Source organism: Undibacterium sp. Di24W (genome assembly GCF_049340325.1).
GTDB lineage: Bacteria > Pseudomonadota > Gammaproteobacteria > Burkholderiales > Burkholderiaceae_D > Undibacterium.
Window position 1 is genome coordinate 115,343 of sequence record NZ_JBMPOP010000003.1, and the last position, 115,343, is coordinate 230,685.

92 protein-coding genes, 1 tRNA gene and 1 riboswitch (1 of these 94 cut by a window edge) are annotated in these 115,343 nt (G+C 46.6%); of the genes, 39 read left to right on the forward strand and 54 right to left on the reverse strand.

Going from position 1 to position 115,343, the window contains the following annotated elements; translation table 11 throughout:
- Positions 1–87 precede the first annotated feature (87 nt).
- Complete coding sequence (locus ACO0KZ_RS06835; protein WP_422994078.1) at positions 88–912, forward strand: helix-turn-helix domain-containing protein; 825 nt, start codon at positions 88–90, stop codon at positions 910–912.
- A gap of 65 nt (positions 913–977) precedes the next feature.
- Here ACO0KZ_RS06835 and ACO0KZ_RS06840 read toward each other — a convergent pair whose 3' ends face one another.
- Entirely contained in the window at positions 978–1,730 is a 753-nt protein-coding gene (locus ACO0KZ_RS06840; protein ID WP_422994080.1) for a FadR/GntR family transcriptional regulator, read from the reverse strand.
- Positions 1,731–1,996: 266 nt separating this feature from the next.
- On the opposite strand from ACO0KZ_RS06840, the gene ACO0KZ_RS06845 reads away from it, so the two are divergent.
- Positions 1,997–2,860 carry an alpha/beta hydrolase gene (locus ACO0KZ_RS06845; protein WP_422994082.1) on the forward strand — a complete coding sequence of 288 codons (864 nt, stop codon included), beginning with the start codon at positions 1,997–1,999 and terminating at the stop codon, positions 2,858–2,860.
- A 490-nt stretch (positions 2,861–3,350) separates the two neighbouring features.
- Positions 3,351–3,803, forward strand: a complete 453-nt coding sequence (locus ACO0KZ_RS06850) for a hypothetical protein (RefSeq protein WP_422994084.1) — start codon at positions 3,351–3,353, stop codon at positions 3,801–3,803.
- 37 nt (positions 3,804–3,840) lie between these two features.
- On the opposite strand, the gene ACO0KZ_RS06855 is transcribed toward ACO0KZ_RS06850, so the two are convergent.
- From ACO0KZ_RS06855 to ACO0KZ_RS06865, 3 genes are all read right to left on the reverse strand, one after another.
- Complete coding sequence (locus tag ACO0KZ_RS06855; RefSeq protein WP_422994853.1) at positions 3,841–5,397, reverse strand: SpoVR family protein; 1,557 nt, start codon at positions 5,395–5,397, stop codon at positions 3,841–3,843.
- A gap of 48 nt (positions 5,398–5,445) precedes the next feature.
- Positions 5,446–6,714, reverse strand: a complete 1,269-nt coding sequence (locus tag ACO0KZ_RS06860; protein ID WP_422994086.1) for a YeaH/YhbH family protein — start codon at positions 6,712–6,714, stop codon at positions 5,446–5,448.
- Positions 6,715–6,973: 259 nt separating this feature from the next.
- The gene (locus tag ACO0KZ_RS06865; RefSeq protein WP_422994088.1) at positions 6,974–8,896 is read right to left on the reverse strand and encodes a PrkA family serine protein kinase; all 1,923 of its coding nucleotides are present in this window, start codon (positions 8,894–8,896) and stop codon (positions 6,974–6,976) included.
- Positions 8,897–9,464: 568 nt separating this feature from the next.
- On the opposite strand from ACO0KZ_RS06865, the gene ACO0KZ_RS06870 reads away from it, so the two are divergent.
- The 6 genes from ACO0KZ_RS06870 (at position 9,465) to ACO0KZ_RS06895 (ending at position 19,288) form a co-directional block, all read left to right on the forward strand.
- The gene (locus ACO0KZ_RS06870) at positions 9,465–11,693 is read left to right on the forward strand and encodes a carboxy terminal-processing peptidase (RefSeq protein ID WP_422994090.1); all 2,229 of its coding nucleotides are present in this window, start codon (positions 9,465–9,467) and stop codon (positions 11,691–11,693) included.
- Positions 11,694–11,873: 180 nt separating this feature from the next.
- Positions 11,874–12,587, forward strand: coding sequence for a c-type cytochrome (locus tag ACO0KZ_RS06875; RefSeq protein ID WP_422994092.1), 714 nt, complete (start codon positions 11,874–11,876; stop codon positions 12,585–12,587).
- On the forward strand, positions 12,584–13,936 hold the full coding sequence (locus tag ACO0KZ_RS06880; RefSeq protein ID WP_422994094.1) for a c-type cytochrome: 1,353 nt from the start codon (positions 12,584–12,586) through the stop codon (positions 13,934–13,936). Before ACO0KZ_RS06875 ends, ACO0KZ_RS06880 begins: the two co-directional genes overlap by 4 nt.
- Before the next feature lie 184 nt (positions 13,937–14,120).
- Complete coding sequence (locus ACO0KZ_RS06885) at positions 14,121–16,835, forward strand: M1 family metallopeptidase (protein WP_422994096.1); 2,715 nt, start codon at positions 14,121–14,123, stop codon at positions 16,833–16,835.
- Between the two features lie 364 nt (positions 16,836–17,199).
- Positions 17,200–17,742, forward strand: a complete 543-nt coding sequence (locus ACO0KZ_RS06890) for a hypothetical protein (RefSeq protein ID WP_422994098.1) — start codon at positions 17,200–17,202, stop codon at positions 17,740–17,742.
- A gap of 106 nt (positions 17,743–17,848) precedes the next feature.
- Positions 17,849–19,288 (forward strand): M20/M25/M40 family metallo-hydrolase, encoded by a 1,440-nt coding sequence (locus ACO0KZ_RS06895; RefSeq protein ID WP_422994100.1) that lies wholly within the window; start codon positions 17,849–17,851, stop codon positions 19,286–19,288.
- A gap of 257 nt (positions 19,289–19,545) precedes the next feature.
- On the opposite strand, the gene ACO0KZ_RS06900 is transcribed toward ACO0KZ_RS06895, so the two are convergent.
- The 5 genes from ACO0KZ_RS06900 to ACO0KZ_RS06920 all read right to left on the reverse strand — a co-directional run bounded on the left by ACO0KZ_RS06900 (position 19,546) and on the right by ACO0KZ_RS06920 (position 26,596).
- Positions 19,546–20,886 (reverse strand): DUF885 domain-containing protein, encoded by a 1,341-nt coding sequence (locus ACO0KZ_RS06900; protein ID WP_422994102.1) that lies wholly within the window; start codon positions 20,884–20,886, stop codon positions 19,546–19,548.
- Between the two features lie 55 nt (positions 20,887–20,941).
- Positions 20,942–22,249 (reverse strand): hypothetical protein, encoded by a 1,308-nt coding sequence (locus ACO0KZ_RS06905; protein ID WP_422994104.1) that lies wholly within the window; start codon positions 22,247–22,249, stop codon positions 20,942–20,944.
- 55 nt (positions 22,250–22,304) lie between these two features.
- Entirely contained in the window at positions 22,305–23,801 is a 1,497-nt protein-coding gene (locus ACO0KZ_RS06910; RefSeq protein WP_422994106.1) for a hypothetical protein, read from the reverse strand.
- Between the two features lie 170 nt (positions 23,802–23,971).
- On the reverse strand, positions 23,972–25,213 hold the full coding sequence (locus ACO0KZ_RS06915; RefSeq protein WP_422994108.1) for an aminotransferase class V-fold PLP-dependent enzyme: 1,242 nt from the start codon (positions 25,211–25,213) through the stop codon (positions 23,972–23,974).
- 159 nt (positions 25,214–25,372) lie between these two features.
- Positions 25,373–26,596, reverse strand: a complete 1,224-nt coding sequence (locus tag ACO0KZ_RS06920) for an MFS transporter (protein ID WP_422994110.1) — start codon at positions 26,594–26,596, stop codon at positions 25,373–25,375.
- Between the two features lie 106 nt (positions 26,597–26,702).
- On the opposite strand from ACO0KZ_RS06920, the gene ACO0KZ_RS06925 reads away from it, so the two are divergent.
- The gene (locus tag ACO0KZ_RS06925; protein ID WP_422994112.1) at positions 26,703–27,620 is read left to right on the forward strand and encodes a LysR family transcriptional regulator; all 918 of its coding nucleotides are present in this window, start codon (positions 26,703–26,705) and stop codon (positions 27,618–27,620) included.
- Between the two features lie 99 nt (positions 27,621–27,719).
- On the opposite strand, the gene ACO0KZ_RS06930 is transcribed toward ACO0KZ_RS06925, so the two are convergent.
- Genes ACO0KZ_RS06930 through ACO0KZ_RS06945 form a run of 4 tightly spaced genes read right to left on the reverse strand, consistent with a single transcriptional unit; the run spans position 27,720 to position 31,494 of the window.
- Entirely contained in the window at positions 27,720–28,853 is a 1,134-nt protein-coding gene (locus ACO0KZ_RS06930; RefSeq protein ID WP_422994114.1) for an ABC transporter permease, read from the reverse strand.
- Positions 28,850–29,803: an ABC transporter ATP-binding protein gene (locus ACO0KZ_RS06935; RefSeq protein WP_422994854.1), complete on the reverse strand. Its 954-nt coding sequence runs from the start codon at positions 29,801–29,803 to the stop codon at positions 28,850–28,852. Before ACO0KZ_RS06935 ends, ACO0KZ_RS06930 begins: the two co-directional genes overlap by 4 nt.
- Positions 29,797–30,804, reverse strand: coding sequence for an HlyD family secretion protein (locus tag ACO0KZ_RS06940; RefSeq protein ID WP_422994116.1), 1,008 nt, complete (start codon positions 30,802–30,804; stop codon positions 29,797–29,799). The genes ACO0KZ_RS06935 and ACO0KZ_RS06940 overlap by 7 nt, the downstream gene beginning before the upstream one ends.
- Positions 30,805–30,828: 24 nt before the next feature.
- A complete protein-coding gene (locus ACO0KZ_RS06945) occupies positions 30,829–31,494 on the reverse strand; it encodes a TetR/AcrR family transcriptional regulator (protein ID WP_422994118.1) in 666 nt (221 codons plus the stop codon).
- Between the two features lie 369 nt (positions 31,495–31,863).
- Between ACO0KZ_RS06945 and ACO0KZ_RS06950 the strand changes: the two genes are divergently transcribed.
- Positions 31,864–33,507, forward strand: a complete 1,644-nt coding sequence (locus tag ACO0KZ_RS06950) for a methyl-accepting chemotaxis protein (RefSeq protein ID WP_422994120.1) — start codon at positions 31,864–31,866, stop codon at positions 33,505–33,507.
- Positions 33,508–33,786: 279 nt separating this feature from the next.
- Here ACO0KZ_RS06950 and ACO0KZ_RS06955 read toward each other — a convergent pair whose 3' ends face one another.
- The 20 genes from ACO0KZ_RS06955 to ACO0KZ_RS07050 all read right to left on the reverse strand — a co-directional run bounded on the left by ACO0KZ_RS06955 (position 33,787) and on the right by ACO0KZ_RS07050 (position 51,255).
- Positions 33,787–35,409, reverse strand: coding sequence for a S41 family peptidase (locus tag ACO0KZ_RS06955; RefSeq protein ID WP_422994122.1), 1,623 nt, complete (start codon positions 35,407–35,409; stop codon positions 33,787–33,789).
- A 518-nt stretch (positions 35,410–35,927) separates the two neighbouring features.
- Positions 35,928–36,635 carry a superoxide dismutase gene (locus ACO0KZ_RS06960; protein WP_422994124.1) on the reverse strand — a complete coding sequence of 236 codons (708 nt, stop codon included), beginning with the start codon at positions 36,633–36,635 and terminating at the stop codon, positions 35,928–35,930.
- 223 nt (positions 36,636–36,858) lie between these two features.
- On the reverse strand, positions 36,859–37,905 hold the full coding sequence (locus ACO0KZ_RS06965) for a serine hydrolase domain-containing protein (protein WP_422994126.1): 1,047 nt from the start codon (positions 37,903–37,905) through the stop codon (positions 36,859–36,861).
- A 157-nt stretch (positions 37,906–38,062) separates the two neighbouring features.
- On the reverse strand, positions 38,063–38,335 hold the full coding sequence (locus ACO0KZ_RS06970) for a hypothetical protein (protein ID WP_422994128.1): 273 nt from the start codon (positions 38,333–38,335) through the stop codon (positions 38,063–38,065).
- 594 nt (positions 38,336–38,929) lie between these two features.
- Positions 38,930–39,496: a DUF7684 family protein gene (locus ACO0KZ_RS06975; RefSeq protein ID WP_422994130.1), complete on the reverse strand. Its 567-nt coding sequence runs from the start codon at positions 39,494–39,496 to the stop codon at positions 38,930–38,932.
- 73 nt (positions 39,497–39,569) lie between these two features.
- Positions 39,570–40,022 (reverse strand): hypothetical protein, encoded by a 453-nt coding sequence (locus tag ACO0KZ_RS06980; RefSeq protein ID WP_422994132.1) that lies wholly within the window; start codon positions 40,020–40,022, stop codon positions 39,570–39,572.
- A 229-nt stretch (positions 40,023–40,251) separates the two neighbouring features.
- Entirely contained in the window at positions 40,252–40,593 is a 342-nt protein-coding gene (locus ACO0KZ_RS06985) for a YciI family protein (RefSeq protein ID WP_422994134.1), read from the reverse strand.
- Between the two features lie 63 nt (positions 40,594–40,656).
- Entirely contained in the window at positions 40,657–41,175 is a 519-nt protein-coding gene (locus ACO0KZ_RS06990; protein WP_422994136.1) for a GNAT family N-acetyltransferase, read from the reverse strand.
- Between the two features lie 35 nt (positions 41,176–41,210).
- Positions 41,211–41,387, reverse strand: coding sequence for a hypothetical protein (locus ACO0KZ_RS06995; RefSeq protein WP_422994138.1), 177 nt, complete (start codon positions 41,385–41,387; stop codon positions 41,211–41,213).
- A 194-nt stretch (positions 41,388–41,581) separates the two neighbouring features.
- The gene (locus ACO0KZ_RS07000) at positions 41,582–42,436 is read right to left on the reverse strand and encodes a TOBE domain-containing protein (RefSeq protein ID WP_422994140.1); all 855 of its coding nucleotides are present in this window, start codon (positions 42,434–42,436) and stop codon (positions 41,582–41,584) included.
- Positions 42,433–43,113 (reverse strand): ATP-binding cassette domain-containing protein, encoded by a 681-nt coding sequence (locus ACO0KZ_RS07005; RefSeq protein ID WP_422994142.1) that lies wholly within the window; start codon positions 43,111–43,113, stop codon positions 42,433–42,435. Before ACO0KZ_RS07005 ends, ACO0KZ_RS07000 begins: the two co-directional genes overlap by 4 nt.
- A gap of 11 nt (positions 43,114–43,124) precedes the next feature.
- Positions 43,125–43,805 (reverse strand): molybdate ABC transporter permease subunit, encoded by a 681-nt coding sequence (gene modB, locus ACO0KZ_RS07010; RefSeq protein ID WP_422994144.1) that lies wholly within the window; start codon positions 43,803–43,805, stop codon positions 43,125–43,127.
- Between the two features lie 26 nt (positions 43,806–43,831).
- The gene (modA, locus tag ACO0KZ_RS07015; RefSeq protein ID WP_422994146.1) at positions 43,832–44,590 is read right to left on the reverse strand and encodes a molybdate ABC transporter substrate-binding protein; all 759 of its coding nucleotides are present in this window, start codon (positions 44,588–44,590) and stop codon (positions 43,832–43,834) included.
- A 297-nt stretch (positions 44,591–44,887) separates the two neighbouring features.
- The gene (locus ACO0KZ_RS07020) at positions 44,888–45,409 is read right to left on the reverse strand and encodes a YcnI family protein (protein ID WP_422994148.1); all 522 of its coding nucleotides are present in this window, start codon (positions 45,407–45,409) and stop codon (positions 44,888–44,890) included.
- The gene (locus tag ACO0KZ_RS07025) at positions 45,406–45,633 is read right to left on the reverse strand and encodes a hypothetical protein (protein WP_422994150.1); all 228 of its coding nucleotides are present in this window, start codon (positions 45,631–45,633) and stop codon (positions 45,406–45,408) included. Before ACO0KZ_RS07025 ends, ACO0KZ_RS07020 begins: the two co-directional genes overlap by 4 nt.
- Before the next feature lie 42 nt (positions 45,634–45,675).
- Positions 45,676–46,128: a copper chaperone PCu(A)C gene (locus ACO0KZ_RS07030; RefSeq protein WP_422994152.1), complete on the reverse strand. Its 453-nt coding sequence runs from the start codon at positions 46,126–46,128 to the stop codon at positions 45,676–45,678.
- Between the two features lie 66 nt (positions 46,129–46,194).
- Positions 46,195–46,800, reverse strand: a complete 606-nt coding sequence (locus tag ACO0KZ_RS07035; protein ID WP_422994154.1) for an SCO family protein — start codon at positions 46,798–46,800, stop codon at positions 46,195–46,197.
- Between the two features lie 2 nt (positions 46,801–46,802).
- Positions 46,803–48,179, reverse strand: coding sequence for a PepSY-associated TM helix domain-containing protein (locus tag ACO0KZ_RS07040; RefSeq protein WP_422994156.1), 1,377 nt, complete (start codon positions 48,177–48,179; stop codon positions 46,803–46,805).
- Positions 48,180–48,330: 151 nt separating this feature from the next.
- On the reverse strand, positions 48,331–50,634 hold the full coding sequence (locus ACO0KZ_RS07045; RefSeq protein WP_422994158.1) for a TonB-dependent receptor: 2,304 nt from the start codon (positions 50,632–50,634) through the stop codon (positions 48,331–48,333).
- A gap of 246 nt (positions 50,635–50,880) precedes the next feature.
- Complete coding sequence (locus ACO0KZ_RS07050; protein WP_422994160.1) at positions 50,881–51,255, reverse strand: hypothetical protein; 375 nt, start codon at positions 51,253–51,255, stop codon at positions 50,881–50,883.
- A 131-nt stretch (positions 51,256–51,386) separates the two neighbouring features.
- Between ACO0KZ_RS07050 and ACO0KZ_RS07055 the strand changes: the two genes are divergently transcribed.
- Together ACO0KZ_RS07055 and ACO0KZ_RS07060 are read left to right on the forward strand one after the other, a co-directional pair.
- Positions 51,387–51,869 (forward strand): CreA family protein, encoded by a 483-nt coding sequence (locus tag ACO0KZ_RS07055; protein WP_422994162.1) that lies wholly within the window; start codon positions 51,387–51,389, stop codon positions 51,867–51,869.
- Between the two features lie 193 nt (positions 51,870–52,062).
- Positions 52,063–52,926, forward strand: a complete 864-nt coding sequence (locus ACO0KZ_RS07060; protein ID WP_422994164.1) for an HDOD domain-containing protein — start codon at positions 52,063–52,065, stop codon at positions 52,924–52,926.
- Between the two features lie 24 nt (positions 52,927–52,950).
- Here the strand turns inward: ACO0KZ_RS07060 and ACO0KZ_RS07065 are convergent, their stop codons facing one another.
- Together ACO0KZ_RS07065 and dacB are read right to left on the reverse strand one after the other, a co-directional pair.
- On the reverse strand, positions 52,951–53,148 hold the full coding sequence (locus ACO0KZ_RS07065) for a hypothetical protein (RefSeq protein WP_422994166.1): 198 nt from the start codon (positions 53,146–53,148) through the stop codon (positions 52,951–52,953).
- A 150-nt stretch (positions 53,149–53,298) separates the two neighbouring features.
- Entirely contained in the window at positions 53,299–54,744 is a 1,446-nt protein-coding gene (gene dacB / locus ACO0KZ_RS07070; RefSeq protein WP_422994168.1) for a D-alanyl-D-alanine carboxypeptidase/D-alanyl-D-alanine endopeptidase, read from the reverse strand.
- 180 nt (positions 54,745–54,924) lie between these two features.
- Here dacB and ACO0KZ_RS07075 point away from each other — a divergent pair, with 180 nt between their 5' ends.
- The 8 genes from ACO0KZ_RS07075 to ACO0KZ_RS07110 all read left to right on the forward strand — a co-directional run bounded on the left by ACO0KZ_RS07075 (position 54,925) and on the right by ACO0KZ_RS07110 (position 66,270).
- Positions 54,925–56,643 (forward strand): M1 family metallopeptidase, encoded by a 1,719-nt coding sequence (locus ACO0KZ_RS07075; RefSeq protein WP_422994170.1) that lies wholly within the window; start codon positions 54,925–54,927, stop codon positions 56,641–56,643.
- A 389-nt stretch (positions 56,644–57,032) separates the two neighbouring features.
- Entirely contained in the window at positions 57,033–58,166 is a 1,134-nt protein-coding gene (locus tag ACO0KZ_RS07080) for a CsgG/HfaB family protein (protein ID WP_422994172.1), read from the forward strand.
- Positions 58,167–58,304: 138 nt separating this feature from the next.
- Positions 58,305–58,550, forward strand: a complete 246-nt coding sequence (locus tag ACO0KZ_RS07085; RefSeq protein ID WP_422994174.1) for a hypothetical protein — start codon at positions 58,305–58,307, stop codon at positions 58,548–58,550.
- Between the two features lie 88 nt (positions 58,551–58,638).
- Positions 58,639–59,235 carry a hypothetical protein gene (locus ACO0KZ_RS07090; RefSeq protein WP_422994176.1) on the forward strand — a complete coding sequence of 199 codons (597 nt, stop codon included), beginning with the start codon at positions 58,639–58,641 and terminating at the stop codon, positions 59,233–59,235.
- A gap of 200 nt (positions 59,236–59,435) precedes the next feature.
- A complete protein-coding gene (locus ACO0KZ_RS07095; protein ID WP_422994178.1) occupies positions 59,436–60,005 on the forward strand; it encodes a PH domain-containing protein in 570 nt (189 codons plus the stop codon).
- Between the two features lie 77 nt (positions 60,006–60,082).
- Positions 60,083–60,301, forward strand: a complete 219-nt coding sequence (locus tag ACO0KZ_RS07100; protein WP_422994180.1) for a transposase — start codon at positions 60,083–60,085, stop codon at positions 60,299–60,301.
- Between the two features lie 294 nt (positions 60,302–60,595).
- Positions 60,596–64,120, forward strand: a complete 3,525-nt coding sequence (locus ACO0KZ_RS07105) for a response regulator (protein WP_422994182.1) — start codon at positions 60,596–60,598, stop codon at positions 64,118–64,120.
- Positions 64,121–64,305: 185 nt separating this feature from the next.
- Positions 64,306–66,270 (forward strand): peptidase U32 family protein, encoded by a 1,965-nt coding sequence (locus tag ACO0KZ_RS07110; RefSeq protein ID WP_422994184.1) that lies wholly within the window; start codon positions 64,306–64,308, stop codon positions 66,268–66,270.
- 77 nt (positions 66,271–66,347) lie between these two features.
- Here the strand turns inward: ACO0KZ_RS07110 and ACO0KZ_RS07115 are convergent, their stop codons facing one another.
- From ACO0KZ_RS07115 to ACO0KZ_RS07140, 6 genes are all read right to left on the reverse strand, one after another.
- Positions 66,348–67,223 (reverse strand): lysostaphin resistance A-like protein, encoded by an 876-nt coding sequence (locus tag ACO0KZ_RS07115; RefSeq protein WP_422994186.1) that lies wholly within the window; start codon positions 67,221–67,223, stop codon positions 66,348–66,350.
- A gap of 305 nt (positions 67,224–67,528) precedes the next feature.
- Positions 67,529–68,704 (reverse strand): toxin-antitoxin system YwqK family antitoxin, encoded by a 1,176-nt coding sequence (locus ACO0KZ_RS07120; protein ID WP_422994188.1) that lies wholly within the window; start codon positions 68,702–68,704, stop codon positions 67,529–67,531.
- A gap of 145 nt (positions 68,705–68,849) precedes the next feature.
- On the reverse strand, positions 68,850–71,045 hold the full coding sequence (locus tag ACO0KZ_RS07125) for a DPP IV N-terminal domain-containing protein (RefSeq protein WP_422994190.1): 2,196 nt from the start codon (positions 71,043–71,045) through the stop codon (positions 68,850–68,852).
- 98 nt (positions 71,046–71,143) lie between these two features.
- Positions 71,144–72,040: a DUF2785 domain-containing protein gene (locus ACO0KZ_RS07130; RefSeq protein WP_422994192.1), complete on the reverse strand. Its 897-nt coding sequence runs from the start codon at positions 72,038–72,040 to the stop codon at positions 71,144–71,146.
- Positions 72,041–72,089: 49 nt separating this feature from the next.
- Positions 72,090–73,364, reverse strand: coding sequence for a lipid IV(A) 3-deoxy-D-manno-octulosonic acid transferase (gene waaA, locus ACO0KZ_RS07135; protein ID WP_422994194.1), 1,275 nt, complete (start codon positions 73,362–73,364; stop codon positions 72,090–72,092).
- Between the two features lie 252 nt (positions 73,365–73,616).
- Positions 73,617–76,490, reverse strand: coding sequence for a putative Ig domain-containing protein (locus ACO0KZ_RS07140; protein WP_422994196.1), 2,874 nt, complete (start codon positions 76,488–76,490; stop codon positions 73,617–73,619).
- Between the two features lie 196 nt (positions 76,491–76,686).
- Positions 76,687–76,773: riboswitch (cyclic di-GMP riboswitch) on the reverse strand.
- 404 nt (positions 76,774–77,177) lie between these two features.
- On the opposite strand from ACO0KZ_RS07140, the gene ACO0KZ_RS07145 reads away from it, so the two are divergent.
- The 8 genes from ACO0KZ_RS07145 to ACO0KZ_RS07180 all read left to right on the forward strand — a co-directional run bounded on the left by ACO0KZ_RS07145 (position 77,178) and on the right by ACO0KZ_RS07180 (position 85,788).
- A complete protein-coding gene (locus ACO0KZ_RS07145) occupies positions 77,178–78,809 on the forward strand; it encodes an AMP-binding protein (RefSeq protein ID WP_422994198.1) in 1,632 nt (543 codons plus the stop codon).
- 2 nt (positions 78,810–78,811) lie between these two features.
- Complete coding sequence (locus ACO0KZ_RS07150; protein ID WP_422994200.1) at positions 78,812–81,205, forward strand: bifunctional salicylyl-CoA 5-hydroxylase/oxidoreductase; 2,394 nt, start codon at positions 78,812–78,814, stop codon at positions 81,203–81,205.
- Position 81,206: 1 nt separating this feature from the next.
- Positions 81,207–81,992 carry an SDR family NAD(P)-dependent oxidoreductase gene (locus ACO0KZ_RS07155; protein WP_422994202.1) on the forward strand — a complete coding sequence of 262 codons (786 nt, stop codon included), beginning with the start codon at positions 81,207–81,209 and terminating at the stop codon, positions 81,990–81,992.
- Positions 81,992–82,504, forward strand: a complete 513-nt coding sequence (locus tag ACO0KZ_RS07160; RefSeq protein WP_422994204.1) for a MarR family winged helix-turn-helix transcriptional regulator — start codon at positions 81,992–81,994, stop codon at positions 82,502–82,504. Before ACO0KZ_RS07155 ends, ACO0KZ_RS07160 begins: the two co-directional genes overlap by 1 nt.
- 7 nt (positions 82,505–82,511) lie before the next feature.
- Entirely contained in the window at positions 82,512–83,366 is an 855-nt protein-coding gene (locus ACO0KZ_RS07165) for an enoyl-CoA hydratase family protein (RefSeq protein WP_422994206.1), read from the forward strand.
- 379 nt (positions 83,367–83,745) lie between these two features.
- Positions 83,746–84,933, forward strand: coding sequence for an acyl-CoA dehydrogenase family protein (locus ACO0KZ_RS07170; protein ID WP_422994208.1), 1,188 nt, complete (start codon positions 83,746–83,748; stop codon positions 84,931–84,933).
- A complete protein-coding gene (locus tag ACO0KZ_RS07175; protein WP_422994210.1) occupies positions 84,930–85,349 on the forward strand; it encodes an acyl-CoA thioesterase in 420 nt (139 codons plus the stop codon). Before ACO0KZ_RS07170 ends, ACO0KZ_RS07175 begins: the two co-directional genes overlap by 4 nt.
- Before the next feature lie 40 nt (positions 85,350–85,389).
- Positions 85,390–85,788 (forward strand): RidA family protein, encoded by a 399-nt coding sequence (locus ACO0KZ_RS07180; protein ID WP_422994212.1) that lies wholly within the window; start codon positions 85,390–85,392, stop codon positions 85,786–85,788.
- A gap of 80 nt (positions 85,789–85,868) precedes the next feature.
- Here the strand turns inward: ACO0KZ_RS07180 and ACO0KZ_RS07185 are convergent, their stop codons facing one another.
- The 3 genes from ACO0KZ_RS07185 to ACO0KZ_RS07195 all read right to left on the reverse strand — a co-directional run bounded on the left by ACO0KZ_RS07185 (position 85,869) and on the right by ACO0KZ_RS07195 (position 88,872).
- Positions 85,869–87,347, reverse strand: a complete 1,479-nt coding sequence (locus ACO0KZ_RS07185; RefSeq protein ID WP_422994214.1) for a pyridoxal phosphate-dependent decarboxylase family protein — start codon at positions 87,345–87,347, stop codon at positions 85,869–85,871.
- Positions 87,348–87,362: 15 nt separating this feature from the next.
- Positions 87,363–88,304 carry a LysR substrate-binding domain-containing protein gene (locus tag ACO0KZ_RS07190; protein WP_422994216.1) on the reverse strand — a complete coding sequence of 314 codons (942 nt, stop codon included), beginning with the start codon at positions 88,302–88,304 and terminating at the stop codon, positions 87,363–87,365.
- Between the two features lie 304 nt (positions 88,305–88,608).
- Complete coding sequence (locus tag ACO0KZ_RS07195) at positions 88,609–88,872, reverse strand: DUF2164 domain-containing protein (RefSeq protein WP_422994218.1); 264 nt, start codon at positions 88,870–88,872, stop codon at positions 88,609–88,611.
- Between the two features lie 195 nt (positions 88,873–89,067).
- Here ACO0KZ_RS07195 and ACO0KZ_RS07200 point away from each other — a divergent pair, with 195 nt between their 5' ends.
- Positions 89,068–91,974, forward strand: coding sequence for a M16 family metallopeptidase (locus ACO0KZ_RS07200; protein WP_422994220.1), 2,907 nt, complete (start codon positions 89,068–89,070; stop codon positions 91,972–91,974).
- Between the two features lie 248 nt (positions 91,975–92,222).
- On the opposite strand, the gene ACO0KZ_RS07205 is transcribed toward ACO0KZ_RS07200, so the two are convergent.
- The 3 genes from ACO0KZ_RS07205 to glk all read right to left on the reverse strand — a co-directional run bounded on the left by ACO0KZ_RS07205 (position 92,223) and on the right by glk (position 96,660).
- On the reverse strand, positions 92,223–93,569 hold the full coding sequence (locus ACO0KZ_RS07205) for an alpha-amylase family glycosyl hydrolase (RefSeq protein WP_422994222.1): 1,347 nt from the start codon (positions 93,567–93,569) through the stop codon (positions 92,223–92,225).
- 68 nt (positions 93,570–93,637) lie between these two features.
- Complete coding sequence (locus ACO0KZ_RS07210; protein ID WP_422994224.1) at positions 93,638–95,617, reverse strand: glycoside hydrolase family 13 protein; 1,980 nt, start codon at positions 95,615–95,617, stop codon at positions 93,638–93,640.
- A gap of 5 nt (positions 95,618–95,622) precedes the next feature.
- Positions 95,623–96,660 carry a glucokinase gene (gene glk, locus ACO0KZ_RS07215; RefSeq protein WP_422994226.1) on the reverse strand — a complete coding sequence of 346 codons (1,038 nt, stop codon included), beginning with the start codon at positions 96,658–96,660 and terminating at the stop codon, positions 95,623–95,625.
- Between the two features lie 883 nt (positions 96,661–97,543).
- Here glk and ACO0KZ_RS07220 point away from each other — a divergent pair.
- The 3 genes from ACO0KZ_RS07220 (at position 97,544) to ACO0KZ_RS07230 (ending at position 100,961) form a co-directional block, all read left to right on the forward strand.
- Entirely contained in the window at positions 97,544–99,502 is a 1,959-nt protein-coding gene (locus tag ACO0KZ_RS07220) for a glucokinase (RefSeq protein ID WP_422994228.1), read from the forward strand.
- A 325-nt stretch (positions 99,503–99,827) separates the two neighbouring features.
- A complete protein-coding gene (locus tag ACO0KZ_RS07225; RefSeq protein WP_422994230.1) occupies positions 99,828–100,100 on the forward strand; it encodes a hypothetical protein in 273 nt (90 codons plus the stop codon).
- Between the two features lie 597 nt (positions 100,101–100,697).
- Positions 100,698–100,961 (forward strand): hypothetical protein, encoded by a 264-nt coding sequence (locus tag ACO0KZ_RS07230; RefSeq protein ID WP_422994232.1) that lies wholly within the window; start codon positions 100,698–100,700, stop codon positions 100,959–100,961.
- Positions 100,962–101,326: 365 nt separating this feature from the next.
- On the opposite strand, the gene ACO0KZ_RS07235 is transcribed toward ACO0KZ_RS07230, so the two are convergent.
- The 4 genes from ACO0KZ_RS07235 to mutL form a co-directional block, all read right to left on the reverse strand.
- Positions 101,327–104,446: a bifunctional diguanylate cyclase/phosphodiesterase gene (locus tag ACO0KZ_RS07235; RefSeq protein ID WP_422994234.1), complete on the reverse strand. Its 3,120-nt coding sequence runs from the start codon at positions 104,444–104,446 to the stop codon at positions 101,327–101,329.
- Positions 104,447–104,697: 251 nt separating this feature from the next.
- A tRNA-Met gene (locus ACO0KZ_RS07240) sits at positions 104,698–104,774 on the reverse strand.
- Positions 104,775–104,875: 101 nt separating this feature from the next.
- A complete protein-coding gene (gene miaA, locus ACO0KZ_RS07245; protein ID WP_422994236.1) occupies positions 104,876–105,814 on the reverse strand; it encodes a tRNA (adenosine(37)-N6)-dimethylallyltransferase MiaA in 939 nt (312 codons plus the stop codon).
- Between the two features lie 146 nt (positions 105,815–105,960).
- A complete protein-coding gene (gene mutL / locus ACO0KZ_RS07250; protein ID WP_422994238.1) occupies positions 105,961–107,859 on the reverse strand; it encodes a DNA mismatch repair endonuclease MutL in 1,899 nt (632 codons plus the stop codon).
- 153 nt (positions 107,860–108,012) lie between these two features.
- Between mutL and ACO0KZ_RS07255 the strand changes: the two genes are divergently transcribed.
- The 5 genes from ACO0KZ_RS07255 to ACO0KZ_RS07275 all read left to right on the forward strand — a co-directional run bounded on the left by ACO0KZ_RS07255 (position 108,013) and on the right by ACO0KZ_RS07275 (position 111,840).
- Positions 108,013–108,663 carry a VTT domain-containing protein gene (locus ACO0KZ_RS07255; RefSeq protein WP_422994240.1) on the forward strand — a complete coding sequence of 217 codons (651 nt, stop codon included), beginning with the start codon at positions 108,013–108,015 and terminating at the stop codon, positions 108,661–108,663.
- A gap of 34 nt (positions 108,664–108,697) precedes the next feature.
- Positions 108,698–109,027: a hypothetical protein gene (locus ACO0KZ_RS07260; protein WP_422994242.1), complete on the forward strand. Its 330-nt coding sequence runs from the start codon at positions 108,698–108,700 to the stop codon at positions 109,025–109,027.
- Between the two features lie 192 nt (positions 109,028–109,219).
- The gene (locus tag ACO0KZ_RS07265; RefSeq protein WP_422994244.1) at positions 109,220–110,296 is read left to right on the forward strand and encodes a methionine ABC transporter ATP-binding protein; all 1,077 of its coding nucleotides are present in this window, start codon (positions 109,220–109,222) and stop codon (positions 110,294–110,296) included.
- Position 110,297: 1 nt separating this feature from the next.
- Positions 110,298–110,957, forward strand: coding sequence for a methionine ABC transporter permease (locus ACO0KZ_RS07270; protein WP_422994246.1), 660 nt, complete (start codon positions 110,298–110,300; stop codon positions 110,955–110,957).
- A 73-nt stretch (positions 110,958–111,030) separates the two neighbouring features.
- Positions 111,031–111,840 (forward strand): MetQ/NlpA family ABC transporter substrate-binding protein, encoded by an 810-nt coding sequence (locus tag ACO0KZ_RS07275; protein ID WP_422994855.1) that lies wholly within the window; start codon positions 111,031–111,033, stop codon positions 111,838–111,840.
- Between the two features lie 258 nt (positions 111,841–112,098).
- On the opposite strand, the gene ACO0KZ_RS07280 is transcribed toward ACO0KZ_RS07275, so the two are convergent.
- Positions 112,099–113,481 carry an N-acetylmuramoyl-L-alanine amidase gene (locus ACO0KZ_RS07280; protein ID WP_422994856.1) on the reverse strand — a complete coding sequence of 461 codons (1,383 nt, stop codon included), beginning with the start codon at positions 113,479–113,481 and terminating at the stop codon, positions 112,099–112,101.
- A complete protein-coding gene (gene tsaE, locus ACO0KZ_RS07285; protein WP_422994248.1) occupies positions 113,481–113,966 on the reverse strand; it encodes a tRNA (adenosine(37)-N6)-threonylcarbamoyltransferase complex ATPase subunit type 1 TsaE in 486 nt (161 codons plus the stop codon). The genes ACO0KZ_RS07280 and tsaE overlap by 1 nt, the downstream gene beginning before the upstream one ends.
- A gap of 178 nt (positions 113,967–114,144) precedes the next feature.
- Between tsaE and queG the strand changes: the two genes are divergently transcribed.
- Entirely contained in the window at positions 114,145–115,227 is a 1,083-nt protein-coding gene (queG, locus tag ACO0KZ_RS07290; protein ID WP_422994250.1) for a tRNA epoxyqueuosine(34) reductase QueG, read from the forward strand.
- Between the two features lie 2 nt (positions 115,228–115,229).
- On the opposite strand, the gene ACO0KZ_RS07295 is transcribed toward queG, so the two are convergent.
- Positions 115,230–115,343: the final stretch of a response regulator transcription factor gene (locus ACO0KZ_RS07295; protein ID WP_422994252.1), read on the reverse strand. It continues 477 nt past the right edge of the window; the window shows 114 of its 591 coding nt (coding positions 478–591); its start codon lies off the right edge, out of view; the stop codon is at positions 115,230–115,232.

Consider the following 115,343-nt stretch of genomic DNA (forward strand, 5'->3'; position numbering starts at 1 on the left):
GTTTCGACATTTTTCCAAATCCAATTTGGTGTAAGTCAGTATTTACCAGCGATTGCATTTCCTTACATTTTTGAGGCGTTAATAAATATGTTACAAAATTCTATGCTGGCGAAGCTTCCTGTGATCGATAACGCTTCGAAGCAAGTACTGGCACAGTCCATTAACGATGTTTTTTTTGCAGAACCTTTGTTTGATGCAATGCCTGACGTGGTCTTTTTTGTAAAAGACCTGCAAGGTAATTATGTTGTAGTTAATAAGACACTGGTGTTTCGTTGCGGCTTGAAGGACAAAGATGAATTGTTGGGTCGTAGTGCCGAAGAGGTGTTTCCTCCAAGCTTGGCACATACCTATGCAGAGCAGGATCAATTGGTTTTATTGCACGGTCATGACGTAAAAGATCAGTTGGAACTACATCTTTATCCCGATCGTGACCCGGGCTGGTGTCTAACGAATAAGTTTGCTTTGCGTGATAAAGACCACCATATTATTGGCCTGACGGGTACTTCCCGAGATTTGGGCATGCCAGATCAGCGGCATCCCGTGTATCACCGCATCGCAGCGGCAGTGCGCCATATTCATACGCATTATGCAGAGAATGTACAAATGGCTGAGTTAGAACACATTACTAATTTGTCGGTGGCTCAGATAGAACGTTATTTTCAAAAAATATTTTCACTGACACCGCGTCAATTCATGATCAAGGTAAAGCTCGATGCTGCGACCACTATGCTGGCAGACGTAAGTCGCAGCATTACTGATATTGCAGCTTCGTGCGGGTACCAAGATCACAGCGCGTTTTCTCGCATGTTTAAAGCGACGGTGGGAATGACACCTTCAGAATACCGTGAAGTTTCATTACGGCAAAAAAAATCGACTAATCAAGAGGCAAGTCCTGAGCGGCAGTTAACTTGATCAATCTAGGTGCGGCTATAGGCTAGGAAACGATAAAACAGAACGCCTCCGTTTCCCAAATAAGACTAAGCTTTAGCACCTTCAATCGCCTCCTGTGCCAATCGCAATCGCTCCCAACTATTACTCAAATGGGTACGCATCGCAGCCCGAGCCGCTTCAGGATCTTTGCCCAAAATCGCATTAAAAATAGCTTCGTGCTCATGTTGTACCCGACTCAGATAAGCGCCAGGATCGTCGTGGTTGAGCTGCGCCGTATTTAGGCGAGCACGTGGGATTAGCGTGTGCCCAAGATGCCCGAGTAACTCGACAAAATATTGATTTCCCGTCGCACGGGCGATCAATAAATGGAAACGCACATCAGCTTCGATAGAATGTACGCCGCTTGCTACCGTGTCGCGCATCTGCTGCAGTACGTCGCGTAGTTCGGTGACTTGCGACTCCGTGCGCCGTGTTGCGGCATGCCAGGCGGCTTCGGTTTCTAAACTGATACGAACTTCCAAGACATCCAGTACATCTCTGACGGTGATGATGGACGAATTTTGCATGCCCAGATGATGCGAAGGTGCGAGTACAAACGTGCCAATGCCGTGGCGCGTTTCGACCAAGCCCGCTGCTTTTAACTGTGAAATCGCTTCGCGAACTACCGTGCGGCTGACGCCATACACTTGCATGATTTCTGATTCGGTCAGCAATTTTTCCCCGACTTTCAAATCGTCACTTTTAATGCGTGCCGTCAGATGTTCCACCACGACAGTGGCAAGATTGCGTGGCTTGCTTCGAACAGGGATAGGATGCGTGCTAAGCGGCTCAGTCGTCATTTTGGGTTTAGTTCTTTTTGGTTAGCTAGGGCGGGCTGCTAGTGGAACTTAATCATGTTGTTCCTCGTATGATAACCGATAAGTACTGACTCTGAGGCTGAATTATTCAACCGATTATTAAACTGCTAGGTGCGATGAGTTGCGAGTCCTCGTACGAACGAAAACAGCTTGCAAGAAGCGGTGTGCCGAGCAACAAACTTTGTGAAGTTAACTTATGCATTTAATTTACAATGCCACCATTAATGTCGCTTCGAGTAAATTAGAACATGAAACTTTTTGTCATTTTGTTTTTCTCCTTCTTAGTCAGCGCATGTGCATCGACCAATCAATCGATAGTGCAGACGCAATCCAACCAAAGTTACAATCATCTACCATCATTGCAAGGCGATTATTTCAAAATCAAATCGACCCATGTAGGCAGAGATTTTCATATCAACGTACGACTTCCACTAGGCTATCAAGCCAGCGATGCCAAGACTTATCCTGTGGTGTATGTGCTCGATGGCGATAGTCTGTTTCCGCTACTGGCACCAACGCATCTTTTCTTGAACCTCGACGAGAAATTGCCCGAAGCGATCATCGTTGGCATCAGCTATGGCAGCTTTGATCCCGCGATCAATAAACGCGACATCGACTTCAACGCACCCGCAGCCGACGCCAAGCCAGGCGAAGATGGTGCGCCACGCTTTTTAGCTTTTTTGAAAAGCGAACTGATACCCAAAATAGAAAAACAATTCCGCGCCAATGCCGCTAAACGCGTGTTAGTTGGACAATCGCGCGGCGGGTATTTTGTCTTGTGGTCGGCGCTGGAAGACCCCGACTTATTTTGGGGTCGCATCGCCAGTAATCCCTCCTTAGCGCCAGGACGTGCGCGATTTTTTGAAGCAGCGTCAAGTCATACTAGAAAAGACTTGAAGCTCGTCATAGCCTCAGGCACCCGCGACACCGAATTAAGACAGCGTAACGCAACCGAGTGGGGAACGACTTGGTCATCTCGCGCCGATGCGCCTTGGACTGTTAACCTGATCAAGCTAGAGGGGGGCACGCATGCTGCGACAATTGGGGATACTTATCGACGGGCTATGCTTTGGTTGTTTGTATCAGATATTGCTGCGGTTAAAGTGCCGTGATTCGCTTTTTTTGCATACCAATTCGACAGCAAAATCGTAGGGTGGGCACGGCTTCATCGTAGCAACGCGTGACGGTTGAAAAAGGTGAAAACGATAAAGCACAAAGAGAAATATTTGCCGATAATCCAAACAATCCGCGTGGGCACAAAGGACGTGCCTACCCTACGATACTGTGCCAATAACTCAAAACGAGTAACGGTTGGACAATCGTGAGCCGTTTTATGAAGCATTGGCAAGTCACAACAGACCACATTCCGTTGCGAAATCATTTCTTCGTAGGTGCGATTAGCATCGCGTAATCGCACGTATGAAAACGGCGATGTTTCAAATGATGAAATTTAGTGTAGTCGGTTTATAAAGCTGATTTAGAATGTGGTTCGCGTATGTTTTTTTGAATACGGCCGGAGGTGAAAGACGGCATACGTGCGATTACGCGATGCTAATCGCACCTACAGTCTTCCGTTAATGGATAAATTTTACAAAGGCCTAAATGAATATTCCTGAAAGTATGAAGTCAGAACTTGTGTCTTGGAATGATGGAGCCGGGGTGAGTTTACAAACTTGGGCTGAAAGCCTAGGCACTTTCTCCTTGGCGGTCGGATACACAACAATTTTTTGGCCCGAGTTTGTTGAATTTGAAGGTTATCTTCTGTTCAGTGAGTTTTCGCAAGAAGCACTGCGTGGTTTTGAGCGGCAACCTGGGAGTACAAGAAAATCTGTTGAATGGGTGATGAATCATTTTCATATCGCACATCTGCATTGTGGTGCGACTGATTTGACCAAAGATAAGATCATTTATTTGGGCACAGTAATTAAGGAAATTTACGAGGCAAAATTGAAATGTCAGTTTCCTGATCGCCCTTGTACCGTTGAATTTTATGTTCCAGACGATTCAGAATCACTTTGGGATTATCAGTTATCGTTCTGGCAGAATGAATTTTGAATATGATTATCTCTAGTTAATTGGAGCTAGAGAATCATCACCCCCGCCGCCCCTTGCGTTTCTCCAACTTACACTCCTGCGTAGCAATAATCTGATTATTGCTATCCACTGTCTCTAGATATACATCAAATCCCCACAGCCGCGCGACGTGTTTTAAGACTTCTGAAGTTTGATTGTTTAATGGGCGACGTAAGTATTGATTGTGGCGCAGGGTGAGGGCGCGGTCGCCTTGTAGGTCGACTGACCAGACTTGGATGTTGGGTTCGCGATTGCCGAGGTTGTATTGGCCTGCCAGTTGTTGACGTATGCTGCGATAGCCAGCTTCGTCGTGGATGGCGGAGACGCTTAAAGTCTTTTTGCTGTCGTCATCCAAGATCGCGAAGAAGTGAAAGTCGCGTATCAGTTTGGGTGATAAATATTGGGCGATGAAGCTTTCGTCTTTGAAATTGCGCATGGCGAAGTGCAGGGTTTTTAGCCAGTCTGCACCAGCGATATCGGGGAACCAGAGTCGGTCTTCTTCGGTTGGATGTTCGCAGATGCGGCGAATGTCGCTCATCATGGCGAAGCCTAGCGCGTAGGGGTTGATGCCGTTGTAGTATTTGCTGCTGACGGGTGGTTGATAGATGACGTTGGTGTGGCTTTGTAAAAACTCCATCATGAAGCCATCACCGACAATGCCTTCTTCAAATAGCTGGTACAAAATGGTGTAATGCCAGAACGTCGCCCAGCCTTCGTTCATCACTTGCGTTTGTCTTTGTGGATAAAAGTATTGCGAAATTTTGCGGATGATGCGCACGATTTCTCTTTCCCATGGCGCTAATAGCGGCGAATATTTTTCTATGAAATAAAGCAGGTTTTCTTGTGGCTCGTCTGGGAAGCGGCGCACTTCTTCTTCGCTGACCACATCTTCGCGCCTAGGGACGGTGCGCCACAGATCATTGACTTGTGATTGCAGATAACGCTCGCGCTCTTCCTGTCTTTCTTTTTCTTCGGCCAGTGAAATTTTAGCGGGACGTTTGTAGCGGTCTACGCCATAGTTTTGTAAGGCATGACAAGAATCGACTAAGAGCTCGACCGCTTCTATGCCGTAGCGTTGTTCGCAGTCGCTAATGTATTGTTTGGCGAAGACCATATAGTCGATGATGGCGTCGGCATCGGTCCAGGTGCGGAACAGGTAATTACCTTTGAAGAAGGAATTATGACCGTAAGCAGCGTGCGCGATCACCAGGGTTTGCATGGTGAGGCTATTTTCTTCCATCAGGTAGGCGATGCAAGGATTGGAGTTGATGACGATCTCGTAAGCCAGTCCCATGTGACCGCGCTTGTAGCTTTTTTCAGTGGATAAAAAATGCTTGCCGAAGGACCAGTGGTTGTACGACACCGGCATACCGACTGAGGCATAGGCATCCATCATTTGTTCGGCGGTGATGATTTCTAATTGATTTGGGTAAGTGTCTAGCTGAAAATGTTTGGCGACACGGGCGACCTCTTCGTGCGCTTGTTCTATCAGTTCGAAGGTCCATTCGGATTGATCGGGTAAGCGTCGCGGATTGCGTGGCTTGGTCGTGACGTTCTTTAATTCGGCATCACGCATATCTTCCTGATTGGCATTGTGGCTATTCATACGGATGTCCTCTCAGCCTCATTTGCTTTGTTTTTTAAAGAGTTCTCTAAACACAGGATAGATGTCGGCTGGCTCCTCGATTTTTTGCATGGCAAAATGGGATTTTTGTTCTTTGACTTGCGTGTATTCATGCCACAGATTTTGTGGCTCGCCCTCAGTGATTTCGACATAGGCGTAGTACTGCACCATGGGCATGATGGTGTTCATCAAAATTTGTTTGCAGATGACAGAATCATTGTCCCAATTGTCTCCATCGGATGCCTGCGCGACGTAGGCGTTCCAGTCGCCTGAAGCGTAGCGGGTCTGTATGATCTCGGTCAACAAGCGCAGAGCAGAGGATACGATGGTGCCGCCGGATTCGCGTGAATGAAAGAATTCTTTTTCATCGACTTCGAGTGCGGCGGTGTGATGACGAATGAAGACGACCTCGATTTTTTCATAAGCGCGTTGCAGGAATAGATAAAGTAAGATGAAGAAACGCTTGGCGATGTCTTTTTTCTTTTCATCCATAGAGCCAGACACATCGAGCAGGCAAAACATCACGGCTTGCGTGGTGGGTTTAGGAACTTTGATGCGGTTGCTGTAACGCAGATCGAAAGGGTCAATAAAAGGAATTGCTAGTAAGCGTGTGCGTAGATGATGTATCTCTTGGCGCAGGGACAGGATTCTGGGGTCTTGGTTGTCACTAGCCTGGGCTAATAATTCAGCGAGTTCTTCTTCGGCTTTTTTAAAGCGCTTGCTGGATTTGCCACCGACGGCAATGCGCCTGCCTAATGCCCCTCGTAAAGAACGTAACACGTGCAATGATGACGCTGTGCCTGTGGTGCTATAGCCTGCGCGTTGATTTTTAAAATCGGTGATGGCGGTGAGCTGGGTTTTGACTAAATTGGGTAGCTCTAAATCTTCGAAAAAGTAATTGAGAAATTCTTCGCGACTAATTTGAAATACGAATTCATCTTCGCTGATCTCTTCGCTATTGCCGGCTTGACCTTTGCCTTTTCCAGCGCCGCCTTTGGGGCGTTCTATCTGGTCGCCAGTTTGATATTCTTGGTTACCGGGATTGACGCTTTCCCATACGCCGCCGTGAGCGTGACCGAAATTTGGTTCGTTGACGTCTTTGACTGGGATTGCGATTTTTTCACCGCTATCCATATCGGTGATGGAGCGACCTTTGATCGCGCGCGTGACTGCGTCTTTGATCTGACCCTTATAGCGACGCAAAAAACGCTCGCGGTTTGGCGCAGATTTGTTTTTACCTTGAACTCGTCTGTCGATTAGATGTACCACGTTGTGCTCCCGAACAAGTTCTGTTTTTGAGGCTTTGGTGTTGCTGTTGCTGCTGTTGGTCTGTAACTACTTTCTCAGATCTCTATACAAGTCGGATTGCCGTTAAAAGTACCCTCCCTTTCAAGGGGAGGGCTAGGGTGGGGATGGGGTTTCGTGGAGTAATTTTCTGTCTTTGTCGCACGACTTAAACCCATCCCCATCCCAGCCTTCCCCTTGAAGTGGAAGGAGTATTTCATCGCGTCTCCACATCCTTCCTCATCTAGGACGACTTCCTTACTCTCAAATACCATTCACACAGCAATCGAACTTGTTTCGCGGTATACCCTTTATCCACCATACGACTGACGAACTCCTGATGCTTGTTGGCATCATCACTGCTGGCTTTGGCGTTGAATGAAATGACTGGCAACAGCTCTTCGGTATTGGAGAACATTTTTTTCTCAATGACCGTGCGCAGTTTTTCGTAGCTGGTCCATGTCGGATTTTTGCCACCGTTTTGTGCTCGGGCACGCAGGACGAAATTGACGATCTCGTTGCGGAAGTCTTTGGGATTGGAGATTCCCGCCGGTTTTTCGATTTTTTCTAGTTCGCTATTGAGTGACTCTCGATCGAAACTCTCGCCTGTGTCGGGGTCACGGAATTCTTGGTCTTGTATCCAGAAATCCGCGAAGGTGACATAGCGATCAAAAATATTTTGTCCGTATTCAGAATAGCTTTCGAGGTACGCTGTTTGAATTTCTTTGCCTATGAATTCGGCATAACGTGCCGCCAGATATTCTTTAATGTAGGACAGGTATTTTTGTTCTAATTCGGGCGAAAACTGTTCGCGTTCAATTTGTTGCTCTAGCACGTATAGCAAATGCACAGGATTGGCCGCGACTTCGGTGTTGTCGAAGTTAAAGACCTTAGACAAAATTTTGAAAGCGAAACGGGTGGAGATGCCGTTCATGCCTTCATCAACGCCAGCATAATCAACATATTCTTGCCGCGATTTGGCTTTGGGATCGGTGTCTTTTAGATTGTCGCCGTCATACACTAGCATTTTGCTGAAGATGCTGGAATTTTCTGGCTCGACTAAGCGCGACAAAATCGAGAACTGCGCCATCATTTTGAAGGTGCCGGGTGCACAAGGTGCTTGCGATAAAGACGAGCTGCGTATCAATTTTTCATAAATCTTAATTTCGTCCGAAACGCGCAGACAGTAAGGTACTTTGACGATGTAGATGCGATCCAGGAATGCCTCGTTGTTTTTATTATTTTTAAAAGTTTTCCATTCGGATTCATTCGAGTGCGCCAAAATAATGCCTTCAAACGGTATTGCACCAAAGCCTTCCGTGCCTTTGAAGTTACCTTCCTGTGTGGCGGTCAATAAAGGGTGTAGAACTTTGATCGGTGCTTTGAACATCTCGACGAATTCCATCAAACCTTGATTGGCGAGGCAGAGACCACCGGAATAGCTGTAGGCGTCGGGATCATCTTGCGAATAGTCTTCTAATTTACGAATATCGACTTTGCCGACCAATGATGAAATATCTTGATTGTTTTCATCGCCTGGCTCGGTTTTCGATACGGCGATTTGCTTTAACACTGAGGGATAGCGCCGCACTACGCGGAATTGATTGATGTCGCCGCCAAATTCATGCAGGCGTTTGACTGCCCAAGGACTAGGGATGGTTCTGAGATAACGGCGTGGAATGCCAAAATCTTCTTCTAAAATCGCGCCGTCTTCTTCCTCGTTAAACAGCCCGAGTGGCGATTCATTGACGGGGGAACCTTTGATGCAATAAAAGGGGATTTTTTCCATCAAATATTTGAGTCGCTCGGCAATTGATGACTTGCCGCCGCCGACCGGTCCTAGCAAATACAGTACTTGTTTACGCTCTTCTAAGCCTTGCGCTGCATGGCGGAAGTAGGAAACGACTTGTTCTATCACTTCTTCCATGCCATAGAATTCGCGGAAAGCAGGATAGATTTTGATGATTTTATTGGAGAAGATGCGCGAACGTCGCGAGTCGTTGCGGGTGTCGATTTGCTCGGGCTCGCCTATGGCTGCCAACATACGTTCTGGCGCTGAAGCATAGACGAGCGGGTCTTTTTTGCATAAATCTAAGAACTCTTGTAGTGAATATTCTTCTTCACGGGTTTTTTCGTAACGCGCTGCATAGTTGTCAAAGATATTCATTTTGATCTCCCTTTATGCTTACAAAATAGTCGTGCTTTGAGTTCCTAGCTTCGGATAATGTGGTCGAAATTTCCCTAGGTAAATTTAGTGTAGGCGAAAAATAAAAAACTGCAGGCAAATTTTTGTGACATTGAAACTTCGAAAAGAACCGAAAAAACTTCTTAAATTTTGCTTTGAATGCGAATTGCCTGCTTTCTTTGAAAATTTACGATGAACTTAGATGCTTTTGTAATGAACTTAGGATACTCAAACGGGTCTCAACTACAAATCGTTACAAAAAAATGCGCTAAATTGCAAGAAGATGAATTGGCCTTTGCTGTGCGATTAGTCAACAAGTGATATGCTTAGAGCGTAATATCCTTTGTGGATCAGGCTTTATGTGCTCACTGTTTTGATTTATAAAATAGGGGAGCGCAAAGTAAATAAAGATATTCGTATTTCGCTATTGAAAATTGCTGTTTTATATTGAATTTTAAAAACATATTTGATGTAATGGATTCAATAGTTGGAACTAATGGTTCAGACCAATACCGCGGATGTGTTAAATACGAATAATTGGAGAATGAAGATGAAAAAAACCTTTATCGGGATGATGGTTGCCATAGCCATCTCCACCCATTTTGCTCTTGCAGACTCCAGTTCTGCCTTAGACAATAAAACCGCCAGTGCTGCCAATCAAGCAGCCGCTACCATTAGTTTCCAACCGCAAGCACAACAAATTCAAGCAGCCAATATGGCCGCAGAATTCTTGACTCGCTTTCATTACAAAGCGACACCGCTGGATGATGCGATGTCTGAGAAGATATTTGATCGCTACTTGAAATCCTTGGATGCGGATAGAATTTTTTTCCTGCAATCAGATGTTGACCAGTTTAACGGTGCACGGAATAAGCTCGATGATGCCATTTTGTCGCAAGACTTAAGTACGCCTTTTGCGATGTTTAATTTGTATCATCAGCGTTTCAAAGAGCGCCTGACGTATGCACGCGAGTTGTTGAACAGCGATTTTGATTTTTCGCAAAAAGAAGTCTATCGCTATCAGCGCGAAAAAGAGCCTTGGCCACAGAACATCGACCAGATGCGCGATCTCTGGCGTCAGCGTGTCAAGAATGATTGGTTACGTTTGAAACTGGCAGGCAAAGAACCGGCAGCGATTAAAACGACTTTGGACAAGCGTTATGAGTCGACTTTGACGCGTATGAATAAATTGAAGAGTGAAGATGTGTTCCAACTCTTTATGAATGCGTATGCAATGTCCGTAGAGCCACATACGAATTATCTTGGTCCAAAAGCAGCCGAAGATTTTGATATTCAGATGCGTTTGTCGATGACAGGTATCGGTGCGACTTTGCAAGACCGTGATGAGATGGCAACGATACGTGAAATGGTGCCGGGTAGTCCGGCGGCCTTGTCTGGTAAATTGAAGGTCGGTGATCGTATTGTCGGTGTTGGTCAAGGTGCGGATGGCACACCTGTGGATGTAATGGGCTGGCGTCTGGATGATGTGGTCAAGCTGATCCGTGGCCCAAAAGACACGACTGTATTGTTAGACGTATTGCCTGCGGACGCAGGACCGGATGGCGCGCATAAAACAGTTTTATTAGTGCGCAACAAAATCACCTTGGAACAACAAGCCGCGAAGAAGACCATACAAGAAGTCAAAACGGCCGAAGGATTGCGCCGTATTGGTGTGATTGCCTTGCCGACTTTTTATCAAGATTTTGATGCGCGTCGTCGTGGCGACAAAGATTTTAAGAGCGCCACACGCGATGTTGCAAAACTTTTAACTGAGTTGAAGAAGGAAAAAGTTGATAGCGTACTGATAGATTTGCGCGATAACGGCGGCGGTTCTTTGAACGAAGCAGTCGAATTGACCAGTTTGTTCATCGGCAAAGGTCCAGTCGTACAGCAACGCAATTCTCGCGGCGAAGTGCACGTTGAGAGCGATAGTGCTGGCGTGGTTGCATGGGGTGGACCCATGGGCGTACTGATCAATCGTGGCTCCGCTTCTGCGTCTGAGATTTTTGCTGCAGCGATACAAGATTATGGTCGTGGCTTGATTATTGGTGAAACCAGCTTTGGTAAAGGCACGGTGCAAACGGTGATTAGTCTTGATCAAATGGCTCGTAGCGAAAAGCCTCAGTACGGCGATTTGAAAATGACTATTGCTCAGTTTTTCCGTGTGAATGGTGGTACAACACAATTGCGTGGTGTGACACCAGATATCGCATATCCTAGTTTTGTCGATGCAGACAGCTATGGTGAATCCAGTTATGACAACGCTTTACCTTGGGTGCAGATTAAGCCGGCGAATTATCATACGGTTGGCAATTTAAAAGATGTTCAAGCCATGCTGCAGATGCGTCATGAAATGCGTATCGCTAAGGACAAGGAATTCCAATTCATTAATGAAGATATTGCGGAATTCAAAAAGCAAAAAGAGAAAAAGGTAATTTCTTTGAATGAAGAAGAGCGTCGTGTTGAACGTGATTTGCGTGAAAAGAAAATTAAAGACCGCGAAGCGATTCGTGCGACTTTAGACTCAAAAGGTAAACCCGCCGACAAGAAATCAGACGCAGCAGCGAAGCTCGCAACGCAAGATGATGGCTTGCAAGGCAATGAACGTAGCTTGGCTGCGGAGTTAGCGGCAGAAAAAGCTAACAAGGAAGCGAAAGACGTATTTTTGATTGAAGCAGCGAATATTCTTAGCGACGAGATTGAATTGATTAAGTCGAATAAGCGTTTGGCGGACAAATCAACAGCGCGTAATAATGCGAAACTGAAAGAAGCCAATTAACCAATTAAGTCGTGTATTGCTTGGAATTGTGCAAGTTAAAACGTTAGTGCTTTGCAATAAAATGAAGTAGATAGTGGTAAGAAAATAGAAGACGCTTGATTGATGCGCCGAACAGCCTTGATGGCTAAATAAGTGGCAGCAATCAAGCGTTTTTGCTTATGTGAATGGTTAAGATTCTCGATGAAGAAAATTATTTATACTTTCGCTTTGATGACGACTAGTGTCTGCATGCTGGTGTCGATGAATGCGACAGCGCAAAACGCTCCAGATAACTTGGCGCAGCGCGTCAAAGCCTGTGTGGCTTGTCATGGTCAGGAAGGGCGAGCGACCACCGATGGTTTCTATCCGCGTATTGCCGGTAAGCCTGAGGGCTATTTGTTTAATCAATTGCGTAATTTTCGTGATGGTAAACGTACCTATCCGATGATGACGTATATGGTCGCACATTTGACAGATAGCTACCTTCAAGAAATTTCTACCTACTTTTCCTCATTGAATCCCCCTTATGCTGCACCACAAACGAGCATCGCGGAAGTCGCTTTGATGGAGCGAGGACGTGTGCTGGTGAAGTTGGGTGATACGGGTAAAAAAATCCCTGCCTGCGTGGCATGTCATGCTGAAAAGATGACGGGTGTTGCACCATTTATTCCAGGTCTTTTAGGATTGCCGCGCGATTATCTGGTGGCACAACTTGGAGCCTGGAAAACCGGTAGCCGCCATGCGCATGCACCAGACTGTATGCAAAGCGTCGCGAAGCAATTGGATGCCGACGATATCGCGGCGGTGTCTGCTTGGCTAGCGGCACAGACCATGCCAGTTGATACCAAAGCGGTGCGTCAATCTGATGTGGTCGGATTCAAATTGCCTATCGCCTGTGGGAGTGTCTTACCATGATTTTACGCGTATGGAAATTCATGGGCGCATTGCTGCTGGTGCTAGTTCTGTCTGTACTTGCTCTCATCTGGTATGGTTATTCTTTAGGAGATAGCTACGCCAGTGCAGCGTTCGCAACATCGAAATCAAACCCAAAAACGCAAAACGCGAGCATGCCATCTTCAGCAGAAATATTGGAGCGAGGTGCCTATCTGGTGCGCGTCGGTGATTGCATGGCGTGTCATACGACGCGTGGCGGTGCTGCCTATGCGGGTGGTCGTGTGATGCAGTCCGAATTCGGACAATTTGTGACCCCAAATATCACGTTTGATCAAAAGACTGGTATCGGTGAATGGAGTGCCGAGGATTTTTGGAACGCGCTACACAATGGTAAAGCGAAAGATGGACGTTTGTTGTACCCATCTTTTCCTTTTGTTAATTACACCCATGTCTCGCGTGAAGACGCGGATGCGATGTATGCGTATCTGCAATCGCAGCCGACGGTAGTGCAAAAAAATGGGGACCATAATTTAGCATTTCCATACAACCAAAGGCCTGCGTTAGCCTTGTGGCGCGCTATGTATTTCAGACCGGGAGCGTTAAACTACCAATCACAACAGAGCACAGAATGGAATCGTGGTGCGTACCTGGTACGCGGTCTGGCACATTGCAGCGCTTGTCACAGTACGCGCAATAGCATAGGCGCGAATCAAGGGAGCGCGGATTTTTCGGGTGGAGAAATGGCCCAGATCCATTGGCACGCGCCTTCATTGCAATCGACAAATGAATTGAATTTGCCCAATTGGAGTGAACAAGAAATTACCCAATTGCTAGTGCGAGGCAATAACTCGAAATCCGTGGTGGCCGGTCCCATGGCTGAAGTGGTACAACAAAGTTTGCAATATTTAAGCGACCCAGATGTGCGAGCGATCGCCATCTATTTGCGGGCATTGCCTCAACAAACACAAAGCGCACCAGACCTGATAGATAGAGCCATCGCCAGGCCGACTGTCAGCAAAGAACAGATGCTACAAATCATGGAGCGCGGCGAGAAAATTTATAAAGCGCAATGCATAGATTGCCACGGTAAAGGTGGTGAAGGCGTGGCCGGTATTTATCCAGCCTTAAAAGGCAATTTGTCTTTGCAGGCCACATCGCTTACCAACCCAATTCGCTTGATACTCGCAGGTGGTTTTGCGCCAGCCACAAGATTAAACACTCGACCTTATAGCATGCCACCGTTTGCACCGGTATTGGACGACACTGAAGTTGCAACGGTGTTGACCTACATCCGTAATGCTTGGGGCAATAAGGGCGATGCGGTCACCCCAAGTGAGGTTAATCCTTATCGAACCGCGCCTCTGGATTAGTAAGCTACTTTCTTATCGATGGAATACTTTCAAGTGAATTCTGCTTGGCTAAAGTGCTGTCGATGTTGCGATAAAAAAATGGTTTTAAATAAATCCCATACCCATTGAACTTTATTAATCGGCAAGGTTCGAAGGGATGTTGTGAGTTGTTACAAATATAAAAAATATAGATTAGAGGAAAAATATGAAACGTAGTTTGATTTCGCTGGCTGTGTTGACCTTATCCGCTGGTATGGCTATGCCGGTTTTGGCTGAGGTGGCAAAAAAAAATACCGCCCAAGTGCCGGGCAAAATGGTGACTAGACATACTAATAGCGCTCCCGCCATCGATTTTAATAAAGTCACTTCGCAATTGCCGCGTGGTGTACGCCCTTTGCACTACGATATTTCAGTAACGCCAAATGCGACCGATGCAAAGTTTTCGGGAAAAGCTAGCATTAAGATTGAAGTTAGTAAGACCAGTCCGTCTATTACCTTGCATGCGCTTGATATGACATTTAAGAATGTCAGTTTGAAGGATAGTAAAGGCCGTTCTTTTGGTGCTGAAGCTAAAGTGACGATAGATGAAAAAGCGCAGACAGTCAGTTTCAGCTTTGGTAAAGACATTGTGAAGGGTAGTTATTCCCTAAGCATGGATTACGATGGTTTGATCGGTACGCAAGCCACAGGCTTGTTCTCACTCGACTATGATGTTGAGTCGGGTAAAAAACGTGCCTTGTTTACCCAGTTTGAAAATTCCGAAGCGCGTCGTTTTATGCCTTCGTGGGATGAGCCAGTTTTTAAAGCGACCTTTGATCTGGATGTCACGATTCCTAGTGATCAGCTAGCGGTTAGCAATATGCCCGTACTAAATAAGAAAGACATGGGCAATGGTAAGACTTGGGTGAAATTTGCGACCTCGCCAAAGATGTCCACGTATCTCTTGTTCTTAAGCGTTGGTGATTTTGAACGGACAACTTTGCAAGCAGAAGGTGTCGAAATTGGTGTAGTCGCGAAACGCGGTAGCGTCGAACAAGCACGTTACGCGTTGGAAGAATCTGCCAAGGTACTGAAAGAGTTTAACGATTATTTTGGCGTACGTTACCCCTTGCCAAAACTCGACAACATTGCAGCACCAGGACAGAGTCAATTCTTTAGCGCGATGGAAAACTGGGGCGCCATTTTCACTTTCGAATACTCGCTCTTACTTGATCCAAAATTTTCTACGCAAGGCGACAAAGAGCGCGTCTTCGTGACTGCTGCGCATGAGACCGCGCATCAATGGTTTGGTGACTTAGTCACGATGCAATGGTGGGACGACTTGTGGCTAAACGAAGGTTTTGCGTCTTGGATGGAAAATCGCGCGATGTCCAAGTTGCATCCTGAATGGCTGCCAGAGTTTAATGCAATTGGCGTGCGTGAAGCAGCGATGGCCCCCGACTCCATGAAGAGCTCGCATCCTATCGTGCAGCGCATAGAAACGGTAGAACAAGCTAGTCAGGCATTCGATACGATTACCTATCAAAAAGGTGAGGCCGTCATTCGCATGTTGGAAAACTATGTCGGTTCTGACGCCTGGCGTGATGGTGTCCGTGCTTATATGAAAAAGCACGCTTACAGCAATACCGTGACCAATGACTTTTTTGATTCGATAGAAAAAGCAGCAAAGAAACCTATCAAATCCATCGCCAAAGACTTTACCCAACAGCCTGGCGTTCCTTTGATTCTAGTTGAAGATGTAAGCTGCAAAGACGGTAAAACGCGCATTAGTTTAAAGCAAGGCGAGTTCTCTCGTGACGAACCAAATCGCACTGCTCGTGCGTGGCAAGTGCCTGTCGTAGCACAAATTGCAGGTACAAAAGTGATAGGACGAACGCTGGTGACGGGTGGCAAGGGGACATTGATGTTGCCAGCCTGCGGTACCGTGGTGGTCAACGCCGGACAGAATGGCTACTACCGCACTTTGTACGGCGATAAAGTGTTCCCACAACTGGCGAATCAATTTGCCCAGGTCTCAGCGATTGATCAAGTCGGGATTTTATCGGATAGCTATGCGATGGCGATTGCAGGTCAGCAGACCGTGGCCGACTTTTTGAATTTGGCGAAGAGCACGCCCAATGATGCGACACCGCACGTGTGGAGCACGATTGCTAGTCGCATTTCTGGATTTATTGCTTTTGTTAAAGACGACGCAGAACGAAAAGCAAAGTTTCAAGCAATCACACGCGCCAAATTAAAACCGTATATGGATCGCCTAGGCTGGGAAGCAAAACCTGGTGAAGCTGAATATTTAGCTAATTTCCGTGAAGAGATTATCGGCGTGATGAGCGGTTTAGAGGACACAGCTACTTTGGCTGAGGCACAGCGACGCTTTAAATTGATAGACAGTGATCCGACAGCAGTACCACCTGCCTTACGTCGCTTAATTTTGTCGATTGTTGCTCGCAACGCGGATGAGGCGACTTGGAACGATCTACGCCAACGTGCGCAGAAAGAAAAGTCCGCGATGATCAAGGATAGTCTCTACGGGTTGTTGGCGATTGCAAAGGACAAGAAACTGGCGCAACGCGCCTTGGATTTAGCATTAACCGATGAGCCAGGCATAACGAACAGCGCAAGCATGATACGTAGTGTCGCTGGCGAAAACCCAGAGATGGCATTTGACTTCTCGGTCGCTAATTTAGAGGCGGTGAATAAGCGAGTTGATGCAACATCACGTAGTCGTTTCTACCCGGGCTTAATTGAATCATCGAGTGATCTTAAGTTAGTGGCCAAGCTCAATGCATTTGCCGCTAACAATATTGATCCTAGTGCCCGTGGCGAAGTGGATCGTGTCGCCGGTAGCATCAAGAATCGTGTTCGCATCGCCAACGAAAGAGCACCTGCTGTCAAGGCATGGTTGGATGCACAAGAGAAATAGTTTTTAGTTCTCGAAGTTTTTAGTTTTTCCTGAAAACCGCTGCAGGTTCAATTCTGCAGCGGTTTTTCTATGGGGAAGAGAAATCACACCATGTTTGCGATGCAACTCAATCTTATTGTTTGACATCGTCCAAATTCAGATACGACATCGAGATATCTTACGAAATATCCTCCGAAATGTTCTTCATTTCTAGTTCGCCTTTATCGTAAAAAAAGCCTATTCCGTCGCTATTTCCTTTGCTTTATCGGTTTTGTTGTGACAGTTTTTTTCATTCAAATTAGCCTACGAAACTTCTGGCTGAAGACTAATCAATAAATCCTAAGGCTGGAGTTTTTTAACTAATTGAATATTTTGGAGAGCGATAATGATTATGAGCAATTTACTGAAACGCTTCTGTGTGTTTGCTTTGCTTAGTTTTACCTTTGCAAATCCTGTGTTTGCCCAAGCACAGCGTGGCCCTGCGACAGAAGAGGAAAGCGAACGCATAGTAAAACTGGCGGCAGTTGCGGACAAAGACCCTTTGGCTGCCATGAGTTCCGTCGAAGGACGTTGGTTTCAAAAATGGGCAGACGATGTTCCCGACTACATGTTTGGTCCGGATAAAGGCGTATTTTGGTTTCACAATGGTGTTGCTAAGGGTGACTTGATGCGTGTCTTGCGTTTTCATCATACAGTGAGTACAGCGGCTTTTCAGTTGCAAAAGAAAATCAAAGATCCTATGAGAAATGAAGCAGATGATGAGCTTAAAACATTGGCTGGTGTTGAAGGTGTGCTGCGTGCTTATGAATCTTTAGTGGCAAAAAATCCTGATAATCGTGTGTCTGCGATTGATGACTTGATCGTCGTGCGTAACAAAGGTGGATTGGCCGAATTCGTGAAAAAAATGCCGCCTATGCCTCGTCGTTAATCATATTTGAATTTCGTTCGCATTTGTATAAAGAGAGTGAACTTGTGGTTCGCTCTTTCTTAGAAAAAACGAATTGCTACTCTTCATCAATTTACCCGAGATCCCTATGTCCTCATCTTTGTCACGTCAGAGCAGATTTGCCATTCTCGCTCTGAGCGTAAGTCTTTTATCTCAACATTATTGTTTTGCGCAAAGTCAGTCAGTTGTTGGTGCACAAACGTTAGAAGTGAAAACCGTCAACACGTCGCAAAACTTACTAGCTGAAATCGCACAAAACAATCAGCTGATGTTGAATTTAGAGGAGATGTGTGATGGCATAGGTCCACGCTTGACTGGCTCACCACAATTACGCCAGGCCCAGCAGTGGGCGATGGAAAAACTCAAAAGCTATGGCGCGGTTAATGTGCATGAAGAAGCCTATGAGTTGGGTAGGGCTTGGACCAGAGGCGTTGCACGTGTCCGACTACTAAACGCCAATGGCATACAGCTTGATGTTCAGCAACAAGCCTGGAGCGACAGTAGTCCGCGCAAAATATCCGCGGAAGTGTTGCTCATGAATGTGAAGACTTTGGATGAGTTCAAAGCAATCGCACCGCGTTTACGTGGGAAAATCGTGTTGGCGAAATCGACGCCCAAACCAACACCGGAACAAGAAAAGAACTTCAAACAATATTCTGATGAATTAAATGAAGCGATACGCGCGGCGGACTTCGCAGCGATATTTTTTGTCTCTGGCAGAGAAGGTAGTTTGCAAGATATGTTTGGCGGCCCAAATACTCGTTACAAAAAGAACGCCGCGATTATCACCAAAGAGCATGCGAATTTATTGCAGCGTCTAGTCGCACGCGGCATTACACCGAAGCTAGAGTTTGAGTTCGGTGGACGTTTGAGTAAAGATGTTGTGAAAGCCTACAACGTGGTTGCTGACTTTCCTGGTACGGAATTGAGCGATGAGACCGTGGTGCTTGGCGCGCATCAAGACTCATGGGATTTAGGAACGGGGGCGACTGATAATGGTGTTGGTACGGTAGTGACGATGGAAGTCTTACGCGCTATGCATGCGCTAAAACTAAAACCCAAACGTACGCTGCGAGTCGTGTTGTTTTCGGGGGAAGAGCAAGGCTTGTTGGGTAGTAAAGCTTATCTGAAAGCACATGCAGCGGAGCAGCCAAAAATACAGGCAATGCTAACGCAAGACGCTGGTGGTGGACGAATTACTGGCTTTCTGGATATGAAGGTCGACGAATGGTTTGCTGCCTTGAACGAAGCAAAAGAACAGTTCAAAGAATTGAGTCATCTTGACATCACCTATGCCGCAGGCGGCGGCTCAGATCATCAAGCTTTTTTTGAACAAGGCATACCTGCATTCGCGCCTATTCAAGATCCACTCGATTATCGTTCGCACACCTGGCACAGTCAGGTTGATACGGTGGACCATGTATCGAAAGATAATTTGATCCAAAATGCGCAAGTGATGGCAGCAATGACGTGGGCGATATTGAATGGAAAAAAACTACCGCATGTGGCTCCGCAAGTCTTGCGTTGAGTTGTATTTGTTCATCAATGTTTTGATCTAAAAAAATGTTATCTAATCTTATTTTTTTGAAAAAATCATGGAAAATGTAGTCTTTAGAATTTTTAAAAACTTCGGCAAATTCAGCTTGCAGCAAAACTAATTCACCGTCATTCCTGCATGCTCTTAGCAGGAATCCAGCGACTGTCGTTCAACAACAGCAGACGCTGGGCTCCTGTCTGTGCAGTAGCGACGGACGATAGGTGTCATCGTCTGTGATGGTTGCCTGCTTAGTCAATTGTGCTAAGAACTTGATCCAACAAGGATAGAGGCAAAGGTCCGTACTTCAACATTGTGTGATGAAATTCGCGAATATCAAAACGATCACCTAAACGCTTTTGTTCCGCCTCACGTAATTGACGAAACTTCACCGCGCCTAATTTGTAAGTAATGGCTTGCGCTGGCCAGTTACGTACCCGCTTGATTTCGCGATCCGCCAATGCGGGTAACATTGGCAATTGACTTTGCCAAAAATCTTTGGCTTGCTGTTCGCTCCAGTCGTAGTAGTTGATACCAACATCGAGAATGACGCGTATGGAGCGAACTAAATCCCATTCAACCGCACCGAGCTCATCGGCGTCTTGCTGAAAGAGGCCCAGCTCACGTCCAAACTCTTCCACATAGGCGCCCCAGCCTTCTGCATAGGCTGAATAGAATCCGTGTGGCAGTTTGTTGGGGCATGCCGCTTGCTCGATGCCATAGCGACTTTGATAGTGGTGGCCTGGTGTGCTTTCATGCAGCAGTAGCCAATCGATATTGCGACGTTCGTAATGAGGTTTGGCTTTGTTGAAATAGAAGGTCCTTTCTTCTGGCTCATAATAACCATCGACAGGTAAAGCTGCTCCTAATGTTGAAGGCTTAATTTTTGGTGGCTGGATCGTATTTGGCAAAAATAATTTGTGTAAATTCTGATAGACGGTGGCTTGTCGTTTTTCATAGTCAGCTTGTGGTGTTGATACGCCTTCGTAATGAAAGACCGCACTACTTAGATAAGTCGCAAATTCGGCATCACGTCCTGCATAGCCCATATGGACTTGCAACTGGCGATAGCGCTCTAGTGCGCGTTTCAACTCCGCGCTTCCTAATGCCATCAATTCTTCTGGCTGACTATCTATGGTCAACCAGGTTTTACTCAAGTAGGCATACCAAGCTTTGCCTAGGCTACTTTTGGCAATACCTTGGTCGGATATCACAGCATTTTTTCCTAAGGCAGTGTATTGACGGACTAGCTTCAGATTTTCTTCCAGTAGGGCTAGTTCAAAATCAATTTGTTTGAGATGTAATTTTTGGCAGGTCGATACATGCGTCTGTTCAGGAGCGAAATTGAGCTTGGTTCTTTGTTGTTGCAGTGAACTCAGAAAGCGTTGTTGCTGTGCCAGATTTTTGGTATTCAATAATTTGCCGATTTGCTTTTGGTATGATAAATCCATTTCACCACCCAAACCCAAAGCAATATAGGACTTACTGTAGTTTGCTATGTACTGATCTACATTTAGCTTACTCGCCGCACTGACTGTATGGATCGATGCAAACAAGGGCAGCATGCCGACAAATTGGAGTATTTTTTTCATTTGATAAATGGGTCTCGTGTAAAGATTCAGGGCGTCTAAAGAGTTACTTTACCAATTAGCAGGCGCTGTTAAGCCTACGTTTATCGAGATAGTCAGTAATAGAGTGATTTTGATGCACTTTTGCCTCAGCATATAGCGGCAATTTTACTGTGCCAGTATTGTCTATTGGGCAGCTCAATTCGCGCAATTCTGTATCTGTAAGCTGATCTAACTCGGCAATCAGCGCTGGCGAGAAAGTTGTCCTTCCATGAAAAATACCGACACCATATTGATTCGGGATATGCAACTTCGCACCACGTTGCCGTAGATAGCGAAACAAAGCAGCGCCGCCATCTGGGAAGTCCCCCCAAGCTGTGAAGCGTTGTCCAACGCCATTGAAGAAGTTGGCTTCATCGGGTGCCAGTTCGCGTAATTGAGCCTGTATGTTAGCTCGTTCTTGATCACTTAATTCAGGAATAGCTCCTGCGCCGCTTAGCTGTGGCTGACGCTGATATCCATGACGTCGCAAGATCCAATATTGCAAAGCAGTCCAACTATCGCTGTTCGGTAATAAAGCATAAGGTTTGGATCTTTCGTTTAAAACTACTGCGATAGTTGCGGCGTCTCCGAATTCCATTGCATAAGAAAGCAAGTTGCGCCCGCCGAGATCCGCATACAGATCCACGCCTTGCGACGCCAGATAGCTTAAGAATTTAGAAAAATTCGGATCGGATATGGCATTGTTTTGTTGTTGTGTCTCAGACCACCAGGTAGGTATTTCCCGAACACCCTCACGGCAATCTAGACTCAACTTTCTTCGTGCAAAAAGTGCCAGTACTTCTAAGTTGATATTCTTTCCAATTTGTCTAAAAACGGGTGCTAAGTAGGAGCAATGTGCGGTCTTTTCTTGGGTGACTTCGGGTCGCATGATGTTATCTAGCAGAAGGTCGGCCACTTCGGCATTTGCTTGTTCGACCGCACAGTCTTCGAAGGCACGTCTAAGGTTCCTCCTATTGAAATGCCTACTTGATAACGTTGCCCTGAGCTTGGTCAAATCGGCGTTGCAGGCCGCTTCTTTCAGCGGACTATTGCGCCAACTCTGTTCGGCATCTCTCTGATCTTCCACCGCCGATTGCGCTTTTTCTTTTGTTATTCGATTTTCGTTTTGGATGAGCTTGAACCAGATAAAAACAGTCCCGATGAAGGTAATGATCCCGAAGAGCAGTGAGATTCCAATGATCTTCAATCCAGAGTAGCGTTTGATACCACATATGATCACAACGATAATAAATACCGCCAACGCGAAGATCGCACTAAAAAACAAAACCATAATGGCACCTGCTGCGGCACCGCTGTGGGCTGCAGCAGGTGATGCTAAGGACATTAGGATCGCAACGCAAAGCCAGAATTTCAAATAATTTTTCATAGGAAGGTCTAGGTTAATACTGTACCGAACAGCGCTTTAGTTGGCGGCTTTCAAGGAATGTAATCAAGGCTTGATTGTGATATTTTTTTGCTTCATCGATCAAGGAAACTGGCGGTGTACCAAGTTGAGTCAACGGACAAACTAACTTTTGAAGCTGCCTATCCTCTAACTTTGCAAGTACCGTGATAAGTTGATCTGAATAGGGTATTTGCGCTGAGAGTAAACCTTTTCCAGACGCATCGGCAATATCTAATCGGACACCTCGTTCTAGCATGTAGGCGAATAGTGAAGCGCCCCCATCAGGTGTATCTGTCCGAAGTTGGAAAGTCTGCAAGCGTAAGGTTGATTCGTCTGGCGTTAATTCACGCAGTCGACGGTTGATCGCCACCACTTCCTGTTCGCTCAATACAGGGATTTTTCTGTTTTGCTCTTTTTGTTTCGGCCAAGTGTAGCCAAACCGACGCAAGGTCCAAGATTGCAATGGTGACCAAGAAAACTGCTCGGTTTTTTCAAGTGTGGTTGCGCCGGAGCTTTCTATGCGTTTTTCAATGATGACATTGACCGTCTTGATCACGCCCGCATAGGGATCAATTTTTTTGTCTAAAGCATAGTGAATAATGGGCGCGGCTTGGGTCTCAAAAGCGACTCTCAATAAAGAGGACCCCGAGCTAGAGACGTAATTAAGATTTATCCCATTTTGCGACAAGGCATTGAGCCAGAGAAGTTTTTGTTCTGGCGTTTTTGTATCGTTCTTTATGAGTGTGGTTAAGTAAAGCTCATGCAGTCGTTCTTTGGGTAGACGCGTTTTTTTCTGAAGTAAGACTTGCAGCAACTGAACATCCATGCTGTCGAAAACGGCTTCCGAAATGGCTAGTGGGCCGCTCAAATTGTCTTCTGAGTGGTAGATAGGATCATCAAGTAGGATTTCAAGAACTTTAGCCTGCTCACGACCTACAGCACATTCTTTTGCGACTTTTATTTTCAAATCTAACTCTGTATATTTTTGTTCTTGGTTTACCAGATTTCTCAAACTGGCAAGATCTGCTCTGCAAGCTGCGATGCGTAGTGGGGTATTTTTCCACATCAAATCATCCGCTACCGCAGCTGTTTGTGATTGTTCGGTGCCTTGTTTGTCCTGTTTGGCATTGTGCCATGTGCGAAATTGATAGTAGGCATAGAGTGAAAAGCCCCAAATGAGAAGGGCAAACACAAACACTTTGGCGATGAGGCCAGACGTGGTAGTGTCTTTTTGAGATTCACTTGCAACAGTGTATCTTGCCTGATCTTTCCGAGGCACAAATAGTGGTGCAATGAGAGCAAGGAGCAAGGGAGGGACGATCAATATCCCTAACATCAAAAGCAACAAGAGAAATAAGCTGCCTTCAGAAGCATCGCCACCGGCAAAGGCTGATGAGATCATCGAGAACAGGCCTAGGAACATGGCACCATTTTTTGCCTTATGACTAGTTTTTGCTAGCCAGTACCAAGCGCGATAGAAAAGTGTTTTCATTTTGTAGTTTGGATTTATTCTTTTTTTAATGGAGAAACTAAGTGACTTAAACTGGAGCGGTCACGATTCTCTTGTTATTTTCTGTTTGCTTGTTAAAACTTTGTCCTGTCGTTACCGCCGCAGTGACATACGCTGTTGATTCTTTGTGCTTTAGCATTTTTAAATACTGTTCAGAGAGATACAGTGCGCGGATAAGTATCATTAGTTTCTTTCTGATCGTGTTCGTGTTCGTGTAATTGTGAAGAGAAACTCTGTTTTTCTTCTATCAATTGACGCAAGCCTTCGACGAGTCGATCCAGATCTGACTTGCTAGTGAAAATATGTGGTGTGATTCGCACTACCTCTTGATCTTCAATGGTGCGGGTAACGGTAAATATCTGATGTTCTTGCATCAGGTAGTCGACCACTTCTTGCGCTGGAATGCCGGAAATGCTGATAGCGATAATTGCGCAGTGCCGCTTTGGATCCACGGGGGTGTGATGCTTGATTGCAGCCATGTGGCAAACCTGTTGTAGCCAGTATTGACTCAGGTGGCGCAGGCGCTCTTCGATATTGCGGGTTCCTATCGATTGATGAAATCGAATGGCATCTACGATGGCCATGACAGGCGCTGGTGAAAAAGTCCCTGTTGGTATCAGCGACCTTAGTCTTGCTTTGCTCGAGCCAGTTAACTCGGCTATTCGCTGGCGTCTGACATAAAGCAAGCCGGTACCTAGTGGTGCGCCTAACCACTTATGCAAATTGACGCCAATAAAGTCGCTTTCCAGATCGGGCAATTGAAAATTAAGCTGTGCAAATGAGTGAGCTGCATCGACAATGACGTCGACCTTGTAGCGCTTTGCCATTTTAGCGATTTTCGCTACAGGCATAATCTGACCATTCCTGTGCAGTAAATGCGTCAGCATGATGACGCGCGTGTTCTCTGTAATGGCGTTTTCATATGCTTTGACGATGTCTTCATCGCTTAGCAAAGGACTCGTGATTGAAATGATTCGTGTGCTTAATTGCTTACGAGATGCAATGTCCTCGACGAGTTGTTGAACGCTATCGTAATCTGCGTTAGCGTACAAAATCTCATCACCTTCATTGAAAGGATAGGCTCGCAGAAGAATATGGAGGGCTTCCGTCAGATTGCGTGTAATTAGCAGCTCATCTACAGCGATACCGCAAAATTCAGCAAGCTTGTTGTTGACTTCATCGAGTCTGTCATGCAGTCGTGTTCGCAAAAAATAGGAGGTTTCTACATTGATCTCAGTCTGATAACGTTGTAACGCCGCCATGACCGATTGCGATAGCATGCCGCAATACGCATTTTCTAAGTTAGTAAATGACGTTGGTGTTGGGAAGTGCGCGCTGATGTATGCCCAGTACTCATCGTTGTCAGCTGCGATATGGGCGTTGGTTTGGTTCATTTTCAAAAGATTTATATTTAATGTATTTGGTGGTTTTTGTGTTACATGAGCAGCATGCTTCAATTGTAGCATGCTGCTCATGTAACATCAATTGATGTGAGTAACAAGCTTGATTTCGACTTAATGCTGGCGCCCAATCCATCACATTTTGTTCTGGCCTTACTCTATCTTGTATAGTCGTAAGGTGAGATATGCACCGAAAAGTAGCAGGCTACTCATAAAGAAAATCAAGCCTGTCCATGCAAAACCAGACCAAACACTGCCGGCAATTGAGCCGAGTAAACTGGCACCTGTGTAGTAACAAAATAAGTACATCGCCGAGGCTAAAGCTCTTGATGAAAGTGCGAGGCGTGCTACCCAGCTGCTGGCAACGCTATGGGCTAAAAAGAAACTGAAAGTAAATACGGCAGTACCTGCTATGACGAGAGCAATACTTGCAGACAGCGTGAGCAATAAGGCAAACAACATCCCGCACAAGGCACCCAGTACCAGTTTTCTTCTGCCAAATTTGGCGATCAAATTGCCTGCCAAAATAGAGCTGATCATACCTAGCAAATAAAAGATGGAAATCGCTCCAAGACTCGCCTGAGAAAAATGAAACGGCGCAGCAATCAAATGGAAACTGATGTAGTTGTAAAAGCTTGTGAAACACCCGGTAAGAATAAATGCCAAGCCAAATAAACGAAGTAAATCGTGGTTCAGTGCATGACTACGAAATCCCGCCATCACTGCAGTAAGTTTAGTGGGGAGTTGGCTGAGTGTGATTGCATCATCCGACTTGAAATGCCTAGCATCCGGTAATGTTCGCCAAAACTCCCATGCGCTGTAAAGTCCGATACTGCCCATGATTGCGAAGGCAGCTTGCCAAGAAAAAAAGTCGCAAAGTAGAGCATTAATTAAACGTCCCGACATACCACCCAAGGCACTGCCCGCGATGTATAAACCTATAGCGCTGGCCAAAGCACTTGCTTCGACTTCTTCACTCAAATAGGCGATGGCGACCGCAGGCATGCCGCCGAGTGCGACACCTAGCAAGCCACGTAACACAATTAATTGTTCAAAACTATGCACCAGACTGCAAAACATGGTCATAACGGCAGCAATAGTCACGGCGCACAACATCAATTTTTTTCGCCCGATGACCTCGCTAATCACGCTAGAAACCACTAGGGAGAATGCTAAACATAGGGTCGAGATCGACAAGATCCAACTACTCTGCGCTGCACTCAAAGCAAATTCGCTCGCTAGCATAGGCATTAAGGGTTGTACGCAATACAGCATGGAGAAGCTGGAAAAACCACCAAATAACATCGCCCGCCGAATACTTTTATGACGAATCTCGGTGTTGGAGTCACTTTCAATAGTCTGACTAATGCTGAGCATTGCTTGCACCTTGTTGCTGTGGATGCCGTCATCTTAGGATTGCACTTAATTACTGTCCAATATATATTAATGGCAGTATTAATACATTAAATAGATAATGGAGTTGATGATGGAATTGCGCCAATTGCGTTACTTTATTGCGGTTGCTGAAGAACTTCACTTCACCCGAGCCTCGCTCCGCATGCATATAGGGCAACCGCCTTTGAGTCATGCGATACAAATGTTGGAAGAAGATGTTGGTGCGCAGCTGCTTGAACGTACTAAACGCTCGGTGTGTTTGACGGCTGCCGGGCACGCATTTTTGCAGGATGCAAGGCGCATTATCGCTTTGACTGAAAGTGCCAGCGAGATGGCAAGAAAAGCGGCGCGTGGCGAGACGGGTGAACTGCGTATAGGATTCACTTTTTCCACGCCGTTCACCGCTTTGTTTTCCAACGTGATTAAATGCTATAGAGAAAAGTATCCTGAGGTGAACCTGATTTTTCGTGAGTTATCGACTAACCGGCAGTTAGAAGAAATTGAGAAGCAGCAATTAGATCTAGGCTTTATTCGGCCACCAGAAGGCGCAACGGAAGGGGCCTCAAAACTCAATAATCTACAGATAAATTCCTTGCGTCGCGATCCATTAATGGTGGTGTTGCCACTCACTCATGCTTTAAGTAAAAAGAAGAAGATCGCTTTGAAAGAGTTAAGCGATGAGTCCTTCATCATGTATCCACACAAAGCTGGCACCGGTATCTATCCGCAGGTTATGCGTTTGTGCCAGGCGCAAGGATTCGCTCCCAAAGTTGCGCATGAAGTTGGCGAGGCCTCCACGATTATTGGTCTAGTTGCGGCGGGTTGTGGTATCTCGATTCTCCCTGGCTCATTTGAACGCTTACACATGGATGGGGTGTGTTACCGACCTTTGTCTGATAGCAATGCGATGACAGCCTTATTATTGGCACGAACCAAGAGTGAAAGTAATCCACTGGTCAACGCGTTTTGTGGATTGGCGATGAAGCAAGCACAAGTTAAAAATTGAACAGAATTCGATCTCGTGGCAGGGCTGCAACGCCCAGCAGAGGTCATCTGAAGAAATCATATCGTTGACTGCGCTAGGCTCAGCACCGAACCCCGATTTTTAATCCAAAGTCTGGCGATAACGCTTCAGCGCAATAAAACCCGCCACAAATAAAAATGCCAACATAGGCCAAAGTTCTTGTGTCAATTGAGTGATCGAATTACCTTTCAATAAAATACCGCGCACGATGCGTAAAAAATGCGTGAGAGGCAAGACTTCACCTATATATTGCGCCCATAGTGGCATGGCGCGAAATGGGAACATGAATCCCGATAAAAGTATCGACGGTAAGAAGAAAAAGAAAGTCATCTGCATCGCCTGCAATTGATTTTTGGCGATAGTGGAAAAGGTAAAGCCGACGGCGAGATTCGCCATGATGAAGATGCCGATCAAGGCTAATAGCAAAGGCAAACTACCGACCATAGGCACATCAAAAATCACAAAGGCAGCGCTCATGATGACGGTTAATTGGATATAGCCGATTAAGACATAGGGCAAAATTTTACCGACCATGACTTCAGCCGGACGCACTGGTGTCGCGAGTAAATTTTCCATGGTGCCGCGTTCACGTTCACGAGTCATGGCCAACGAAGTCAGCATCACCATCGTCATGGTGAGTATCGTGCCGATTAGACCGGGTACGATGTTGTAACGTGATAGACCTTCTGGGTTATAGCGCTTGTGGACTCGTACTTCGTACGCGGGAGCGGTATTTTGTAAATAGCGCAGTGGACCGACGAGGTCATTTCGCAGTGCTAGCGGTACGATCGCATTTAAAGCGGAAATGGCGTTGCCAGCTGCCGAAGGATCGGTCGCATCAGCCGAGAGCAAGATGCTGGGTTTTTCACCACGGATTAATTTTTGACTAAAATCAGGCGGGATCACGAGCATGAATTGCACCTTACCGTTTTCAACCAAGGCATCGGCTTCACGCTCACTAAAGCCCGCGTGATCAATCCGAAAGTAGCCAGTATTTTGCAAGGCAGCAGAAAAGCTGCGCGCCAATGGACCATGATCTAGATTGACTAAAGCAGTTGGCAGACCTTTCGGATCGGTGTTGATGGCATAGCCAAACATGATCAACTGCATGATGGGGATGCCAACCGCCATCGCAAAAGTAAGGCGGTCGCGCATCATCTGTTGAAATTCTTTGATGAAGACCGCCAGCATCCGCGCCAGTGAAAAGCGGTTCATGATTTCACCTTTGTATCAATTTTATCTAGTTTGAAATTGTCCGGCGCGGAGGCGATCATGCTGATAAACACATCTTCCAAATTCGCAGAGCTGGGCGTGATCGTCAATTTGTCATTGCGAACTTTGTCGAGCGCGGCGATGACTAAGTTTTCATCCAAACCGGCGACATGTACAGCATTACCAAAGGCAGCGACACTCAGCACGCCCGGCGAGGATTTTAAAGGCGTCAATAAAGCACCTAGCCCTTTACCTTGCAGGGTCCACACCTTCAGTCCGGAGTCAGCGATGATTTGAGCTTCGGTACCGCGCGCCAAAATTTTGCCGTAAGCGATGTACACCAGCTCATGGCAACGCTCCGCTTCATCCATGTAATGGGTTGAGACTAATACGGTGATGCCTTGTGCCGCGAGATCATGAATTTGATCCCAGAATTCACGGCGGGCACGTGGATCAACACCGGCAGTGGGTTCATCGAGTAAGAGCAAGCGAGGTTGGTGAATTAAGCAGGCAGCTAAGGCTAATCTTTGCTTCCAACCGCCTGAAAGTGATCCGGCTAGTTGCGATTGGCGGGCGCTTAATCCTAAACGTTCTAGGCAGGCATCAACAGCCTCTTTGCGCTGTGGTAGTTCAAATAGACGGGCAACAAAGTCGAGATTTTGGCGTATGGAGAGATCTTCATATAAGCCAAATTTTTGCGTCATGTAGCCGACTTGGCGTTTGATCTGTGCCGCATCTTTAAAAATGTCTAAACCCAAACAGGTGCCACTGCCAGCATCGGGTGTCAGCAAACCACATAGCATGCGGATGGTCGTTGTTTTGCCGCTGCCATTAGGTCCAAGAAACCCACAGATACTGCCTTGTGCTACCTGAATGTCGACTTGATCGACGACATGTCGACCATCATAGGATTTGCTCAGGCCAGCGACATCAATCGCCAACGGATTCACGATTTCTTCTCCACTTCGGTTTTGATCCGCGTCACATCAATAGGCTGTCCGGGATGTAGTGACGCTGACGTTGAATCAGGTTTGGCTTCGACCATAAATACCAATTTAGCGCGTTGTGCATTTGAGTAAATCACGGGTGGCGTGTATTCGGCTTGCGTAGAAATACGGGTGATGATGGCTTTGATACCTGTGCCACATTGATCGCAGGCGATTTGTACCATCTGACCTGCTTTGATAGTGGCAATTTCGCCTTCGGGTACGAAGAAGCGTAGTTTAATATTTGCCGGCGGTAACAGCGATAAGATAGGTTGACCTGCTGCGACCACTTCGCCCGGACGGAAAAACACTTCGGCGATTTGTCCTGCTACTGGGGCGTTTTGTGATTTCTGTGCACTACGCCAGTTGGCTTGGCGTAATGCTTGTTGTGCGGCGTCAGTGTTGGCTTGTGCTGCGTTGCGTTCATCGATTCTGGAAGGCAGTTTGGCGACGGCTAATGCTGCATTTAATTCTTTGATACGCGCTTGGGTGAGTTTGACATTGGTGAGCGCGTCGTCGAGTTTGGCTTTGGAGATGAAGCCTTGTGTCAGCAATTGCTGTTGACGCTGCAGATCATTCTGCGCGAGCGTTGCTTGCGCTTGCGCGTTAGCCAGTTGTGCTTGCGTGATTGCCAGTTCATCTTGACGCCGACCTTTGCTCGCGTTCTCGGCTTGTGCTTTGGCGACGATTAATTTGGCAGCGACTTCTTCACGACTTGCTTCTTCGGCTTCTTTATCTAGTTGGAATAAAAAAGCGTTTGCTTCAACTTGTTGTCCCGCTGCGACGCCAAGCTTGTCGATGCGACCGCCGATAGGGGCGGATAGATAGAGATATTCGCCCTCGACGTAACCTGACCAGCCAGGTGATGGTGTGGGCTGACAAGCAGTCAGGGGTAGGCAAATTAAGCAGCTTAGGCTGATTAGCTTAACTTTACTAAAAAGCAGCACTTTAGAACGGAATAGGGACATAGCGGACTCTCATTCTTAATTGATTTATTTGATCGAATTTTCGGGCGCATGGGTGATAGTGCTAGCGCTTTGTTTCAGAGCGAAAAGGGCACGATCGACACGCTCAGCGATGCCACGGTCGCTGAGTACGGTTTCCTTCATTTGTTCTTGAAAAAAATCGGGTGCAAAACCGAGTTGCATGACACGCGGCGCAATCAGCATAGGCGCGGCAATCGATCCCATTAAAAAGGTGAAGGCTTGCATGGGGGCGATATCTTGAAGTTCTTTATCTTGAATTGCCTGCAGGATCAGACTCAAAATCAACTGCATATGACGCGCACCATTTTTTTGTAAAAAATGATTCGCCGCGACATTGCCTCGACTAGCGTCTGCCCACACTCTACTCAGCCATCCACCGTGTTCACGTAGCAAACGTGCCAGCAATAGCATGGTCTGGCGTAGGCGTTGTAAGGCGGTGCCGGGATGTAGCGTTTCTGCCTGCAATTGTTGGAATAATTCTTCGTACATCGATTGCAGCAAGATCGCTAGAAAATTATCTTTGCTACGAAAGTGATAGTGAAACATGCCCATATTCACCTGCGCGTGTTCCGTTAGCGCGCGCAGTGATAGATCGCAGCAGCCGCAATGGGGAAACAGCGCGCGTCCACTTTGTAGCAAGGTTTGATCGATGTTTTGTGAGGGTCTGGCCATGGTGATTTTTTATTAGGCAAGTGACTAATAATGGCTAGTTTGCAAGCAAAAGACAGATTGGTCAAGCTCAGGCGTGAAATTTGCTTATGAATATAGATAGTATTTTTATGTGTAAATTGATCTGGCGCAGATGCTCTATAGCAGGCTGTCACTGTGCATAAGGAAACGAGCTAGACTAAACCTAGACTCTCGACAGATTCTTTTAGGTATTCTGCATCAAATGAAACCGTAGTTTGCTGAGGTATTTTTAATTTCTTGTTCATTCAAAATGTTGTAGCTGTTTAGTTTTTTTACGTCAGATAGTTCGTGAGAGCGAAGTAACTCAATGAGACGCTTGATAGTATTCACTTCTAAGTAAAGGACGAAAGTATGAAAATTGCAACGCGCTTAATTCTTCTGATTAGCAGTCTGGCGATGGTTTGTTTTATCGTCAGTGGCATAGGTTTATATGGTCTGGTTAAATCGAATGATGCGATTCTCACTATTTATGCCGACAGAACCGTCCCTGCAGTGGATATTGGCAAGATTCAGACTTTAGTGGTCAGTAATCGATTAGAAATAGCGATGGCATTGCTAGAGCAAAATCCCGAATCTGCGCGACATGCCGTGCAGCAGTTAGAATCGAATATAACCAATGTTAATAAGATTTGGGACGCTTATATGGCGACCTATCTGACGCCTGAAGAAGCAAAATTAGCGAGTGACTTTGCGACACGCAGGGCGCGTTATGTACAAGAAGGCCTACGTCCGACTATCACGGCGCTGCAGGCGGGAGATTTTGCTCAAGCACAATCGCTCATGTTAGAAAAAGTTAGTCCACTTATGTTGCCTGTGAAAGAAAAAGGCGACGATTTATTACAACTTCAGATGGATGTCGCCAAAGAGGAATTTGACGCTGCAATTGCGCGCTTTGAGCTAATACGCTTGACGGAAATCCTTGTGACAGTGTTGGGTTTGACGGGTGCTATTGTCTTTGGCTGGATGACAGTGCGCTATATCAGTCGTCAACTGGGTGGTGAGCCTATTGAGGTGGCGCGGATAGCACAAGCGATCGCACAAGGCGATTTAACGCAAGAAATTGCCCTGAAAAATGATGATCAATCAAGCCTACTGTTTAGCATGAAAGAAATGAACAGCAATCTGGCTAATGTCGTCAGTCAGGTACGCGGTGCCACCGATACCATAGCGACGTCTTCCAGTCAGATTGCAACGGGCAATATGGATCTTTCATCACGTACCGAAGAGCAAGCTAGCTCGTTGGAAGAAACCGCAGCTTCTTTAGAAGAGTTAACCAGTAATGTAAGGCAAAATGCAGACAATGCACGCGAAGCCAGCCAATTGGCGAGTTCTGCTTCCGAAGTTGCCGTCAAAAGCAGTAGCGTCGTAGCAGAAGTGGTCTCGACTATGGGCTCCATTAATGACTCGTCGAAACGTATTGTTGATATTATTTCTGTCATTGATGGTATTGCATTTCAAACCAATATTCTTGCTTTGAATGCAGCAGTCGAAGCGGCGCGCGCAGGGGAGCAAGGTAGAGGATTTGCGGTGGTCGCATCTGAAGTCCGCGGCCTCGCACAGCGTTCTGCCAGTGCGGCAAAGGAAATTAAGTCACTCATTGATCACTCAGTACAACAAGTCAATCTAGGTGCCAAATTGGTCGATGAAGCGGGCATCACCATGCATGAAGTAGTGAATAGTGTTCAACGTGTCGCTGACATCATTACCGATATTAGCAACGCCAGCCACGAGCAGTCTACTGGCATAGATCAAATTAATGTGGCAATTTCGAGTATGGACAATGTGACACAGCAAAACGCTGCATTAGTCGAAGAAGCTGCAGCTGCAGCTGCAGCGTTAGAAGATCAAGCCGAGCAATTGAGTGGTTTGGTTAACACCTTTAAACTTAATGATATAGCGTCTCTTAGCCCAGCTTCCAATCGACTCTCTATGACAGTTCGCAAAGCGCACATACCTGCGGCGAATTTGAGTCGCCCCTTGAAATTGATTGCGTAATCTCTGAATTTTGACGTGTAAAGTCATTCGTCCTTACACGTCAAATAACGAACTTATGTTTTGATGGGGTCAGTGAGTGCCGTGATCTTGCATTTTTTCTTCAAGTGAATCTCAGCCAAAAAATGTTCATGCTGAACCAATTGTTTAATATTTCTGAATGAAGATCATAAAATTGAGACGTGAGTATATTGTCGCGGCAAAACACAAGTCCCTTACTACGATTTTTTGGGAGGCTGATAACAAGACTGTCATCAGCCTAATCCTTAAAATCTTTAAGTCTTAAGGCTTGATTTGGGCAAGCGCTGCTTCTAAAACGGTATCACGATCTGCGCGAAAATCGGCGAGCTTAGGGCGCACCACGATATTTGGCTGGACGCCCACGCCGACGAAAGGTTTGCCATCAGCGTAGCTATCTTTTTTCGTACACACACGAGCACTACCACCCCCAGGTAAATCAAACATCAGTGGTTGTCCAGTGCTGCCTCCTGTGGCTTCTCCCATGATGGTGCCACGCTTCATAGTATCGAAGGCGACTGTGAAATCTTCAGCGGCAGAGTATGTTTGCGCCGAGGTCAATACGATGACTTGCCCCTTAAACTGTATGTTCGGATTGGGACTCTCGGAATAAGTGTCGAAGACAAAGTTGGTCTCTTGGCGCCCCCATGCGCGGTAACTTGGTTTGTAGTCGCGTGTTTCAGCACGACTTGTAGCAAAGTCTTTGTCTGTAAGGGTGGCGAGGACTTTATAGCCGACACTGCCATTGCCGCCGCCATTTTTTCTGACGTCAAAAATAATCGCTTTTGCTTTACTTATTTCGGCAAAATTTTTCATGTACTCCTGTGCAGCAGTGTCGTCTCCAAAGGAATTCAACGCGACATAGGCGATGTTCCCAGGTAAAAGCTTCCAGCTAAAGGCCGGCAGTTTGCCGAATGCTTGATTGCGTTGCCCAAAACTAACGCGTTCAATTTCCACAGACCAGGTTTTTCCTGCTGCATCCCGCAGTTCGATTTGTGGTTTATCCGCTTTGTTGCCAATCAAGAATTGGTAGATGAATACGCGTGACTCGAGATCTTGTGGTGTAGATGCGCTGGCATAAGGTGCAGTATTTTTAAACGCCCACTCTTTGACAGGTTCTTGATTGATGCGGGCAATTTCCACACCTGGCAATATGCCTTGCTTGCGTAAAGACTCGTCAACGACCTCGGTGATGATCACTTTGCCTTCGATTAGGCGAGTTCTAAATGGCGGTACAGTAAAATCAGTTGCATACAGGGGGTCTGGTGGGTATACACCGGTATGACCATCTTTCAGCATGGCGCCCATTTCCATCAAGATTTTGTAGTATTCGAGTGTATTCGTGGCAGCCTTGACACGCGGTAGGAACTTCGCATAGACCGCGTCCCAGTCCAGCTCTTTCAAAATATCGGTGTAAATGAAGTTGTATTTCACTTCAGACCATAATTTCGAGAGGCCAGCAATGCGTTGATCTTCACTTAATTGTTCTGCATAAGGGCTTTTCCAAACCTCTGAATTCCATAATTTTGCGTCGCGTTTAACTTGTGCTTGAATTCGATCAAGATATTTTGCCCATCGCGCATCAGCATGCAAAGCGTCTAAATCGCTATCTTTCTTGATGTGCTCGAGATTGAAATAGCCCGCTTTGAATGACTTTTCCAACCAAGCAAATGCAAGATCTGTTTTTCCTGCCAAGGCATAAGCACAAGCGGCGTTATAGGAAATATCGGAAATCCTTGGATCAATGGAATACGCTTTTTCATATTGTTCGGCGGCGCGCAGATAATCTTTTGCATGCAATGCGGCTTGGGCTTGGCTCGCGTATTGTTGCAATAGCTTGGTTTGCTCCTTTCTATCTGTGACGGTGTTGGCGGATGATTGTGCCAATGCGCTCGAAGGGAAAACTGTGCAAGCAAAAGCGATCGCGATTGAGCTTACTAAAACTGTTGATCTAATAAATGTCATAAGTCGAGTCTAAGTTATGCCGAAACCGGCGTAATGGTTAAAGGATCGATGTGAGAAGCATTTCACAACTGCAGATAGGAAATTTGATCTAACTATGCGAAGTATTTTATCTTAATTTAATAAGCATAAACGCAACTTTTTACATTGGCAAAATAAAGGGTGACGATTTCAAAATTCGACACTGCCTCGCACGCGATGTGATCAATGAAGTCAGAAAATTGTGCGCCGTTGGCAAAAGTCTCGAGCTCGCCTTCGAGCATGCAGCTTGATTGTTGGGTAAAAAGGTTAGAGTCAGATTCAGTGTTGGCGTCGGAAAAACTTCACCACGGTAATTCTCCTACGAGAGTGTTGAACTACACGAACCACTTCCAGAAAAAATCTTAATCCCTTGCTGAGTCCTCTGGAAGTGTTCGACTGATGTCCGAATTACCACTCCCAGATTACACGCCCAAATTACTTGCGGCGAATTCCCAGTTCAATAATTTGTCGATGACAGCGTTGACATAATCGGCGCGGCGATTTTGGTAGTCGATGTAGTAGGCATGCTCCCAAACGTCAATCGTGAGCAAAGGTTTCATGCCTTTGGTAAGTGGAGTGTCGGCATTGCCTGTCTTAATCACTTTGAGTTGATCTCCTTCGGCCACTAACCACGCCCATCCGCTACCGAACTGCGATGTGGCGGCGCTAGCAAGTTCTTTCTTGCATGCTTCAACACTACCGAAAGAGGCTTCGATCTTTTGTTTCAATGCATTTGGTGGCATGCCACCACCTTGCGGTTTGAGACTCTGCCAATAAAAACTATGGTTCCAGGCTTGTGCTGCGTTATTAAAGATCGCCACTTTGTCTGCTTGATTGGCACTCGCAGTAACGATTTTACTCAATGGCTGTTCGGCAAGTTCGCTACCTGCAATGAGTTTATTGAGATTGTCAAAATAGGCTTTGTGGTGTTTGCCATAATGAAAGCCGATGGTGTTGGCAGAAATCACGGGATCTAATGCATTGTCAGCGTAGGGCAATGCAGGTAATACCAAGGGTGTTGCGGCCATTACGAAATTGCTGAAACCACCAGTGCCAAGAGCCAATGCAGCGCTGGCGGAGGCGCCGAGAAATTGGCGGCGGGATAAGGTAGGGAATAGAGTAGCGTTCATAGTTTCTCTTCATTAGGATGTGGATAGGAAACGGCCACGTTAATGTAGATCAAAGGCAGGGAAACAACAATGCTTATTTGGGCAGTGAGTGCTGTAGAACAGCTTTGATTTGTTGCTGCCAATAGCCAAGGTTTTTTTGGGAAAGTCTCATGGGAACGTTGGATCTTGGACGGCCTAACAAAAACCAAACATACAAGGCCTTGTTAAGCTAAACAGAAACGCCTTAGATGTTTCTCAAAATTTTGATAATACGATTGTAGATAATTTCAGAGATCATCCAAGAGTTTCCGCCGCTTGTATTCACGAATTGAATGACGACCGTATCGATATCTTTGTGATAGCGCGCAATGCTGGAATAGCCGCCTAACAGGCCTGTATGTTCATACACATAGATAGAGGAAAAAATAGCTTGTTCGTCCGCATTGAGCAAAGAGCCATCGATCAAAGCTCGCAAGAAAATTCCGACATCTTCAGCAGTGGCGACCATAGAGCCGCCAGGGCTCACATAGTTTTGCGTTTTTAAGTCGCCGTCATAGCCTATGTAATAGCCGCTGGAAAGCGCGTCCATATTAACTTCTCTGAGTAAGCTATAAGTGTGCGTCAGCTTAAGCGGCTCAAGGATTTCTTTCTTGATGTAGTGATGATGGCTATACCCTAGTCGCTTATCAAGAATGCTGCCAATCAGCAAGTAATTGGTATTGGAGTAGGCGTATTTTTCGTTGGGTTTAAAGTCGGCCGGTTTATCAAGTGCGAATTGGAGAATCGCAATAGGTTTTGTAGGCAAATTCGTCCAAGGAAACTTGGGGTCGTCCACGAAATTAGGAATGCCGCTACGATGCTGTAGCATCATACGCAATGTGATTTGATTGGCGTTTTCAATTTTGCCGATCAGTTCGGGAAGATAATCCGCCAAAGTTTGGTCTAAGGATAATTGTTTTTGATTGACCAATTTTGCAGCAGCAGCGGCGATATACAGTTTGCTGAGGCTGGCAATCTTAAACAGCGAATGGGGATCGGCTGGGATTTTGTTTTCTTTGTTTTTCCAACCAGAGGCATAGAGTGCAGGGGCTTTTCCTTTTTTATCGACATAAACAATCACGCCATCGAGATCAAAATTCACCGCATCATTTATTTGCTCTTGAACTGATTTGGGTAAGGGCTTGAGGTAGGCATAGCCAGCGAGCCACGGTGTGAAGATGAAGATACAGAACACTGCAATGATAGCGACAAAAAGTTTCATCATTTGCCGGGTATTTTTTATGGTTTTCAAACACGGTCTCCATTCATGGGTTTGGCTGAACTGGACGATTCACTATTTTAGTACAGATCTTGGGTGGGTCTAATTGCTGGGTATTCTGGGTTGAGCTGATGCACAGTGCGGGTTGCAATCGGCCTACATGATTTGAACATCATTTTCGAGAATCACGTTAACCATCCCAAACCTCTTGCCGATTGTGACCACATTTGAGTTCGACATTTTGTTGTACAACCTTAAATGAATCGGCATCCTCACAATAGACCTGCGATGAATCGTCCCATTCCACCACATGAAACCAAGGCGTGCCATTCCTTCCATAAGCAAGAAGTTCCAACTGCTCGCCCGGCATCAGTGAGTAATCTTCTCCCCATGGTTCAATTACAATTACTAGAGGAATGTTACGTTGATTATTAAAACTAATTTTTGATCTATAAAAGGACATGTGAACTGATGGCTAACTGAGAGGTGGCGAGATCGCTTTCGAGGATGTACAAAGAAATGACTCTATTATTTGAGATTCCTTAGCGATCGTTTTGTTATGGCTCATTTGCTAATTATCGGGTTTTTTTCAATACGTACTACGCTAATCACTTTTGCGAGCCCGAAGCCACCTAATAATAGCGGCGATGCTTGAAACCTAGCCCTATATGTGTAACCGTTTTTATTTATATCGTGTGGATTTTCTGGCCAGAGTTTTGCATGATCACTCAGCGAAACATAAAGAATGGAATTTCCTTCAAGTCTGATTACTCTGTTTGAACAAATGCCCTCAAAAAAACCTCGATTAGTTAGGTCGAGCTCGACAAATTTGTAATGAATTTCACCATCGAGGATCTGCGCATCCTCTTTAGACGGAAGTCTATAAATCGTCCAGCTAATGCCAAACCAGAATAGTGGCGCGACAAGCGTAACAATAATTAGTAGGTTAACGATTCTTCGCATGCTGGATCCATAAGCCATAACGTAGAACTAACCGGCACTGCGCGGCTTTATGCGCGGTATCCAGCGACCGAATGGAGTGGGGTTGAACGCAGTGTTAGAGCGTGATGACTCGTACTCCACCGGCATGCTCTCCTGTAAGAGATAACGCAAACTCGATTACATTTTCCAGCGACTCTTGTGGGTGAGAAGTTGTAAGTATGAAACGAGGGTTTGAGCCGTCTCCGACTGCAATTTCATCAATTATGTCTTCAATCTTTGAGCAATCTTGTCCTGCAACTCCTATATAGGAAAGTCCTCCGGCGACAAGCCGTTCAACAATCGGATCAATTTTCGATTCGTATCCGTTTGTGCAATTTAGGACAATTTTGAGCGGTGGCAGGTTATCTTGGCCTGACACGCATTCTGCTTCATTTGGCTCTAAGGCAATCGAGTGCCCATGGCAAGTACCTTTCACAGAATTCATCCAAGATTTCCGAATCCAAGGCTGCCCGTAGTCGTCGACTTTTTCAATAACAAACAATTCACCAATCATTGATTTGACATCAGCAATTTCGTCCGTGGGCAACTCGTTGAACCAATTGCCGGACAACGACAGGAGGCGAATACGCGAACCAATGCCTAGCTCAACGCCATTGCAATCGGTAGGAATTCGTGCGGTCATGATTGGAAACTCCTAATGTCTGAGTTAAGCCGTGCCGCGAAGCTGCTTCGGCTTGAACGAGTTGTTATGCGGGCTAGATGGTGCCATTGGATACTAACTCTGAAAATGTGCGGGTCATAGGGTCGTAGACGGCACCCCAAAACTGGTCGCCGCCATCGCATGCGCCGACCGGCTTGCTTTGCCAAGAGTTATCATGTTTTTCCAGCGTGCCTGGAGCAAAGGCGTTGATGTACACGGAGCGCTTACCAGATTGCACGATGCCTACGTATTGCCTGTAAAAGAGGTTTGGATTTAAGCCAGGAATCTGGTGCGCAAGCTTTGGAAGATCAGTTTCAATTTGCGCTGCAAGTTCAGACGAAACAGTCCAGCCGTCGGACACTCCGGATGGACTTGATCGCGAACATTGCCTCAAGGTCTCATGTGCATAGTTGGCCGACAAGATGGTCACGCGCTGCGGTAGAGATGGTTTAGCCGCACCACAAGCAATAAACAACAATACGATAGTGATAAAGATAGATGAGCGCATAGCTTGTTTTAAAGTGAGAGTAATCGAAGTTAACACATTATTGGCTTTCCATCAATAAAGTTCCAAACCTAACGAAACCCGCGTAATGCGTTGCTATTTTTTGCTATACCTGTCCAAAAAAGGTGTAACAGCAGGAACCCAAATTATTTCTACCCTTTAACAAAGCTCAACTTCAGAAGTACTTGCAAAAGCCTTTCTTCAATCACTTGCAAACACTCCAAGCAAGCCACTAACTTTCAGGGTCGTACCCAAATTCACGCAGTTCCTGAGCGCAGCGGCAGGCTTGCGCGATCTTCGCCGCCCATTCGATGGCGGCTTCACGTGATGGCAGTTCCAGCACGCAAAAGCCGCCGTTGAACTCTTTCGTTTGCGGATAAGTGGCGTTGGTGCTTGTGCCGTCTGCGCTAACCATGAGTGGTGCGACTGCTTCATTGATGCCTCCGCCAAACACATACACACCAGCTCGCTTCGCTTCGCGTATCACCGCATGCGAGGCATCGCTGACCGCGATCCAGTCTTCTTGCGGAATGACCATTGCAGGGGCGGGAAAGGAAATGAGATATTTCGTCATGTTTGCGTTCTCCGATGTCGGCGGCTTAACTAGGGCGTCATAGCTACAATGAACTATAGATATTTATGTTTTATTGCCTAAGACTTTTTCATAGGCTTTTCGGGGCGCACCGTCATAAAATATTTCGCCGCAATAGACATAGTTGAGTTTCTTTACGATGTGCAGCATCGGTGCGTTATCGAAGTTGGTATCTATACGAATGCTGTCTACAGCTTTTTCAATGCATAGGGCTTCGACATGTTCAAACAGCCTAGTCGCGATTCCTTTTCCCTTTGCAGCACTAGCACGTGCAACGCGGTGAACTACCGCATAAGTTCCCGAGGTAAGCCACGCGCCCTCGATAACTAGGTAAGCGGGCTCAATGTCGAAAATGATGGCGGCATATGCAACGATGTCCTTGTCTTCAACGAGCACATACCCATGTCCAGCAGCGATGTCGGCGCGGATCGTTTCTTCGTTTGGATAGCCGTTCTGCCATTGTTTGCTACCGTCACGTCGTCTTTGCTCTATTGCATCTTGCACGATAGCCCAAGCAATGGGGAGCTCTGATTCTGTCGCAAGTCTTAGTGCTGAATTATTCAAAGGTTTATCCTTTCTTGTTTAGTATTTCAAGCGTATTAGATATTACGCAGAATTTTGTTAATACGATTATTGATAATGCCAGAGATCATCCACGAATTTTCGCCGCATGGGTCGATGAAGTGAATAATGACCGTGTTGTAATCCAGCTGCTTGCGCCCGATAGGTGAGTAGCAATCTAACCAACTGGTATAAGCGTACACACAAGTAGACAAAAAATAGCCTGTTGTCTAGAACAGGGTAGATGTGAGCTACACTTTAGTCATGCTCCATCTTTCGCATCGATGAATCTGGGTTTACTCCTTTTGCGTCCAAACTGTGTAAAGGTGAAAGAACGAAGTCAACATATTGCTGAGGAACCGACAACAATCTGCCAGACACTTGCAAAAAACTGAGCGACTAAATTCCCTCAAGCCGGCACTCCTAAAATCACAGCGGAAGCTTTAAACAAGCCCGTCACTTTTTGCCCTTTCTTCAAACCCATTTCTTCGCAACTTTCGTTAGTTATCACCGCAGATAACACTGCGCCGCCGGTGAGAGCGATGCTGATATCGGTGTTGACAGCGCCAGTTTGGATGCGCGTGATTTTACCGGTGAGGCGGTTGCGGGCGGAGAGTTTGGCTTCTTCGTTTGCGTCCATCAAGATCACCGATGAAGCGCTGACTAGCGCGAAGACTTCTGCGCCTATGCTGAGGGCTAGTTCTTCAGTGCTGTCGTGGGTGATGATGGCGATCAGGGTTTGTTTGCCTGCGATTTGGATTTCGATTTCATCGTTGACTGCACCCGTTTTGATATGGCTGACGATGCCGCGGTACTGGTTGCGTATGCTGGTTTTCATATTCATCTTTTTGATCAAGAGCATTTCGTCGGCCAAACCCGTGGAGAGTTGGTTGAGGCGTGCGATGTAGGCCAGGTGTTCGCGTTCTATGAGTTTAAAGTTGTCAACCAATTGTTGGCCACGCGAAGTGAGACGCGTACCGCCGCCACCCTTGCCGCCTGTTGCGCGTTCTAACAGCGGCTCGCCGGCGAGATTATTCATCTGCTCGATGGCGTCCCATGCGGCTTTGTAGCTCATGTGGATATTCTTGGCCGCTTGCGTGATTGAGCCGCATTCAGCCACGGCGGCGAGTAGGGCGATGCGTTGCGTGCCACCGAATTTTTCACCGTTCACTTGTAGCCAAACGTCCGCTTGCAGTTCGATGCTGGGCGCGCCTTCGCTTGTATTGGCGTCTACTTTTGCCCTTGAAGGTTTAGTTATGCTCATGATGCGCGATTTCTTCCCTGATGCAGATGTAATACTTCATCACCAAACTGTTCTACATCTTGCTCGTCGTGGCTGATCAACATCATTGGAATCGCAAGCATGCTTTGCAGTTGCGCTAACTCTTCGCGCATTCGTTGTTTGAGGCCGGTATCTAGCGCAGCGAAAGGCTCGTCTAAGAGCAGGGCTTTGGGCCGTGAGATTAGTGCGCGTGCTAGTGCTGTTCTTTGTTTTTGCCCACCTGAGAGTTGATGCGGATATTGCTGCGCCAAGCTAGTAAGTTCAAAGCGTTGCAGCCATAGTTCGACTTCGGCATTTTGAATTTTTTTCGACGGGTTACGCCATGATTTGTTGAGGCCAAAGGCGATGTTTTGTTGTACGTTGAGATGCGGGAACAAGGCATAGTCTTGCGCAACATAAGCGAAGGCGCGTTCTTGTGGTTTCACAAAGCAGGGCTGGGCGCTGTCGAATAGAGTTCGGCCACCAATGCGGATATGGCCGTGGTCTGGCGTCATGAGACCTGCGATGGCTTGTAGGCTGAGGCTCTTGCCCGAACCAGATTCGCCAAAGATGACGATGCGTTGCGCTTGGGTTTGCAAACGTACGTCGAGCACAAATTGGCCGTGACTGTGATGGTAGTTGTGGCCTAGGGTCTTGTGGAGATGTAGATCAAATTCCATATTATCTCTTCTTAGCGATGACCAAGATGTGCTATGCGGCCAGGTGCTAATTTGCCCGATGCCAGCAAGATCACGATACAAACGATAGACGCCATCAAAACCATGGTGTTAGCCAAGGCATCGTCTCCCGCTTGCACGGCTTCGTAAATCGCAATCGACAGCGTCTGCGTTTTACCGGGGATGCTGCCAGCGACCATGAGCGTTGCGCCAAATTCACCGAGTGCGCGAGCAAAGCCGAGCAAAACACCTGCCAAAATACCGCGCCACGCCAGTGGCAAAGTCACGCGGAAGAAGATGGCCGTTTCCGATAAGCCCATGGTGCGCGCCACTTCTTCGAGTTGGCTATCAACACCTTCAAAGGCAGCACGTGCTGGCTTGATGACCAATGGTAGTGCGACGATAGCGGCGGCGATAGTGGCGGCTTGCCAGGTAAAAATAAGATTGATGCCAAAGTGTTGGTATAGCCATGCACCAAACCAACTTTTTTTGCCGAGCAAAACTAATAAGTAGTAGCCCAGCACGGTCGGCGGCATCACCATCGGTAAAGTTAAGAGGGTGGCGAGGATATCTCGCCCCCAAAAACTTTGCCGCGCCATCCAAAAACCTAAACCTATGCCCAGCGCCAAATTAATCAAAGTTGCGAGGCCTGCGACTTTGAGTGAGAGGAAGAGGGCGGTCCAGGCGATGTCCATGTTGGTAGATAGTTTATTGAATGGAATTACGGTTTCTGAAAACCATATTTATTGAAAATAACTTGCGCAGCGGGCGAGGCGAGAAACTGCACGAAGCGTTTGGCCTCAACCTGATTGCTACTATCTTTGGTGACCGCGACTGGGTAGGTAATGACTTTGTCGACTTTGATCCGCGCTGCGACTTTGACTTTATCGAGCACGATCGCTGCGTCGGTTGCATACACAAAACCCGCTTCGACTTCATCGCGCGCCACGTAGTCGAGTGCTTGACGTACGTTTAAAGTATTGATCAGTTTGCCTTCAATGCTGGGCAAGACGCGCGCTGCTTGCAAGGCAGCTTGCGCATAACGACCGACGGGCACACTGGCTGGGTTGCCGATGGCAATGCGTTTAACGGCTGCTTGTCGCAAGTCTTCGAGGCGTTCAATTTTGATGGTAGCGTTAATTGGTTGAATCAACACCAAGCTATTGCGCACGAAGTCTTTTCTTTCTTTGACCAAGATAAGGTCTTGCTTCTCAGCGGCGTCCATGGTTTCTTGATCGGCTGTCGCCAATACATCGACCGGGGCGCCTTTAGCGAGTTGTTGCAGCAGGGTGCCAGAGGCAGCGAAATTGAGCTGAACCTTGGCGTCTGGGTATTGAGTTTGATAACTCTGAGCGATGTCTTTGAAGGCGTTGGTGAGGCTGGAGGCGGCAGAGACATTAAGATCGCCAGCGAAGGTGGAAGTCGATGTGCCGACAAATAGAGCCAGCATTAGAAAGTGGCGTAACGATGTTTTCAGCATGATTTGATCCGCTTGGCTCGGAAATGAGTGGACTTAAAAGCGTAATATACACTTGTATATTACGCTTTGCTATTGCAAGTGCTGAAAACTTGATTTGGGATAGCTTTTGTGGGGGATTTTCGCGCGGGTGTGGCAATCGGAACAGAAACCCATCCCCACTCTAGCCCTTCCCTTGGAGGGGAGGGAATTTACAGATGTCTGTGATGGGGCGGGAATCGCTTGTGACTCCTTCCCCTTTAAGGGGAAGCTTGGGATCGGTTTAGGTCGACAGGACGTTGACCTAAATAACTGATTGACTTAATGGTGCGGCGCTTCAGAATCTGGCGCAATCACCTCGAGCATCGGTGCTGGTGCCTTTAGAGCTTTGCCACTTTGACCTTCCGCAGGAATCTCGATCCAATCGAGCCGGCCTTTTTCGCACAACTGTGTGACTTTGAAATAAAGTTTTCCGACCGCATTGCTGAGTTTGACTTGTATCGAGAATTCATCATAGTAAGCATCGGGTAATTGACCTTCGCTCCAAACGACCTCCCTGACATCTTGAGTGATGGTCTTGCCGTGTGATTGGTAAGGCTTACTCAAAGCTAGGCTTTGTGTGTCAATCTTCCAGCCAGGTTTGAGCATAGGTTTTGCGCCTGTGGCCGCTTCTGGTAGGCTGATTTTGACGGTGTGGGTGGTGCTGCCTTCGCAGCCGTGACCGATTTTAAATGTTAACTTGTGATAGCTGCCGGCTTTCGCCTTGGCTTGTTCTAGCGTGACATGAGCCTGTGCTGCGTTTGCGCATGCGAATAAAAACAGAGGTAATAGAAGCTTTTTCATGTTACTGCCTGTATCAATTTGCTTGCTTGTTGGCTGGTGGAATTAGCTTGGCGTGCAGTGCTGGTTTGATCAACCGACTTTAATTCGATGGCCGGTGCTGGCGGCGTTCTCTTTATGGCTTGGTTCAAATAGAAAATATAACCATGCCAGATAGCCAAGGCGGTAATCGCCGCCACATTGAAACAACGTAATGCTTGAAAAAACATCGATAAATTGAACTTCATATTACCTCCGTATTGCGGGTGAATCTTCGACGAAATCGTGATTTACATTTTATGTGCAGCGGCGTTCATCGCCTTGCCCACTGCTTTGACTTCGATCGTTTGGGTCTTCTTGTCTTTGCCTTCGACCGTCAAGGTCAGCGGGATAACATCGCCTTCTTTCACTTGGACGGTCAAGCCTAAAAGCATCACGTGATAGCTGCCTGGTTTTAATTCCACGCTCTTACCAGCAGGCAGATCTAGGCTCATGATCTGACGCATTTTCATGACGTCCTTATCCATTTCCATGGTGTGAATTTCGACATTTTTGGCGGCAGGGGAGCTTGCGGAAATTATCTTTACATCTTGGGTTGCGGTTAGTTGCATGAAGGCGCCAGTGGCTTTTTGTTGCGGCACAGTGGTACGTACCCAAGGATCTTTAACTGCGACTTGGGAAAAGGCGGCTGCGCTGAGGCTCAAACTGAGTGCGGCGAAAAGTGGGGAGATGAATTGTTTCATGGTTTTTCCTTTTGGTTGGTGGAACTATTTGCAATCATAAGATACGAAAAAATGTTGGATGTGCGTCTAGCTTGCTTGTCTCATCAGCTGGCGGATATCGGCGGCAAATTGGTCTGCGTTATGTTCGTGTCGCATTGCTAATCTGATTTTGCCTTTGGTATCGAACAGATAGCTTAAAGTGGAGTGATCCATCGTATAGCTACTTCCGGTAGCGACTTTAGCATAGAAGACTTTAAACTCCTCGGCAACTTGTTTTGTCTGTTCGGCGTTGCCGCGCAGGCCGAGAAAACTGGGGTCAAAGTTTTGGGTATACGCGCGCATCAAGTCTGCTGTGTCGCGTTCTGGATCGATGCTGATAAAGATCACTTGTAACTGTTCACCGTCTTTACCGAGTTTTTGTTTAACTTCAGCTGCACGTGCCAGCGCCGTTGGACAGATATCAGGACATTGTGTAAAGCCAAAAAAAACCAATACATAACGCCCTTTAAACTCTGCGAGTTGTCGCTGTTTTCCATCGCTGTCATTTAGTTTGAAATCACGACAATAGTCTGCACCGGTAATGTCGATACTATTGAAATTGAGAGTATTCTTTTGGCAGGCCGTTAAGCTGAGCGCCAGCGCACTAAGCAGAAAGGCCCGACGATTTTGTGCTTGAGGTATGGTATGAGTCATGATTATTTGGGCTGAGTAGTCGATTTAATTTGCTTGAACATCAGCACAGCTTCAACACAAATGAAAATAAATAGGCTTACGCCCAACACAGGTAAGGCAAAGCCCAAGGCGATTAGCAATAGCCAGATCCACCAAGGAATCGCTAAAGCGTGCGTAGTGCTGACAGCTGGTGCAGATACACTACCTGCTTTGCGTCTCTGCAACCACATCGCATAGCCAGAGATGACGGCGAAGATGACTGATAGCCCGACAAGTATCAGCAAGACTTGATTCCACCAGCCAAATTCACCACGGTGGAAGGGAATACCGACCGCAGTGGCTTGCGCCAGGAGTGGTAAATTTCCCCAGCCAGATTGATACAACACAGCTCCCGTGTAGGCATCGAGTACCAGTTGGAAGCGTTTTTCAGGTTGGCTGCGATCATAATTTTCTATACGCCAAACGCCTTGTTCAGACTTTGGTGGTGTGAGCTGCATTTGCACTGATGGTGCCAGTTGACGTGCTTTGACGTAGACCACTTGTGCACTCAAGGCGGGTAGATTGGGCAGCAAAGAGGATTTTAATTCCTTAGGTGGCTTTGGTGAACTTTGTCCCAATGTACTTTGCATAGTACGGAAATTTTCACCCGCGTATTTGGACCAAGTAATGCCGGTGAGCATAATCACCAAAGTCACGATGCTGAGAATGAGGCTGATCATACTGTGCAGATAGCGCCAGTTGGCGCGACGGTTTTGGGTACTATTCCAACGCAAAATACTAGACCAGTTAGATTTGCCGCGAGGCCACCACAAATAGATGCCAGTCATGAGCATGATGATCATCCAGCTGGCACCCAGTTCTATGATCCAACGCCAGTTATCACCTTGTAGCATCGTGGAGTGTAATTTGCGTGCCCACTCCCTAAATCGACCATCTTCTGCAATGCTACCTTGCACTTTTAGCGTGCCGGGATTGATGTAAGCAATGAAGGGAGTCGTTTGGGTACTAGCCTCTGCGTGATGTTGGTGCTCAGCGGATGGGGCGACTGTCATGCTGTTTTTTTCAGCCTGTCCAGCCTGAACACTACGCTTTTTCTTGTCGCCAAATATGATTTGTGTTGTCTGCGTATCGGTATAGGCGGGAATAACAGCCCGTATAGGCTCACCAGGAAATTGCGCACGTGCCGCAGCGATTTGTTCATCCAAGCTTTTTGCAGGCGCAATCGCATCGACGGTATCAAGCTGTGCGTGACGCCAGGCTTCGACTTGTGGCGTGAACACATACAGTAATCCGCTAATCGCTGCGAACAGGACGATAGGCGCGGTGATTAGCCCTGCCCAAAAATGCAGTCGCCAAAATACGCGTTGTAAGAGAGCGCTACGGTTAGTTTGATTTTGCATAGATGCTTCAAATAGAAAACGCAACTGAGTCAAAGTAAGTAGCCTATCTGGGCACGATTAACGCTGCGCGGATAGGCATTTTTTTAGGGCTTACATCAATTGCTAGAGTGCGAAGTCCGCGCCCTAACTTTTGTTGTATGCCTTCATCCGATTAGTAATCAAACTTCAGTTCCGCCACTACACTACGTTGCGTGTAGGGATGGAAGGCCCAATATTTTTTGTTATTGAGATTGTTCACGCCAACAGCTGCTGTCCATTGCTTGTCGAGTTTATAGCGCACGCGCAGATCGGCGACGAGGAAGCTAGAAAACCCTAAGTAAGTGAAGGCATTTACGTCGCTATTATCGAGGGAGCCGTATTGACGACCGCTATAACGGATGCCCAAGGTCGTAGACAATTGCTCGGTCGCGCGATAGCTCGCTACAACATTGGCGCGCCATTTTGGAACGCGTGGCTGCCATTTTCCAACGCTGGCTTGGAACTTATCGTTTTTCACAATAATGGAGTCTGCGAATGTCACACTAGAGCTAATGTCCAAACCAGGTGTAAACACGTCGCTTGCTTGGTACGCGATTTCCAAACCATTGGTGCGGATCTTGTCGACGTTTTGAATATTCGTGATATTCGGTGTCACCAAAGTATTGGTTTGTGAGTACAAGGCATCGCTGGTATCTTCGTGGAAGAAGGTCGTGCGCAACAAGCCTTTTCCATTATCCAATGATTGCTCGGCACTCCATTCGCTAGTCCATGATTTCTCTGCTTTGAGATTAGGATCATTGTTGACGATGGTTTGCGTTGATACCGTTCCTTGATACAGCTCAGATACGGTCGGATTGCGCACGGCTCGGCCGATTGAGGCTTTCAAGGTCAAATCGTCAGTTGCGCGGAATGCGACCGCTGCTTTAGGTGAGAAGTAGTTCTCATCACGTTTGACGAATGGCAAAGTGGTGGTCGCATTTGAGAGCGCGCCATCATGTGCAGACCATCGTTCGAAGCGGCCACCGATGATGGTTTTCCATATTGAATTGATACGCCAAGCATCTTGCACGTAGAAGCTAGAAAGTTCGGAATTACCTTGGAATGCCGAGAAGCGAGTCGTCGCTGCGCCATTGATCCAATCAGTCGTGTTCGACACCAAAGTACGCAGTTTGTAGGCTTCACGTTGATAGCCAAATTCAGCTGTGTGTTCGGTGTTTGGACGCCAAATGCCTTTTAAGGCCAAAGTATTCCAACCTGTGCCGCTACCGTCAGTGATACGACCTGCGCCGCCAGTATCGGCCGCAGGAATGGCAACCGTTGGTGCGCGGGCGATGTCTTTTTGGTAGTCGTAGATACTGCCTGCGATTTCCCAATCAAATTCACCTTTGGTATTGCTCTTCACGCTCAAACCGTGCGTTACATGTTGCAAATCATTTTTGCTGTTTGCGATGTCGGTTGGACTAATGGTGAATTTACGGCCAGCGATATTGACGTCGCCGCTATAGACGGCAGCGCCGCTCGCATCGCGCAAGTAGCTGTCGGCCGTGCTATTCATGTCGTTACGCCATACGCCATAGGTGTAGCTCGCACGCACGGTCGGCGTGATTTCATAGGCTAATTTGATCTTGGCATGGTCTTGAATCGTGTGGTACTGGGCGGTTGCGCCGATCAGCCACCAATCTAAACCTTGTGGATTGCGACCAGCAAGTGCACCCGTGACTGGCTTGCCTGCCGTACTAACGGTGCCGGCTGAGAGTAATTTGTTGGTGAAAACCAGAGGATGACCCTCGCTATCCATACGATTGACATTGACCCACCAAGAAAATGCACCTTGCTTGTTGCCGAGGCTGGCACTTAATTGATGACCGCTGTAACGCTTATCGGTTGCAACCTCTTGAAAATTTTCTGTAAAGCCAGCGAGCTTGACATGGCCTTCAAATTTTTCTGGCATGCGCGTCACGTAGTCGACCACTGCACCAACAGAGTTACCCGCGTAAGCCGCAGAAAAAGGGCCGTACAACACGTCTACACGTTGAATTTCTTCTGGCGTCACCAAGCCCCAACGAGGGGTAAAACCAGCGCCATTGCCGAGTAAATTAGAGATTAAAATACCGTCCGCGTAGACCATAGACCGTGCGCTATTGCCTGTGCCAGATGCACGTGTCGCCAAGACAGCGTGGTTGTAATCGCCATCGTAACGCTTACGTACCAAAAGGCTAGGTAAGTATTTCAAAGCATCTTCAGCGTCAAGCGCGTTGATCGTCGTTTCAATTGCTTTTGCGTTGATACCTTCGATCGTGGTGGGGATCTCGGTTGGCAAAGTGGTTGGTTTTTCACCTTTAATGATGACGCGCTCAGCTTTGGCTTTTTGGACGTCTTGATCATTGTCTTTATCGTTCGCAAAGACAGGGAAGGCGGCGGACAAAGCGAGGACTAAAGCGGTGTGGCGGAGAATAGTAGGTGTAGAAGATTTCATTGTGTTCTCATTGCAATCGAGAGCCGAGCGTGTTTTTTTCGCTGCGATTTTCATCGGGCGGACCATACAGGTCGCGATGAAGTGGCTCTAGGTATCTTTAAAATGTTTGATCAAATCGACATTTGAAGAATTAAGGACGCGCATGCACACGTGCCAAAAACATGAATTTTTTATCGAAGTCGATGATCAGAGATAGAAGCAATACCGAAACGCAAGCCTTAGCTAAAAACTTAGGCAGCTCCGGTATCAGATTGCGTTGAGAGCGGGTGGCCCGCGCGGTGGAAGAGGTGCAGAAACAATGGCTGCTAAGCGTGCCGAGGGAATACTTTGCGTGGCATACGATAGCGTATGCACTGGCGGTACGACGTCAATTTGCGGCAAACTTGGTGTGATGGCGCTTGGCATACAGAAGGAACAATCCAAGGTATGCATGGTCGCCTTACCATCAACGATCTTGCCAGACTCTGTGACAAATTTGATGCCCGTGCTGGTACAGATCATCGAAACACCTTCGCCGTTGATCATCGGCGCAGCCGTAGCGATACCCAGCGTTAATCCGTACAGGAATAACACCGCGATGATCAGGCGACGCGATAATTGGAAGGGCGAGAAGGATTTCATAAGCGCGCATTTTAACACTTCAACGCACAAGGTGGAAAGACGAGCTTATTTGACCGAGGTTAAAATTACTCGCTTCTTTTAAGTTATGCTGCTCTTAGTTTATCCATCGTTAATGAATAAAGGAAATTCTTATGCCAGTGAATAAATATTTCGCCACGCTGATGATGTTTGGCTCAGTGTTAATGGCTACAACAGCAAATGCACAAAAAATAGGTAGTGTTGATACCGCATTTAAATTACTTGGGCCTGACCACAAAATTGTGGTGGAGGCTTATGACGATCCTAAAGTCAAAGGCGTTACTTGCTATGTTTCTCGTGCAAAAACGGGAGGAATTAAAGGCGGCTTGGGTTTGGCTGAAGATAAAGCAGAGGCATCGATTTCCTGTCGTCAGATTGGTGCCATCAGTTTTGACAAGCCATTAAAGCAGCAGGAAGAAGTCTTTATTCAAAGTCTTTCTATTTTGTTTAAGAAGTTACGCATTGTCAGAATGGTCGATGTAGAACGCAATACTTTGATTTATTTGACTTATTCGGATAAGTTAATTGACGGATCACCGCAAAATAGCGTTGCCGCGGTGCCTGTTGAGGCGCATACGCCCATTCCATTAAAATAATTTGTGAGTAACACTGATCGTGGCTATTTGCAAATTGACAGGGGCTAAAGCTCGGTTTATTTTAGCCTCTTGCAAACTAAGGACTTACTTGGAATTGATTTCCATTGGGAAATAATGTTTAATACGGGGCGTTCAGTTTTTCTGCCTGCTTTCCGTCTCTAATAGTATTTAAAAAGAATCTTTTATCATCACGATGAATCAAAGCGTCCAACCTTCGGTGTCTGACAAACAAGCTGTCGACAGTTTGTTAAAAACCATACGCATTCCGCCGCGTCCTAGTTTGTTGGTCGAGATGCAAAAAGAGTTGAATAAAACAGAGCCTAGCGCACAAGGCTTGGCAAAGATTATTGCAAAGGATGTGTCGCTGGCCGCATCTCTATTAAAGCTGACTAATTCATCCTTCTTTGGCCTGCGTCTCAAGGCGCAATCGGTCGACCACGCAGTCGGCTTGATTGGTATCACTCAAACTGGCCTGCTGATGACGGGCATTATTGCGCGTCAATCGGTGAACGCAAATGGTTTGTCGCTGGGCAAATTTTGGGATTTTTCGACCAAGCGGGCACAGGCTTTGAGTGCTATGGTGAAACGCTTTCCAGTTTGTTCGGCGGATGTTGCGCATACCTTTGGTTTATTTTGCGATATTGGTGTGCCGATTTTGATGGAACGATTTCCTGATTATGCTGAGACGTGGAAGAAGGCAAATAATGAATTTGAATTGCCTTTGACTCAAGTTGAAGATAGTCACCACATCACGAATCATGCTTCTATCGGTTCTTTGATGGCGCGTACCTGGGGTTTGCCGGAACAAGTATCGACCGCGATTTTATTGCATCATGATTACCGCACCTTAGAAGATACAGCAACCGAAGATAGTGTGCGTGGATTAATCGCTTTATCCACGTTGGCCGAATACGCGATTCAAAAGTACGAAGGACAAGAGAGTTCTGCCGAGTGGTCCAAGGCGAGTCAGCGCGTTTGCCAATATTTGGGTATAGGTCTGCATGATGCCGAGGATTGGTGCGAAGAATTGCAGGATATGTTTAATCAGTCACACTAATAACATCACAGCAGCTATCGACACTTATCGCGGTTTTCCGCCTAAAATTCGGGCCGGTAAGAAGACGATAGCGCGCAATAATTCAAACACCCCATCAAGTGCAATACCCAATATCCGAAATGGGAGTAACAATATCCATACTATCGGATAAAGCAGCAAAGCCAATAAGGCAAGCGGCCAGCACAATAAGAACACAATAACCCAAAGCAAAAAGCCTATCATGGCGAAATCTCCTTAAATCAATGACGGTGGCTAACTAGGCATCACTGTAGCTAGTCTAGGTATTTCAAATCAATCGTAAAGAGATAGAACGCATAATACTGGGTGCGAACGGTTTGCTTATCGTTGATCCCGACCCCGACTTTAAGCCAACTAAGGTCTGCTGTTTGCCAACCAGCTAATTAATTCATCCAAAATCGGGCGCGCCCGGCTGATGCCCGCTTCATCACTATTGATAATTCCCACCACGATCCAGTCATTTTGCTGCTGATCGCGCACGTAACCTGCAATTGCCACGACGTTCTTTAGCGTACCGGTTTTAATCCGGGCGCGTGCCTCTGCAACGCTGGATTTGAGGCGGTTACGCATACTGCCATCGATACCCACTATCGGTAAACTGGCTGCAAATTCTGGATACCAGTTGCTGTTAGCCGCGACTCTCAAAATACTTGCCAATTGATTCGCACTGATACGATCTGTGCGAGATAATCCTGAGCCATTTTCTATGGTTAAGCCGGTGTCGGGAATATTATTTTTGGACAGCCAGGCGCGTACCACAGCGTTCGCCGTTTGACTGGTATCCGCAAAATTTCTTGCTAGGGGCGATTCGGCGCCCATGGTCAAAAATAATATGCGTGACATGGCGTTGTCGGAAAATTTATTGATGATGCGTATGGTTTCCGCCAGGCTTTCAGATTCTCTTTGTACCAGCAAAGAGGCACTAGTGGGCGTGATGCCATCTTGTATTTGTCCTTGCCAGCTGCCACCCAGTTCGGTCCAGAGCGCGCGTATCACGCTGCCGATATATGCATTGCGCTCGACCACATTGAGGTATACCGTGGTTTGGCAGTTTTTGGGAAAAACACCGCTCAAGGTGATGTCGATTTGCGCTTGATTGTTGACACTGGTTTGCGGTGCTAACCAGCCATTTTTCCATTCATTGCAAGGCGCGTTACTGCGCGTCATTTGATTCTTTAAAGTGACACGGTCCATTGGTGTCAGTAACTTAGTATCTACTGCATTGCTATCCGAACTGATGGAAAACGCACTGATGTTGCTATGTATAAGTAGCGCGTCAGGAATCACGTTGTAATACGCATCAGGATTTTCATCGAATGGCGTGACGTTGAGTTCGGGACGCGTTGGTTGGAAATAGCTACGGTCGAGCACGATGTCGCCTTGAATATCGCGCAGGCCTTGTTGGCGTAAATTACGTAGTAGTAGGCTTAATTTATCCCAAGTGAGATTGGGGTCGCCACCGCCTTTTAAGTAGAGCTTGCCATTCAAGACATTTTGCTTAATCGGTACATCGACGTAGATTTGGGTTTTCCATCGAAAGTTAGGACCTAGTTCATCTAAGGCGATGAAGCTGGTCAGTAATTTCATCGTCGATGCCGGGCTGACCGCTTTGTCGCCTTGTAGATTCAAGACGTAGCCATTCTGACGACTAGGTGCAATCACGACGCTCAAAGATGATTTTGGGAGATTCGCTTTCTTTAATAAATTCTCGACACTGCTTGGCAAGACGTCTTGTGCCGCAATCGGTGCAGTGATAAGGATGCCTAGTATGAAAGAGAGGAGTAAGCGGGGTAGAAGCATGGATTTGACCTTGAATCAATAAAAAAGAGCAACGCCGACTAGTATGCCATGGCAGCCTAAATTCTCGTGATGCTTGTTGAACTTTTGAGATACGATGACGCTCTAAATATATCTGAGGTCTGCATTGACGTTTTTTATAGTCCGTTTTTCTTGTATTTCGATTTCTAACTCAATTACCCTATGAAACTTAAAACTCTAGCTTTGCTGTGCTCGATGTTGTATGTGACTAGCATTCAGGCGCAAAACGCCTTGCCTGCCTCGTCTCAACCCACTGTCTTCACCATGAGTTCAGGTACAGAACGTACTGCCGAGCAATTGGCTATGGTGTTTGAAAAAGCGGATTTGAGTTTGAAATTAGATCCCGAGACACGCAGCATCCAAGGCACCGCGCTCTTGGTGTTCTCTGCCAAATCTGAATTAAAACGTCTTGCTTTGGAATTGGATAAAAATTTGCCAGTTGAGGCAGTCAGTATCAATGGTGTGGTATTAGCCGCTGATGCGATTAGCAATGCCGAAGGGCGCCTGCTCTTAATTTTACCCAAGCCCTTGAAAACGGGTGAAAAGGCAGAAGTCAGTATCCGTTACCAGGGTGTACCACGAATCGCTAAACGCGCACCTTGGGATGGCGGTTTTGTTTGGACCAAGACGCCAACTGGCGAGCCATGGATAGCCTCGGCGGTGCAAGGTGAGGGGTGTGACTTGTTTTGGCCGTGCATTGATCACCCTATGGGAAAACCAAAATTAATGAACGTGCATATTACCGTGCCAGCGCCGTTGGTGGTGGCGGGTAACGGTGTCGCCCAAGGTATGGATGAAAAAGAGGGCTGGCGCACTTATCACTGGCAAACTAAGAATCCTAGTACCTATGGCATTGCTATCAATGTTGGCCCCTATGAATCGTTAGAGAGCGAATACCAGAGCCGGTTCGGTAATCGCATTCCTTTGCGCATGTGGTATCTGCCCGCCAATAAAGAAAAGGCACAAGGCTTGATGGCAGAATTTGCGCCAATGCTGGATTTCTTTGAAAGTAAATTCGGCCCTTATCCGTTTGGGGATGAAAAAATGGGCGTCGTGGAAACCCCGCATCTAGGTATGGAGCATCAAACCATTAATGCTTATGGCAACGACTACATCAAGTCAGCGCATGGCTATGACTGGCTTTTGCAACATGAATTTGCACACGAGTGGTTTGGAAATCAATTGACCAACGAAAACTGGGATGATTTCTGGTTACACGAAGGTTTCGGTTCGTATATGCAACCCTTGTATTTGCAATATCTGCGCGGCGAGCGTGACTATCAGGTTGCCTTGCACGAACAAAGAATTCGTATCGTGAATAAATTCCCTATGGTGACTGGTCACTCTATGAGTGAACATGACGTGTCTAACGGTCCTGGCAACGATGTGTATTTTAAAGGTTCAAATCTATTGCATACGCTGCGTGGTTTGATCGGTGATGAGGCCTTTTTTAAAGCAGTGCGCTTGTTGGTTTATGGTCGCAACGATCCAAAGCCGGGCAATTTTTCACCGCGTTACAGCACCAGTAAAGAGTTTATTCAGATCGTCAATCAAGTGACCAAGAAGGATTGGAATTGGTTCTTTAAGGGCTATCTGACTCACGCGCGCTTGCCAGAAGTATTGGAGCAACGTGAAGGTAATGTGCTGCATTTGAAATGGAAGTTGCCAGACGACAGCGAATTTCCATTGCCTTTGCAAGTACGGGTTAATGACAAGATCGTCAACCTGGCGATGACACATGGTGTGGGTAAAGTGAGCTTGCCGCCCAATGCGACTTACACCGTCGACCCGGGTGCTCGTGTACTTAAACACGAACCCCACTTAGAAGTATGGGCGGCGGATGCTGCAGCAAGGGCAAAGGCGCGAGCTAAAGCGAAGTAACCCAGAGTTTGTGACTTATACTTCTCCTATGGAAAACGGCGACTTAGTGTAATGCTACTCAGTTAAGCCTAATTCCACGTATCGTCATTCCCGCGAAGGCGGGAATCCAGCGACGTAAAAGCCTAAAGACACTGGATCCCTGCCTTCTCAGGGATGACGCCTCGATATTTTGAGCTTAGCTGAACAGCATTAGCGACGCAGTGGTTATTCATCGGCCTACTACCGTCGCAGTTTTTCTGCCTCTTATCAGCTCATATCGGTAAATTAACAATATTGGCTAAAGTTTAAGTTATACTCGCTTCCTTTTTTGGTCTTAGTTCCCTTACTTTATGATTTGAGTGAGTACTAACACCAAACACTTTTTATTTATGAATATAAGGAAGCTAGCTATGACTTTTCGTTCGCCTTTATTGACCGTCTCATCTTTGTTCGTCAGTGTTTTGCTGGCAAATACTGCCAGCGCGCAAAGCGTACAAAAGGGAGCGATTGAGAAGTGTGCTAAGAATTTTGGTACCTTGGCTGTGGTGGAGCCACAAAGTCATATGTTGGCATCTTTGTCTCAATATAAACTCGGTTCGCCGTCGACTATGTTGCGCATGATCGTTGAAGAGTCTGGCTGCTTTACTGTGGTTGAGCGCGGTGTGGCGATGCAAAATATTCGCCAAGAACGTGAATTAGCCTCCGCTGGTCAATTGCAGCAAGGCTCGAATGTCGGCGGTGGCCAATTACAAGCGGCGGATTTTGTGATGACACCGGCAGTGCAATTTGCCAGTGATACGGGCGGTGTCGGTGGTGCCGTAGGTGGTTTGTTAGGTCGATTCGGCGGTGGTTGGGGCGCGCTCGGCGGGCTCGCCGGCGGTGTTAAATTTAAAGAAGCAGAGACAACCTTATTGTTGGCCGATGTACGTTCTGGGATTCAAGTCGCGAGTGCCGAAGGTCAGGCCAGTAAAATGGATTTCAGTTTGGGTGGCTGGGGCTGGGGTGGCTTTGGCTGGGCCAGCGCGGGTGGTTACAGCAAAACACCCGAAGGTAAATTGATCGCAGCTAGTTTGCTCGATAACTACAATAAAATCGTGCAAAGCGTGCGTAACAAAGAGCAGTTAATCCAAGCGACATCACAAGCTTCTAAAAACAACGCGGCGAATTCGATACAGGCGACACCGCCTTCTCAAGTTGCAGCGCAGCAGTATGTTCCATCAGCGCCATCCGCTCCTGTCGCAGCCTCAGGCTTGGTTGGCGTCTATGCGGTTAAATTTACAGGTGATGATGAGGGCACCGTCAACGTCATGATCAATAAAAACGGCAATGTCACTGGTATGGGCAAATCGAGCAAACATAATTTTAATTTTAACGTATCAGGTACTGTCAGCCCAGACGGTGAACTCGCATTGGCAGGTTCAGGCAAAGCGGGCGGTGCGAAATTTATGGGCACGGTTGATTTGCAATCGGGTGCTGTGGTTGGGATGTGGCAGTGGGAAGGTAATCAGTCTGGCCAAGGTACGTTTAATGGACGCAAACAGTAAATAAGTGTGAATTGATCGAACGCATCAAATTCATCTAACAAAGTCAAAGAGAGCGGGAGAAATCCTAGCTCTCTTTTTTGTTTAAACTAATATTTAATAGAATATTCTTAAATATTTGTAAATAATGACTGACTGCTATTGATCTCTGATATAGCAATACGGCAGGCATCCTATCGAAATTTTTTTAGAAAGGCTTTAGAAAAAAAAGAAATCGACGATATTCGCCTCGCTTTACAGCAAGGACAAACTGTCGATAGAGAAAAATTCAAAGAAGCGATGAGTGCCCCGAGTGGCGCAAGTCGAATGGAAAGTCGACGAGGGCGGCCGGTTAAGGCGTCAAATGATGTCATTGAAAAATTGGATCAAACGGATTTTGGATTTTAATTTTTTTGGGAATTGAAAATGAAATTGAATGGCTTGAAGAACAATGTGATGCTGATCCTTTTGGTGTTTTCAAAACAAGGAGCATGTTATGCGTAAATTTTTAATTGGTTTCGGCATTCTTATTGCAGGCTATTTTCTTTATAACGCGGATGCCTATTATGGGCAATGGCAATTTAAGGAGATGTGTAAAAAAGAGGGTGGTCCACGCTTTTACGGAAAAATTGAAAAAAATGCTGGGTGGCTATTGACCGATACCAGCACAAGTGCGCCAGATGTGCCTTCTGATTTTGGTGATATTTCTTTTTTTAGATGGACAGATAAAGAGGGTAAAGAATTCGATATTTATGTTGATTGGGAATTGCGGAAGAAGATGCATCCACGTCCCTCTGAATATACTTTCTTACCTGCTGATAAATCAAAAGTTGTGCGTTACGAATATCGTTATAAAACAGAAAGAATGTTGCATGATGAACGATTTGTTCAAAGTCAAGAAGAAATCATTGATATAGCTACACAAAAAAAACAATTAGCGAGCTACACCATATTTAGTTATCAATGGACAAAACCAGAGCGAGTCATTTTAAGCGCGCCTACTTCAGTGACTTGCTGGCAGGGTGAAACAAATGAAACACAAATCACGCGTAATAATTTTTACAAAAACATCTACACGGCTTGGAGCAAATAATGACAATTACATCAATTAAAAATTTAAGCAAATTAGTGAAATTGAACGGCTTGAAAAATAATGTGATGCTGACCCCTTTGGTTCGAAAAATGCAGGGCTTTTCATTCCAGCCTACATGATAAGCTTGTTATGTTCAGCAATTTTTTCAGTGATCCAGACTCAGGATCGTTGATTCATAATTCATAAAAACTAGGACAACCATGCAAGAACAAAATCACACCACCCTACAAGGCAAATTCAATCCTTTAATCCGTCCCTATTTAGTCTTATACGGCGCCTTCTTTTTCGCCATCACCATCGTGCTCATTCCTTTGGCGATTATTTGGTTATGCGGTTTGGGTCAATGGTGGGCGCGTCATTATTTTGATAAACTCGAATGCGAACTAAGCAGCAACTCGCTGCGTTTTCGAAAAGGTATCCTTTTCCAAGTTGAAAAAACCATCCCGCTAGAAAACATACAAGACGTCACCTTTACCGAAGGTCCCTTATTGCGTATGTTTAATCTGAGTATTTTGAAATTCGAAACGGCCGGACAAAGCGCAGGTCAAGCGCATGATATGCGTTTAATCGGATTGATCGATGCGCATGAATTTCGCAATAAAATCCTCAGTAATCGCGAAGCCTTGAAGCTCCATACGCAGCACACAGCAATCGCGTCAGCACCAATGACACATGTAAATCAAGATCAGCAAATCCAATTACTTAAAGCCATACTAGAACGACTCGATACCTTGTGTGAGCTTCAAAAAAATCAAAACACAATTAAATAAGCATCTAACGACGTAGGTTGGCAAACCAAAGCGGTCAGCATCGCATTGTTTTCTCAACCTAAACCTCATATAGAAAGATGCCCCGTCGCCAACGCACTAAGTTAGCAGGAATACCGCAACATCTGGTACAAAGAGGCGTCAATCGAGAGCCGTGCTTTTTTGCCGATGAAGATGATCGGTGTTATCTGCATTGGCTATTTATGTCGGCTGTCGATTGGCAATGCGAAGTGTATGCCTATGTATTGATGACGAATCATGTTCACCTATTAGTGACACCAATGGCGAACGAAGGATAGTGGAAGCTGATGCAATCAGTCAGCAGACTTTACGTGCAATATGTGAATCGATTTTGAACGGCCTGAAAAGCAACGTGACGCGGACCCCTTTTGACCGTCTTTTGACCGGCCCCCTTTGACCGAGTCAAAAAAAGACATTTTTTTGAGAAAGTTTGCTCACTATCCTTAAAATTCTGCCTGCTGTTTAGAAAGAGATTGACACCATCATTCCCGCCTTAGATACTCAGTTTAGTTCCTATAAGAATGTTTATTGTGGTTTCGTGGTCGGGAGTTCTCTTTGGAATGCATTTTGGTGTGAAAAATATCCATCTCAAATTATTTTTGCCGTTTGCTATTGGCATATTGGTGTTGCTGCCGGCCTTACTTATTACTTGGTTTGGTTATAGCGCGGCTCAACAAGCTGCTATAGATGCCGCCAATAGCATTATGGTGCAAGCGAGCTTACGTGCCAGCGAAGCGGCAAATGCCGATTTAGCTGAGAGCAGTCGTTTAATGAATTACTTCTCCAGCTATGGCGACGCGGTTGGTGGGGAACCTGATCCGCGTAACTTTACCAGTGCTGATCGTTTTGAAGAAGTCGCTTGGGGCGCAATGCGAAGCACCCGACTCGTTAAATTTGTCGCCTACGCATCAGTTGATGGTGCCTATCGTGCGATCAATTTATACGATGATGACGCCTTACCTGAAGTGTTAACGCAAGATGCTGGCGATACAAAACGCAGGCATTACCGCAGCGCCCTTCCTCTCGATAGACGCATGATGATAGGAAGCGACAAGCTTGACTATCTGCCGAGTTCGCGTCCTTGGTATCAAACTGCAATGAAAGCAGCAGACCAGACAGGTACTGCGACTGATCTGCGTTCTTGGACCGATGTTTATCCTTCTTTCTCTCGCAAGCAGTTACATATAGCCCATTCTGTGGTGGTACGTAACACAAAGCGAGAGATCACAGGCGTATTGGCGCTCGAAGTCTCATTTAAATTGTTGAGTGAGCTTTTAAAGAGCCTACAACTCAGCCCAAATGCAATTGCCTTCATTATTGATCGTAATGGAAAATTGGTTGCCACTTCTAACGAAAAAGAGTTGACTGGTTCGCCCGATGTCCCTTTGTTTTCCGCGACCGAATCACGTTCGCCATTGGTGCGCGCTGCGATGCAAAATTTGCCGCTGCGAGGCAAGTTCACTACTCGTACGAATAGTCTTAATGTCGAAGGTTCACAAGAAAAGCAAAATGCCAACGCTGCCTGTTTGCAGTCGGGACGTTGTGAGAATTTTCAATTTGAGCTGGACGGGCAAACGATTCTGGCGCACACCTCATCCCTCAATCATTTACCGGAAGATGAACATAGTTCGAATTACTCCGTTTTAAATAAGATGGCGCGCGGTGAAAATTTTCCTGAATGGCGCTTGGTGATCGCAGCGCCTGTGGATGACTTTAGTTTTGTCATAAAAGAAAAGAGTCAGCGAACTGTGGCTTTAGCCGCCGTCTTTGCGTTGTTGGCGTCTACCTTCGGTATCTGGTTTGCACTGCGTCTAAATAGAATTATCGCGGCAATCGCACGGGCTGCAGTAAAGTTGGGGCATGGTGATCTGGAACATACTCCCATCCTTACCCGCTTTGTTGAGTTTCGTCAGATTAGCAATGAATTAGAGCACACAGCAGATGCATTACGCGCTTCACGCGATGCACTGATGGCACAGAATGCAGAATTAGAAGAGAGGGTTTTGGAACGCACAAAGGATTTGGCCTATCAGACGGAACAAGCTCTGATAGCGGTGAATGCTAAGGCGGCTTTTTTGGCGACCATGAGTCACGAAATACGAACGCCGATGAATGGGGTCATCGGCATGACCGATTTGTTGGCAGGCACTTCGCTTAACGTCGAGCAGCGCGATTACGTCAGTACGATCAGATCTTCAGGTGATGCTCTACTGACGATTATTAATGATATTTTGGATTTTTCTAAAATTGAATCAGGTAAGTTGATTTTAGAGCGGGAGCCTTTGTCTGTGCAGCAGTTAGTCGAAGAGAGTTTGGCCTTAGTTGCAGCCGCCGCAAATCGCAAGAACATCGAGCTTTTGTATGAAATTGATCCAGCGGTTCCCGCGATGATCATGGGTGATGTCACTCGTTTGCGACAAATTGTACTGAATCTCCTGAGTAACGCCGTCAAGTTTACCGATACGGGTGAAGTACATCTGCATGTGCAACAAGAAAATCCCATGCGCCCCGAAATTTTGTGTATCACTGTGCGTGATACCGGTATAGGCATTCCCGCAGATAGCATTGCTATGCTGTTTTCAGCATTTTCGCAAATCGATGCGGCAACAACGCGTAAATATGGCGGGACAGGTTTAGGATTGGCGATCAGTCGGCGCTTGGCGGAATTGATGCACGGCTCGATTAATGTCGAGAGCGAAGTAGGTCAAGGTAGTCGTTTTATTGTCCGCGTGAAAGCGCACCCAGCGGTCGCCTTCGGTTTGGACCTTCAATCCTTGAGTGCTGGACAAAACGCATCAGCTAACTTCCAAGCTTTACAGGGGAAACGCGCATTATTGGTAGATGATAATGTCACCTCATTGCGCATCATGCAGCAAAGATTAACGCGCTATGGAATGGACTGCACAGCGGTATCAAATTTATCCGTTTTGAACGATGTAGTGGCAGACCATCAGGAATTTGATTGTGCCTTAATCGATTTTGATATGCCAGAGATGAATGGTATTAGTGTTGCACAGCATTTACGTGCAAGAAGCATAAAGTCGAAATTGCCAGTGATTTTATTGAGCAACGTGGCGGACAGTCGGGAACAAGATGAGGCGCATTCGTGCCAGGTACATTTGATCAAACCGATTAAAGACAGTTTGTTACTAGATGCCCTAATCAGCGTTCTACATCCGGAAAGTGACAGCAAGAATACTCTTGAGCAAGACAAGCTTCAGACAAGGAATCGTCTGGTTGCCAGTCAACATGCGCAGCAATATCCTCTTCGCCTGTTGATTGTCGATGACAATGCAACTAACCGAAAAGTTGCCCGTATGATGTTGCAACATTTTGGTTATAACGCCGACAGCGCGAATGATGGACGTGAAGCCGTCGATCAAGTCGTTGCGGCAGATGCAGCACAAAACCCTTTTGACTTAATTTGGATGGATGTGCATATGCCGAATTTGGATGGGTTGGAATGCACCAAGATATTACGTGACTCCTCGATACAGCAACCCCATATCGTTGCCATGACAGCCGCCGCTATGCATGGTGATCGTGACATGTGCTTGCAAGCAGGCATGGATGATTACGTGAGCAAGCCGCTAGAAATTGCAGAACTTGAGCGTGCTTTTGTGACTTACTTTAAGCGGCGTGGTGTAGATTTTAATGCGTCATCGCTACCTCAATCGCCGGAGACAGTCTTGCTAAAGCAAACTCCGGCAGTCGATCAAACTATCGTGAGCGAGGCAATACAGTATTTTGATCCTGATAGGTTCATGGAATTTTGTGAAGGTAATCCTGCATATCGAGCTACCTTCTTGGAGTTGATCAAGAATATGATCAATAAGAGTCCTGCGCAGTATGCGGAAGCGCTACAAGCTTGGAAGGAGCAGCAAAATGAAGAGGCTGCCCGTGTTTTTCACACGATGCGCGGTTCTTTGGGCACGCTCGGTGCAATCGAATTCATAGAAATCTCACGCACGCTTGAGAGTGCGATCAAGCAAAATGAAACCGAGAAAGTGGATGTCTTATTCCTTAAAACCAAAGAAGTATTAGATCAGACTTTGGTAGAAGCACAGCAATGGTTGAATAGGCAAGATTCGGTATGATAGTGGCGTTGTAATCCTAGGCAAAGAGGGCTTTGTTAGCGCAATAAGCTAAATGTGATGAGTAGGAGGCAATGAAAGTTGTCTTTGATTTATTGAAAACTCAGTCTTTTCAGCACTTTTCAGCATAGAGCAAGGCTTTTCGCTATAATCTGCCCCTTCCTTCTCCCGCACGAATAACTCCCATTATGACCTTACGTACCAACGAAATCGAATTGTTGTCGCCTGCCAAAACAGTCGAGATCGGACGTGAGGCGATTTTGCATGGTGCCGATGCTGTGTATATCGGCGGCCCCTCATTCGGCGCGCGGCACAATGCTAGCAATGAAATCAGCGAAATCGCGAAACTGGTTGAATTTGCGCATCGTTATCATGCTAGGATTTTCGTCACGCTCAATACTATTTTGCATGACAGCGAATTAGAACCAGCACAGAAATTGATTTATCAATTTTACGAAGCGGGTGTTGATGCACTGATTGTGCAAGACATGGGGGTGATGGAATTGGATATTCCACCGATTCAAATTCATGCCAGTACCCAGTGCGATATCCGTACGCCTGGTAAAGCCCACTTTTTGGGTGCATCCGGTTTCTCACAATTGGTGTTAGCACGTGAACTCACTTTAGAACAAATTAAAGCAATCAAGGCGCAGACCAATACGCCTTTGGAATATTTTGTCCACGGTGCTTTGTGTGTGGCGTTTTCCGGTCAATGCTATATCTCACACGCGAAAGATGGGCGTAGTGCAAATCGCGGCGATTGTTCACAAGCCTGTCGTTTGCCCTATACACTCACCGATGGCGAAGGCCGCGTCGTCGCCTACGATAAGCATTTGTTGTCGATGAAAGACAATGATCAAAGCGCGAATCTGGAAGCCTTGCTCGATGCCGGTATTCAATCGTTGAAGATCGAAGGCCGCTATAAAGATATGGGCTATGTGAAAAACATCACAGCACATTATCGTTTGTTACTAGACGAAATTTTAGAACGCCGACCAGAGTATTATCGTGCTTCGAGCGGCCATACTCAGATAGCATTCACGCCGAATGTTGATAAGACCTTTCACCGCGGTCACACTGCGTACTTTGCCAATGGACGTTTAGATAATATCGGTGCGTTTGATTCTCCTAAGTTTGTTGGTCTGCACATTGGTTACGTGACTCGACTCGGACCCGATTGGTTTGAATTGGAAACCAATGAAGACTTAGCGAACGGCGATGGGCTCAATTACATGCACAAGCGCGAAGTGGTAGGCGTGCACGCGAATACCGTAGAGAAGAAATCGACTAACGAAAACGGCACCATCTGGCGCGTACATCCAAATGAAAAAATGGCAGAGTTCGCTAGTCTCAAAGTTGGCATGTCGGTGCATCGTAATCGCGATCAGCAATGGGAAATGGCATTAACCAAAAAATCTTCGGATCGCAAACTCGGTTTGTGGATGAACTTGTCCGAAGCTGAGAGTGGTTTAGTGTTGAATTTATCGGATGCTGATGGCGTGAACACCAGCACCATGCTTGAACTCACATTAGAGCCAGCACAACAAGCAGATAAAGCGGAAACGGGTTTGCGTGATAATCTGGGCAAACTTGGTAACACGATGTTCTATGCTGAACAGATAGATTTGAATCTGAGTCAGCCTTGGTTTGTACCGTCGTCACTTATTAACGCCTTGCGTCGTGATGCGGTTGCTAAGCATGAAGAGGCACGTGTACAACATTGGAAGCGCCCATTGCGCGAAGCAGCGCAAGAGCCTTTGGTGCCGTATCCAGAAACCACGCTTACTTACCTTGCCAACGTCTACAACCATAAAGCCAGCGCATTTTATAAAAAGCATGGCGTGCAATTGATCGCAGCTGCATACGAGTCGCATGAAGAAGCGGGCGAAGTGCCGCTGATGATCACCAAGCATTGCCTACGTTTCTCTTTCAATCTTTGCCCGAAACAGGCAAAAGGTGTGACAGGTGTGCAAGGTCAGGTCAAGGCGGAGCCGATGACTTTGGTCAACGGCGATGAAAAATTTACCTTACGATTCGATTGTAAACCATGCGAAATGCATGTCATGGGTAGTATGAAGCCCCATATTCTCAGATCTGCACCACCGAGCACAGTGACTAGTCCATTAGTGTTTCATAAATCCAGGCCACAATAAAAACTGTTACGGTACTTATATGAGCTGGGCTTTGCAGCCCAGCCTACTGTAACCTTAAAGTCATCTTTCAATTCCAACTAGGTAGTACGCTTCCAATAAGGTAAGACGATACGGCCTTTGTTTTTTGCGATTAGCAACAGGGCAATCGTTGTTGTGATGATCACTACCAGAGAGAAGGCGGAACCTTCAGCGCCAAAAGCACCGCCTGTGAGCCAGTCTGGGCCTGTCATTTTGCTGATGAACAATCCTTTGTGCACTTGTTGGCCAGATACCGCCACTGAAAAAATTCCGTCTTGAAAAAAGTTCCATGCGGCATGCATCGCTACGCAAAACCAAAGGCGACCTGTTACCATAAATGCCGCAGCTAATAAGAGACCAGCTGCAGTGATATTAGCAAAACCGAGTACGCTGATGTTGTCGTTTGCGAGATGTAAGGCACCAAATAAAATAGCAGAGGCAAGCAGTGCGAGCCAACTACCCAGGGATTGTTGAACTACTCGAAAGAATACACCACGCAACAAAATTTCTTCAACCATACCGATGGTGATGTGCACCATGAGCGGAATGAGAATCACTGACCACGGGGAGCTAGCTGTGATTTGAAATCCACCCATAAGAGCGATCAATGCCACTGTAGCGCTCAACATGAAACCGCCGATTGCAAAGCCCAGTCCAAATTCGCCCAAAAAACCTGATAGATTCAGTTCCGGTGTGCCACGTTTTTCCACATACCTTGCATACAGCAAATAACACATGTAACCAACACAGGCTCCGAGCAGTTGTACAATCTTTGACAGCATCTTGTCATTGATGAATTTGCTAGATACGACCTGTATCAATAAAAACGGCAAAAGAAAAGTAGCAATCCCTAAGATGATACGGGTCAATGGAAATTGTATGATTTTTTGTAGTAGAGGAGTGTTCACGGGCGAAGCAAACTGAGTCGTTGTCATGATGTGATCTTTGCTATGGTAAGGGTTTGTGCAGCCGGGTCGATTAAAAATGAACTACTCGAGCTTGGGCTGGAATAAAGTAACGGAGCGAACTTTAACCATAAGCTCTTACCCGAACCAGCTGATTCCGACCAAGTGCAGAATCAGCGGCATGAGCTGTAACGATAAACTGAATGAGCTTGTGATTCTAAGATGGAAGATAGCCTAGCGAGGAGTACGCTAAGGAGGCTTTGAATTGCAGCACGCAAATTCGGTGCTGCAATCATATTGAGTGTGTCGTGCTGGATCTCTGAGTAGTCTAGCGCTTATTTGCTAAAAGCCTTACGTGATCCATCTTCAAAAACCTCGTCGTCGGCAATGAGTTTTCCGCTGTCATCCCAGCGTTTTTGCCGGAATACTTTTCCATTTTTGTCGTGATGTTCTTCGTAGCTGATTTTTCCATCATCGAAGAAATTTTTGTGAATACCGATAGGGCGATTATTGTAGCTGCCTAGCTGTTGGTATTTGGCTTGTGAAGTCAGAGTACCTTTATCATTGAATGATTTCACTTCTTTGAAATAGTCTTTACCTTCTATTGTAAACGCTTGGAGTTGACGCATTTGTCCGTTCTGATAGAACTGTGCCTCCGACGTCATAAAATTTCTGCGTTTGCCTTCTATCTCTAGTGTGGTAAATTTTTGTTCTTGCTTCATGCTACCGCTTTCGTAAAACACGCTTTTCCGCACGAAGGCACGGTTTTTTTCTGCGGTGCTAAGTACGGTTTCATATTGCTTATTGCCATTCTCGAAAAAGCCGGTTTCTGTCATTTCACTGGCTTTTAATTCCATCGTGTTTCTGACTTTTCCTGTATTGGTGTCGAAGCTAGTGGCTTGCTGAACTACCCCGGCCAGTATGGTTTCTGTGGCGCGTTTTTGACCTTCTTCGGTGTAATAGGTATTGGTGACAGCTTTACCCTTAAAACCACATAAGCTCGCGTCGTCTGCATGCGGGGCCAACGAGGGTTTGCTACCGCAACTTACACTATTTAGTGCCGATTTCTTTGTGAAGTGCACTGATGCCGGAGATTTGCCTTCGGCTATCCATTCAACTTTTTTCAAAGTGCCATCCGGGTACCATTCACGTTGTAGACCCTGAAGCTGCCCCATCACTTCGGTTTCTTCCTGTATCAACTGCTTATTCGGTGCATATTTGCGTGTAGTGCCATTTCGCGGGCCATTTTTCGTATCGGTGTATTCGAGTGCGAGCACACCATTTTGGTAGAGGCGATATAAGCCATAAACTTCTCCAGCCTTGATTTCACGTTCACGGCTCATTAGGCCGGTCTCACGATCTTTGCAAATGATGATGCCGGTCTTGCCTGCAGTGGTCGAGCCATTCGATGTGCTGACCGACTCACCGTTCAAGGTGCAGTCTTCGATTTGGTAGGCAAAACTAGCAGAGCACATTGATAAGGCAGTGCAGGTCAGCAGGAGTTTGATCATCAGCTTCATAGCAGTAAATCTCGTAGAAGGTAGTTAGCGAAGAATATGGTGTGTGATTCGAGTATTGTAACTGAAGTAAAAATGCCGGCAGTCTTTTAGGCTGCCGGCATTGTTTTACTGAGTTACGCTAGTGCAAAGCTAGATCTTACAGATTGTCCTGCAGAAACTTCCATTTGGCTTTTTGCAGTGACCAATTCTGCCACACGTCTGCCACGCCATGACCTTGACCTGGATAGAGTTGCAAGCTGTATTCTTTATTCGCTTTTGCCAGAGCGTCGATGAACATGATGGTGTTTTGTGGATGTACATTGTCATCCATCGTACCGTGCATGATCATGATTTTTCCGCTCAGATCTTTGGCTGCTTTCAAGCTAGAACCTTTGTCATAGCCTTCTGCATTTTCTTGCGGCAGGCCCATGTAGCGTTCAGTATAAATACTGTCATAGAAACGCCAATCGGTTACTGGCGCGCCAACGAAGCCGACTTTCCAAGCTTTGCTATGTGTCATCGCGTAGGAAGTGAAGTAGCCGCCATAGCTCCAGCCATTTAAAGCGATTCTGTCCATGTCAGCAAAGCCTTGCTGACGCAACCATTCCAAACCATCTAACTGATCTTGTAATTCAAGTTGACCCAGCTTCTTATGGATAGGCCAAGCGCTAGAAACCCCTTTATTACTGGCGCTTTGATTATCCATAATCCAGACGACATAACCTTGTTGCGCCAGGAAGTGGTAATACAAATTGGCGCTCCACTGATCACGTACTTGTGGCGCCATAGGGCCAGCGTACAAGTGTTGATAGACTGGATATTTTTTTGTGGCGTCAAAATTCGGCGGCAAGAACAAGACGCTTTCCATTAGGAAGCCATTGCGTGATTTGACTTGTTGGTGCTTCATCGTCGCTAATTGTAAGGCGTTGACTTTAGCAGGTACACCTGCATCATCGACCAATTTTACTTGTACACCAGCATCGGTGAATAGCGCTTGTTTCGGCGTCTGGGTCATGCTGCTCCAGCTGTCGACATAGTGCGTGAAGGTTTTATTCCAACGCACCATGTGCGTGCCTTTTTCTTCGGTCAGACGTTTGAAATTACTACCATCCAGATTCACGCTATAAGCATCATTGCCGATAGGATTGCGCTCATTGGCGGCGAATAGCACGCGACCTTTAGCTTTATCTATGCCGTGTACGGCACGTACATCCCAGTCACCTTGCGTGACTGCTTTGACCAACTGAAAGTTTTTGTCGTAATGATATAAATGATGATGACCGGTACGGCTCGATTCCCAAATGAAGCTGCCATCTTTCAAGAAATGTGGCAAAGGCAGACGTTCAGTCCATGCCGGACTAGTTTCTTTTACTACCGCTTTGCTATTGAGTTTTGCGTCGTAGATGCGCAAGTCTAACCAAGTTTGAACTCTATCCTGCCAAGAGGCCATGAGTCTGCCATCAGGTGTCCAGTCGACCTGAACGATCAGCGTTTCTTTGCCTGCGTACGGGTCTTGTGTCCAGCTGATCTTGCCATTCAGATCGACCACGCCGAGCTTTGTAATAGGGTTAGAATCGCCGGCTTTAGGATAACGGGTGCGATCGGTTTTCACTGGCTGGGCATGATCGCCACTTAAGGTGTAGACCGGTACTTTGGTTTCATCAAAACTTAAGAACGCCAATTTTTTAGAATCAGGTGCCCAGCGAAATGCACGAAAATCGCCGCGACCATAGACTTCTTCTTGATATACCCAATCTAAACGGCCATTAAATACGGTTTCACTGCCACCTGTGGTTAGGCGCTTTTCTTTGGCTGTCGCAACATCCGTCGCGTACATGTCATTACCTTTTAGATAGGCGACCGTTTTGGCATCGGGTGAAAGCAAAGCTTCGTCTTCTTTGACGTCTGGTGTATTTGTTAAAGCACGCGCTTTATTTGCATTGAGATCAAGCAACCAGATATCGTTTTTGTAGGTAAAAATATAGCTCTTAGTTTCTGGTTTGATACGAGCACTTAATTGATCTGCCAATTTTGCTAATTCTTTTTCATCAATCTTGGCTGTTTTTAAGATAGCGAGAATATTACCGTCGGCTGGTAATGCTGTTTTTTCCCAAGTTGATGGGTTGATCACGAAAAGTTCCGCCGTGCCTTTGTTCACTTTGGATTCGATTAAACGATTTTGGTTGTCCCAAGATAAGCGCGTCAACGGCGCCGCATTAAAATTTTGCTTTAATTCTGGGTGATACAGCATTTCTAAAGTCAATTTGCCATCGCCAGCGTAGACTGTACCGCTAGTCGCGAAACTTGCGACTAGGGCTAGGCCTATTGCGTTCAAGGGAATAGTGCGTTTCATACCTGATCCTCCAAATGATTTTTCTTGATAGTTGGATAATGCAAAATAAAATTTTTTAGGGTCAAAAAGCTGACTGTTTAAGATGCTTAATTTGCTCTTTAGTTCAATTTTTTCAATGACTTAATAACGAGAGGCAAAAGTTTTTCTTGCAATGCTGCTTGCTTGCTTTCTTGCAGATTGAGGTACATCGCTGACAAAAATGCGGTCAGATTATGTTTGCGCGCCAGGCTCGCTTGAGTCGTTTTCTTTAAGTCAAGTGAAGTCGTCAATAAGCCATTAAACCAGGTATCCCATTCTTCGGGCGTGAGCGCCGAGCGCAATCCTAAATAAAACACTGGCGTCATCAAGCGCTCACCTTCACCATATTGATAGAAGTGTTGATCGTTACGAATCTGTTGTGCCAGCGCCTCTAGCATTGCGCTGTGTTGAGATTTACTCAGGGCAGGATTCAGGGATAGTTGCATCATCCAGTCAGCAGCATGTGCTACGCCGTGCCGCCAGCCTTGTTTTTCATCGTAGCCACGATAGTCTTGAATATCGCGTAAATAATGCGCGGCAACGCTTACCATTTCTTGTCTTTGTGCCTCGTTCATAAATGCTTTGCGTCGGTCAACCCGCGCTACTTCAGCTAACACTAGTGCCGCAAAAGGTTGCTGAAATCCGAGATCATTTTGCCTGAGCGGGGCAGAGATTTGTGCCTGAAGTTGTTGCCGAATGGTTTGTATGGTTTCGGTTGTCAGCAGTTCGCTGCGCATCCAAAACGATAGCGCCTCGAACGCAATCTCATCGCGCAATTGTGGGTCAGGACTTGCTAAGCAATCGAGTAGGTTTAGTGCGCTTTGCTGCCGTTGTTGTGCATCCGCGATTTGCCATTTGCTCTCTTTTAATACCAGTAAATTTTCTTGCGTCTTGCCGTCGGGCGGGCAAGACGCAAAAGCAACAGCGCTGTAGCTGAGCAATATACTCGTGACTGCGAATCGGTAAAAGGATTTCATGGTATCGCCTTCCATAAAAAGTACTGAATTTTACTGAACTTGTTAGAGTTTATTGAATGAACGGTTTAATCGCCTGCATAGTTCTATCGGTCGCGCCTTGATGCTGCAAGAAAAATGCATGCGCTTGTGCTCCCATTTGCTGGCGTGTCGCCACGTCATCGAGCAAAGTTTGAGCACGCTGCATCAGGTCTTCGGCATTACTGGCGCGTTGCGCACAGTTGGCGGCAATCGCTTGTTCGGTGATTTCTGAAAAATTAAAAGTATGGGGGCCAGTCAAGACTGGGCGACTCATGGCGAAGGCTTCGATCAGATTGTGACCACCTAACGGTACTAAACTACCGCCAACAAAAGCCAGATCGCTGGCCGCATAGTACATATACATCTCGCCCATGCTATCGCCCAAAAATACTTGAGTATCACTCGGAATTGGCAAAGCATCCTGATCCAAATCTAATGAGGAACGACGTACAAAACGTAGCTGATGTTGGGTGAGTAAAGCTGCTACCTGGTCGAAGCGCTGCGGGTGGCGTGGTGTGATAATAAGCAGAGCACGAGGTAAATTTAGTTTATTGAAGGCTTCGACGATTAGGACTTCTTCGCCCTCACGGGTGCTGGCACAAATGAAAACAGGGCGATCGGCAAAATAAGTGCGCAATTTAGCGCCACGCTCAGCCATCAAAGGGGGGGGGGTTACATCAAATTTCATATTGCCAGTCACACATAAATCTCGCACTCCAAGCGCACGCAAACGCTCCGCATCGGGGCCTGATTGTGCAGCAACGTAACTGATAGCCTGCGCTGCTGGCAACATAAGTTTGGAGAGACGTTGCGCCTTCTTTAGTGAACGCTCAGATAAGCGAGCATTCACTAAAGTCACTGGAATTGCCGCCGCTTTGCATTGTGCAATCAGATTTGGCCAGACTTCTGTTTCGATCAAAACACAAATTGTGGGTGAAAAGTGGCGCAAAAATCGACGTACCATCCAATTAATATCGTAAGGTAGAAATGCTTGCGTCAAACGGTCCGCCACATTGCTAAACAAAGCCTGGCCCGTACTGCGACCTATCGGTGTCATGTGGGTCAGCACGATATGACGTTCAGGATAGGCTGCTAACAGTGCTCTGATGATAGGTTCAGCGGCGCGGGTTTCTCCGGCGGAGACGGCATGTACCCAGATGGTTTTTTGTTTTTTATTGTTTGAGTACCACCCAAGGCGTTCGCTTATATGTTGGCGATAGCCCGGTTCCTGTTGACCGCGTAGCCAAAGACGCAAGATGACAAAGGGAAGAGCAAGTGACCATGCTAGAGAATAGATAAGGCGCATTAATTATTTTATACAGAAGCAATTGGCTACTGCTTAATTGATGAAATAGGTGCTGAATATACCTTAAATTTTGTGACGGTTGATTGATTTGGCTAGCTTTTGCCAAGTTTTCATTGCTGCGAAATGCTACTGCCACTTAAAAAAAGGAGTTGGCGCCTTTGAAATGCTTGCAGTTACAGAATCTCAGCACCCTATCTCAAAAAAAAGCGCCTGTCATTACTGATAGGCGCTTTGTCTTAGCTCAAAGCCTACTCACTTCGCGGTAATGGTAATCGGTACCGTTGCAGTTGCGGTTAAGCCTGCTGCATCGGTTACCACTATTTTTATACTGTAAGTGCCTGTCACTGGGGATGCCCAGTTTGTCGTTATGGTCATGCCGCTCATCATCATTGACATGCCAAGTGGTACACCAGACATCGATACGGAAATGAAGCTGGTTCCGGGGTCGGTGATGACGATGCTTCCGCTGAGTGGCTTACCAGCTACGCCAAGCATCGCGGGCGCATTGATGACCGGACCGACGGTTGCAATCACAACAGTGTAAGTTCCTTGCCCACTCAGACCTGTTTTACTATCTTTGGCGGTGACAAACACGTTGTAAGTACCCATAACAGGTGTTGCCCAAGTAACGATGCCGCTGGCGGCTATGCTCATCCCGGTGGGCGCACCTGTCATGCTATAACTAACAGTATTTGATGCGCTCACTTGCGGCGTGAAGTTGAGTGACACACCCACTTTGCCATTGATCGTCGCACTGGTAACTGAAGGTGCAGGTGGATTGATAATATTGATGGTGTAAATGCCTTGACCTGTTAATCCTGTTTTAGTGTCTTTCACCAACACGGTAACGCTGTATTTGCCTAGTATGGGAGCAGACCAGCTAATGACGCCACCGGTGTTGATAGACATACCAGAAGGAGCGCCGGTTAAAGTGTAGCTAAGTGGATTAGATGCACTCGTTGTCACGGTGAAGGAAAGGGCTTTCCCGATCTCACTATTAATCGTTGTAGCCGCGACTGTCGGAGCCGGCGGATTGACAATCGTCACTGTATAGACTGCTTGTGCTGCCAGACTGGTTTTACTGTCTTTAGCCGTGATCGTGATGCTGTATTTTCCTAACACTGGTGTGGCCCAGTTAGCCTGGCCTGACGAACTGATCGTCATGCCACTTGGTGCGCCACTCATCGTATAGGTGAGGGGATTCGCAGCACTGGCCGATGCTGTAAAGTTGAGCGCTTTTCCAACCTCGCCATTAATGCTAGCTGTACTGATCACAGGTGGTGGCGGTGCAGTGATTTTGATGCTGATCAGCGCCTGAGCGCTCAAATTGGTCGTGGTGTCTTTTGCTGTGACTGTAACGGAATAGCTGCCAACCACAGGTACATTCCAGCTCAAAATCCCAGCTGCACTGATACTCATACCAGCGGGCGCGCCAGTTAGTGTGTAACTCAAAGGATTGTTCGAGCTGGCACTCACGGTATAAGTTAATGGTGTACCTGTTTCTCCGCTAATAGTTGCGGCATTGATGCTAGGAGGTACTGGAGCGACACTAGTATTGCTCAGTAAATTTAGGAGGCTTGTTACATTTGGTGTACCAAGACCTGTGAGGTGGTCATAGCCGGCTTTCGCTGTGCACGTAGCGCAACTACCATCGCTGCCTTTTGTTATGTCTAAGAAGGCACTACTGTAATTTCCAGAGACTGCTGCGATTTGGCTGTATAACAAAGCATGCGGCGAACCTAGCAATGGTTTTGCGGCCAACAAACGGTTTGCGTTGGCGATAGCCATCAAGCCCGCCCACTGCGGCGTTGATAAGCTGGTGCCACCAGCACTAATCCAACTCACAGCGCTGCTTCCTGCCGGAATAGATGCGACAAATTGACCGGTCGACGGATCAGCGTTAAACGCAACGTCGGCGACAGTGCGCCGCGCTGCCGTGCCCATGCCTGGCACACTACTGGTTTGATATTTAGGTGTCGCAACGTAGGCACTGACGCCTCCCCCAGTTTGGCTCCATGCGATCTCGCTACGGGTGCCGCTACCATTATAAGTTAAGGACGTGCCCCCAACAGCTAGCACATTGAAAGAAACAGAAGGCCATTCAACCGCAGCACCAGCATCACCTGTCGCTGCTAAGTAAGTCATCCCTGTTCCTGCAAACACATTATCGTAAGTACTGCTCCAACTTCCTTCGTTTACGCCAAAGCTCATGGAGACGATTCCTGGTCCCATACTGTTCGCCAACTTCACCGCATTGGTCAGGCTGGTGACGCTGGCATCGGGCGCTTCAATCACAACGATACGCGCCAGTGGTGCAATTGCGTGCGCCCATTGCACGTCAAGCGCAATTTCGGTAGCCCAGCCAGCGTCATATGCGGGTGCGGCAGTTGTCATAACACCCGCCGTATTTGAGTAGACGATCGATAAATCACACGCGCTTGCACTTGGAGCAGGCAACGGCAAGCTGGTGTTGACGGCAATAGACTTCGTGGTGCAGGTTGGTAGCCCAAATTTTTGATTAAAAGCGCTTAATTCTGTTGCGATGTTGGGATTATGCATCGCGTCGACGATATAAATAGTTTGTTTAGCACCTAAGCTAGCAGCCTGCGCTGTACTGTAAGTGCCTGACGGTATGGTGGGTAGACCATAAGCAGCGCGCACCTGGGCTGGCGTGTAAGTCGCTACAGCGGCGCTAATAGCTGGCGGCGGAGTTAAACCGGCGGCTGCAGTTGCCGCATAGCTTTCACGTTGAATCTGAATACGTTTTTGAATATCCCCAATAGTGACCGCACGTTCTGCTAAGGGAAGGGTAGCCGCATTGATGTTTTGTTGATGTGCGGCGCGATGTGCCGAAGCTTGAGTATTGCCGACATCTGCATCATTCGGACTATCAAGCACCACAGGCGCCAAATGAAAAGATGGCTTAACGTAGAGCGTCGCGAGATTCTCTGGAGGGAGCTCGCTATGAAATTCTATATTTGCTGTCGCAATCTCCGCTGGCGGTGGAATTTGAGCGGTTTTGCTCGTTAAATCGGTATTGCCGCCACTGCAGCCAGATAAGCTTGTGAGGCCAACTACCAAGACACAAAATATCAAGCCTAAGCTGCTGCTTAGACTAACGGTCATTGCGCTGGAGATTGTAAGGGGAGCTCTGTAATCGAATTGTTCGCGATATTTTCGAGATATAGCGTGCTTACGATCGGAGCTATAGGTGCTTAGGTTGTAATTTGACTTCATTTTGCGTCTCTCAGGTTAAGAGAGAGCTACGCTTGAACAATGGAAATGCATGCAAACAATGAACCACAACGGTTGCATTACTTCCACTGGCAACCCCGCTGCCATTGCGTCTATGCGCTTTAGGCCGGTGGCTTTGCGTCCTCGTCTTTCAACGAGTTTGCCCTCTGTACAGAAAAATAAGTTGAAACTTATTGCTGACAAGTTTACTGAAAGCAATTATTTGTTCAAGCCGATTTCGCTTTTACATTGCTCAGCAATTGCAAACGAATGTGTATTCCGCTGTCTAAAACACCATTTCCCTATCTAAATTGTCATTAAGTTGATGTTTAAGTATCGCCTACCCACAGCGTTTTCGCGCTTTATTTTGATTCATCTTTCTGCGACGAATCCTTATTTCTTTTTGTTGAAGAGATGGTGGGGTTTTCTTGATTCTTAATCGTGTTCGCCAAAAAATAAATTCAATTACTTTACCTTTAAATAGTTTAGGTTTAAAGTATTCCCTCGTCGCGGTGTAAAAGCCTAAGAGCACTCAAAAAAAACGAAAACAGCACCCAATCATCGTATGGAGACTGACTGATGTCTAAGCACTTTCTACAATCTGCACATGTTGATACTTTCGCTTTCGAACATTTGCCGCCGCCAGAGCAGTGGCCAGAGTTGTTGTTTGACTTGCCTGAATTGCAGTATCCGGAACGTCTCAATTGCGCAAATGCTTTTTTAGAAGAGATTGCTGCGCAAGGCTTTGCTGACAAAGTGGCGATACGTAGCGCCAGCGCTACATGGACTTACGCTGAGTTATGCACGAAAGTGAATCAGATAGCGCAGGTCCTGGTTGACGACATGTGTCTCGTACCAGGTAATCGTGTGCTATTGCGTGGTGCAAATAATCCCATGATGGCCGCATGCATTTTGGCCGTGTGGAAAATCGGCGGTGTGGCGGTGCCGACCATGCCTTTGCTGCGCGCCAAAGAGTTAAGCGTCATTATTGAGAAAGCACAAATCTCTGCAGCATTGTGTTCAGCTGCTCTGCAAGAAGAGTTGGAAGCCGCGCAGAAATTGAGTCCGGTGCTACAACAGTTTAAGATTTTTAATAGTGATTCTGCAGGTTCGGTCGAACAATTGATGGCGTCCAAATCGAGTACCTTCATCGCAGTCGATACCCATGCCGAAGATGTTTGTTTGATCAGCTTCACTTCAGGTACCACCGGTAAGCCGAAAGGCACCATGCACTTTCACCGTGATGTGCTAGCGATTTGCGATTGCTTCCCACGTTCGATTTTGCAATCGCAAGTGAGTGACACCTTTATCGGTACGCCGCCTTTGGCATTTACTTTTGGCTTAGGTGGACTCTTGCTTTTTCCTTTACGCATTGGTGCAACTGCCGTGCTGCTGGAAAAGCTCACGCCAGAAAGCTTACTTAAAGCGATCGACGAGTATCAAGCGACTGTCTGTTTCACAGCGCCGACTTTCTACCGTCAGATGCTGCCCATGGTGCCGAATTTTTCACTGAAATCTTTACAAAAGACAGTGTCTGCAGGCGAGACTTTGCCCGCAGCGACGCGCGAGGCTTGGCAAGTAGCAACCGGTTTAATCATGATCGATGGCATTGGCGCGACCGAGATGTTGCATATCTTTATTTCGGCTGCGGGTGAGCAAGCGCGTTCAGGAGCGACAGGTAAAGCGGTTCCCGGTTATCACGCTTGTGTCCTCGACGAAAACGGTAATCCAGCGCCTGTTGGAATAACCGGCAGGTTGGCCGTTAAAGGGCCGACAGGCTGCCGCTATCTGGCTGACGACCGACAAAGAAATTATGTCTTGAATGGTTGGAACCTGACCGGTGACGCTTATGAAATGGATGCTGAAGGCTATTTTCATTATCGTGCTCGTACTGATGACATGATCATTACCGCTGGCTATAACGTAGCGGGTCCAGAAGTCGAAGAGATCGTCCTCAAGCATCCCGAAGTCGCTGAATGCGCGGTGGTCGGCTTACCCGACGAAGAACGCGGTCAAATCGTCAAAGCTTTTGTGGTCTTGCGCGATGCGAGCAAAGCAAGCGATGCCTTGGTCAGCGATATTCAACAATTCGTCAAAGCGAATGTCGCACCCTATAAATATCCCCGCTGTATAGAATTCAAAGACGCTTTGCCTCGTACAGAAACTGGCAAAGTCCAACGATTTAAATTGAAGACGAATGTGAATACGTAAAAATGAACATACTTTGCATAGGCGGTGGCCCCGCTGGTTTGTATTTTGCGTTGCTGATGAAAAAGCAAAATCCAACGCATCGTATCGTGGTGGTCGAACGGAATCGTCCTTACGATACTTTCGGTTGGGGCGTGGTATTTTCCGATCAAACCTTGGGTAATTTGGTGAAGGCGGACGAACAGACTGCCAGAACCATATTGCAAGCCTTTAATCATTGGGATGATATCGATGTTCATTTCAAAGGCCAGGTCGTTACCTCGGGCGGACATGGTTTTTGCGGTATCGGCCGCAAACGCTTACTGAATATCTTGCAAGAACGCTGCGAGCAGCTCGGCGTGGAGTTGGTATTTGAAACCGATGTTCAAGATGATCAAGTTTTAGCGCAAACTTATGGTGCTGATTTGGTGATCGCCAGTGATGGTCTAAATAGCCGGATTCGTACGCGTTATGAAACGACTTACCAACCCGATATCGATACCCGCAAATGTCGCTTTGTCTGGCTCGGCACCAAGAAACTTTTCTCCGCATTTACTTTCGCGTTTGAAGAAACCGAGCATGGCTGGTTTCAGGCGCACGCTTATCAATACGATGGTGATACCGCAACCTTCATCGTCGAGACCCCAGAAGAGGTGTGGTTGAGGGCTGGCCTTGATCAAATGGATCAGGCGCAGGCGATCGCATTTTGCGAAAAATTATTCGCCAAGTATTTGGATGGCAATGCCTTGATGAGCAATGCCAGTCATCTACGTGGCTCGGCGAGCTGGATCAAATTTCCGCGCATTATTTGTAAGCAGTGGGTGCATCAGAATCACATCAACGGAAAAAACATACCCGTCGTCCTAATGGGTGACGCTGCCCATACCGCGCATTTTTCTATAGGCTCAGGTACCAAACTAGCACTTGAAGACGCGATCGAACTCGCCAATTGCTTCGCGCAACATGGTGCGTCTGGTATGCAAGCGGTGATGGATGCCTACCAAGACTTGCGTGCGATTGAAGTATTGAAGATACAAAGCGCAGCACGTAATTCCATGGAATGGTTTGAGAACGTGAATCGCTACACCGCGATGCAAGCGCCACAGTTTGCTTATTCAATGTTGACGCGCAGCCAGCGTTTGTCACATGAAAACCTGCGTTTGCGTGATGCTGCATATGTGCGTAGTTTTGAAGTCTGGATTGCTGAGCAAGCCTTCACTAAAGCTGGTATCGCCATGCCCAAAACTAAACAGACTATTCCACCCATGTTCACGCCGTTCAAAGTGCGCGACGTAGTCCTAAAAAATCGCATCGTGGTGTCGCCTATGGCGCAGTATTCCGCCGTCGACGGTGTGGCTGGTGATTTTCATTTAGTGCATCTCGGTAGCCGTGCAATGGGTGGTGCAGGTTTGGTATTTGCTGAAATGACTTGTGTCTCGGCTGAGGGCAGAATTACACCTGCTTGTCCCGGACTATATGCACCAGAACATACGCAAGCATGGAAACGTATCGTTGACTTCGTACACGCCAACAGCGATGCTAAGATTGCTGTGCAGCTCGGTCATGCGGGGGCCAAAGGTTCCACCAAACGCGCTTGGGATGGTATTGATCAGCCTTTGGATTCCGATAATTGGCCTTTGATCTCGGCTTCAGAGCAACAATATTTACACGGCGTTTCACAAGTTGCTAAAGCAGCGACCAAAGAGCAAATGACGCATGTCTTGAATGAATTCGTCGCATCGACTATTGCGGCTGATCAGGCAGGCTTTGATTGGATGGAATTACATTGCGCGCACGGTTATTTCTTATCTAGCTTTATTTCTCCATTAACGAATCAGCGTAGCGACGAGTACGGTGGCAGCTTGGAAAACCGCTGTCGTTATCCTTTAGAAGTATTTGTCGCGATGCGTGCGGTTTGGCCAGCGCATAAGCCGATGTCAGTGCGGATCTCGGCGCATGATTGGGTAGCAGGCGGTATTACGCCTGACGATGCCGTGGCGATTGCTAAACTGTTTAAACAGGCCGGTGCAGATATGATCGATTGCTCATCGGGTCAGGTCAGCAAGCAAGAAAAACCGGTGTATGGACGTATGTTCCAAACACCCTTCTCAGATCGTATCCGCAATGAAGTACAGATTCCGACAATTGCAGTCGGTGCGATTTTTGAAGCCGATCATGTGAACAGCATCATTGCCGCTGGCCGCGCTGATTTATGCGCTATCGCAAGACCGCATTTGGCTGACCCCGCCTGGACTTTGCATGAAGCTGCCAAGTTAGGATTTACCGACATCAGCTGGCCACAACAATACATCGCAGGTAAGTTGCAATTAGAACGCAATTTGGATCGTGAACGTCAAGTCGCTGCAGCGAGTCGCGGCATGAGCCCGCAAGAAATCGCCGCAAAATTATTGGAAGGCTGATATGAATTTTTTTCATCCCGCATTAGTCGGCAAGCATGCTTTGGTTACAGGGGGCGCGACAGGCATAGGTCTTGCCATCGCGCAGGCATTGCTAGCGCAAGGTGTCAAAGTGACCATCACCGGACGCACTGAAGCGAACTTGCAGAAAGCAACGCAGCGGTTGAATGATGCTGGATTGATACAAGCGCTTGTCATGGATGTTAGCGATAGTGCTTCAGTCAGCGCTGGTTTTACGCAAGCTGTTGAGCAATTTGGTACGGTCGATATCTTGATTAATAACGCAGGACAGGCAAGCTCCACACCATTTTTAAAAACAACGGAAACGCAATGGCAGCAAATGCTGTCCGTCAATCTGACCGGCACCTTCCTTTGCACACAACAAGCTTTACCTGCGATGCTAGCGCAATCCTGGGGACGCATCGTGAATGTGGCGAGTACCGCAGGACTCAAAGGCTATGCTTATGTCGCGGCTTATTCAGCGGCGAAACATGGTGTGATTGGTTTAACCAAGTCAATCGCTTTAGAAGTTGCACAAAAAGGTGTCACCGTGAACGCCGTTTGTCCCGGCTACACTGAGACTGATATCGTGCGTGAGGCGATCGCCAATATCATGACAAAGACGGGGCGCAGCGAAGAGCAAGCGCGTGCAGAACTCGCGGCAGGCAATCCACAAAAACGACTGATTCATCCCGAAGAAGTCGCCGATGCTGTGTTGTGGCTCTGTTCGCCCGCGAGTTCGTCGCAAAATGGCCAATCAATTGCGGTTGCTGGTGGTGAGGTGATGTGATGAGTGAGCGAGACGCTACTGCTGATCCTATTGATCTGGAAACCCGTTTGACCAAAGACCATCACCTATCTTTAAAATTATGGCTGCGCATGCTGTCGACCACGGTCATGATAGAAAATGAAATTCGCAATCGCTTGCGTGCAGAATTTGATACTACCCTGCCGCGCTTTGATCTAATGGCGCAACTAGAACGTCATCCCGATGGTTTGCGTATGGGCGAATTGTCCAAGCGTATGATGGTCACAGGTGGCAATATCACCGGCATTACCGACCAGTTAGAGCAAGAAGACTTGGTCATGCGTGTGAGCGATAAACAAGATAGACGTGCATACAGCGTGAAACTCACGCCAGCAGGACGGAGGGCATTTAAGACCATGGCGAGCGTGCATGAAGCCTGGGTGGCGGAGTTGTTTGCTGGTTTGGATGCAGAACAAAAAAGTCAAATGATTAGTTTGTTGTCGAGCGTCAAGTCGGACTTGAGCGCAGGTGACAAGCAAACCGGAAAAGAATGAGAACAATATGAACTATCTTAATGGAAACGCCAGCGACTTACCTGGTAATCATCAAATGCTAGCGAATTATCTGGCCACGCACTTTGCCTATCAGGTCAAGGATAAAGTCGCGACCATTACGCTAAATCGCCCCGAACGTAAGAATCCATTGACCTTTGATTCCTATGCCGAATTGCGTGATCTGTTTCGCACTATGTGCTACACCGACGATATCAAAGCGATCGTGATCACAGGCGCAGGCGAGAATTTTTGCTCGGGTGGCGACGTGCACGAAATCATAGGACCATTAACGCAACTCGATATGCCAGGCTTACTTCGTTTTACGCAAATGACGGGTGATTTGGTGAAAGCCATGCGCGCCTGCCCACAACCGATCATCGCTGCTGTTGATGGCATCTGTGCTGGCGCAGGTGCGATTATCGCGATGGCGTCGGATATTCGGATAGGAACGAGCCGCAGCAAAACGGCGTTCCTGTTTACCCGCGTTGGACTAGCGGGCTGCGACATGGGCGCTTGCGCCATTTTGCCGCGCATCATAGGCCAAGGTCGCGCTTCCGATTTGCTATACAGCGGACGCAGTATGTCAGGCGAAGAGGGCGGGCGTTGGGGATTTTTTAATCAATTGACTGAGCCAGATCAAGTGATCAGTGCAGCACAAAACTACGCAAGCAATCTCGCGAATGGTCCAACTTTCGCCCACGCGATGACCAAGAAAATGCTGCACGAAGAATGGGATATGAGCGTCGATCAAGCGATTGATGCTGAAGCTAAAGCGCAGGCAATTTGTATGATGACCAATGATTTTCATCGGGCTTATCATGCGTTTGTGAACAAAGAGAAGCCGAAGTTTGAGGGCAATTAAGGATAAATCCAATTGCTGGGCGCATTGCGGCGTTACAAATCCTCGCAACACAGACGTATTGCTGTGGTTTGCGCCTGTGCTGCATCCCTGGAATTGAATTTCTCTGCGTAGCTTGGTAATGAGTTCTAATTACCCTCTCCCGCAAGCGGGAGAGGGTAGGGTGAGGGTAGTTCAGATTACAGAAATGCTTATTCAAATTCATTCTCAATATTTGAAATGTACAAACGAAATTGAATTTAAATTACCCGACGCCCCTCATCCCCGACCCTTCTCCCGCTTGCGGGAGAAGGGAGATTAGCGTCTTGAAATAGAATCAATTAGAAATTGATGAGGAATTGATTAGTAAGCATTTCTTTATCGCACAAATAACAGGAAACACATGTCAAACACCTCTCACCTAAACTGGCCCTTCTTCAACGAGGAACATCGCCAATTACAAACTCAATTGGATCATTGGGCTAGCGAGAATATTCATCAAACGCACGGCAATGATGTCGATCAAGAATGTCGCGACCTGGTCAAACAATTGGGTGAAGCAGGTTGGTTGAAACATGCGATTGGCGGCAAAGCCTACGGAGCGAGTCAAGACGTGATCGACACGCGCGCAATCTGCATCTTGCGTGAAACTTTAGCGCGTTATTCAGGTTTAGCCGATTTTGCTTTTGCTATGCAAGGTCTGGGCACTGGGGCGATTAGTTTATTCGGTAGCGAACAACAAAAGACCACTTATTTAGAAAAAGTCGGGCAAGGTAAATTGATTTCGGCATTTGCATTATCGGAACCCAACGCCGGTTCCGATGTCGCTGCCATGCAATGTGCTGCCACTTTAGTAAAAGATGCTCAGGGCGATTATTACGAACTCGAAGGTGAAAAAACTTGGATCTCGAATGGCGGTATCGCTGATTTTTACGTGGTGTTTGCCCGCACTGGTGAAGCAGCAGGCGCACGTGGTATCTCAGCATTCATTGTTGACGCTGACATTGATGGATTTGAAATCGCTGATCGCATAGACGTGATAGCACCCCATCCTTTAGCGCGTTTGAAATTCAATCAATGTCGTATCCCTGTTAGTCAGCGTATCGGTGAAGCAGGGCAAGGCTTCAAAGTGGCGATGGCGACGCTCGATGTATTCCGTACCTCGGTGGCGGCAGCAGCTTTGGGTTTTGCTCGTCGCGCTTTAGATGAGGCAATGGCACGTGCCACTAGTCGAAAAATGTTTGGGCAAACTCTCGCTGATTTTCAACTAACTCAAGCCAAGTTGGCACAAATGGCCACCACGATTGATAGCGCGGCTTTACTTGTGTACCGCGCGGCGTGGCAACGCGATCAAGGACAGCGCGTCACCAAAGAAGCGGCGATGGCGAAAATGGTCGCGACCGAAGGTGCGCAACAAGTGATCGATGCGGCCGTGCAGATGTTTGGCGGCATGGGGGTGATGAGTGAAGTGCCGGTAGAAAGACTCTATCGCGAAGTCCGCGCCCTGCGGATTTACGAAGGTGCAACTGAAGTACAGCAACTGATCATCGCGCGTGAAATGTTAAAGGACTATAAGGATGCCAATCCATGAGCTTAGTCTTTAGCACACCGATCAACATTCGTTTTGCACATTGTGATCCTGCGGGTATCGTGTTTTATCCACGTTATTTTGAATTGATCAATGGTGTGGTGGAAGACTGGTGTGCGCAAGCTTTGGGTATGAGTTTTCATGAAATGCACATGGTTCAAGGTATTGGTTTGCCTACCGTGCATATAGAAACCGATTTCGTGAAAACCAGTGTGATGGGCGATGAATTGATCGCTGAACTACGTGTGACAAAATTAGGCAGAGCTTCTGCTACGGTAGAAATCCTGATGTTAGGACAGGAGCAAGATTTGCGACTAAAGGCCCAACTCGTTTTAGTGATGGCACAGGTCAAAGCGCGCAAAGCTATCGCATTACCTGTCGCATTGCGTGAACAAATGCAGAAGTATCTGACGGCATAATCCCGACAGCTCTGCGCGAATCATATTGAAAGGAAATACTATGGATTTTTTACAACCACCAGGCTGGGTTAGACCACGCGGCTATTCAAATGGCGTCGCCGCCACAGGACGCACGATTTGTGTCGGCGGCATGATAGGGTGGGATGGGCAAGAGCAGTTTCATTGCGATGACATCGCCGGACAAACGCGACAGGCATTGCAAAATATTGTAGAGGTCTTAGCCGAAGGTGGCGCGAAACCTGAACACATCGTGCGCATGACTTGGTATGTGATCGACAAGAAAGAATATGTGGCAGCGTATAAAGAAATCGGTGTCGCGTATCGCGATGTCATTGGCAAACATTTCCCGGCGATGGCGGCGGTTCAGGTGGCGGGCTTGATCGAAGACCGAGCCCGTGTGGAAATTGAAGTGACGGCTATCGTGCCCGATGAAATTTAAGACTAGCGATTAGCCACAACTTTTAGGATGGAAATCAAAGAGTTTCGAATCAATGACAATTGTGGCTGATCGAACGGAAACTAGACTAAAGTAGACGCCACGTCGCGTATCACCTCTAACAAATAATCAATTGAAGCCTCAGTTTTGCGATGATTGATGATGCAGGCACGCAGGACAAATTCGCCGTTCAGACGTGTGCCTGTGATGAATACGCGTCCGTCTGCTTCCAGTGCCGGAATCAGTCTCTGATTGACATCGATAATCTTCTCAGTACTTAAGTCTTGACCGACATAGCGGAAGCAAGCGATCGCTAAGTCGCTCTTCGATTTCAATTCAAAATCAGATGCTGCTTTGACTTGTTTCTCCAGGTAACGTGTTAAGTCCAAATCTTTTTGCATCATCGCTTGAATTTTTGCAAATCCATAAGCTTTCAAGGACATCCATACTTTGAAAGCTTTGGCGTTGCGTGATAGTTGGAAGTAATGTTCGTTAAATTCTAAACGGTCGCTTTTTGCTTCTAATGAGGTGTCTAGGTAATCCGCCTGTTTGAAATAGGATTCACGCAGAACATCCCAGTTGCGGACTAGAGTGCAGCCGATTTCAAACGGTTGGTACAACCATTTATGAAAATCGAGTGCCACTGAATCTGCTAATTCCATTCCCGCATATTTGTCTTTCAACTCAGGGAGAGACGACACTAAGCCACCGTAAGCACCATCGACATGCAGCCACATACTATGTTGCTTTGCGATTCTTGATAAGGCAGTTAAATCATCAATGGCGCCTGTATTGACAGTGCCGGCATTTCCCACGATACAGAATGGGGTAAAGCCTGCCGCGATGTCAGCGTTTATCTGTTGTTCTAATGCGGCGAGATCGATTTTAAACTCACTATCAGTCGCGATCTTGCGCAAATTATTCGTACCAATACCAAGTAAAGAAACACTTTTGTCTGTGCTGCTATGAGTCTCTTTGCTGCAATAAACAGTAAACGGCTTCATGCCAAACAAGCCATTTTTGTTTACATTGTATTTGCGGAAAAATATATTGCGAGCGACGGTCAATCCGGTCAAAGTAGCCGCTGAGCCGCCACTGACCATGACGCCGCCCGCTTCGGGTGTATAGCCGACCATGTCCGACGTCCATGCGACGACGCGTTTTTCTATTTCGGTCATGGCATGTCCTAGATGCCATTTGGTCGCATTTTGATTAATAGTTGACGCCAAAAAATCGGCGATGGTAGAAATCTGATTGCCACCTGCCATTACATAGGCATACATATTCGGGCCAAGATTGCCGGTGGCGGTGTCGAGCACGCGTTCTTTGACTACCTGCAGTAAATCGAGTGCATCGCTACCAGCTAATGGCAAAGGCTCATCAAACCAGGACGCTACTTCTTTCTGTTCAAACGCATGAAAGCCTTTTTGCTCGGCGAGTCGGGCATATTGATCTATTACCAGATCCGTAGTTTTTTGCAGAATAGATTGCAGTTCTTGCGCACTGTAATCGAGTGTGTTGACTAGTGTGTCGTCGGGCGTCTTGTCTATTGTCTTGTTCATTGCATTTTCCTGGAGCTAATTTTTGAGGGAATTTTTGGTCGATTTTTTTGTGGATTTTCTGTCGTACTTTCTTAGGCGATTTTCCCAAATTTTTGTCGCCTCAATAACCCACTCGGCGAATGCTCGAATTGCCGGATTTTCCGCGCAATCATAGCGATACATCAGATAGAAATTAAGTGGGGAAATACAAACATGATTGGATGCTAGAACTAGCTCACCTCTTTCTAAACTTTCCCATGCAACGGAGAGTCTCGATATGCCTATACCCAAACCACGTTTAGCCGCATCTAATAATATAGCTGCGTCATTAAATTCCAAACCATCGACCTCCAATTGCGTGGCTAAGTCTTGCGAACTCGTCCATGCTGACCAATCCATGTTGGTGTGTCGTAATAGTTGTGAGGCTGGCCATTTAGCCGGATTTTTGCCAAGTTTTTTAACCAATTCCGCTGTGCCAACCACGACAAATCGATCGGTGAATAATAAATGTGATTGAAGCGTAGGATCGGGGCGACTGGTAAAGCGAATAGCGACCGTGGCCAATTGCGGTGGCAAACTCGTCAGCGCGTAATCAGCTTGTATGCTGGTACGAATGTCGGGATGCGCTAGCCTGAACTCTTCCAGTTGCGGCAATAAGAGCGTCAGTGCAGCGGATGCCAGTGTATTGATTTGCAGTGTTTTTTGCTCTACTTCCGCATTCGAATACACCGCTGCATGCAATGCATTGAGCGGTGCATTGAGACGACCGAGCAAGTCTTGGCCTTCTTTGGTCAATTCGACTCTTGGCCCATGTCGAGAAAATAAACACAAACCGGACCAATCTTCCAATTGCTTGATCTGTCGACTGACAACGCTCTGCGTCAATTTTAACTCTTGCGCCGCCAGATTAAATTTGCCATGGCGTGCGGCCGCTTCAAATACTTGTAACGCGAATAGCGGTGGCAGGCGTTTGCGCATGGATGAATTTCCTTACTTATTCATAGTCTGATGTTGTTTTGAATTTTTTCTGCTTCTTAGTTGCATAGCGACTTCGTTATCTCCTTGGGCTAAGGTGCGTCAAACGATGCGCCCATTAAAATGAGATGAAACGCTTGTAAACGTCAGGGCAAGTCTGCTATGTACATAACTATAGTTGATTCAGAAATCAGCTAATGATCATAAGCGATTTTCCAAAACATTGAGCCAAAGACTGATTGTTATTTATGCATACTCAATTTGCGATAAGCGCATTGATGAAAACACTATTAATCAGATGCTGTTTTTAACGCCGTTTTTTGATATTGCTCCAGTAGCTAAATTCTTCAGCATGAACATCAATATCCAACTCCTGCACCCGTGTTTGCAAATGGTCTTGGGCATCACGAACTGCCTGGTTGTAAATACTTGGACCGATTTCTTCCAAGATAAAGTCAAGTAGATTGTTGCCAGGAAGATTACCTAAAGTTTCTTCCATATTGATATCGAAGTAGCGCTGTAAAGATTCGACCGCTTGTTTGCGGATTTCGGTTTTAAGTTGAATGCTCATGGTCACTTGAGAATGTAAGTATGAGGTGAAGTGTAACCGATAGTTTTTGAATGCTGGTTGATGTTTATCCAATTAGTCAGCGTTTTTGAACTGAATTTCTGTCTTCGAAATAATTTATTTGAGTCATGATTTAATTTGTCTTTTTTGCAAAGTTACTGTACTTTGTTCGCTATTCTTTCCTCTCTTGATATTCTTATGCGATCAATTCATTTTTCTGAATTTTTACTAGTCTCGGCATTGTCTTTGACGCCAGCATTAGTATTGGCTCTGCCTGATACGGCACAAACAAAGGTTCAGGCATCGACTTACGCCGCTAACAAACTGATCCCCTATTCACCCAACTTGCTGAAGGGGCAGTTAGCCAATGGCTTGACTTACTACGTGCAAAAAAATAGCAAACCAGAGCAAAAAGTTGAACTACGTTTGGTGATTAAGGCCGGTTCCGTGTTGGAGGATGCAGATCAGCAAGGCTTGGCACATTTTACAGAACACATGGCATTTAATGGTAGCAAGCACTTTAAGAAAAATGAATTGGTGTCCTTCTTAGAGTCAATAGGTGTCAAGTTCGGTGCGGATTTGAATGCTTACACCAGTTTTGATGAAACCGTCTATATTTTGCCGATTCCCACCGATAAACCTGAAAATTTGGAAAAGGGTTTTTTAGTGTTGTCGGATTGGGCGAGTGGTCTGAGTTTTGATCCCGCCGAAATTGACAAAGAACGTGGGGTTGTATTGGAAGAGGCGCGTTTAGGTAAGGGCGCTGGCGATCGTATTCGCAAGCAAATTTTGCCCAAAGTGCTGCACGGCTCACAATATGCCGAGCGTCTACCGATCGGTAAAGAAGAAGTGATTAAAAACTTTCCCTACTCTGCGCTGCAACGATTTTACAAAGACTGGTACCGCCCTGATCTGATGGCGGTAGTCGTCGTGGGCGATGTTGATCCCAAACAAGTAAAGACCTTAATTGAAAAGAACTTTGCCAACTTGAAGAATCCTGCCAAACCGCGTGCCCGCACACAGGCGAGTATCCCTTTAAAAAACATCGGTGAAGCGGTGATTGCGACTGATACGGAAATGAATATTTCGTCCGTCAGCATTTCGCAAGCACGTTATCTGAATAAGAACGATGGAAAATTTGGTAGCTATCGCCAGCGTCGGATTCAAAACTTTTTTAATTCCATGCTGGCAGAGCGTTTGCGTGAGTTGACGCAGGTCGCTAATCCGCCATTCTTGGTTGGCAGTAGCGGGATCAGTTCGATTATTGGCGACTATCAGGAAGTCAATTCCTCCGCCGCGATAGGTAAAGCGGGTGTGCAGGCCGCGATCGACGCTCTGATGGAAGAGAATAAGCGGGTCGCCCAATTTGGATTTAGCGCAGCGGAATTGGATCGTGTTAAATTGAACTCTCTGCGCAACCTTGAGCACTCCTACAAAGAAAGGGACAAAACGCAGTCCTCTGCATTGGCGGAAGAGTTTATTCGTAACTTTCTACAAGGCGAATCCTTACCCGGCATAGAAGCTGAATACATATTTCATAAAGAGATCGTCGACGGCATACAGTTAGATGAGATCAATCATTTTGCGAAGTCGATACTCACAACCAATGCGCCAAAATTGATTGTGTATCAAGGTAGCACCAAACCAGATCACGCCATCCCTGATACCGCACAATTGCAGGCAATGGTTAAGTCAGCGGAGCAAAAAGCGGTCAGTGCCAGGATTGAAAAAGTGTTGGCAAAATCCCTGTTTGATCAGACCCCGACGCCAGGCACGATCGTCAAAGAAAGTCAGAATACCTTATTAGGGACGACGGAATTGACTTTGAGTAATGGCGTAAAAGTCGTCTTGAAATCTACCGACTTTAAGAGCGATCAAATTTTGTTGAGCGCAACCCGCGCTGGTGGCACCGCTTTGATTGACGATGCCGATTATTTGCAAAGCCGTTATGCGACTACGGTGGTTGGTTCTATGGGCGTTAAAGATTTTTCACCAACCGACATCAGCAAAATACTGGCGGGCAAAATTGCCAATGTCTCTACCACGTTTGGTGAGAACAGCGAAGGTGTGAGTGGAACATCCAATAAAGAAGATCTTGAATCTATGCTGCAGGTTTTACACCTGGTACTTACGCAGCCTCGCAAAGATCCCGCTTTGTTTCAGTCTTTTGTCGGCAAACAGACGGATGCTTTGAAAAATCAAATGGCAACACCAGCGGCTATATTCCAAGAACAATTTATTCAAGCAAGCTTCCCAGCACACCCACGTATTCCTGTATTGGCGAAGCCTGAACACATCGCTCAATTAGATTTAGATCGCATGATGCAAATCTACCGCGCCAGATTTTCCAGTGCTAAAGAATTCACTTTCTTCATCGTCGGTAGTTTTGATATTGAAAAAGTGAAGCCATTATTACTGACATATTTAGCCAGTTTGCCGACACCTGAAATCGAAATTGGCATTAAAGACAGAGGCTTACGTCCGAATAAAGGCATCATTAAAAAAGACATTTATGTGGGCAAAGAACAGCAAAGTATGGTGACCTTGCAATTGCATGGCGAACGCGCAATGAGCTTAGAAGAACGCTTGCGATTCTCCGCCATGGTTGAGGTTTTGCAATTGCGATTGACTGCCAAGATGCGCGAAGAATTGGGCGCTGTATATAGTCCGAGAGTCACTGGTTCATTAAAGCGCATACCGTATCAAGCTTATTCCTTGGTGTTGGCTCTACCCAGCGGGCCTGAAAACGTGGATAAATTATTGTCTAGTAGCTTTGCGCTCATGGAGCAAATGAAGGCTGCACCAGCGACGGAAGAGGAACTCAATAAAGTCAAAGAAAACTGGTTAAAAAATCGTAAGGAAAGTATTAAAACCAATGGTTTTTGGTTGTCGATGATGAGTAGTGCATTGCAAAATAATGACGATCCTGCGGAAATATTTAGTTTTGATGAACGGGTCAAAGCATTGAGTACAAAAGACATACAAGATGCGGCAAAAAGCTATTTGGATACCAAGGATTTTATACAGATAGTAATGTATCCAGAAGCGAATAGGGACGCCAAAAGCGACATCAATAAAGCGGCAAACACCGGTACGGGAAAATGAAAGTGTGATCTGGTGATGCAAACTTATGTAACTGAGCAAAAGGCGAGATGGTGCGTTAAGGTTTAATTCAGCGCTGGCCTGGGCGACCAACTAGGCTTTTCCATCTCTGCTTTTGGCTTGGACGCAGCTCCCGATTGGAATGTGAGCTGGCCCAAGTGGTTTTATAGTTTCTTGGTGAGACTTACTTCATTTTAATGAATCATTCCAACTGAAAGGAATGATTCATTGAGCTTAATTTTGAGGCTAAGTTACTGTACAAATACTTTGTATTCCCAAGGTTTTAAGTCAAATTTTACCTTGTCGCCTTGAGGTGCCTTTGCGCCACTAATTGCGTCGCGCAGTTTCCCATTCGCGAGTGCCGCTTGAATTTCGGCGCTGTGTGGTTTGTCGGAAAGATTGAATACAGCGACTACTTTATTCCCCGATTTTTCGCGTGTGAAAGCAAACACATGTTCATCATTGCCTGTGTTCAGGCGCTGCATTTCGCCGCCTTCTACGCCATTCCATAAAGCTTTATTGGTCTTCTTTAATTGGAATAACTTGGTGTACAAAGCTTTGAATGGATGGGTTTTCCATTCGATAGGATCGCGATCGAAGAAATTTAGCGCCTTGTTGTTACCTGCTTCCTGACCGCTATACATCAAAGGCATACCTTTCATGATATTCGACAGTACTAAGAAGGCTTCAACGCCATCACCGAGGCGTACAAATTCAGTGCCTTCCCAGCTATTCAAATCGTGATTCGTGATGTGTAGCATGCGATAGGAATTTGGATGATAGTGTTTTTCCTCACCATTCAGATACGCATCGAGATCTTTAACGCTTTTCTTTTGCTTTGCAATGTCATTGAATAAATCTTTGAATTGCCAGCCATACGTCATATCAAAAGCTTTTTCTTGCAATTCAAATTCATGCGCTTCTGCCAGCATGAAAACCTTTTTGGTTTTGTCTAATTCTTTGCGCGCATCGTTCCAGAAATCAGTTGGGACCATGGCCGCGACATCGCATCGGAAACCGTCAATATTGTATTCAGTCAGCCAAAAACGCATAGCATCGATCATCTCTTTGCGCACTTGCTGATTGCTATAGTCGAGTGAAATTACGTCGGCCCAATCGGGTACGGGTGGCACGAACTTGCCGTCTTTGTCTTTCTTGTAGTATTCAGGATGTTGCGTGGTCCAGGCATGATCCCAAGAAGTATGATTGGCGACCCAGTCTATGATCACGTACATACCTTGCGCATGTATCGCTTTTACCAGGTTCTTAAAGTCCGCTGGCGTACCAAATTCTGGGTTAACGCCTCTATAGTCACGCACTGCATAGTAACTACCGAGCTCACCTTTACGATTTTTTTCACCGATAGGGTTGATGGGCATAACCCAGATCACCTTGACGCCCATTTTCTTTAACTCAGGTAGATACGCCTGAAATTTTTTGAAGCTACCTTCTTTGGAATGCTGGCGAATATTGGCTTCATATATCGTCGCATTTTTTGTCCAGGCTGGGTGTACGACTTCCGACTTGATTTGTGCTGATGCCGGTAAGCTGGCGATGATGCCGGTGCCAATTAAGATTGAAAAGAGTAAATGTTTCATGACATAACCTTCTGTGTTTCGGGGGGGATTTTACAAAAATTATTTATAGCTAATGTGTTTGGATTAGCTTATTTCAGATCTAAGATCAAAGCGGTTTTTGCATTGACCTTGAGCTTTTCCTTGAGTGAAATAACTTCTCCACTCATTACTTCGCGCGCCATTTTGCTGTCTTTGATGATTTCTTGAAAACGCTGCAGATCGAGTTCCACGCTCTGTTCATTGCGATTAATGACCACCATGACTTTGCGTTCGTCTTTCGCATTGTCGAGCAGGCGAAAATACACATAACAATTATTCTCAGGGATGAAGTGAATTAACTTGCCTTGATGAATTGCGGCTTCGGTTCTCCGCCAATTAAATAATTTGCGGACAAAGCCCTGCATATCTTTTTGCGCGGCACTTAGTTTTTCAGCAGTGAATGCATTGATCTTGTCGCCAGCCCAGCCACCTGGAAAATCACCACGAACTTTGCCATCATCCCGTTGTTTTGGACTGGTCATCAGGATTTCAGCGCCATAAAACATCTGAGGAATACCGCGTAGCGTCGCTAGCATGACCATAGCTAATTTGTTGAGTGCGACATCTTGATTGAGGGCAGAAAAAATACGCGGCGTATCGTGATTGCCTTCAAAAATCGTCAGATTATCTGGGTGCGGGTAAATGAAGTCGTTTGCTATCGCGTCATACATCGTCATCATGTTTGCGGGCTTGCCATCTTCTCCAACTAAGCTGGTGTGCAATGCCTGATATACAGAAAAATCCATCATGCTCGGCATACTGGAGCGATACCCGTCATGGTTCTGTTTTTTCTCTCCTTTGCGCTGCCCACTGCGCTGCCAATAGGCGACGATGTTAGGATTCATGCTCCATTCTTCACCGACGATATTCAAGTGAGGATATTCGTCGGTGATACGTTGCGACCAACGCGCTAAAAAATCTTTGTCAGAATAGGAGTAAGTATCGACCCGCAATCCAGACAGATCGGCATATTCTATCCACCACAAAGTATTTTGAATTAAGTAGTTCGCCAAGAAAGGATTGCGTTGATTCATGTCTGGCATGGTTTTGACAAACCAACCATCGGTGAACTTCTGTCTGTCACTTTGAGATGCATGGATATCTTGCAGAGTGCTGCGTATGTGATTGGTCTCGGTATATTTTTTCGGAAAATTTAACCAGTCGCTGCTGGGTAAATCCTTCATCCACCAATGATTTGACCCTATATGATTTAAGACAATATCTTGGATCATGCCCACGCCTTTTTGTTTGGCGGATACCACCAGTTCTTTGTAGCTGGCGTTGCTGCCGAAGCGTGGATCTATCTTGTAGAAATCGGTTGCCGCATAGCCATGATAAGAATTCACTGGCATGGCGTTTTCCATTAATGGCGTTGGCCACAACATGGTAAAGCCCATGTTGGCAACGTAGTCCAAATGTTGTTGCATACCCTGGATGTCACCACCATGACGTCCACCTGCAATATCACGCGCTAGTTTGTCGCTGTAGTCGGGATGGCTATCATTGCTGCGATCACCATTGGCAAAGCGATCCGGTACCACCAAATAAATCGCATCAGCAGGGGTAAAACTCGCTCTTAAAGCTGAATCGGGACGACGATTTTCTAGAGCAAATTTTTGTGTCAGGACAGTCTTTTCGCCACGCTTAAATACGATGTTGATTGTACCTGCTGAACTATTTTCTGCAATGCGCAGATCGATAAACAAGTAATTGGGATTGTCACTGCGCTGTATCTGGCGAATGCTGACACCGGGATAGTCGATGTGTGGTGTTAGTTCGCTGATGTTTTTTCCATGCACCATCAATTGCAGGTCGGGATGTTTCATCCCTATCCACCATGACGAGGGTTCTAGGTGTTGAATGTCATGCGTGCTGTTTTGTGGCGGGGCAGAAGTGCCTTCGAAACTATAGGCCAGACTTGGTATTCCGGCAATCAATACACTTGCGCAAAAAAAAACAGCGCCGCCCGACAAACTACTGAGTGGGGTTAGTAATTTGTGAAGTCTTGGGGAGAATAGGCGGCGCTGCATAGAATTTACGCTTCGCTGTGTGTAACAGGTGCTTCGCTTTGTTCGATCGCAAAGGCCGCACCGTTCAGAGCGGCCAACGTATCAGTAATTAGAGCTGTAGGGATTTGCTGCAAATAGGGTTGCAGACGACCTTTGGCTTCAAATTTTTCGCGGAAACGTGAGTTGAAGAAGAAATCGCCAAAGCGCGGTACGATACCGCCGCCAATGTAGACACCGCTGCGTGCGCCGACTGTTAGCGCAATAGAACCGCAGAAACTGCCGAGTAATGCGCAGAATGTATCTAAAGTTTGACGGCAAGCGGCATCCTGATTTTGCAAACCTCGCTCTACAATTACTTCGGTGCTGAGTGCTTCCGTAGCGGTACCTAAAATGTGCGCCACAGCGCGGTATAGCACCGGTAAGCCTATGCCAGACAACAGTCGCTCGGCAGAGACATGGGGAAATTCTTGACGTACCCGGCTGAGAACTTCAGATTCAAAATCATCTGTTGCCGCCAAGCTGGCGTGACCGCCCTCACCAGGGATGGCAATCCAGCCGTGGCGAGTTTCGATCACTGAGCCAACCCCCAGTCCCGTTCCAGGTCCAACCACTGCGAGCGTGCCATGATGCTCAGGCAACTTATCGTGGGCGCGAATCTGGCTTGCTTGTAAACGGGGTAGGGAGAGTGCTAAGGCTTCAAAATCATTAATCACGAGGAAGCGCTCAAGTTGTAAAGATGCCTGAACATGTGCGCGAGAAAATCCCCAATGACTGTTAGTGAAGTTAATCTGATCCTGACCTGCTGCCGTGGCCACTGCAAAAGCAGCACAGCGCGGTGGCTGGTAGGTCGTGCCTAGCTGTTCTTTCAGGCGCGCCAGATAATTTTCGCTGGCTGCAATTGGCGTTTCAAATTTATTGACTGCTAGCGTGTGTACATGAGTGATCGCCTGATCTGCGCCAGCAACCCAGCCAAAGCGTGCATTGCTGCCGCCTATGTCTGCGACCAGCCATGGGTAGGGCGCTGTCGCTGTCGTTATTGAGCTAGAGGAGGTGGTGTTGGTCATCAGAGCGAAGTCCTGTAGTGCAAATCATACAAAAACGGCTAAACAGAGCTGGTGATTTGTAATCACACGGTGTTGCAGCACTTTTGCATAACTCATGGTAATTAAGATAGTTAGGATTTTGTGTGACTATTATTGAGTCAATGTAGCAAAACTACATAAATATGGCAACGCATTTGTTATTAAGTTTCAGGATTTTTCTTGATTTGTGGTTTTCCAGAATAAACTATTGATAAAAAGCTTATTGAAATTTTTTTCTTTGGTTTTTAGATGATTCGGAAGCCTGTAAAGTGAATTCTTAACGAAGGAAAGCAAGTGAAATACGGGACATCCAGGCAGCTATTTAGAAACCTTGCTAGCGGTTCGCATCTGCTCGAATTGTCGAGATAGAGCAAAGATGGTGAATAAAGGTCGCGTCCTACGCACTCTCGATCTTAAAGTTATTGATTGTCAGCGAACCAAGCGGATGATGCGCATGTCGCAAGCTACGCTACTTAGCTGAATTTATCGGCATGGCTTGTTGTTATAGGCGCTGCGGAGCGTTCTGATAGGGTCATTTATGAGCGTAAAGCATACTAATCAAATGGCGATGGTTATAAACTTTACTACATTATTTTTTGTAGTCTAGTTACAAATCTTGCTTTCTCTACGGCATTAACGACATAATCCCTTAATTAGTTTGAGCCGATTTGTAGTCAAACACTTGATATATCATAGGCTCGTCTAGTCAGACTACAATGCAAGTTTGCAATTTTAATGCTACCTTGCAACTATACTGATTCGCTTGTTTAAGTTGTTGCAGAGAAGTAGGGGCGAAAAGCATCGCAAAATATCGTATCGCATCGCTTTGAATCGCATCGGATACGCACTATCAATTTGGAAACCTATGGAAACCCAATCAATATCACGCTCCGGAAATACCAGCGCACAATATGCAACGCCACACCTGCTGGCGGACATAGGCGGCACTTATGCACGCTTTGCTTTGGAAATGGGGCGCGGTGATTTTCAGTATGTCACGTCTTTACTGTGTGCTGATTATTCCGATTTTTACGCGGCGATGTGCGCATATCTGGCAACCTTGCCGGGTTTTCAAATTGAGCACGCTGCGGTCGCGATCGCGAATCCTGTTGATGGTGATATGGTCAGCATGACTAACTATCACTGGCGTTTTTCTATTGAAGAAGTGCGTCAAAAGCTGGGTTTTGACACGCTCTTGATCGTCAATGACTTTACTGCACTGGCAATGGCTTTACCGCGGTTGGGACCGAACGACGTACAACAAATTGGTGGCGGTAGTCCACGCAAGCAAAGTGTTATCGGCTTATTAGGGCCGGGTAGTGGTCTAGGTACATCAGGTTTGATTCCTGCGGGGGATGGTTGGATTTCCTTAGGTTCGGAAGGTGGTCACACTAGTTTTGCACCACGCGATGAACGCGAGATCGTTATCTTGCGCTATGTTTGGAAACACTTTGAGCACGTGTCTTTTGAACGTTTGGTGTCTGGTCCTGGCTTGGAGCTAATTTATCGCGCCTTAGTAGAGCATGGCCAGGGCTTAATGCGTGAATTGAGCGCACCCGAAATCACGCAAATGGCACTGGATCAAACTGATACCTATTGCATACAAGCGCTCGATGTATTTTGCTCATTGCTCGGTACAGCGGCAGCTAATCTGGCAGTGACGTTGGGGGCAATGGGTGGCATCTACATCGGTGGCGGTATCGTGCCACGTTTGGGTGAGTATTTTGAAAAATCCAGTTTCCGTGCACGCTTCGAACAAAAAGGGCGCTTCAGTCGCTATGTCGCGGCAATTCCGACATTTGTGATCACGGCTGAGCAAGCCACCTTTATTGGTGCCTCGGCCATCTTAGATGCGCAACTAAGAACTTTGAATACCGACCCAGGCTCAGCGATCTTGGGACAGATACGCCGTATTCGTGCCGATTTATCGCCTGCCGAGCTACGTGTCGCCGAGCATGTCTTGGCGCATGCCCGTGCCGTAGTCAACGATCCTATTGCCGAAATCGCCCGCGCCGCTGATGTCAGTCAACCGACTGTGATTCGTTTCTGCCGTTCTTTAGGTTGTGAAGGTTTGTCTGACTTTAAATTACGACTAGCATCGGGCTTAACTGGTACCGTGCCGGTCACGCATATTCAGGTGACCGATGATGATTCAGCTCTGGAGCTGGGCGCTAAAGTCTTGGGTAATACCGCCTCTGCCATTTTGCAGGTACGCAGTCAACTCAATCGCGACATGATAGAGCGGGCGATTGCCTTAATTAATCGAGCCAATCGGATTGAGTTTTATGCGATTGGCCATTACGGTGTCGTTGCGCAAGATGCTCAATTTAAATTTTTGCGTTTGGGTATTCCTAGTATTGCGCACACCGATTCACGCCTGCAGTTGTTGTCGGCGAGTGTCTTGAGCGATCAAGACGTGGTCGTGATCAGTAGTAGCAGTGGTCGATTGCCAGAGTTATTAGAAGTTGCCGAAAAAGCCCGCGAACGAGGCGCCAAGATCATCGCAATTGCTGCTAGTCATTCACCATTGATACGCAAAGCAGATGTCGCCTTGATTGTAGATCACGTAGAAGATGTCACAACGCATTTGCCTATGGTGAGCCGGATTTTGCATTTATTGGTCATTGATATGTTGGCCGTAGGCGTTGCAATGGGGCGTAATCTTGGCGGCACGTCACTAATGCGCGGTGAGGCAGACGAGCGTCTGGACGAAGCTAAAGTTGAAAGTCCAGCCGTCAATGCGAAAAAAAGCGGCGCACGTAATCAGGCACCGGGCGTCAGCCTAGCATCGCCATTGGCAAAACTGACTTCGCATAGCCGTTAATAACCAATAGTTGCTGGTACATAGCTAATGGCACATAGTTTATAACAAGGTGGCAAGTGTGATGTAGGTTTGGCACGCTTGGCCCCTTGTCGGCCGCTTTTCGCACCTTTACGTTCTCTTTTCTTCCAAATCGCACCATAAAACTTAGCTGGTGCGCGCTTTTCAACGCTTAAATCCTCGCTTTTTGCACTTCGTCGCATCGCGCTAGTACTTGACGTTTGGTTTCGATAAAGTACACCCATCGACACACCAAACAACACGGAAATCGATAAAAAACCAAGTTTCATTTAATCGTGAATATGTTAATAAATTTAGGAGAAATACCATGAAAACAATTACCGCCACAGCCATCGTTTCTGCAGCCTCTGCTTGCGTAACTTCATTGATTTTTGTAGGCGTCGTGAATATGGCTACGACGACCACTGTTGAAGCATCCGTAGCGCCAATCCAAACAGTCACTATCAGCGCAAAACGTATGAGTGATGCTGAAAAACAAGCTTACGATTGGGAATTAGCGCAGTCCACAGTGACTCAAGTGATTGAAATTCGCGCTAAACGTTTGACTGCAGCAGAAAAAGCGCAGATGAATGCTGAATAAGTCAGTGAAGGTTTTCTGACTTATTCAGATTGATGAACCCAGGTCTTAATGTTTATTCTCTGAAGCTCATTTAGTTTTAAGTGTTCCAAGCTAGTCGCAATATTTCATAATGGTTTAGCCCGATCGGCGGTTAAACCCGGTGCCGATGAGCACTGTTCAAGATTCAACATTCTTTACTGAATCCATTTTTTCTCTCAACTCACTTTTTTGATTTCTGCTGTCAGAAGTTGAAATTCCATTCTCATTTTTTCACATCATTGTAGCTATCTGTTGATCAATTTTTCTGTCACTCCGTCCTCAAGTTGTTCCTCATTGACGCCTTAGGAAGTCGGCTTATTCTTCAACGAAGGTACAAGAAAACGATAGTCAACTTGCGTAAGTTGCGCCTTGCGCATCGTGTCTGAATTCTCTTAAAGCTCATTTTTCAGCACTTGATTGCCGCCATTTCGCATTTCGTCGCATACGCATAGCACTTGACTCCAGGCTTCGTTAAAGTACACACATCGAAACACAAATCGATAAAAAAATTAATCAGCTAAACAGCGAGTTTAATTACCCATTAAATGAAACTTTAGCGCAAAATTTAGGAGAACTACCATGAAAACAATTACCGCCACAGCCATCGTATCTGCAGCATCTGCTTGCTTAAGTTCATTAATTTTCGTAGGCATAGTGAACGTCGCGACGACTTCTAATGTGGACGCTTCAGTAGCGCCAATTCAAACCGTGACAGTCAGCGCAAAACGCATGTCCGAAGCAGAAAAACTCGCTTATGATCAAGAGACATCGATGATGCAAACGGTCGTGATCAGTGCTAAACGTTTAACGCCAGCTCAAAAAGCAGCGATGACCGCTGAATAAAAGTCGATAGTATTGAATCGCAACCGACTTCTGTTCAGACCGAGTATCCATGAACACATGGCGTTGAATGAAAAAAGAGTTCGAGTGCCGACTCTTGGCGTAGCAAAAAGTACTAAAACAAATCCGCCTTCGTTATATCCCGCGCGGTAATGAAGATAAATCAGCAAAGTAAAATCTCTTCAGGCACTCATTTCTTCTTTGTATCTGCATCCGCTCAAGCCTCAACCCGCAGATTGTGATCGAAGCTTACGAGAGCGCTTATCGAAACGTTTGTACTTCATAAGCCAATCAACTATCTTTGAGCGAATTTTCAATTGTTCACGCTGGCACTTTTTTCAATCCAAAAAATCTTCTTGCATTGATTTTTAGTGCAGACTGATAGCAGATGCTGCGCTAATGAATTCGACTAATTGCGCAGCAGGCATCGGCCTGGAAAACAAGTAGCCCTGCCCAAAGTCACAACCCATTTGCTTTAATAGCTGGTGTTGCTCTTCAGTTTCTACACCTTCAGCGATGACTTGTATGCCTAACTTATGCGCCATCACGATGATCGCTTCGCAGAGTGCATATTCTGATGAATGTAGGGACAGATTCTGGGTAAATGATTGATCAATTTTAAGATAATCGACGTCGAACTTTTTTAAGTAAGATAGCGATGAATAACCAGTGCCAAAATCGTCAATCGCTACCTGAATTTTCGCGTCACGGCATTGTAAGAGACTCTGTGTGACACGGATATCATTGTTAATCAAGATGCCCTCGGTAATCTCAATCACGATGTTGTCGCCATCAATGCCCGATTTCAGGATTTGATCCAGCCATTGATGCTGATCACCTCGTTCAACTAAAAACTGTACCGGGGACTTATTGACACTGATTTGAAATTTTCGGTTTGATAATGCCTGACAAATCTTTACCTGCTCAATGGCTTGCGAAAATACCCAATTACCGATTTGATGTATGGTGCCTGTGTCTTCCGCGATAGGAATAAAGCTGGCCGGCGAAATAAATCCTAGCTCAGGATGCTGCCAGCGTATCAGTGCCTCGGCTTTATAGGTCTGGCCATTGCTAAGATCGATAATTGGCTGATAGTAAACCAGGAATTGGTTTTGTTTTAGTGCGTGCCTTAAGTCGTTTGCAAGGCGCATTCTATAGGTCGCATCTTCTTGCATGGATTTAGTGAAGAAACGAAAGCATTGACGGCCATTATCTTTGGCCGAATACATCGCTTGATCTGCGTGCTGAGTGAGTTCTATCACTGTCTGGGCATCATTCGGATACAGAGCAATACCGATGCTGGCGGAAACGTAAGACTCGACCCCAGAGATAGTAAAAGGCTCAGACAATTGGATAATTATTTTTTCGGCGAGCTTACCAACGTCGACCGTGTCGTGCACATCAGCTAGTATGACGGTGAATTCATCGCCACCTATCCTTGCTACGGTGTCATAGGCACGTACCGAGGACTTGATGCGTGTCGCTGCCTGAATTAGCAGCTGGTCTCCGACATGGTGTCCGAGGGTGTCATTGACTTCTTTGAATCTATCTAGATCAATAAAGAGTAGGGCGATAGTTTCATGCTCGCGTTGTGCTTTCTTGATATTTTCTTCAACACGGTCATAAAACAAGCGGCGATTTGGAAGCTTAGTCAGTGAATCATAATTCGCTTCCGTCCAAATTTTTTCTTCCGCATTTTTCATCGCAGAAATATCGGTATGCGTGCCCACCATCCTAAGTGATAGTCCTGCTTCATTGACACTCACCACCATTCCACGCCCAAAAATCCACTTATACACGCCATCCGCACAACGCATCCTGTATTCCGCCGAGAATTGACTGGTTTGTCCACTTCTATGTTTTTTCATCTCAGCGAGTAAATTGGCGCGATCTTCTGGATGAACAAGAGATATAAGCTGATTATAGTTTTCCTCAAAGCTATGCTCGGGATAACCTAACATACCCAAAAAAGCTTTTGAAAACTGCCCTTTCTTCGTGATGAGATTGATATCCCACACACCATCGCCGGCGCCTTCTAAGGCAAATTGCCAGCGCAATTCGGCTTCTTTTCGTTCCGTAATATCATTAAAGTTGACGACGATTTGGCGCAATTGATGATGCTCATCATCTTCTAGAAATGCGCTCACCTGTACCCAGCGTAATTCGTGGGCATTTGGGCGGCGAATTCCCAGTACCATTTCACTGAAGGATGTTTTAGTGCTCAACGCACGCTGAACTGGATATTGATCCGGACGCATTTTAATGCCTCGTTCATCAACAAAGTACCAGTTGTCATCAATCGCCACTTTGCCCAGTAATTCGTCTTGAGTTAATCCAAGCAATTCGGATGCTCTAGAATTACTAAAAAGAATGCTGGTATCAGGCGCATGCACGACAATCGCCGTGTGTAATCTTTCTAATAGGGCTCGGTGTTTTTCGTCAGAGTCTGTCAGTAGCTGATGTTTGTATGAAAGTTGTTCAGCATTATGCTTTAACGTGAGAATCGCATCGTCATATTGTCGCCAAGCATAGTCAATTTTCCGTGTCAAATATAGAAGAGTAATGGCGAATACGGCTAGGATCAGACTAACAACGGCGACTTGTTTTTGCCAGGCTTTAAGTGCGACATCGTTAGCCAAACCTATATTTGCAATAAAGCCATACTTGTCACTACGTTGATACGAGTAAATACGCTTGATGGCATCAGTGCTGGAGGTATCACTGGTATAGGTGCCTCGATTTGGATTTGTTTTTAGGGTATTTTTGAATGGAATTGAAATTGAAGTACTGCCAATTGGAATGGTGTTGTTACGATCAAATGTTGTGCGTGCAATCAGAGCCAGCGCCTCATCTCGTATAGCAATTGAACCACCTTCGCCTATGTGAATCTTATTAAAGATATCTTCAATTTCGTCGGTATAGACAGAGCCGTACGCTATGCCAGCGAAAGTGCCGTCTGTCCGGTTGATACGGCGGGAGAAAGACCAAACCCATTTTTGCGCTATTTTTGCAAATACAGGTTGACCGACAATCAGTTGAGCTTGAGGGTCGTTGACTAAAAGTTGAAAAAAAGTGCGGTCATTCAGGTTGGTCGGCTTATTTTGATTTTCGACGCCATAAACTACATTGCCCTTATCGTCGGTGATACGCATAAAAGCGAGATGCGGGACACGTTTTGCCTGACGCAGTAACAGTTGGTTGATATTGTCTGCGTCTATGTTGCGGTCGGCTTGTTGTCTGCTTACTTCATCCACGACCGATTGCAGGGCAACATCAATGGTGTCGATCATGCCATCAAAAGTTTGCACTAAAGAACTGGCAAGATTTTCAGACGAGCGTTGAATTTGTTCTTGCGCCTCTTGCCGTAAATACAGCAGAGTAAGGAAGGCGCTGGTGATAGAGAATAGAATGACGAAACCGACGCCACCATACAAAAGTGCGCGTTTATTGCTGAGAGTCAGTTGGCCTAATCGATTAGCTATTCTCATTTTGATTGGCTGGTATGAGATTAAGGAATAGTTGCGGAAGTTCGTAAGGTAAATTAAAACGAGATACTGCTTTTGATTCAACAACACCATGCCTCGCGCTCAATCTTCAGCGAATTCCACAAAAATATCCAGCTAATTTCATTGCTTTAGGTAGATTAAACGACAATTTTGTAAAGCATTATTCGAGTCAGGTAATTATTGAGAACCAGAAAACAAAAAAGCCCTGTTATTGCTAACAGGGCTTTGTGTTCTGGTGGTGATAGGTGGATTTGAACCACCGACCCCAGCATTATGAGTGCTGTGCTCTAACCAACTGAGCTATATCACCAAGAAGCCCAAGATTATGCCAGTGGATGTGCAGTGCGTCAAGAATTAATGTGAATTTGCTTGGTTGCGCTTGAAAAAGTCATTAACGTCGTTTAAATGACTTTAATTGTCTTTGAGCATTTTAAGCGAGTGCGCTAAAACTTGTTCGCTGACATTGTCCTGGATGCAATCGACGATCAGCCTTTCGGGAATAGAGCGACACCAGGTTAGCTGGCGTTTGGCGAGTTGGCGCGTGGCGATGATGCCGCGTTCGCGCATTTCTTGGTGGTCGATGCTGCCGTCTAAATAATCCCACGCTTGGCGGTAGCCTACGCAACGTATTGATGGTAAGTCGGCGCTGAGTTCGGATCTGAGCTTGAGTTGGCGTACTTCGTCAATGAAGCCTTGCTCCAACATGATGTCGAAGCGTTTGGCGATGCGTTCGTGTAAAAAGCTGCGGTCGCTGGGCTCAAGTGAGATCGAAAGCAATTCAAAAGGGGTTGCGGCGCGTGTTTGTTGGGCGATTAGAGTGGACATCGCTTGCCCAGTGATCATGTAGATTTCTAATGCGCGTTGTATGCGTTGGCTGTCGTTGGGCTTTAAGCGTGCTGCAGTGATTGGATCGAGCTCTGTTAAGCGTGCATGCAAGCCGGCTGCGCCGATTGTCGCCATGTCGGCATCGAGCTGTGCCCTGATTACTGTGTCGGCGGGTGGTAGGTCGTCAATGCCGTTCATTAAAGCTTTGTAGTACATCATGGTGCCGCCGACTAAAATCGGTAGCCTGCCACGTGCGCGTATCTCTTTCACCAAGCGTCCGCTGTCGCTCAAGAATTGCGCGACGGAATAGGATTCGCTAGGATCGATAATATCAATTAAGTGATGCGGCGCGGCAGCGAGTTCTTCGGCATTTGGTTTTGCTGTCCCAATGTTCATGTCGCGATAGACCAAAGCCGAATCAACTGAAATGATTTCGGCAGGGACTTCACGCGCGATCGCCAGCGCTGCTGCGGTTTTACCGGAAGCAGTGGGACCCATGATGGCGATGATTTTTTGTTGTTGCATAGTTTTAGAAAAGATTCTGGAGATTTAGTGGTGTCAGAAAATAGCTTAGTCGGGATGCAGCGCTAGGCGCACGACGGAGCAATACGTCGGTATTGCGAGTAAGGGCAACAACGCGATGCGCCCGAATATGCTATTTGCTGGCATCACTATTGACCACGCATAAACATTCTATCTAGATCATTCAATCCCATTTGTACCCAAGTCGGTCGACCATGATTACATTGATCGGCTCGCTCAGTTTGTTCCATCTGGCGTAGCAGGGCGTTCATCTCGACTATTGTTAAACTGCGGTTGGCACGCACTGCAGTATGGCACGCGAGGGTACCCAGTAATTCGTTACGTCGGTCGATCAGTACGCGTGAGCCACCAAATTCTCTGACTTCGCGTAAGACGTCGCGGGCTAAAGATTGGGCGTCGGCATTTTTTAATAAGGCTGGCACAGCGCGTACCGCCAAAGTAGTAGGGGAAATCGCGGCGATATCAAAACCGAGTGACTTCAAGATGTCTTGGTTTTCTTCTGCTGTGGCGACTTCAATACCATCTGCGTGGAAGGTCATGGGAATCAGCAAGGCTTGCACTGGCATGGCATTTTCATCGAGCGCATTCTTGAGTTGCTCATACAAAATGCGTTCGTGTGCTGCATGCATATCGACTAGGACTAAGCCCTTGCTGTTTTGTGCCAGCACATAAATGCCGTGCAGCTGGGCGAGGGCAAAGCCGAGTGGATGATCGTCGTTCGGCAAATTAGATTCGCCTGTTTGAGTTGTCTTGCCACCAAAAAAAGCGCCATAGCTTTCTGCGGATTGGGCAACGCCAGCACCCTGCGCACGTTGTTGCATGAAGCTGTAATCGTAGCCGCCGCTGTTACCGCCGCTATTGCCTCCATAGGCACTTTGATTCAAATTGCTGTCATTGATGGCGAAAGCAGGGGATGCAAATTGCGCTGAAAAGCTGGTTTGCTCGCCGCCTATCCAAGGCATGCGTCCGTTATTGCTTTGGGGTTCGCCTAAGCCTGCCGTTGCCGGTGCAGGTACCGTACCGAACGCCGTCGCCGAGGTTTGTGCTAACGCACGATTCACCGCATGGAATACAAATTGATGCACAGCGCGGCTATCTCGGAAGCGCACCTCGATTTTTGAAGGATGGACATTGACGTCAACTAAAGCCGGATCGAGATCTAAAGCGATCACGTAGGACGGATAACGATCACCATGCAAGACATCTTGATAGGCGGCACGCACGGCATGCGTCAGTAATTTGTCACGTACGAAGCGACCGTTTACATAAAAATACTGAGCGTCAGCGCGGCCTTTGGAGGCCGTTGGTAAACCGATAAAGCCATGCAGACGCAAAGGTCCGGCACTTTCATCAATGGCTAAGCGGGCGTTGGCAAAACCATCGCCTAAAATCGTCGCGCTACGTTTGTCGATAGCACTGATATTCCAGTGATCGACGGTTTTACCGTTATGCGATAAAGAAAACGAGACGTCAGGGCGAGCTAGGGCGATGCGGCGTACGACTTCAGCGCAATGACCAAATTCGGTTTGTTCTGATTTCAAAAACTTACGGCGCGCTGGCGTGTTGTAATATAAATCCTGCACATCTACTGTGGTGCCTTGCGCGCCGGATGCGGGCGTGATCTTGTCGCTCTCGATTTGCCAGGCATGGGGTGCTTCGGCGGTGCGGGTGGTCAGCGTCAGAATCGCTACCGACGAAATCGATGCCAAAGCTTCACCCCGAAAGCCTAGCGTAGCGACATTTTCTAGTTCTTCTAATGAGGTGATTTTGGATGTCGCATGGCGTTGTACCGCGAGCGGTAATTGATCAGCGGGGATGCCACGCCCATTGTCGATGATGGCAATGCGTTTCACACCGCCTTCTTCAAGGCGCACGGTGATGTTGGTTGCACCCGCATCTAATGCATTTTCTAGTAACTCTTTTACTACGGCGGAGGGGCGCTCCACCACTTCGCCTGCGGCAATTTGAGAGATCAGATGATCAGGTAATGCCTGAATCGGGCGAGGGGATAAGTTGGTCGTCGTCATATGACCATTATAACTGGGTTCGCTTAGTGTATGATGTCGCCGCTGGCGGCCGACTAGTTACAATTAGTTACCTCTTGCGACTTTAGTAGGATTTTAGTATAAGCACGTGATGAACCGACAAACCAAGTTTGCCCTCACAGAAAGTTGAGCATTATGGATTTTATGCAGTTTTTGGATATGGTATTGCATGTCGATAAGATGGGACAATTAATCGATCAATACGGTACTTTGATTTATGTCGTGCTATTTGCCATCATCTTTTGCGAAACTGCATTTGTTATTTTCCCATTCTTACCCGGTGATTCGCTGCTCTTTATCGCAGGGACTTTCTGTGCTGCCGGCGCGATGGACCCATGGTTTCTGATTGCGATTCTGTTATTTGCTTCTATCTCTGGCAACTCGATTAATTATTGGATAGGAAGCACCATAGGCCACAAAGTGATGGCGGGTAACTCGCGTTGGATTGATAAAGGTGCGCTAGAGAAGACGCATGCTTTCTATGAAAAACACGGTGGTAAAACCATCGTCTTAGCGCGTTTTACACCAATCGTCCGTACCTTTGCGCCATTCGTGGCGGGTTTCTCGGAAATGAGTCATCGTAGTTTTCAGTTTTACAATGTCCTTGGCGCGATCTTATGGATCGTATCCTTGATTTTGGCGGGTTACTATTTCGGTCATATTCCTTTGATTAAGAATAATCTCTCCATCATTGTGATGGTCGGTGTTGGCGCCGCGATTGTGCCGATTATTCTCGGCTTGATGTGGAAATTTGGACGTAAGCTTTTCGTTAAAAAATCGTCTTAAATTATCCTTCATTTTCATTTAGCCTCTCATCTCCATGCAAGCCTCTGGCAACGATAATCAAATTATTTGGTTACAAGCAGAGGCGCCTGCAAAACCTCACATTGGGCAAGCTTGTAATGGCTGCGGCGTTTGTTGTGCCGCGGAGCCTTGCCCCGTTGCGCGAGTCTTTTTGCGCCAAATGCGTGGCACTTGCCGCGCATTGGAGTGGCACGCCGATGTTAGCCAATATCGTTGCGGCATGCTGCTGCGCCCAGCGCATTACCTCTTTTTACTTCCGCGTTTTCTTGAAACACGCTTTCGATCTTTAATACGGCGCTGGATCGCGGCGGGTGTCGCTTGCGATTCAGATGCCTACATAGACTGACAGGCTGCTAGTACCTCATGCGCATAAAGAATATTTGCATGAGATTTTGCTACTAAATGCTTGTATTGCATAAGTAAAGCGTTTTAAAAGATTGGAAACGCAGGCCTGAGTTCTATAGAATGCTTTGATCTTTTGTTGAAGCACACATCAAAGCTTCCGCAATCAGCGAACAACATGTAAGGACACCCCTCAGTGATAGAAATCGCTCAGTTAGAAAAAGACTACCAAGTACAAGGGCGCCAAATCAGTGCGCTACGTAATATCAATCTTGACATCGCCCAAGGCGAAGTGTTTGGCATCATTGGCCGTTCTGGCGCAGGTAAAAGTACTTTGTTACGTGCTCTGAATTTGCTAGAACGACCAACTCGCGGCAAAGTCGTGTTTGAAGGCGAAGACATCACACAATTTAATACCCAGCAGTTGCAGGAATTGCGTCAGCGTATAGGCATGGTATTTCAACATTTCAATCTATTGAATGCAAAGACTGTCGCGCAAAATATTGAATTTCCACTCAAACTGACTGGTAAATACACAGCGCAGCAACGTGCAGCCCGGGTGGCAGAGTTATTGGATTTGGTCGGCTTGCAAGAACATGCTACTAAGTATCCAGCTCAATTGTCGGGTGGACAAAAACAACGTGTCGGCATTGCACGTGCCCTGGCCAATTATCCGCATTTACTCTTGTGCGATGAAGCGACTTCAGCCCTTGATCCTGAAACTACCCAAGCGATTTTGCGTTTGCTGCTCGACATCAATCAAAAGCTAGGTTTGACCATCGTTTTGATCACGCACGAAATGCAAGTGATACGCAGCATCTGTGATCGTGTCGCCGTGATCGACGGTGGTGAAATTGTAGAAACTGGCAATGTGGTCGAGGTTTTTTTGCATCCAAGGCACGCCGTGACTCAAAGCTTGGTTGCCGAAAATCAGGCTTTGGATTTGAGTTTGCTGAAAGAATTATCGCAACGCGGGCAAGGCAGTTCGCTGAGTTATTTGCTGCGTTTGACTTACGTTGGCTCAGCTACGCATGAACCTATCTTAAGCCGCATCGCGTCGCAAACCAAAGCTGAGATCACGATCTTGCAAGGCGTGATCGCGAGAATCAAAAATACACCTTATGGGCAATTAATTGTAGAGCTGCTAGGTGAAGAGAATGAAATTGATGTGGTCTTGAAATTATTGAGGCAGGCCGGCATTCGTGTGGATGTGCTAAATCATTTGCTCACGAATTTACCTACCCAGCCATCAACCCAAGCACAGGAGAACTAATATGGATTTTTCAATGATAGATTGGGATGATATTTTACAAGCGACCTTGGATACTTTGACCATGACCGGTGTCTCCTTGGTGTTTACGATCTTGCTTGGTTTACCTTTGGGTGTGCTGTTGTTTTTGACCGGTAAAAAACAATTATTACAACAAGGTGCACTGTACGCTTTGCTGTCCTTTGTCGTGAATATGCTTCGCTCTGTACCTTTTATTATTTTGCTTATCGTCTTGATTCCGCTGACCTTATTTTTGGTTGGGACGTCACTGGGAGTAGCAGGTACGATTCCGCCTTTGGTGATTGGCACTACGCCGTTTTTTGCGCGTTTGGTCGAGAATGTCTTGCGTGAAGTCGATAAAGGCATCATCGAAGCTTGTCAGGCGATGGGCGCGAAGACTTATCAAATCATTTTGCATGTCTTATTGCCGGAAGCTTTACCGGGATTATTGGCAGCGACGACGGTGACAACGATAGCACTGGTGTCTTATTCGGCGATGTCAGGTGTGATTGGTGGTGGCGGCTTAGGTGATCTGGCGCTTCGCTTTGGTTATCAACGGTTTCAGACCGAAGTTATGATTGTGACGGTGGCAATCTTAGTGATTCTGGTTCAACTGTTTCAGTGGTTAGGTGACGTTCTGGTGGCGCGCTTTAGTCGTAAATAAACGCCTACTTAAATCGTAATTAATTCTATAAAAAATCAATTGAGATCTTATGTTTAAACTTATTTTCAAAGCTATACGAATCAATTTTAGTCAGAATAAACGTCAGCTTTTGTCCGTAGCCGGAGCCGGCATTTTGTTGTTGAGTGGCGTCGCTTATGCACAAGACAGCATTACGATTGCGGCAAATCCGGTTCCCCATGCGGAGATCTTGGAATTTGTGAAACCGCAATTGGCCAAACAAGGTGTGACCTTGAAAATCAAAGTATTCACTGACTATATACAACCGGCTGTACAAGTGAATGAAAAACATCTGGATGGCAATTACTACCTGACGCAACCGTATTTGAATGAATTTAAGAAAAGTCACAAGAATGACTTGCAAGTGCCTCTAGTTAAAGTGCATGTGGAGCCGTTCGCTGGTTATTCGATAAAATACAAAAAGCTCAGCGATTTACCGAATGGTGCAACGATTGCGATTCCTAACGATCCGGCTAATTCTGGACGCGCGCTCATATTATTGGCGAAGCAGGGCTTATTGAAGCTCAAAGACATCAATAACATTTCAGCGACGAAGAAGGATATCGTCGAGAATCCTAAGAATTTGAAATTTAAAGAATTAGAAGCGGCGACTTTGTCACGAATCTTGGGGCAGGTTGATCTGGCTTTGATTAATACCAACTATGCGATAGAGGCGAAATTGAATCCTTTAAAAGATTCTTTGTTTATCGAAGATGCGAATTCGCCTTATGCCAATCTTTTGGTTGCACGTGAGGACAATAAAAATAGTCCTGCGTTTAAAAAACTCGCCGCAGCCTTGAACTCGCCTGAAGTGAAGAAGTTCATACAAGAGCGTTATAAAGGTGCGGTGGTGCCTGCGTTTTGAGAATAATTATTCGATGAAGTTGTAGGTCGGGTGAAACCCGCGCCGCCAGTCATTTAAAAACTTGCTTTTCTCCTTCCCCTTCAAGGGGAAGGTCGGGATGGGGATGGGTTTTAATCTAGTAACGATATTTCTCACTCAAATTAAACCCATCCCCACCCTAACCCGCCCCTTGAAGGGGCGGGGATCTAATATCTATGATGCTTAAGGATTTTTTTGATTAAGGCTAGCGCTTATGGGATTTCACCGCCCTACGACATTCTAAGCAATCTTGCCACGCGCCATCGGTGGGTTCTTGGCAAAATACTTTTTAATCCCTTTCACAATCGCCTCCGCTAATTCATCCTGATAACCGTCATCCGTCAGGCGCGCTTCTTCTTCTGGATTAGAAATGAAGGCGGATTCGATCAAGATGCTAGGGATATCCGGTGCTTTTAGTACAGCAAAGCCAGCTTGTTCGACGGACGGTTTGTGTAGGCGATTGACGCCGGCAATTTCTTTAAGAACGACTTTCCCCAGTTTCATACTATCGTTGATCTGGGCTGTGGTAGACAGGTCTAGTAAGACACCTGCCAGATGACGGTCTTGCGATTTGATATTGATACCGCCAATTAAATCCGCGTCGTTTTCTTTCTTGGCCAACCAACGCGCAGCAGTGGAGGTCGCGCCTTTTTCAGATAAAACAAAGACCGAGGAACCCCGTGCGGTCGGCTCTATAAAAGCATCAGCATGAATCGAGACGAATAGATCAGCTTGTACGCCACGGGCTTTGCTGACGCGGGTGTTCAGTGGTACAAAATAGTCGCCATCGCGGGTGAGCATGACGCGCATATTCGGGACTTGTTCTAGTTTCGCTTTGAGACGTTTGGCAATCGCCAAGACCACATCTTTTTCACGACTACCAGCGCGACCTAAAGCACCGGGATCTTCGCCACCATGACCAGGGTCAAGAGCGATGGTGATCATGCGTATTTGTGAATTGGCAGGACTTGTTTCTTTGATGTCCTTGCTGTCTTTGACCTCTTTTGTGTCTTTGTGATCCTTGACTTCTTTAGCTTCTGCGACCAACGGCTTTTCTGCTTTGGGAATAGTCGCGTTAGACGTTGCTGTAGCTGGCGCATCTTCTTTGTGCCATTCGCCTTTTTCTATCAGCGCAGTAATCGGATCAACAGGGTTGGCCGGATACAAGTCAAAGACTAAGCGATGCTGATAATCGCCAACAGGTTTGAGTGTAAATACTTGTGGATTGATCTCTGCCTTGAGATCAAACACCAAGCGCACGACGTTCGGACGATTTTGTCCTACTCGCACCTGTTTGATGTAGGGATCGTTCGTTTGTATCTTGGCGACCAGCTCTTTGAGTGTGGCGTTGAGGATTAAACCTTCAATTTCAACCACCAGACGATTCGGATCTTTGACTAGAAAATGCGTGGCTTTTAGTTCGACATCATTCTCTAGAGTGACGCGGGTATAGTCAGCGGCAGGCCAGACGCGCACGGCCAAAATCTGCATCGCGTGCGCAGACATCGGGGCAAACACTGAGAGCAATAAAGTGCTACCTGCCTTTAAAAACGTACGGCGGCTTTTGCCAGACGTAGGCGTCGTATTCGTTGGGCACAGAGACTGTTTAGTTAGCTTGGACATCAGAGATTGGGTGCAAAGTGTAACTGGGTCAGGCATGCATTTCCTTTTTCGGAGTTCGCTTGCAATTTTACCTCACGGCCAACATCAAGAATATCAATAAACACCTCGAGATCGGCGCTCGGCAATAATCCTTCGGCTTTTTCCGGCCATTCTATGATGCAGATGGTTTCAGCATTAAATTCGTCACGAAAACCTGCTTCGATAAATTCATCAGCACTGATCATACGATATAAGTCAAAATGCATAAACTTAGTCGTACTGCCTTGCACTTGAATTTGGTAAGGTTCTGCCAAGGTGTAAGTCGGACTTTTAACATTACCCTGATGTCCGGCTGAATGTAGGATTGCGCGGGTCAGGGCGGTTTTGCCGGCTCCCAGATCACCGTGTAAAAAAATGACCAAGCCAGGTTGTAAACAAAGCGCCAGACTTTTACCCAAGGCCTGCGTGGCAGCTTCATCGTGCAGGCTTGTTTTATAATGTTGCATTGGTGATGACCTCGATCAATCTAGGTTTTACTAGTTTGAATTTTATGGCTATGAACGATTTGCTAGTTAGTGCGATATTTAGCGCGAACCTTACCATAATCCACCGATATATTGCAAAAAGCCTAAAGCACTCAGTTATTCTCTTTTTTGTCTGCTGCTTTTTTAATAAAGAAATTTTATGACCATTCCCATCCATGATTATGCCCAGCTTGCTTTGGAAATAAAGCAACTCGGCCAGCAAATCGGCTTTGCTGACGTCAGAATTAGTGACGTGGATTTATCGCGTGTGGCACCTGCCTATCAAGAATGGATAGACGCCGGTTTTCATGGCGAGATGGCGTATATGGCTACGCATGGCAGCAAGCGCTATCAGCCTGATGAATTGGTTCCGGGAACGATTAGGGTGATTACAGCACGCATGGACTATTTGCCGCGTGATACGCCTGAGAATTGGCGTGAACGTGAAAAGGCATATGCGGCTGACGCGGCAGTTATTTCAATTTATGCCCGCGGTCGTGACTATCACAAGGTATTGCGTCAACGTTTGCAGCAACTAGCAGAGGCGATCGCTGAGCGCGTGGGGGAATTTGGGTATCGTGTATTCACCGATTCAGCACCCGTGATGGAAGTCGCGTTAGCCGAAAAAGCTGGCTTGGGATGGCGCGGCAAACATACTTTATTATTAACCCGTGAAGCTGGGTCCTTGTTCTTTTTGGGGGAAATATTGGTCGATATTCCTTTGCCTGTGGATCCGCCTACCAGTGACCATTGTGGCCAGTGCAGTTCATGCATTGATGTTTGTCCAACTCAGGCGATCGTTGCGCCGTACAAGCTCGACGCGCGTCGCTGTATTTCCTATTTGACGATAGAGTTGCATGGCAGTATTCCCGTTGAATTGCGCTCCTTGATTGGCAATCGCGTCTATGGTTGTGACGATTGTCAGTTGTATTGTCCTTGGAATAAATTTGCTCAAGTCGCGCAAGTCGAGGACTTTGACGTGCGACATGGTTTGGATTCACGCAGCATGCTGGAACTCTTTGCCTGGAATGAGACTGAGTTTTTACGCAAGATGGAAGGCAGCCCGATCCGGCGTATTGGTCACGAAAAATGGTTGCGTAATTTGGCGGTGGGATTGGGAAATGCGGCAGCATCCATGAAATCCGACGATGCGATTGTGAACGCTTTACAAGCTCGTTTAGAGCATCCCTCAGCCTTGGTACGCGAGCATGTTGAATGGGCTTTAGCGCAACATGCGGTGTAAATTTATTTCAATAATCCTGCGAGTTCAACCGCGGACTTAATTTGCATTTTATCGAAGATATTGGCGCGATGAACTTCCACGGTGCGCATGCTGATGCCCAATTCATCGGCGATATT

What these genes read in the sequence shown, in the direction of transcription:
- ACO0KZ_RS06835 (WP_422994078.1), top strand. Translation starts at nt 88, where the DNA reads ATGTTACAAAATTCTATGCTGGCGAAGCTTCCTGTGATCGATAACGCT.
- ACO0KZ_RS06840 (WP_422994080.1), bottom strand. Translation starts at nt 1,730, where the DNA reads ATGACGACTGAGCCGCTTAGCACGCATCCTATCCCTGTTCGAAGCAAG.
- ACO0KZ_RS06845 (WP_422994082.1), top strand. Translation starts at nt 1,997, where the DNA reads ATGAAACTTTTTGTCATTTTGTTTTTCTCCTTCTTAGTCAGCGCATGT.
- ACO0KZ_RS06850 (WP_422994084.1), top strand. Translation starts at nt 3,351, where the DNA reads ATGAATATTCCTGAAAGTATGAAGTCAGAACTTGTGTCTTGGAATGAT.
- ACO0KZ_RS06855 (WP_422994853.1), bottom strand. Translation starts at nt 5,397, where the DNA reads ATGCGTGATGCCGAATTAAAGAACGTCACGACCAAGCCACGCAATCCG.
- ACO0KZ_RS06865 (WP_422994088.1), bottom strand. Translation starts at nt 8,896, where the DNA reads ATGAATATCTTTGACAACTATGCAGCGCGTTACGAAAAAACCCGTGAA.
- ACO0KZ_RS06870 (WP_422994090.1), top strand. Translation starts at nt 9,465, where the DNA reads ATGAAAAAAACCTTTATCGGGATGATGGTTGCCATAGCCATCTCCACC.
- ACO0KZ_RS06875 (WP_422994092.1), top strand. Translation starts at nt 11,874, where the DNA reads ATGAAGAAAATTATTTATACTTTCGCTTTGATGACGACTAGTGTCTGC.
- ACO0KZ_RS06880 (WP_422994094.1), top strand. Translation starts at nt 12,584, where the DNA reads ATGATTTTACGCGTATGGAAATTCATGGGCGCATTGCTGCTGGTGCTA.
- ACO0KZ_RS06885 (WP_422994096.1), top strand. Translation starts at nt 14,121, where the DNA reads ATGAAACGTAGTTTGATTTCGCTGGCTGTGTTGACCTTATCCGCTGGT.
- ACO0KZ_RS06890 (WP_422994098.1), top strand. Translation starts at nt 17,200, where the DNA reads ATGATTATGAGCAATTTACTGAAACGCTTCTGTGTGTTTGCTTTGCTT.
- ACO0KZ_RS06895 (WP_422994100.1), top strand. Translation starts at nt 17,849, where the DNA reads ATGTCCTCATCTTTGTCACGTCAGAGCAGATTTGCCATTCTCGCTCTG.
- ACO0KZ_RS06900 (WP_422994102.1), bottom strand. Translation starts at nt 20,886, where the DNA reads ATGAAAAAAATACTCCAATTTGTCGGCATGCTGCCCTTGTTTGCATCG.
- ACO0KZ_RS06905 (WP_422994104.1), bottom strand. Translation starts at nt 22,249, where the DNA reads ATGTCCTTAGCATCACCTGCTGCAGCCCACAGCGGTGCCGCAGCAGGT.
- ACO0KZ_RS06910 (WP_422994106.1), bottom strand. Translation starts at nt 23,801, where the DNA reads ATGAAAACACTTTTCTATCGCGCTTGGTACTGGCTAGCAAAAACTAGT.
- ACO0KZ_RS06915 (WP_422994108.1), bottom strand. Translation starts at nt 25,213, where the DNA reads ATGAACCAAACCAACGCCCATATCGCAGCTGACAACGATGAGTACTGG.
- ACO0KZ_RS06920 (WP_422994110.1), bottom strand. Translation starts at nt 26,596, where the DNA reads ATGCTCAGCATTAGTCAGACTATTGAAAGTGACTCCAACACCGAGATT.
- ACO0KZ_RS06925 (WP_422994112.1), top strand. Translation starts at nt 26,703, where the DNA reads ATGATGGAATTGCGCCAATTGCGTTACTTTATTGCGGTTGCTGAAGAA.
- ACO0KZ_RS06930 (WP_422994114.1), bottom strand. Translation starts at nt 28,853, where the DNA reads ATGAACCGCTTTTCACTGGCGCGGATGCTGGCGGTCTTCATCAAAGAA.
- ACO0KZ_RS06940 (WP_422994116.1), bottom strand. Translation starts at nt 30,804, where the DNA reads ATGTCCCTATTCCGTTCTAAAGTGCTGCTTTTTAGTAAAGTTAAGCTA.
- ACO0KZ_RS06945 (WP_422994118.1), bottom strand. Translation starts at nt 31,494, where the DNA reads ATGGCCAGACCCTCACAAAACATCGATCAAACCTTGCTACAAAGTGGA.
- ACO0KZ_RS06950 (WP_422994120.1), top strand. Translation starts at nt 31,864, where the DNA reads ATGAAAATTGCAACGCGCTTAATTCTTCTGATTAGCAGTCTGGCGATG.
- ACO0KZ_RS06960 (WP_422994124.1), bottom strand. Translation starts at nt 36,635, where the DNA reads ATGAACGCTACTCTATTCCCTACCTTATCCCGCCGCCAATTTCTCGGC.
- ACO0KZ_RS06970 (WP_422994128.1), bottom strand. Translation starts at nt 38,335, where the DNA reads ATGTCCTTTTATAGATCAAAAATTAGTTTTAATAATCAACGTAACATT.
- ACO0KZ_RS06975 (WP_422994130.1), bottom strand. Translation starts at nt 39,496, where the DNA reads ATGACCGCACGAATTCCTACCGATTGCAATGGCGTTGAGCTAGGCATT.
- ACO0KZ_RS06980 (WP_422994132.1), bottom strand. Translation starts at nt 40,022, where the DNA reads ATGCGCTCATCTATCTTTATCACTATCGTATTGTTGTTTATTGCTTGT.
- ACO0KZ_RS06985 (WP_422994134.1), bottom strand. Translation starts at nt 40,593, where the DNA reads ATGACGAAATATCTCATTTCCTTTCCCGCCCCTGCAATGGTCATTCCG.
- ACO0KZ_RS07000 (WP_422994140.1), bottom strand. Translation starts at nt 42,436, where the DNA reads ATGAGCATAACTAAACCTTCAAGGGCAAAAGTAGACGCCAATACAAGC.
- ACO0KZ_RS07005 (WP_422994142.1), bottom strand. Translation starts at nt 43,113, where the DNA reads ATGGAATTTGATCTACATCTCCACAAGACCCTAGGCCACAACTACCAT.
- modB (WP_422994144.1), bottom strand. Translation starts at nt 43,805, where the DNA reads ATGGACATCGCCTGGACCGCCCTCTTCCTCTCACTCAAAGTCGCAGGC.
- modA (WP_422994146.1), bottom strand. Translation starts at nt 44,590, where the DNA reads ATGCTGAAAACATCGTTACGCCACTTTCTAATGCTGGCTCTATTTGTC.
- ACO0KZ_RS07020 (WP_422994148.1), bottom strand. Translation starts at nt 45,409, where the DNA reads ATGAAAAAGCTTCTATTACCTCTGTTTTTATTCGCATGCGCAAACGCA.
- ACO0KZ_RS07025 (WP_422994150.1), bottom strand. Translation starts at nt 45,633, where the DNA reads ATGAAGTTCAATTTATCGATGTTTTTTCAAGCATTACGTTGTTTCAAT.
- ACO0KZ_RS07030 (WP_422994152.1), bottom strand. Translation starts at nt 46,128, where the DNA reads ATGAAACAATTCATCTCCCCACTTTTCGCCGCACTCAGTTTGAGCCTC.
- ACO0KZ_RS07035 (WP_422994154.1), bottom strand. Translation starts at nt 46,800, where the DNA reads ATGACTCATACCATACCTCAAGCACAAAATCGTCGGGCCTTTCTGCTT.
- ACO0KZ_RS07040 (WP_422994156.1), bottom strand. Translation starts at nt 48,179, where the DNA reads ATGCAAAATCAAACTAACCGTAGCGCTCTCTTACAACGCGTATTTTGG.
- ACO0KZ_RS07045 (WP_422994158.1), bottom strand. Translation starts at nt 50,634, where the DNA reads ATGAAATCTTCTACACCTACTATTCTCCGCCACACCGCTTTAGTCCTC.
- ACO0KZ_RS07050 (WP_422994160.1), bottom strand. Translation starts at nt 51,255, where the DNA reads ATGAAATCCTTCTCGCCCTTCCAATTATCGCGTCGCCTGATCATCGCG.
- ACO0KZ_RS07055 (WP_422994162.1), top strand. Translation starts at nt 51,387, where the DNA reads ATGCCAGTGAATAAATATTTCGCCACGCTGATGATGTTTGGCTCAGTG.
- ACO0KZ_RS07060 (WP_422994164.1), top strand. Translation starts at nt 52,063, where the DNA reads ATGAATCAAAGCGTCCAACCTTCGGTGTCTGACAAACAAGCTGTCGAC.
- ACO0KZ_RS07065 (WP_422994166.1), bottom strand. Translation starts at nt 53,148, where the DNA reads ATGATAGGCTTTTTGCTTTGGGTTATTGTGTTCTTATTGTGCTGGCCG.
- dacB (WP_422994168.1), bottom strand. Translation starts at nt 54,744, where the DNA reads ATGCTTCTACCCCGCTTACTCCTCTCTTTCATACTAGGCATCCTTATC.
- ACO0KZ_RS07075 (WP_422994170.1), top strand. Translation starts at nt 54,925, where the DNA reads ATGAAACTTAAAACTCTAGCTTTGCTGTGCTCGATGTTGTATGTGACT.
- ACO0KZ_RS07080 (WP_422994172.1), top strand. Translation starts at nt 57,033, where the DNA reads ATGACTTTTCGTTCGCCTTTATTGACCGTCTCATCTTTGTTCGTCAGT.
- ACO0KZ_RS07090 (WP_422994176.1), top strand. Translation starts at nt 58,639, where the DNA reads ATGCGTAAATTTTTAATTGGTTTCGGCATTCTTATTGCAGGCTATTTT.
- ACO0KZ_RS07095 (WP_422994178.1), top strand. Translation starts at nt 59,436, where the DNA reads ATGCAAGAACAAAATCACACCACCCTACAAGGCAAATTCAATCCTTTA.
- ACO0KZ_RS07100 (WP_422994180.1), top strand. Translation starts at nt 60,083, where the DNA reads ATGCCCCGTCGCCAACGCACTAAGTTAGCAGGAATACCGCAACATCTG.
- ACO0KZ_RS07110 (WP_422994184.1), top strand. Translation starts at nt 64,306, where the DNA reads ATGACCTTACGTACCAACGAAATCGAATTGTTGTCGCCTGCCAAAACA.
- ACO0KZ_RS07115 (WP_422994186.1), bottom strand. Translation starts at nt 67,223, where the DNA reads ATGACAACGACTCAGTTTGCTTCGCCCGTGAACACTCCTCTACTACAA.
- ACO0KZ_RS07120 (WP_422994188.1), bottom strand. Translation starts at nt 68,704, where the DNA reads ATGATCAAACTCCTGCTGACCTGCACTGCCTTATCAATGTGCTCTGCT.
- ACO0KZ_RS07125 (WP_422994190.1), bottom strand. Translation starts at nt 71,045, where the DNA reads ATGAAACGCACTATTCCCTTGAACGCAATAGGCCTAGCCCTAGTCGCA.
- ACO0KZ_RS07130 (WP_422994192.1), bottom strand. Translation starts at nt 72,040, where the DNA reads ATGAAATCCTTTTACCGATTCGCAGTCACGAGTATATTGCTCAGCTAC.
- waaA (WP_422994194.1), bottom strand. Translation starts at nt 73,364, where the DNA reads ATGCGCCTTATCTATTCTCTAGCATGGTCACTTGCTCTTCCCTTTGTC.
- ACO0KZ_RS07140 (WP_422994196.1), bottom strand. Translation starts at nt 76,490, where the DNA reads ATGACCGTTAGTCTAAGCAGCAGCTTAGGCTTGATATTTTGTGTCTTG.
- ACO0KZ_RS07145 (WP_422994198.1), top strand. Translation starts at nt 77,178, where the DNA reads ATGTCTAAGCACTTTCTACAATCTGCACATGTTGATACTTTCGCTTTC.
- ACO0KZ_RS07150 (WP_422994200.1), top strand. Translation starts at nt 78,812, where the DNA reads ATGAACATACTTTGCATAGGCGGTGGCCCCGCTGGTTTGTATTTTGCG.
- ACO0KZ_RS07155 (WP_422994202.1), top strand. Translation starts at nt 81,207, where the DNA reads ATGAATTTTTTTCATCCCGCATTAGTCGGCAAGCATGCTTTGGTTACA.
- ACO0KZ_RS07160 (WP_422994204.1), top strand. Translation starts at nt 81,992, where the DNA reads ATGAGTGAGCGAGACGCTACTGCTGATCCTATTGATCTGGAAACCCGT.
- ACO0KZ_RS07165 (WP_422994206.1), top strand. Translation starts at nt 82,512, where the DNA reads ATGAACTATCTTAATGGAAACGCCAGCGACTTACCTGGTAATCATCAA.
- ACO0KZ_RS07170 (WP_422994208.1), top strand. Translation starts at nt 83,746, where the DNA reads ATGTCAAACACCTCTCACCTAAACTGGCCCTTCTTCAACGAGGAACAT.
- ACO0KZ_RS07175 (WP_422994210.1), top strand. Translation starts at nt 84,930, where the DNA reads ATGAGCTTAGTCTTTAGCACACCGATCAACATTCGTTTTGCACATTGT.
- ACO0KZ_RS07180 (WP_422994212.1), top strand. Translation starts at nt 85,390, where the DNA reads ATGGATTTTTTACAACCACCAGGCTGGGTTAGACCACGCGGCTATTCA.
- ACO0KZ_RS07185 (WP_422994214.1), bottom strand. Translation starts at nt 87,347, where the DNA reads ATGAACAAGACAATAGACAAGACGCCCGACGACACACTAGTCAACACA.
- ACO0KZ_RS07190 (WP_422994216.1), bottom strand. Translation starts at nt 88,304, where the DNA reads ATGCGCAAACGCCTGCCACCGCTATTCGCGTTACAAGTATTTGAAGCG.
- ACO0KZ_RS07195 (WP_422994218.1), bottom strand. Translation starts at nt 88,872, where the DNA reads ATGAGCATTCAACTTAAAACCGAAATCCGCAAACAAGCGGTCGAATCT.
- ACO0KZ_RS07200 (WP_422994220.1), top strand. Translation starts at nt 89,068, where the DNA reads ATGCGATCAATTCATTTTTCTGAATTTTTACTAGTCTCGGCATTGTCT.
- ACO0KZ_RS07205 (WP_422994222.1), bottom strand. Translation starts at nt 93,569, where the DNA reads ATGAAACATTTACTCTTTTCAATCTTAATTGGCACCGGCATCATCGCC.
- ACO0KZ_RS07210 (WP_422994224.1), bottom strand. Translation starts at nt 95,617, where the DNA reads ATGCAGCGCCGCCTATTCTCCCCAAGACTTCACAAATTACTAACCCCA.
- glk (WP_422994226.1), bottom strand. Translation starts at nt 96,660, where the DNA reads ATGACCAACACCACCTCCTCTAGCTCAATAACGACAGCGACAGCGCCC.
- ACO0KZ_RS07220 (WP_422994228.1), top strand. Translation starts at nt 97,544, where the DNA reads ATGGAAACCCAATCAATATCACGCTCCGGAAATACCAGCGCACAATAT.
- ACO0KZ_RS07225 (WP_422994230.1), top strand. Translation starts at nt 99,828, where the DNA reads ATGAAAACAATTACCGCCACAGCCATCGTTTCTGCAGCCTCTGCTTGC.
- ACO0KZ_RS07230 (WP_422994232.1), top strand. Translation starts at nt 100,698, where the DNA reads ATGAAAACAATTACCGCCACAGCCATCGTATCTGCAGCATCTGCTTGC.
- ACO0KZ_RS07235 (WP_422994234.1), bottom strand. Translation starts at nt 104,446, where the DNA reads ATGAGAATAGCTAATCGATTAGGCCAACTGACTCTCAGCAATAAACGC.
- miaA (WP_422994236.1), bottom strand. Translation starts at nt 105,814, where the DNA reads ATGCAACAACAAAAAATCATCGCCATCATGGGTCCCACTGCTTCCGGT.
- mutL (WP_422994238.1), bottom strand. Translation starts at nt 107,859, where the DNA reads ATGACGACGACCAACTTATCCCCTCGCCCGATTCAGGCATTACCTGAT.
- ACO0KZ_RS07255 (WP_422994240.1), top strand. Translation starts at nt 108,013, where the DNA reads ATGGATTTTATGCAGTTTTTGGATATGGTATTGCATGTCGATAAGATG.
- ACO0KZ_RS07260 (WP_422994242.1), top strand. Translation starts at nt 108,698, where the DNA reads ATGCAAGCCTCTGGCAACGATAATCAAATTATTTGGTTACAAGCAGAG.
- ACO0KZ_RS07270 (WP_422994246.1), top strand. Translation starts at nt 110,298, where the DNA reads ATGGATTTTTCAATGATAGATTGGGATGATATTTTACAAGCGACCTTG.
- ACO0KZ_RS07280 (WP_422994856.1), bottom strand. Translation starts at nt 113,481, where the DNA reads ATGTCCAAGCTAACTAAACAGTCTCTGTGCCCAACGAATACGACGCCT.
- tsaE (WP_422994248.1), bottom strand. Translation starts at nt 113,966, where the DNA reads ATGCAACATTATAAAACAAGCCTGCACGATGAAGCTGCCACGCAGGCC.
- queG (WP_422994250.1), top strand. Translation starts at nt 114,145, where the DNA reads ATGACCATTCCCATCCATGATTATGCCCAGCTTGCTTTGGAAATAAAG.